This window comes from Aeromonas sp., assembly GCF_050252055.1.
GTDB lineage: Bacteria > Pseudomonadota > Gammaproteobacteria > Enterobacterales > Aeromonadaceae > Aeromonas > Aeromonas caviae.
Genome location: NZ_JBFWLQ010000004.1, coordinates 111,341 through 223,936, shown reverse-complemented (window position 1 = coordinate 223,936; position 112,596 = coordinate 111,341). Strand labels below are relative to the sequence as shown.

Genomic DNA, 112,596 nt, shown 5'->3' with positions numbered 1-112,596 from the left:
TGATGCTGGGCAATGCTCTGCAACTGGGCGGCGAGAGAGGGATCACCGGAGCCCACAATTACCACCTGGACCTGATGCTGCAAGAACTTGTCTAGCGCCGGGATGAGCAGGTGTACTCCTTTCTGCTCGGTCAGTCGACACACCATGCCATAGATGGGGAGGTTGCCGACGGGGAGCCCCGTCTCCTGCTGAAGGATGCGCTTGCAGGTGTGTTTGCCATCCAGGTTGTCGGCATCATAGGTGGCGGGCAACAGAGGATCGAAGGCGGGATCCCAGTCCTGATAGTCACAGCCGTTGAGGATGCCACGCAGGTCAGCTGCCCGCTGCTGGAATACGCTGGCCATGCCGTGAGCGCCCAGGTGTGTCAGCAGCTCGCTGGCGTAGTTGGGGCTGACCGCATTGATCTTGTCTGCGTAGAGCACACCGCACTTGAGCAGATTGATGTGACCATAGTCGTAGTTGATGCGCTGCTCGTAGTCGTGGATTTCCGGCACGGCCCAGAACTGCTGGCGATCGAACACGCCCTGAAAGGCCGCGTTGTGAATGCTGATGACCGACCGGGTGCGCTGGAAGAAGGGGTTGTGGGCATGACGGGTTTTCAGCAGCAGCGGCAGCAGACCGGTGTGCCAGTCGTTGCAGTGGGCGATGTCGGGAGCGAAACCCAGCTGTTCGCACGCATGCAGGGCCGCCGCGGCCAGAAAGGCAAAGCGTTCACCGTTGTCGGGATAGGCCTGGTTGTTCTCGGCATAGAGCTGGGGGCGGTCGAAATAGTGCGGGCAATCGAGCAGATAGACGCAGATCCCGTCCAGTTCCAGCTGATGGATGCGATAGCTGATATCACTGCGATCCTGGGGGGTAGGGAGCCAGCGCGAGGCGAGGAGGGTGGCCTCGTCCCGGCGCTTGATGGTCTTGTAGAAGGGCATAATGATGCGCACATCGTGCCCCTGACGGGCGAGATGCTGCGGCAGGGCCTTGGCCACATCTGCCAGGCCCCCGGTCTTCACCAGCCCCTCAACCTCCGAGGCTACAAACAGGATTTTCAGTGGGTTAATAGCCAACTCTTGCTCCCTTAGGTACCACGACGATACCGCCTTCGGATACGGTAAACCGCTCTCTGTCATGGTCCAGATTCTCACCGATCACGGTGCCGGGTGCAATTTCAACGTTTTTGTCGATGATGGCGCGGCGAATGGAGCAACCTTCGCCGATTTTCACATCCCCCAGCAGCACGGATTCACTGATGTGGCTGCAGGGGCCTATGTTGCAGCGAAATCCCAGTATGGATCGCTGGATCTGGCTGCCCTGAATGAAGCAGCCACCGGAGATCAGGGAGTTGGCGATCTTGACTTTGCAGTCGTCGGTATCGATGAAGGTGGCGGGGGGCAGGGGCGGGTAATGAGTGTGCAGCGGCCACTTGCGATTGTAGAGAGAGAAGGGGGCATCGTCGGCCACCAGGTCCATGTGTGCCTGCCAGTAAGAGTCGAGCGTTCCCACATCGCGCCAGTAGACGTTGGGCTTCTCGCCCGGGATCACGTTGGTGCTGTAGTCGTAGACGTAGACGGGGGCACGGGGGAACAGGCTGGGAATGATGTCCTTGCCGAAATCGTGACTGGAGTTCTCCTCGGCGGCATCCCGCTTGAGCTCCCGATAGAGGGCCTCTGTCTCGAAGATGTAGTTGCCCATGGAGACCAGGGCCTGGGTGGGGTCGCCGGGGATGTGTTTCGGGTGACGGGGCTTTTCTTCAAAGCCAATCATGCGCCCTTCCTGATCCACTTCGATCACCCCGAAGGCGCTTGCTTCCTCGATGGGCATGCGCAGGGCCGCGACGGTCAGGGCGGCCGCTTTCTGCTTGTGGAAGCTCACCATCTGGCTCACGTCCATCTTGTAGATGTGATCGGAGCCGAAGATGCAGACGTGCTCGGGGTCGGAGATCTCGATGAAGCGCAGGTTCTGGTAAATGGCGTCTGCGGTGCCGTCATACCAGCGTTTGCCCATTCGCATCTGGGCCGGAATGGGATCGATGAAGCGATCCGTGATGCCGACGATGTTCCAGCCCTTCTTCATGTGCAGATAAAGGGACTGGGACTTGAACTGGGTGAGTACATAGATGCGCAGGAAGTCGGCGTTGACGAAGTTGTTGAGCACGAAGTCGATCAACCGGTAACTGCCGCCAAAGGGTACGGAGGGTTTGCTGCGGGTGGTTGTCAGCGGTTGCAGTCGGGTACCTTCACCGCCTGCCAGTATCATGGTGAGTATGCCTGCCATCGTCGTTCTCTCCCTGAGATCATGATGTTGAAAAGGTTTTCATATTGCTGCGAAAAAAACACCCCTAAAGGGGTGGTAAACGTTTTCTTGGTACCTTAAAAGATCCCGTCTGGCACTCTCTACTTGTTTTATTACAACCGTTGCACTTCTTTAGGCTTTGCTCAGATACACCTTGAATTTGGCATCGCCCGCGATCACCTCGGTCTGTTTGAAGTGCGCATCGAGTATAGGCTGGTATCGCAGGAAGGCATTGGCGACTATGGTCAGGGCGCCATTTGCGGTCAGGTACTCAGGTGCCTTTGCCAGGAAGGTTTCGGTGGCGGCGTAGAAGGTCTTGAGCCCGGCATGGAAGGGGGGATTCGAGACAATCTGTTGGAATGTTTCGGCAATGTCGGAATAGACATCGGAGGCATGAACACGTCCGCTCAGACCGTTGACCGCCAGGGTTCGGCGGCTGGACTCCAGTGCCAGGGCATTGATATCCACCATGGTGACAGCCAGGGCCGGGTTGCGCTTGGCCAGCACGGAACCGATGACGCCGGCGCCGCAGCCAAAGTCGAGCAGCTTGCCCGTTACGGGGAGGAGGCTCGCCAGCAGCATCTGGGTGCCGAGATCCAGGCCGTCTGCACTGAAGACCCCGGGCAGGGCCATGACGGTCAGGGTGGTGTCGCCCGCCTGGCACTCATAGCGACTGAACCAGGCGTCCAGCTCGAAGGGGACAACCGGTTTGTCGAACGTGCCGTGGTAGAGAGAGCAGCGGCGCGCAGAGTCGCGTTTGATCGGTTTCTCGCCATAAGGTGCCAGCAGCTTGTCTGCCCCGTTGATGCCGCCCCGGTTCTCGCCGGCGAGGAACAGGTCGGCCCCGCTTTCGAGCAGCGGCGTCATCATGGCCAGCAGGTATTGCGCCTCGGCCTTGGCCTTGGGCATCAGCAGCAGCAGGGCATCGAATCGGGGGGCGCCCCCCAGCTGGTGATCGAACAGGATGGCGTCTCCCAGAGCGGCCTGCTGGCTGCGGTAATAGCAGTAATCCGTGGTGAAGACGGTCAGGCTTTGTGCCAGCTCGGCCAGTTGACGAGGATAATCATCCTCCAGGGCACCGCACACCAACAGCCGCTTGCCGACAAAGAGGGCTTGGTTACGTTCCAGCATCTGACTGACGGCACTGACAGGACGGCTCATTGGGTCTCTCCACGCATTTTTGTGCGGCCATTATACATGGCCGCTTTCGCCTTGACATTTATGCCGTGTTCCCGAAATATGCCCAGACGCCTTATTTACCCAGAGATGATGCAATGCGGTCATGCGTATCGAAACGAAAGCATAAACACAGCCTGACAATCGGGCCTGCTGGCGTGCGCGCGTAACCTCTCATCCCTGAGACGATTCAAGCCCCGGTAGCGACTCCCGTACCGGGGCTTTTTATTGACCAATCCATCTGTTTAGGAGAAGGAAATCCCATGTTTCAAGGTTCGATAGTTGCCCTGATCACCCCATTTCGACAGGGCCAGCTGGACGAGGCCGCACTGGCTCGCCTGGTAGAGTGGCACATAGAGCAGGGAACCCATGGCATAGTGCCGGTCGGCACGACCGGGGAGAGCCCGACCCTGACCCACGATGAGCATTGCCGCGTGGTGGAGCTGGTGGTCAAGCTGGTGGCCGGGCGCATTCCCGTGATCGCAGGTGCAGGCTCCAACAACCCGGTTGAAGCCATTGAATACACCCGCTATGCCGAGCAGATGGGAGCGGATGCCACCCTGCATGTGGCCGGTTACTACAACCGCCCCAATCAGGAAGGGCTCTACCACCACTTCAAGGCGGTGCACGACGCCACCACCAAACCCATCATCGTCTACAACATTCCGCCCCGCGCCATCGTTGACGTGCAGCCGGCGACCCTGGCCCGTCTGGCCGAGTTGCCGCGCATTGCCGGCGTGAAGGATGCCACCGGTGATCTGGCCCGCCCCTGGGTTGAACGCCAGCTCATCAAGAAGCCGTTTGCCTGGCTCTCCGGTGAAGACGCCACCGCCGTGGCCTACAACATCGGTGGTGGCCAGGGTTGCATCTCGGTGACAGCCAACGTGGCCCCCAAGCTGGTGGCCGAGGTGCAGAACCTGGCGCTGGCCGGTGAGTGGCAAGCTGCCCGCGAATTGCAGGACAAGCTCATTCCGCTGCACCAGGCCATGTTCGCCGAGCCGAGCCCCGCAGGGGCCAAGTATGCGGTCTCCCTGCTGGGTCTGTGCAGCGAAGAGTGCCGTCTGCCGGTGATGCCGCTCTCCGAGGCCACCCGCGAGCGCATCCGCAGTGCCATGCAGGCATTGAATCTGTTGTAAAAACTGGGCTCTGGATCTCGCTTTTGATTGCCCGGTCAATTAATGGCCGGGCTTTGCCGATATACTCGCTTGGATACAACCAAGGATGATTTGGCATGGAAGAATGGGATCCGGAGCACTTCACCAGTTTTGAACATCTCTGTGAAGTGACCTTGTCTGCGGTCAGGGAAAAAACAGAGGCTGAACAGATCTATCTGTGGCTGCGTGCTCCGACGCCCCAGCTCTATCACTATCGCCCGGAACAGGGTCTGCTCTGCCTGAGCGCTGACATCCTCTCTTCCCTCGAGTTGCCCATCCTCTTCATCGAACGTTCCCTTGCGCTCGGCCAGTTGCTGGTGGAGCCCATCGCGCCGACCCGTGCCATCTGGGAGCGGGAGAGCGTCGAACCCGAGATCCCGCGCCTGCGCGCCAGCTTCCCCCTCAAGCGTCACAAGGGGCTGGAGGCCGTGGTCTATCTGGAAACCCGCCGTCGTCTCGATCGCCTGCCAAGACGCCAGCAGCAGAGCATCCAGCTGCTCATGCATTATCTCGCCGCCGAGCTCGAGAGTCGGCGACTCGCGGGACAGGTGGATCTGGAGCGGGATCAGCGGCTCCACACCCAGGCAGACCTCGTGCGCAGCCAGGCCCTGCAGGACTCTTTCCTCAGCATGCTGCAGGCGCTGCATCAGGTGGGGGTCAAGCTTTCCCGCTGCGAGAGCGAGGATCGTCTGCTGCACGACGCGGTGGCACTGGCCCGCCAGGAGTTGCAGTTCGATCGCATCGCCATCTTCCTGACTGACAGTGAATTCAAGACCATGCACGGTACCTGGGGTACCAACGAGGCGGGTGAGCTCATCGACGAGCGCCATTTCATCAGCCCCATTCCGGATCATCCCACGGTGCAGGAGGCGCTGCGTCGCAAGGACTATGTCCTGGTGCTGGAGGACACGCCTCTCTATTACGAGAAGCAGGAGGTGGGTCGCGGCTGGAACGCCATGGTGTCGCTCTGGGACGGGAGTACCCCCATCGGCTGGATCGCCGCCGACAACCTGCTCTGGCGGCGCCCCCTCAAGGCGTATCAGAGCGAGATCTTCAAGCAGTATGCCGCCGTGCTCTCCCAGTTGCTGATCCGCCAGCGCACCCAGGAGAAGCTTGAGCGCTTCAATCGGGAGCTGGAGCTGAGGGTGCAGGAGCGGACCCGGCAACTGGCCGATACCAACCGGGCGCTGGAGGAGGCCAACCGGCGCCTCTCTCTGCTGTCTCTGGAAGATCCCCTGACTGGCATCGCCAACCGCCGCCAATGGGACATCACCATGGAACGGGAGTGGGAGCGGGCTCGCCGCCATCAGGGCGTGCTGGCGGTGCTGATGATCGATGTGGACGAGTTCAAGTCCTACAACGATCACTTCGGCCACGGCAAGGGGGATCAGTGCCTGCAGCGGGTGGCGGCACTGCTGCAGGACACCGAGCGGCGGCGCACCAACCTGGTGGCCCGCTATGGGGGGGAGGAGTTTGTCATCCTGCTGTGTTCACCGCAGCCGGGAGAGGCAGAGCGGCTGGCGGAGCAGATCCACCACGGCCTTGACGCCTTGCAGATTCCCCATCCGGCCTCCCGGGTGGCGGCGACACTCACCGTCAGCATCGGGTTCAGCTATCTGGTCCCGTCATCAGACAAGGAGTGGCAAACCCTGACCGAGCAGGCGGATCAGGCGCTCTATCACGCCAAATCCCAAGGGCGTGCCTGTACCCTGGCCTATCGCTGACACCTGCGTGGAGGCTGCCTGCCCGGCATCAGATCCATGCTGATCTGTATACGTGCGGGCTTTCAGATCCACGCCGCCCTGTATAAATGAGGTGGCAAGCGTTTCTCGCCATCTGGCGCATGGCGATGCGCCCGCTCTCTGGCTAGAATGGGGGCCCATTTTTCACAGACAGATCCTGCACCATGACCCTATCCGGATTTCAAGGCCTGGTTTTCGACCTCGACGGCACTCTGGTGGACTCCATGCCCTTGCACCTGGCCGCCTGGGAGCACACCGCCCGCGAGTTTGGCTTTCGGTTCGACGCCGACTGGTTTTATGAGCTGGGAGGCATGCCCAGCCGCAAGATAGCCCTGCTGGTGGCCGAAGTGCAGCAGATCGCGCTGGATCCCCTGGTGGTGACACGCTGCAAGACCGAACACTATGTCGCCAACCTGCACAAGGCCACCCCCTTCCCGGCCATGCTGGATCTGGTGGAACGCTATCACGGCCGGATCCCCATGGGCATAGGGACAGGCTCTCCCCGTATCAATGCCGAAGCGGTGCTGCGCAACACAGGGCTGGATCGGTATTTCCCCGTGGTGGTCACCGCCGACGACGTGGAGCTGCACAAACCCCATCCAGACACCTTCCTGCTGGTGGCGCGACGCCTGGGGGTCGAGCCCGGTCAATGTCTGGTGTTCGAGGACACGGGCATAGGCGCACAGGCCGGTGAAGCGGCCGGTATGCAGGTCTGCATGGTCAGAGAGGGAAAACCGGTCGGGTTGACCTGCTGAGTAACGAAGACGAGCGGGTCAACAACCTGCTCGGGAGAGAAGCCCCACTCTCATACGGGACAGGCGAAACATGAGAGTGGGGAGCAGATGTCACTGGCTGACGCAGCGACACCGTCAGGATGGGCGGGGGCGAGATTTACTGCTCGCTGCCGCCACCCTGGTTGTCGTCATAACGGCTGGGTGCGCCATGGGGGCGCGGCGCCATGGAAACCCGTGGCTTGCGGGCCCGCTGGATGCTGACGGCAGGACGGCCGGAGTGCATGGCAATGGTTGAAATCTTGGCCTTGTAGACCAGTTGCTGATTGCCATGGGCATCGGTCAACAGCACGCTGTACTGGTCAAAACCGCTGATGGTCCCCTCCAGCTTGATGCCGCTCACCAGGAAGATGGCGACCTGGCTACGGTTTTTGCGCAACCAGTTGAGGGCAGAATCTTGCCCGTTCCCGAGGGAGAAGGCCTGCTCGATAGTGGAGTAGCTTGGGGATTCAGTTGTCATAAATTATTGTCCCGCGGAAAAAAAAGTGGCGTTTGATTGTGCTAAATGGTCACTGCCTTGTCAAAGTCATTCTCACACCCGGGCAGGATGGACAACGACAGGGCTGGTCGGCAGGGGCCGCTGCTGCAATAATTGGCGGCTCTGGCCCCGTGGCGGGCCTCATGCTGGGGTCTTATCTTGCATCCGGTTTCACACCAACATCCACCCACCTATACCCATGACGCGACCGCCTGCGAAGAGTGTGACCTGCTGGTGCCGGCCACCAAGCTGGCCGTGGGGGAGACGAGCAGTTGTCCGCGCTGCGGCCATACCCTGACTCGTCATCTTCCGGAGCAGGAGCGCAGGCCCATCGCCTATGGCTTTGCGGCCATCATCATGTTCGTGCTCTCCAACGCCTTTACCTTCATGTCGTTCTCGGCCAAGGGGGTGGGGCAGGAGATGACCTTCCTGCAGTGCATCACCACCCTGGTGGATCAAGGTTACCTGTTCCTCGGGGCCGTGCTGAGCATTACCCTGATCGGGTTGCCGCTGGTCTATATCGGCTCCATCATGCTGGTGCTGTGGCGCCTGGACAAGGATCTGCACAGCAAAGCTCTGCGCTCCCTTGGCCGCCTGCTGTGCCGGATCAAGCCCTGGCTGATGGTGGACGTCTTCCTCATCGGGGTGCTCATCTCGCTGGTCAAGCTGATGGGGATGGCCGACATCAAGATGGGGCTGTCGTTCTGGGCCTTCGTTGGCTACACCCTGCTGCTCATCAAGATGATCTCCTCCCTGGATCGGATGTGGCTGTGGCAGCGGCTGTTCGGCCCGACGGCGGCGAGGGAGCTGGATCCCGAGGAGAGCGCCCTGGCGTGCGGTCTGGTGGGCTGTCACATCTGCGGCGCCCTGAACGAGCAGGATGCCCATAGTTGCGTTCGCTGCGGTGATCACCTGCACAGCCGCAAGCCGGGTGGTCTGAACCGCACCTGGGCCCTGCTGATCACCTCGGTGATCCTCTATGTTCCAGCCAACCTGTATCCCATCATGGACACCGTGTTCCTGGGGGATGACAGCCCCTCGACCATCATGGGCGGGGTGGTGCTGCTGTGGGCCATGGGCTCCTACCCCATTGCCGCCGTCATCTTCTTCGCGAGCGTGGTGGTGCCGCTGGTGAAGATCCTGGCGCTGCTGTGGCTCTGCTACGTGGTGCAGCGCGGCCAGGGGGCATCTCCCCTCGGCAAGCTCAAACTCTATCGTATGACCGAATTTGTGGGGCGCTGGTCGATGATCGACGTCTTCGTGGTGGCCATCCTGGCCGGTCTCATCCGGCTCGACAATCTGATGACCATCTACCCTGGCCCTGCGGCCGTCGCCTTTGCTGGGGTCGTACTGGTCACCATGGTGGCTGCCATGAGTTTCGATTCCCGCCTGATCTGGGATTTACAACAAGGAGAACGCGAACGTGAGTGAGCGTAAGACAAGGTGGAAACCGGGCTCTGATTTCATGAGTTCGGCTGCCGCTATCTGGATGGTGCCCTTGCTGGCGCTCTTCATCGGCGCCTGGATGCTGTTCCAGCACTGGTATTCACAAGGGCCGAGCTTCACCCTGACGGTGGCGACCGCCGAGGGCATAGTGGCGGGCAAGACGGTGATCCGTTCGCGTGAAGTGGAGGTGGGCCGTATCGAGACCGTGGAGCTCAGCGAGGACTACAGCCATGCCGTGCTCAAGGCTCGCCTGACCAATGCCGCCGCCGGCATGCTCAAGAAAGACAGCCAGTTCTGGGTGGTCAAGCCCAGGGTCGGGCGTGAGGGCGTTTCCGGTCTTGGCACCTTGCTCTCCGGTGCCTATATCGAGCTTTCTCCCGGCAAGAAGGGCAGGGCGCGAAGCGAATACGCCATGCTGGACAGGCCACCCCTGGCATCCCTGGATGCCAAGGGATTGCGGCTCTCCCTGTCCAGCCGGGATGCCAACGCGCTGGGCGCGGGCTCCCCCATCAGCTATCAGGGATTCACCATCGGCCAGGTCGAAGAGGCCAAGTTCCTGCCCGAGAAGAGCGAGATGCAGTACCAGCTCTTCATCAACGCGCCTTATGACGTCCTGGTGAGCAGCAACTCCCGGTTCTGGTTGACGCCCGGCTTCGAGGTCTCCATGAGCAGCGAGGGGATGAAGGTGAAGATGGACTCGCTGGAGAGCCTGATCAACGGCGGCATCACCATGGGGCTGCCTCCCGGCTGGTTGCCGGGGGAACCGGTGAAACAGAACGACGAGTTCGTGCTGTTCAAGGACGAGGAGAGCGTGCTGGCCGGTAGCCTGGATCAGTTCATCGACTATGTCTTCCTGTTCGACAATGATGTGGGCGGGCTGCATCCCGGCGCGGCGGTACAGTATCGCGGCATCCGGGTCGGTACCGTCATCTCGGCTCCCTATCTCATCGACGACAAGGGCGTCCAGCTGTTCAAGAGCCGACAGATCCCGGTGCTGGCGCGCATCGAGGTGCAGCGTCTCTCCCACCGTTATGCCAATGCGGAGAAGGAGCAGTGGCGGGCCCTGTTCAACAAGCAGTTCAAGGAAGGGCTGAGGGCCAGCCTCAAGACCGCCAGCCTGCTGACGGGGGGCAAGGTGATCGATCTGAACTTCTATCCGGATGCGCCTGTCTATCAGCCGCTCAAGATGGCGGGCTATCAGGTCTTCCCGACCGCCCAGGCCGGGCTGGATCAGATCGAGCGCAAGGTGAACCTCATCCTCGACAAGTTCGTCGACATGGACATGGCCACCACCCTCACTCAGGTCAACAGCACCCTGATGACGCTGGACAAGACGCTCAAGCATGTCAGTGCCGTGAGTGCGAATCTGGAGCAGTTTACTGGTCAGCAGTCGACCCAGCAGTTGCCGGCCTCCCTCAACCAGAGCCTCAAGCAATTGCAGGAGACGTTGCAGACCTATGATGCCGGTTCCCAGACCAATCAGGAGCTGCGTCAGTCGGTGCAATCCCTCAACCAGCTGATGAGCGAGTTGCAACCTCTGGTCCATTCACTGAACGAGCAGCCGAGTTCGCTGATCTTTGACCGCGCTCGTCCGCGAGATCCCGAGCCCAAGCGAGGAAAATGATGAAAAAACGGATGTTGACGCTGGCCTTGCTGGGCCTGCTGGCGGGATGTGGCAGTGCGCCGACGACGCTGCATTACTATTCGCTGGATGCCGACACGGCGCCGTCGAGTGTCACCACGGCGCAGCCGCAGCACCAGTTGGTGCTGCGCCCCGTCGCCCTGTCCGGTCAGCTTGACCGGATGAGCCTGGTCTATCAGCTGGAGGGCAAGGAGCTGCACTTTGCCGAGTACCATCGCTGGGCAGGTTCCCTTGATGCCCAGTTGAACCAGTTGACCCTCAATGGCCTCTCCAGCCGCTTGCCTGGCTGGGTGGTGCGTCAGGACGGGGCCCGCAAGGGGCCTGTGCTGAGCATCTCGGTCGAGCGTTTCCAGGGGCGGCACGACGGCCGCGCCCTGCTGAGCGGTCGCTGGCGCCTGCTGACGGAGGAGGGGGTCGTGTTGAGAGATGTTCCCTTCCAGCAGGAGCGGGTGCTGCCTGCCGATGGGTATGGCGCCCTGGTGAACGAGCTGGGACAGGGCTGGCAACTGTTGCTCGATCAGATTGCGGCGGATGTACGCACGCGCATCTGAGGAAGCATAAAAAAAGACGGGAGGCCATGGCCTCCCGTTTTGTTTGGGGTCGTCGTTATTGCTGTACTTCCGAGACGCCCTGTACCTTGACCTCTACCCGGCGATCCGGGGCCAGGCAGACGATCAGCTCACGCTTGGATTTGCTGGTGCAGCTGTCGCCGGTGACGGGAGACTGCTTGCCACGCCCTTCCACATTGACCTTGCCGGCAGGCAGGCCCTTGCCAATCAGGTAATCGGCCACGGTCCGGGCACGCTGCTCGGACAACTTCTGGTTGTAGGCCTCGGAACCGATGCGGTCGGTATAGCCGATGACGGTGGCTGACCCGTCTTTGGGCCTGGCCTCTTCAATCTGGCTGTAGAGGGTATCCAGCGCCTGCCCGGCCTGGGGCTTGAGGGTGGCCTTGTTGAAGTCAAACAGCACGTCCGAGCTCAAGGTGAACTGCTTGTCGACCATCACGGGCTCGGGCGCGGGGGCGGGAGCTGCGACCGGCAGAGCCGGTGCAACCTGACCGAAGCGGTAGACGGCGGCCAGGGAGAGCAGGCCGTTGTCCATGCGCAGGCCGGTATCGTCACGGCTGCCATACGGGGTGCTGTACTGGTATTCGAGGCGGGCTGCCCAATCCAGGTTCAGGGCATACTCCGCACCGAGCGCGCCGACGAAGGTGAAGCGGCTGTCGTTTTCCAGCTGATCGCTGTCGGTCCAGCCATAGCCGCCCCCGACACGGCCGTAAAGGTCCAGATTGTCCGCAACCGGGAAGCCCAGTTTCAGCGTGAGCTGGGCCAGCTGGGCTTGCACGGAGTCATTGAAGGCCGCGCCATTGCGGGTGCCGCTGTACTTGAGCTTGCCAAGGTAGTCATAACCGAGTTCGACACCCAGATTCTGGTTGATCTGGTAACCGGCGAACGCACCGGCGCCGACTTCATCGTCGTCTTTGTCGGTGATGGCGATGGCGTTGCTTTCATCGACACCGTAGAAGTTGGACCAACCCAGTTTGGCACCGCCATACCAGGTGTTGTCTTGTCCGGCTGCCTGGGCGTTGGCCGCAAGCAAGCCTGAAACCAGCAAGGTAATCAGTGTTTTGTTCATAGATGCCTCTGCAATCTTGTGTGTGGGGAGCGCGAATTCATGTCGCCTCGCCTCGTGGGTTGGGCCTGTGTTCGACCACAACACGTTTAAACGTAGCTCGCTTTTCTCGATCTACAAGCAACTGATATAAAACATATTGTGATATCCATCTGCATCATAGTGGAGACAGAAGACCGCCGGGGAACCGTGACTCGAATCTGTGATGGGTGTCATATGGGGTTGCTAGCCCTTGTCGGCAAGAGGGCCGGCGAAGCGCCGGCCCTGGCAGGATGGCCTCCGTTATCGAGGGAGGAATTCGTACTCCTGTTCGATGAAGGCGGCAGCCCGCTCGCTCAGGGCGGCGTGTACCACTGTGGTGGGGTGGACCTGGTCCCAGAACATCTTGCCTTCACAGTTCAGCTCGCCCGCACTGCGGCGCGCCATGGGCGTTGCGACGGCCTGAGCTAGCAGGGGGTTGCCGGCGATGGCAAGGCGCTCCTCGGGATTGAAGGGGGCCAGCCGACTGTCGGTGGCGGCGCTGCGGGAGGCAAACGGCTTCCACACATAGCCGCCGCCATAGCAGGCGTGTTCGGTGTCGCTCAGGCCGAAGTTCTGCGGCTCGCGCAGCATCTCGGCGAACTGCTTGTCGATCTCGAACAATTTCACCATGCCGGTGGGGGCCAGCTGGCGTGCCAGGTTCAGCAGCAGCTGGTTGTGGTAGGCGGAGACATGGCTGGCTGCCTCGACCACTTTCTGGCTGCGGGCCGAGGGGTTCTGGCCCAGATCAGGCAGGTTGAACAACAGAATCTGCCTGGCACCGTTCAATACCATGCGGTTGGCCGCATCGCTGATGGCGTCGCGCACCCGCTTGGCATCCTGCTCGGTGTTCCAGCCATAGGCCAGGTAATCGTTGGCACCGACCCAGAGGATCACCAGATCGTCGGGCTTGAAGCCATCCTTTTGCAGGAACTGGGTCACCTCGTAGTCCAGGTTGTTGATGACCTGATACTTGGGATTCCAGGAGATCTTGTTGTAGGCCACGGCAGTGGCGCCCCCTTCCGCCTCGTTGGCGATGGCGAGGCCCGGGAAGTGCTGGTTGAGCTGCTCCAGCCAGACCGGGCCGTTGGAGAAGCGGCCCTGATGGTAGGGCGGGCTGGAGGGGAGGTAACCACGCATCTTGTCGTACATCTTGCCGGTATCGGAGAGGCTGTCGCCGAACATCACGATGCGGGAGAAGGGGGGACGCGTCTCGGCGGCATGGGCCGTGAGGGCGAAGAATCCCAATAAACACAAAAGCCATTTGTTCATGTAGCTGTTCTCATGGATGGGGCAGGACGGGCCTGCGGGCTGTTCCTCGATGGCGGCGGGCTGGGAACCCGCATGGCCAGGTGAAAAGGTATCCACTCGAATACATTTTTGCAGCATGCCGTGGCCATTTAATCGCTTGCGATCACATCACTCCTCCCTGAATGGGGAGGCTTCACGTTTGTTTCACGCGCCCCCGGGCAAGATGCCCTCATACCGCAAAGACAGGAGCATGAAATGAACAACGCAAAAGCAATCGCCCTGGTGGCCCTGATGTCCGTCTCTTCCTTCGCCATGGCGGCCTACACCGGCCCCAAGGAGCAGAACAAGGTATCGGTCGCCCAGTTGAAAGACGTGGCCGATGATCAGTGGGTGACCCTGGAAGGCAAGCTGGTCAAACACCTGGGTGGCGAAAACTACCTGTTCCGTGACGACAGCGGCGAGGTGGAAGTGGAGGTGGACGGTGACGTGTGGCGCGGTACCGAGGTGGGCCCTGACGATCTGATCCGCGTGCGCGGCGAGGTGGACCACAGCTGGAACAAGACCGAAGTCGAGGTGGAACACCTGGAGAAGGTGGGGGCAGCGCCCCTGAGCAAGGGCGGCTTCATCGCCAAGTAAGCTTTCAGGCCACAGTAAATGAGAAGGGCGCTCCGGGAGCGCCCTTCTTGCATGCCATCAGCCAGCCCGGCTTGCGACGGTTCGCTTGAACCCCTTCTCGGCCTGATTGACCTTGTAGAGATAGCGGCGAGCCTCTGCCTTGGGATGTTGTTCGGTCAGTACCTGATAGACGGCCTCGGGGGAGAGGCGGTTGATCATGCCGGGGGCCGCCTTGCGATCGTTGGAGAAGGTGTTGAGCACCCCTCCCGCACCACCGTTGTAGGCGGAGATCACCGCATAGCGGCGGGACTGGGGATCCTGGATATCCGCCAGATAGACGGTCTGCAGCAGGTGCAGGTAGGCGGTCCCCACATCGATGTTGTAGGCCGGATTGAACAAATCTTCCCTGGTCGGCTGGCCATCCTTGCCCTTGACCCTCACATAGACATCCCGCCCAGCGGTAGCCGGGATCACCTGCATCAGGCCATAGGCGTTGGCGTGGCTGACCGCATAGGGGTTGAAGCTGCTCTCGGTCTTGATCACCGCGTAGATGAGACTCTCGGCGACCCCGTACTTGCGGGAGGCGTCGCGGATGATGCTGGCGTATTTGTAGCCGCGCCTGTCTTCGTGGTTGGCCACCATGGGAATGTCGATGAAGAAGATGTTGCGGATCCCGAGGGTGCGCTTCTTCATCGCGTTGGCGATCAGATAGTCGGCATAACGCTCTGCACGCCAGCTGGAGCGGATCGCTTGTCCCTGGTTGTCCAGCACCTGGCCATAGAGGAAGGGCTCGCCACCTGGCATGATCTCACGGTCGGAATAGAGGTCGACCTCTGCCGGATCGTCCGGGGTCAGCAGGGTTTCGATGATGGCGCGACGCAGGTGGGCACGGGGATCCAGACCCGAGACGGTCTCCACCATGATGTGACCGCTGGAGAAATCGATGTGGGCGCGGCTCTTGTACTGATCCGTGTATTTGACGTAGTCAAACTTGCCCGCGAACAGCGCCTCGCGCCCCCATATCTCGTTCACGTTATGGGAGAGCGCACTGATCATGTGTTCAAAACCGCGCACGTCCTTGCCGTTGACCAGATCATCATCGCCACTCCCGCTGGTCTGGGGTGTGGATGAACAGGCAGAGAGAAACAGCAGGGCGCACAGCAGCCCAAAAAAACGACCCATAAGATCCTCAAACCGGGCGGTGGGGCCGCCCGTCACTGACTGGCCTGAGCCAGGATTGGTGTCACCCTGCGGCATGTCGACGACTCAGGGGGACGCTGGCCCTTTGACTCGATTCCCGCTCACTGGCTGGGAGGGGTGTAGCCGTCGATCTGGACTTCACCCGCGTCGAACAGATAGCTGACCATCTCTTTTTCCAGCAACTGGCGGTGCTCGAGATTCATCATGTTCAGCTTCTTCTCGTTGATCAGCATGACCTGCTTCTTCTGCCACTCGGTCCAGGCTTCCTTGCTGATGTTGTCGAAGATCCGCTTGCCGAGTTCACCGGGGTAGAGTTGGAAATCGAGACCCGGCGCTTCTTTCTTCAGGCGCAGGCAAAATACGGTACGGCTCATGTTGACCTCTGTGGTTGCAAGTCTGGTTGTAAGTCCGGGTAGGCGAGCAGACGGGCCGTGGCCGCCGCCAATCCCACCTCGGCAGGATGGCGTAAGTTATACCAGAGTCGGGTATCCGCTTCCATGAGCAGGGGGGCGGGCGGAACAGCCATTTCGATCAGCAAAGGGCGGATATCGAGGTGGAAGTGGCTGAAAGTGTGACGAAATCCAGCGAGCTCCTGATAGGCGGCATCCTCCAGCCCCAACTCCCGCAGTCGTCCGGTCACCTCGGTGAGGGATTCCACCTGCGGGAAGCAGTAAAGCCCGCCCCAGATCCCTTGCGGCGGACGCTTCTCCAGCAGCAGCTGATCGCCGTGGCGGATGATCAGCATAATGCCGTTGCGTGCCGGAATGCTCTTCTTCGGCTTGCTGTGAGGGTAGGCAGTGGGGTTGCCCTGCGACAGCCCCTGGCAATCGGCCTGCACCGGGCAGCGCTCGCAGGCGGGCTTGCTGCGGGTGCAGACAGTGGCCCCCATGTCCATCATGGCCTGGTTGTACTGGGCCACTCCGACGCGCGGGGTGAGGCGGGTCGCCAGCTCCCAGAGATCGTGCTCGACCTGCTTCTGACCCGGCCAGCCCGCCAGCGCCAGCCAGCGGGTGAGTACCCGCTTCACGTTGCCATCCAGGATGGCGTGGGGCTGGCCCAGAGAGAGGGAGAGCACGGCCCCGGCGGTGGAGCGACCGATGCCGGGCAGAGCCATTACCTCTTCCAGTTGTTCCGGAAAGAGGCCGCCGTGCAGATCGCGGATCTGCTGGGCAGCCTTGTGCAGGTTGCGGGCGCGCGCGTAGTAGCCAAGCCCGGTCCAGTGATGCAGCACCTCGTCGATGGGGGCGTTGGCCAGGGCCAGCACGTCGGGGAAGCGGGCCATGAACCGCTCGTAATAGGGGATGACAGTGGCAACCTGGGTCTGTTGCAGCATGATCTCGGAGACCCAGACCCGGTAGGGGGTCTTGTCCTGCTGCCAGGGCAGGGTCTTGCGGCCGTGGATCTGGTACCAGTCCAGAATGCGGGTGGCGAAGGTGGTGTTGTCTGAGTGGCTCACAGTGTGCTCATGTTCTGATGATAAGTCCGCCCGCCATCAGGAGGGCGATCCCCGACCCGGCGCATGGCAAAGGTCGAGTGTAGGTTATTGATTAAAAAGGGGAGCTCTCGGGCTCCCTCAGAATGGGCGGTGACCCTCCCGGGGGAGGGCCACCGGATGCCGGCAGATCAGCCGCGCCAGTCTTGCAGCGCCTTGAGGCTGGCATACTGGCCGCCGACCTGCAGGACGATGTAGTCCTGGGCGATGGCTGCCAGGATGACACCGGGGGCGATCTCATTGCCCTCGCGCCACTCCCGTCCATTGAGCACGACGGCCCGCTTGGCCGGGTCGGAGGAGTAGTTGTGGGCACCATAGGTCAGGGAGGGCACCTGCTGTTTCAGGGCCGGGGCCAGGGCGCCGAGGGGGATGGCACTGGTCTGGACTTGAGCCTGGGGCGCACTCTCTTCCACCAGCGGCGTGTTGTTGAGGGCGGCCATCAGCCGTTCTGCCAGACTCTGTCCCCCCTGGCTTGCGGTAGTCGCAGCCGGGGTTGCGGCAGGTCTTGGAGCGACCACGGGCTCCGGCAGGGGGGGCGGCAGCGGTCGGGTGATCATGGGCCTGGGTTCGACCCGCACGAAGGGGGGAGTCACCACTTCCTTCACTTCGACCTGCTGTTCCACGGGTTTGAGGTGATAGAGGTGCCAGCCATAGTTGGCGGCGGCGCCCATCACCAGGGCCAGGGGCACCAGGGCCCACCAGATCCAGTAGCGGCTGGGCTCCTCTTCCTGGCTCACGGGCAGACCCATGAGCGGCATATGGGGGGTGAACTGGGGCTGGTCGGCCCGGCGCAGGGCCTTGAGCAGGGTGGACATCAGGAGGCCTCCTCGACCATGGGATCCGTCTCATCATCCGCCACGCTGTCGAGATCGACCGGCGTGCTGGCTCGCAGGGATTCATCCTCCAGCCTGGGCATGGGTTCGCCGGAGGCCACATTCAGCCGCAGCAGGGTGTTGCTGCCGGCGATGCCGTCCGGGGTCAGTCCTTGCTCGCGCTGGAACTGTTGCAGCTTGTTCTTGAGGGTGGCATCGAAGCGGCTCACCTTGCGATCGGGTTGCTGCATGGCGCGGCTAAGGGCGTTGTCCAGCCACTGCACCTGGGCAGCCCCGGCATTGCTCGCTATCAGGGGCACGTTGCCCCTGGGCATGCGCCAGAGCAGGGTGTAGCTGCCGCCCCAGGCGTCGGAGAGCCACTGCCTGTCCACCTGCCAGCTCTGGTTGCCGATGAGCAGGGAAGCCTTGTCCGCCCCCAGGCTGACCAGGGTGGCGTAATAGAGGCCGCCGGTCTCGTCGGTGAGACTGATGAGGGCCGGGTATTGCAGCGCCTGCAATTGCGCCAGGGAGGCTTCTCCCTCCTGGCAGCGCAGGCCCGCACGGGGGGCATTGTCGCAGGTTGCCTCCTCCAGCTCGGCCTGGTAGCCCCATACCTTGTAGAGATTCTGCATGGCGACGTCCGGCTCCAGCGCCTGATTGATGGCGCGGGTCAGCTGGGCCTGCTGCTCTGGCGTGTCATCCACCTTGACCGGTACCTCGACCTTGACCAGGGGGCGGGCTGGGAAGAATCCAAAGAATTGCCAGCCCCACCAGCCGGTGGCGACCAGCAGGGCGCCCACCAGGGCGACCGTGAAGCCGGATTGCCAGCTCCCCTCGTCGCGAATACCGCTCACCTCATACGCGGACTGGCTGATGTCCCCGTGCACTATCTTGTGGCTGCCACGGGCGAAGGCGGCGATGAGGGCGCGGTCGCAGATGAGGTTGATGAGGCGGGGAATGCCCCCGGAGAGGCGATGCAGGGTCTGGATGGCCCTGGGGGTGAAGATGGGCTGGACGCAGCCTGCCACCTGCAACCGGAAGCGGACATAGGCATCCACATCCTGGCGCGACAGCGGCAGCAGGTGATAGCGGGCGGTGATCCGCTGCGCCAGCTGGCGCAGCAGGGGCTGGCGCAGCATCTGTTGCAGCTCGGGCTGGCCGATGAGCATCACCTGCAGCAGTTTCTTCTCGTCTGTCTCCAGATTGGTGAGCAGTCGCAACTGCTCCAGCACGCCGGGCAGCAGGTGCTGGGCTTCATCCACCAGCACCACGCTGCGCTTGCCTGCCGCCAGATTCGCCAGCAGATGATCCCGGATAAGGTCGAACAATTGCTTGAGGCTGGCCTCTTCGCCGTAGGGCAACTGGAATTCGTCGCAGATGGCGGCCAGCAGATCCCGCTCGGTCAGAGAGGGATTGAGGATGTAGGCGATCTCGGTGTCGGCGGGCAATTGCTGCAGCAGACAGCGGGAGACGGTGGTCTTTCCCGTACCCACTTCCCCGGTCAGCAGCACGAAGCCACCACCGTCCTGCAACCCGTAGTTGAGGTGGGCGAGGGCCTCCCCGTGACGCTCGCTCATATAGAGGTATTTGGGGTTGGGCGAGATGGAGAACGGGGGCTCCGACAGACCGAAGAACTGTGTGTACATAAGGATCCATTCCATTGTTATGGGCGGCAGGTTAAAGCCTCCCAAAAGGGATGTCAAAGACCCGGATACCATAAGGGGAGCTGGCTCGAACCACGGGCTGACTCACCCAGGACGATGACGGAAAGCGGCCGCCCGGCCGAGTGATGACGAGCCCGGTGCGGTGGGGGCACATCGTCTCTCTTGGCCAAAAGCGGTATCATCGGGGCAAGTTTATCGAGGGAGAGTGCGCGTGCAGATTTATCTGGTAGGAGGGGCGGTACGGGATCGCCTGTTGGGACTGCCCCAGGGTGACAGGGATCACCTGGTGGTCGGCGCCACGGTGGAACAGATGCTGGGTCTCGGATTCACCCAGGTGGGCCGAGACTTTCCGGTCTTTCTTCACCCCAAAACCCAGCAGGAGTACGCCCTGGCGCGCACCGAGCGCAAGCAGGGGCAGGGTTACACCGGCTTCGTCTGCCATGCCGCCCCCGAGGTGACGCTGGAGCAGGATCTGCTGCGCCGGGATCTCACCATCAACGCCATCGCCGAAGATGAGGACGGGCAACTGCACGATCCCTACGGCGGCGTGCAGGATCTGGAAGCGCGGTTGCTGCGCCATGTCTCGCCGGCCTTTGCCGAGGATCCCCTGCGCATCCTGCGGGTGGCGCGCTTCGCCGCCCGTTTCCATGCCCAGGGGTTCGTGGTGGCCCCCGAGACGCTGGGGCTGATGCGCGAGATGACGGAGGCTGGAGAGCTGGCCCACCTGACCCCGGAGCGGGTCTGGAAGGAGCTGGAAAAAGTGCTGCTGGGGCCGACACCCCAGATCTTCTTCGAGGTGCTGCGCGAATGCGGCGCACTCAAGGCGCTCTTCCCCGAGCTCGATGCCCTGTTCGGTGTGCCGGCCCCTGCCAGATGGCACCCGGAGATCGACACCGGCATCCACACCATGATGGTGCTGGCGCAGGCATGTCGTCTCTCCCCCGAACTGACCGTGCGCTTCGCGTCCCTCTGCCACGACTTTGGCAAGGGGCTGACCCCGCCCGCCTTCTGGCCGAGCCATCATGGCCATGGCCAGAAGGGGTTGCCGCTCATTCGCGATTTTTGCGAGCGCTTCCGGGTGCCGAACGAGTGTCGCGATCTGGCACTGCTGGTGAGCGACCTGCACACCCATATCCACATTGCCTTCGAGCTCAAGCCCGCGACCCTGCTCAAGGTATTCGACAAGGCCGATGCCTGGCGCAGACCGGAGCGCTTTGCCCAGCTGCTCGATGCCTGTCGCGCCGACTTCCACGGTCGTACCGGCTTCGAAGAGAAGGTCTACAGTCAGCCGGACTATGTCGCTCAGGCCCTGGAGGCGGCGCAGGCTGTGCCGGTCAAGGAGATAGTGGCGGCCGGCTTCAAAGGGGAGGCAATCCGCGAGCAGCTTGCCAAGCGGCGGCTCGATGCCATCAGCCGGGTGCGCGACGAGTGGACCTTTATCGAGGAGTAAACGCTGCAGCCGATCGACGCTCAATCGACGGCGTGATATGGGCGAAGCATAAAAAAGCCCGGGTCAATGACCCGGGCTTTTTGTCGTGCGGCGTGGGCTGCTCAGGAGAAGCAGGCCTGCAACACGTAGAAGATGGCGATGGCCAGGATGGCGCCCGCGGGCAGGGTGATGACCCAGGAGACCACGATGTTGCGCAGCACGCCCAGGTTCAGGGCCGCGATGCCCCGTGCCAGACCGACGCCCATGACGGCACCGACCAGGGTCTGGGTGGTGGAGATGGGCAGACCGGTGCCGGAAGCGATCACCACGGTGGCGGCGGTGGCCAGCTGGGCCGCGAAGCCACGGCTCGGGGTCAGGTGGGTGATGCCGGTGCCGACGGTCGCCATCACCTTCTCGCCCATGGTGGCCAGACCGATGACGATGCCGATGCCGCCAAGGGGCAGGATCCACCAGGCGATGTGGGAGCTGCCGCCGATCTCGCCGCCGGCCGCCACGATGGAGGCGACTGCAGAGAGCGGACCGATGGCGTTGGCCACGTCGTTGGAGCCGTGGGCGAAGGCCATGGCACAGGCGGTGATGATCATCAGGATGCCAAACACCTTCTCCACGTTGGCGAAGTGCATCTTGCTGTCATCTTTCGGGTTGTACTGCTGGCCGCGGATATAGATCCAGCCAGCAAACGCCACCGCGATGGAGATGGCGACGGAGAGCAGCGCGCCTTCGCCATTGCTCAGGTGCAGACCGACGTGGGTCAGCCCCTTCTTGATGGTCACCAGGCAGATGACCAGGGACGTCAGGAACATGTAGAAGGGGACATAGCGCTTGGCGTTGTCCAGGGGATTGTCCGTGTTGAAGATGAGCTTCTGCACGCTGATGAACATGAAGTAGGCGATGATGCCCGAGATGGCCGGCGTGATGATCCAGGAGCCGACGATGCCGCCAAACTTGTTCCACTGTACCGCTTCCGGACCGATGCTCACCACGGCGAAGCCCACGATGGCGCCGATGATGGAGTGAGTGGTGGAGACGGGCCAGCCGAAATAGGAGGCCAGGATCAGCCACAGACCCGCAGCCAGCAGGGAGGCGATCATGCCGAGCACCAGCAGATCCGGCGTGTCGGCAAAGGCGTTGCTGTCGATGATGCCGCTGCGGATGGTTGCCGTCACTTCGCCACCGGCCAGATAGGCACCGGCAAATTCAAAGATCATGGCGATGATGATCGCCTGACGGATGGTCAGGGACTTGGTGCCGACCGATGTGCCCATGGCGTTGGCGACGTCGTTCGCACCAATGCCCCAGGCCATCAAAAAGCCGAACAAGGCCGCCACGAGCACCAGGGTGGTGCCGTAATTCGCGATAATGTCCATTAGTAGTGTTTACCCAGTCAGTCGATTACGAACGAGCCAGCATCAATTCCAGACGGGCGCCAACGCGCTCTGCCTGATCAGCCAGGTCACCTACCCATTCGAGGATCTTGTAGAGGAACATAACGTCGATCGGATTGTATTTGTGCTCAACGGCTTGCAGCTGTTGGCGCAGTCCGATCTGCATGGTGTCAGTATCGTCCTCGATGAGATCCAGCTGGTGGATCATCTCGGCAACCATTTCAACTTCACGTCCTTTAAAGCCGGTTTCAAGCAGCTCATCGAGTTCTCCGATGGCTTTTTCGGCTTGGGCGGTCGCATCGATACAGCGTTTGAGATAGGCCATGAAATCGGCGCGCATCTCGGTGGGGAATTCCATCTTGCGGCCAAGCATGCGACCGGAAATATCCTTGGCACGGTTGGCAATCTTGTCCTGCTGGGTCAAGAGCTCCAGCAGATCGGTACGGGCGACCGGCAGGAACAGGCCGCGAGGGAGTTTCAAGCGGATTTCGCGCTTGAGGATGTCCGCTTCTTTTTCCAGCTGGGCGATCTGTTGCCGGATCTTCTCGGCATCTTCCCAGCGGTCTTCGGCAACGGCATCAAAGAAGGGAATGAGCTGTTCGCAGCACACGTGAACCTTGACGATATGCTTCTGCAGCGGCTTGATGGGGGACTTGGCAAAAAGACCCAAAATAGTATTTACTGGCATGGCCAAACCTGTGTCGGTGAAAAAACACTCGATACGATTTTATGAGGGGCGCATGGTAACCGAACTGTGCCATCAATAAAACCGTGAATTAATCGTGAACTGTCGCTGGCATTATATCCTCGCGACTCTGAACATGCCCCCCAAAGTTGCCCGCCAGCCCGGAATGACTATGCAAACTGAGATCGAGATAAAGTTTTTCGTCACCAGCAATATTCAAGAATCCCTCTCCAACCTTCTGAATTCACTAGAGATTATCTCTTCCAATCAAGCCGCTCTTGGCAACGTCTATTTCGACACGCCCGACCTGGGTTTGCGTGGGCTCGACATGGGGTTGCGCATTCGTCGCAGCGATGATTTTTCCGAGCAGACCATCAAGTGCCGGGGGCAGGTCGTGGGCGGATTGCACGCCAGACCCGAGTACAACACCCCGGTAGAGGGAACCATTCCGACCCTGTCTGCCTTTCCTGCCGATATCTGGCCGAGTCTGGCAGTGCGCGATGAACTCCAGAGCCGTCTGGTGGCCCAGTTCAGCACCGATTTCCTGCGCCGCCACTGGCTGATCGCATTCGGAGATGCCGAGATCGAGCTGGCCTGGGATCAGGGGGAGATTGTCGGTGCCCTGGGGCGTACCGGGATCGACGAGCTGGAGCTGGAGCTGAAATCCGGTGATGCCCGCGCCCTGTTCACCCTGGCGAGCAAGCTGGCGGCGCTGGGAGGATTGCGGCTGGGTGCCCAGTCCAAGGCGCAGCGCGGATACAGGCTGGCTGGGCTTGGCAAACCACTGGCCGTGCAGCCCCTGCAAAGGATTGAGGGCAAAGATCAGAAGGCCAGCATTACCCTGGGTATGCAGCACTGGCAGTATCATGAGCAGCTCTGGCTCGAGAGTGACGATGCTGGCGAACAACAACGGGCGCGGCATGCTCTGCTCGAGGGGGTATCCCTGGTTGCCGAGGCGGCAGGCACGCTGACGGTGCCCCCCTCCTGGCTGGCCGGCCTGCAGGCGCAACAGCGTCTGATGATGCAGGTGGCCGGGGATCGTGCATCATTGCATGCCCTGTTCCACCATGCCGACCTGGTGGGCCTGCAGTTGTCCATCGCGGCCTGGCTGCATCTGGGGGAGTGAATCCTCAGTGGTGCAGAGCGCAAAAAGGTGAGCCCGGGCTCACCTTTTTTATGGCAGTTGCACCTTGAGCGGCGCTATCAGTTCACCACGGCCACGTTGATGGTGCCGTTGCCCTGGGTCATGCGGACCCGGGCACCAGGCACAAAGGTGGGGCTGGCCTTTTGTACCACCACGATGGATTCGCCGTTCTCTTTCTTGATCTCGAGCTCGACCCCGTCAACCTGGTTGAGTTTGTCCCCTGCCGCCTTGCCGGCCGCCGCACCCGCAATGGCGCCACCGGCCGCCGCGATGTCACTGCCACGACCGCCGCCTATGGTGCTGCCGAGCAGGCCGCCGACCACGGCACCGCCAATGGTGCCGATCAGGGAGTTCTCATCGGCCTGGATCTTGACGGGGCGGGTGGAGAGGATGGTGCCATAGCTGACGGTCTGTACCTGCTTGGCGCGATCCTTGGTGTAGACATCGCCGGAGTAGACGTCGCTGTTGGCACAGCCGGTGATGGCGGTGGTGGCCGCCAGCAGGGTGACGAGAGCAATACGTTTGAACATGATGGGCCTCCTGGGCGGGCATCGGATTAATCTGGTGATGAATTGCACTTTACGCCAACCAGATTGCGCATTAAACCCGCAAAGTGTAACCAATTATGTGGCCGGAAGGCTCCCGTGCCGGTGACGGATGGTCAGGTCAGGGCTTTTTCCAGCAGCAGGCGATCCTCGCCCGGCCCGAAGTAGCCTCTCTCTTCTGCCAACTGCTGATAACCCAGCTTGAAGTAGAGGCGCTGGGCCGGATTGGCGGGATCCACGGTCAGTCTGACCCGCTCAACTTCCAGTTTCAGCAGTCCCTGCTCCACCTGCAACATCATTTGCTCGGCCAGGCCGAAGCCGCGCGCTTCGGGGCGCACCGCGAGGGAGAGCAGCCAGCCCTGCGACCGATCCTGACCAAGCCCCCCCAGGGCATAGCCCAGCAGCCGGCCTTCCTGCTCCGCGACGACCAGCAGTTCGGGCCACAGATCCATGGCCTGGCGAAAGAAGAAACCGGGGTAGACATCCTCGCCGAAGACATCGGCATCTATCTGCCAGATGGCGTGCATGTCGGCGTGGGTGGCAAGGCGCAATACGGGGGACGAGTGCATCGGGGCTCCTCTCATCGGGTCTCTGCTGCGGGGCAGCCAAAAAGGAGGCACAGGGTAGAAGGGGCGGGGAGTCGATGCAAGGAGGGGCATTTGTGGCATGCCGCAGATAAAGAAACAGGGCCCGCAGGCCCTGTGTCATCAGAGGAGGCTGGTCGCCTGCTCCAGCCAGGCGAGATCCTCGCCCTCCAGCAGCGGGCTCAGACGGCGGTAGACCTCCGCATGGTATTCGTTGATCCAGCGGAACTCCGCCGGGCTCAGCAGGCTGCGATCGATGAGGCGGATGTCGAACGGCACATAGGTCAGTCGCTCGAAGCCCAGCATCGTCAGCTCGCCACGGGCCTCCTGTTCGGTCACCACCACCAGGTTTTCACAGCGGATGCCGAAGGCATCTTCCCGGTAGTAGCCCGGCTCGTTGGAGAGCACCATGCCCGGCTGCAGGGCCACCAGGCTGCCCTTGGGGGCGATGCGCTGCGGGCCTTCGTGCACGCTGAGGAAGTGGCCGACCCCGTGCCCGGTGCCATGGTCGTAGTTGTAGCCGGCCTGCCACAGGGGCATGCGGGCCAGCACGTCGAGCTGGATGCCGGCTGTACCGCGGGGGAAGCGGGCCTGATCCAGGGCAATATGACCCTGCAGCACCCGGGTAAACATGGCCCTGTGCTCGTCGGTCACCTCACCCACCTTGACGGTGCGGGTGATGTCGGTGGTGCCGTCCAGGTACTGGGCGCCGGAGTCCACCAGATAGATGCTGTCCTGGCCGAAGGCGCGCGGGGTACCGTTGGTGTGGCGGTAGTGGCACATGGCGGCGTTGGGGCCGAGTGCCGAGATGGTGTCGAAGCTCGGCTCCACGTAGTGCTCCTGCTCGTGGCGGAAGGCTTCCAACTGGTCGGCCAGGGTGCCTTCGTCCACGCCGTCGAACTCGCCGCTGGCGATCAGGCGATCCAGCCAGGCCAGGAAGCGGGTGACGGCAACGCCGTCGCGCAGGTGGGCGGCACGCATGCCGGCCAGCTCCACGGGGTTCTTGCACGCCTTGGGTAGCATGGTGGGATCCTGGCCGGCCACCAGAATGGCGCCTGCCTCTTCCATCACGAGCTGGGTCCAGGCGTTGGCGGTGTTGGGGTCGGCCAGTACCTTCTGCTGATCCTCGCCGATGCGCTGCAACACGTCACCCAGCTTGTCGATGGGGTAGACGGAGACATCCTGCCCCACGTGCTGGCTGAAGGCGAAGCAGTCGATCTTGTCGGTATCGACGAAGAAATCCATGGTGGTGTTGGCGTAGAGTACCGCAAAGCCCAGCACCACCGGCAGGCGTTCCACGTCGCGACCACGCAGGTTGAGCAGCCAGTTGATGGGCTCGGCCTGGGTCAGCAGCACCGCATCCAGCCCGCGCTTGCGCAGATCGCTGGCCAGCATTTCGCGCTTGGCCTGGCTGGACTGGCCCGCCAGCTCCTCGCTGTAGAGGATGACAGGGCTCTTGGTCGGAGCGGGACGATCGCTCCAGTGCAGATCGATGGGGTTCTCGTCGATGCGCACCAGCTCGATGCCGCGCTCGGTCAGCACGGCGTTGGCGTTCTGATACCAGGCCAGGCTGTGCAGGCGGGCATCGAAACCGACCCGGGAGCCTGAGGGCAACTGCTCCGCCAGCCACTGTACGTGGGGGTCTTCATTGAGGTGGAGAAACTCGAACAGCTCGGCCGGCGCCTGCATGCGCGCCTGCACGGTATAACGACCGTCGATGAACAGGGCCGCCCGATGCGCCATGATGATGGCGAGCCCGGCGGAGCCGTTGAAACCCGTGATCCAGTCCAGCCGCTCGGCATAGGCGGGAATGTACTCCCCCAGATGCTCGTCGTCGTGGGGAACGATGAAGGCGTCCAGCTCCAGCGTGGCCAGTGTGGCCCTGACCTGGGCGACGCGGGTTTCAATAATCTCGAAATGGTTCATGTCGTTATTGCCAGCTTGTGGTGATGTGAGTGTTCATTGATGGTGGCCGCTTGCCAGGATCTGTCTGATCGATTGGCCTGCCGCCTCGATGTGTTGCTTGAGCAGTACCACTGCCTCGTGCTTGCGCCGGGCGCGGCACAGTTCAAGGAGTCGGGCGTGCTCCCGCTCGGCCTTGTCCACGCCGCCCTGGGCGAACAGCAGTTCGAAACGCACATAGCGGTCGCAGCTCAGATTGATCTGGGCGATCAGTTCCAGTGCCTGGGGGCGATTGGCTGCCTGGTAGAGGGTGGCGTGAAAGCGGTGATTCAACTCGGCCCAGTGTTCGATCTGGGTGCCAGACTCCAGCGCCAGATCAAACTGGGCGAGGATGGCTTGCGCCTGGGCGAAGGTCTCCTCCGTCATCAGGTCGACGGCGTGGAACAGGGTATCGGCTTCGAGCAGTGCCCGCAAATAAAAGAGCTCCTCGATGGCCGAGGCATCCAGCATGGTCACCACGGCGCCGCGATGGGCCTCGAACTTCACCAGCCCCTGCGCTTCCAGTTGCATCAGGGCTTCCCGTACCGGGATACGGCTCACCGCCAGCTCCTTGGCGATGGCGTCCTGGCGCAGGGGGGCGCCCGCTGCAAACTCGCCACGCAATATCCGGCCGCGTAGGTTCTCCATCACCATCTGGGTTCGGGTCTTGTAAGGTGGGGTCATGCTGGGGTCACGGGCAGGTTGCAAAATTGTATATTGTATAAAGTTTGGCTGAATCTAACGCGCAAGGGCCGTCAAGGCAAGGCTTGGCGGGAGCCATATGCCGCGCATCGGCCAAAAAAATACCGGCCAGCAGGGCTGACCGGTACGGGATTGCGAGACGCGAGGCGCGTTTCTTACAACTGCGGGCCCGCCGCGACCAGGCGTTTGCCTTCGTCGTTGTCGGTGAAGCGCTCGAAGTTCTTGATGAAGCGCCCGGCCAGATCGGCCGCCTTGGCATCCCACTCGGCCTGGTCGGCATAAGTGTCTCGCGGATCCAGGATGGCGGGGTTGACGCCCGGCAGCTCGGTCGGCACTTCCAGATTGAACACCGGCAGTACCTTGGTCGGCGCCTTCTCGATGGAACCATCCAGGATGGCGTCGATGATGCCACGGGTATCCTTGATGGAGATCCGCTTGCCTGTGCCGTTCCAGCCGGTGTTGACCAGATAGGCTTCAGCCCCTGCCGCTTCCATCCGTTTCACCAGCTCCTGGCCGTACTTGGTCGGGTGCAGGCTGAGGAAAGCCGCGCCGAAGCAGGAGGAGAAGGTCGGGGTCGGCTCTGTGATGCCGCGCTCGGTACCGGCCAGCTTGGCGGTAAAGCCGGACAGGAAGTGGTACTTGGTCTGCTCCTTGGTCAGCTTGGCGACCGGGGGCAGCACACCGAAGGCGTCTGCGGTCAGGAAGATCACCTTGGTGGCGTGACCCGCCTTGGAGACCGGCTTGACGATGTTGTCGATGTGATAGATGGGGTAGGAGACCCGGGTATTCTCGGTCCGGGAACCGTCGTCGAAGTCGATGGTGCCATCGGCGGCCACGGTCACGTTCTCCAGCAGCGCATCGCGGCGGATGGCGTGGTAGATGTCCGGCTCGGCCTCTTCGGAGAGCTTGATGGTCTTGGCGTAGCAGCCCCCTTCGAAGTTGAACACGCCGTGATCATCCCAGCCGTGCTCGTCATCGCCGATCAGCTGACGCTTGGGATCGGTGGAGAGGGTGGTCTTGCCGGTGCCGGAGAGGCCGAAGAAGATGGCCACGTCCCCATCCTTGCCCACGTTGGCGGAGCAGTGCATGGAGGCGATGCCGCGCAGGGGCAGGAAGTAGTTCATCATGGAGAACATGCCCTTCTTCATCTCGCCACCGTACCAGGTGCCGCCGATGAGTTGCATCTTCTCGGTCATGTTGAAGGCGACGAAGTTCTCGGAGTTGAGACCCTGCTCCTTCCAGTTCGGGTTGGTGCACTTGGCACCGTTCATCACCACGAAGTCCGGTTTGAAGGCCTTCAGCTCCTCTTCGCTCGGGCGGATGAACATGTTCTTCACGAAGTGCGCCTGCCAGGCCACCTCGGTGATGATGCGCACCGCCAGGCGGGTGTCCGGGTTGGCGCCGCAGAAGCCGTCCACCACGAACAGACGCTTGCCGGAGAGCTGTTTGGTGACCAGCCCTTTCAGATGTGACCACACTTCCGGGGTAATCGCCTTGTTATCGTTTTTACCCTGGTCAGACCACCACACAGTATCCTGGGTAGTGGCATCTTTGACGATATATTTATCTTTAGGGGAACGGCCGGTGAAGATGCCGGTGTTGACGTTGACGGCGCCAAGCTCGGTGACGACGCCACGTTCGAAGCCCTCAAGGTCTGAGCGGGTCTCTTCAGCGAAAAGCTGCTCATAGGAGGGGTTGCGAACGATTTCCTGGCTGTTTTTGATACCGTATTGGTCCAGCTTCAGTTGTTGGGCCAGGGTGGGTTCTACCACGATTGTCATTGTATTCTCCTGGGTTCAGAGGTGTGTAGGGTTCTATCTGACGTTCATGCTACCACCTAGGTGGTAGTTTTTAGCGATCGCCATCAAACTTTATAAAATAGGGTATTTTTTTGTTATTTAAGTTAAAGGCGGGTTTTGCCCGCCTTTGATTAGTGTAACTGGTTTGCATCATTACCGGGAGCCCTGCTGAACAGGGTTTCGATGTCTATCCCGTCGAATTCGTAGTGGGCGCCGCAGTAATCGCAGTGCATGTCGATCTTGCCGAGCTCCTGCACCATGGATACCGCTTCCTCCTTGTCTATCTGCAGCAAGGCCCCTTCGCAACGGGCGCGGGAGCAGGTGCAGCGGAACTCGATGGCCTGGGGATCGAACACCCGTACCTTGTCCTGGTGGTAGAGGCGGTAGAGGATCTCTTCCGCGTCCAGACCGAACAGCTCTTCGTCCTTGATGGTGGTGGTGAGCTGGACCAGGTGGTCGAAATCTTCGCTGTGATCCTCGCTCTGGGCCGGCAGCTCCTGCAGCAGGATGCCCGCCGCACGGGGCTCGCCCTCGTGGTGGCCGGTGCGGATCCAGAGGCGGGTAGCCAGTTGTTCGGACTGGGCGAAGTAGTGCTCCAGGCAGGCCGCCAGGGTGTCGGCCTCCAGGGCGATGATGCCCTGATAGCGCTCTCCCTGATCCGGGGTGATGGTGATGACCAGATGGCCGTTGCCGATCAGGCTTTGCAGCTTGCCGTCCGTCGGCAATTCCCCTTCATAGCGTGCCACGCCGCGCAATTGCTGGTTGTTGTCGCCGTTGATGACGGCCAGACGTACCGGACCGTCCCCCTGCAGCTGCACCGTGATGGAGCCTTCGAACTTGAGGGTGGCGGTCAGCAGGCTGGTGGCAACCAGCAGCTCGCCCAACAGGTGCTGCACCTGTACCGGGTAGTTCTGGGCGTCGATGATGTGGCGGTAGGTACGATCCAGCTGGACCAGCTCCCCACGCACTTCGTACTCTTCGAACAGATAGCGATACAGGAGGTCTTGGTTACTCATCATGGTTTCCTAGGATGTTCTTGGGGGAAAATAAACACATTGTTAAACAGGTGGTTAGGAACTAATTCCTCCACCTGTCGTCATAAAGGGGCCACAGACGCGGATTAGGATTGCTTGACCCGGATAAGCTGGCGTCGCTCCTGCTTGTCAGGTCGGCGCTCCGGGCTTGGGGCAAACTGGCTGTTGAAGCGGCGGGCTTCGCTGTTTTCGGCCCGTTTCTTCAGGCTGGCCTCTGTCTCTTCATAGAGTTGCTGGGCCAGCGGGGCGGATTTGCGCTGCTCGCTCACCTCGAGCACCCGCACCTCCCGCTCGTCCTGGCCTTGCCAGAATCGCACCAGGGCGCCGACCTCGACCGCCTTGCCCGGCTTGGTGCGCTGGCCGTTGTAGTGCACCTTGCCGCCGTCGATCTGATCCCGCGCCAGACTGCGGGTCTTGTAAAAGCGGGCGGCCCACAGCCACTTGTCGAGACGGACCTGAGTGCTGCTTTGTGCTGGATTCGACATGGATCGGCTCCGGGATGGCTGAAAAGGTGCCTGATTATACCAGAGGCGGGCCCCGGGATAGAAACAGGGGGCATCCGGGTGTGACGGAAACTGAATTTTCACCCCTTGGTCCCATCCGGTCGGTTGTCTCTGGGTCCATTGCCGTACACAATAGCCAACCGACTTGGATGCCAGACAATTTTGAGAAAGATGACGCTACCGTTCAGGGATGATTTGTTGACTTCCCTTCTGGCTCGCTGCAAGGCCATGCCACTTTCCCGTTTCAGCCAGCCCCTGTTCTGGCTTCTGCTGCTGTTGCTGGCCCAGCAGTGTGCCGTGCTCACCTGGCGCCTGTACGAACTGGCCCAGCCCGCTCCCCTGACCCCCTGGCAACCCTCGGTCACCTCGGTGCAGGGGAGTGGTGGCGATCGCCTCGATCTTGGCAACCTCAGCCGCCTCTCTCTCTTTGGCAAGGCGCTGCAACCTCAGGCGGACAAGGCGGCAGAGACGGTGGCGGCGGATGCCCCGAAAACCCAGCTCAACGCCCAGCTCAACGGGGTGCTGGCAAGCTCGGATCCCGCCAAGTCCATCGCCATCATCGCCCACAACGGGACACAGAACTCTTACGGCATCGGGGACTACATCGACGGTACCCAGGCCAGGATACGCCAGGTGTTTGCCGATCGGGTCATCATCGCCCGGGACGGCCGTGACGAGACCCTGATGTTGGACGGGGAGGAGTATGGCAAGCCCCTGCCCAAACCGGCCCGCCAGGAGGGGCTCTCCTCCGTGCGCAGCGAACTGCTGGGCAACCCGGGCAAGATCACCGATTACCTCAATATTTCTCCGGTCCGGGTGGACGGTCGCATGACCGGCTATCGCCTCAACCCGGGTCGCAATCCGGAACTGTTCAATCAACTCGGACTGGTCGCCAACGATCTGGCGGTCAGCATCAACGGCCTGGATCTGCGTGACAACGCCCAGGCCATGCAGGCGATGCAGCAGGTGGCGGGCGCCACGGAAATGACCGTCACCGTCGAGCGGCAAGGACAGCTCTACGACGTCTATGTCGGCTTGTCAGAATAATGAATTGGAGTAGCACCAAGAATGACAAATAAAGGGAAGGGCTGGCGTCTGGCCACCATGGCGGCAGCCTTGATGATGGCCGGTTCTGCCTGGGCCACCGAGTATTCCGCCAGTTTCAAGAACGCCGACATCGAGGAGTTCATCAACACGGTCGGCAAGAACCTGAACAAAACCATCATCATAGAGCCATCGGTACGCGGCAAGATCAACGTGCGCAGCTATGACCTGCTCAACGAGGATCAGTACTACCAGTTCTTCCTGAGCGTGCTCGACGTTTACGGCTTTGCCGTGGTGCCCATGAACAACGGCGTGCTCAAGGTAGTGCGCTCCAAGGATGCCAAGACCTCGGCCATCCCCGTGGTGGATGACACCAACCCCGGCGTGGGTGACGAGATGGTGACCCGGGTGGTACCGGTGCGCAATGTCTCGGTCCGTGAACTGGCCCCCCTGCTGCGTCAGCTCAACGACAACGCCGGCGGCGGCAACGTGGTCCACTACGAGCCCTCCAACGTGCTGCTCATCACTGGCCGCGCCGCCGTCGTCAACCGCCTGGTGGAGGTGGTTCGCCGGGTGGACAAGGCGGGGGATCAGGACATGGACGTCATCAAGCTCAAGTTCGCCTCCGCCGGCGAGATGGTGCGGCTGGTGACCAACCTCAACAAGGATGGCAGCAATCAGGGGGCCAACGCCTCGCTGCTGCTCTCCCCCAAGGTGGTGGCCGACGAGCGCACCAACTCCGTGGTCATCAGCGGCGAGCCCAAGGCCCGTGCCCGCATCATCCAGATGGTGCGCCAGCTCGACCGGGATCTGCAGAGCCAGGGCAACACCCGGGTCTTCTACCTGAAATATGGCAAGGCCAAGGATCTGGTGGACGTCCTCAAGGGGGTCAGCTCCAGCATCGCCGCCGACAAGAAGGGCGGGGCGGCTGCCACGGCCACGGGCGGCGCCAGCATCGGCGGCGGCCAGCTCGCCATCTCCGCCGACGAGACCACCAATGCCCTGGTGATCACCGCCCAGCCGGACGTGATGGCCGAGCTGGAGCAGGTCATCGCCAAGCTCGACATTCGCCGTGCCCAGGTGCTGGTGGAGGCCATCATCGTCGAGATATCGGATGGTGACGGCATGAACCTCGGGGTGCAGTGGGCCAACACCAATGGCGGCGGCACCCAGTTCACCGACACCGGTCTGCCCATCGGCTCCCTGGCCATCGCCGCCAAGGATTACAAAGACAACGGCAACACCGACGGTCTGTCATCCCTGGCGGGCAGCTTCAGCGGCATGGCGGCAGGCTTCTATCACGGGGACTGGGCGGCGCTGGTGACGGCGCTCTCCACCAACAGCAAGAACGACATCCTCTCCACCCCGAGCATCGTCACCATGGACAACAAGGAGGCCTCCTTCAACGTCGGTCAGGAAGTGCCGGTGCAGAGCGGCTCCCAGAGCTCCACCACCAGCGATCAGGTGTTCAACACCATAGAGCGCAAGACGGTGGGGACCAAGCTGGTGGTGACGCCCCAGATCAACGAAGGAGATTCCGTGCTGCTCAACATCGAGCAGGAAGTCTCCAGCGTGGCACAGAAGCAGGCGACCGGGACCGCCAACCTGGGCCCCACCTTCGATACCCGCACCGTGAAGAACGCCGTGCTGGTCAAGAGCGGCGAGACAGTGGTGCTGGGTGGCCTGATGGACGAACAGACCCAGGAGCAGATCTCCAAGGTGCCCCTGCTCGGGGACATTCCGGTGCTGGGCTACCTGTTCCGTTCCTCCAAGACCTCCACCGCCAAGCGTAACCTGATGGTCTTCATCCGCCCGACCATATTGCGTGACGCCAATGTCTACTCCGGGGTCTCCAGCAACAAGTACACCCTGTTCAGGGCCGAACAGCTGAGCCGGGCTGCGGAAGAGGGCTATGCCACCTCGCCGGCTCGCCAGGTGCTGCCCGCCTATGGCCAGGACGTGATGATGTCCCCCGAGGTGCAGCAGCAGATCCAGAGAATGCAGGCCCAGCAGCAGGCGACCGCCACCGGCGTGCGCGCCCAGGTGCAGGAGCAGCCCTTCGTGCAGAGCAAGCCCTGATGGCCGCCTACCAGCTCGATGGCAGCGAGCTGCCGGCTCCCCTGCCGGAACTGCCGTTCGCGTTTGCCCGCAACTTCGGGGCCATCCTGACCGAGCGCCAGGGTGCCCCGGTACTGCTCTGTCGTCAGGGGATCGCCCCCCAGACCCTGCTGGAGGTGCGCCGGGTGGCGGGCTGTGCCTTCGCGGTGGAGCAGCTTGGCAACGACGAGTTCGAAACGCTCCTGATGGCCCACTATCAGCGTGACTCCTCCGAGGCGCGCCAGCTGATGGAGGATCTCGGCAACGAGATGGACTTCTTTGCCCTGGCCGAAGAGCTGCCCCAGAGCGAGGATCTGCTGGATGCCGACGACGACGCCCCCATCATTCGCCTCATCAATGCCATGTTGAGCGAGGCGATAAAAGAAGAGGCGTCTGACATCCACATCGAGACCTTCGAGCGGGCCCTGGTGATCCGTTTTCGCATCGATGGGGTGCTGCGGGAGATCCTGCGCCCCCATCGCAAGCTCGCCTCCCTGCTGGTGTCGCGCATCAAGGTCATGTCGCGCATGGACATCGCCGAGAAGCGGGTGCCGCAGGATGGCCGCATCTCACTGCGCATCGGCGGCCGGGCGGTGGACGTGCGGGTCTCCACCATGCCCTCCAGCTACGGCGAGCGGGTGGTATTGCGACTGCTCGACAAGAACAACGTGCGCCTCGAGCTCAAGCAGCTCGGCATGACGCTGGCCAACCGCAACATCATCAGCGAACTCATTCGCAAGCCCCACGGCATCATCCTGGTGACGGGCCCGACCGGTTCGGGCAAGTCCACCACCCTTTATGCGGCCCTCTCGGAGATCAACTCCCGGGATCGCAACATCCTGACCGTCGAAGACCCCATCGAATATGACCTCGAAGGGGTGGGCCAGACCCAGGTCAACAGCAAGGTGGACATGACCTTCGCCCGTGGCCTGCGCGCCATTCTGCGCCAGGATCCGGACGTGGTGATGGTGGGGGAAATCCGTGACCTCGAGACCGCCCAGATCGCGGTGCAGGCATCCCTCACCGGTCACCTGGTGATGTCGACCCTGCACACCAACACCGCCATCGGCGCCATCACCCGGATGCGGGACATGGGGATCGAGCCCTTCCTGCTCTCCTCGTCGCTCCTGGCGGTACTGGCCCAGCGGCTGGTGCGCACCCTCTGCCCGGATTGCCGCGCACCGCACCCTGTCACCGAGCAGGAGCGTGTTGCCATGGGCATCGAGCTTGCGCCGGATCAGCAGATCTGGCGTCCGGTGGGCTGCGAGCAGTGCAACCATACCGGCTATCGCGGCCGGACCGGCATCCACGAGCTGGTGGTGGTGGACGAGGCGGTGCGCGAGGCGATCCACAGCGCCAGCGGCGAGCTCGCCATCGAGCGGCTGATCCGGGGTCACACCCCCAGCATCCGCCGCGACGGCATCGACAAGGTGCTCAAGGGGCAGACCAGCCTCGAAGAGGTGCTGCGCGTGACCCGGGAAGACTGAGATGGCGGCATTTGAATACAAGGCCCTCGACGGCAAGGGGCGCAACAAGAGCGGCGTGCTGGAAGGGGATTCTGCCCGCCAGGTGCGCCAGCTGCTGCGCGAGCAGGGGCTGACCCCCCTCGAGGTGAATGAGACCACCGAGAAGGCCAAGCGGGAGGCGAACCGCTTCGTGCTGTTTCGCCGTGGTGCCTCCACCGCAGAACTGGCCCTTATCACCCGCCAGCTGGCGACCCTGGTGGGGGCCGGTCTCACCATCGAAGAGGCCCTCAAGGCGGTCGCCGAGCAGTGCGAGAAGGCCCACCTGCGCAGCCTGGTGGCGACGGTGCGCAGCAAGGTGGTGGAGGGGTATTCCCTGGCCGATTCGCTGGGGGCCTTCCCCCATGTGTTCGACCAGCTGTTCCGCTCCATGGTGGCGGCCGGCGAGAAGTCCGGTCACCTGGAGAAGGTGCTCAACCGTCTCGCCGATTACACCGAGCAGCGCCAGCACATGCGCACCAAGCTGCTGCAGGCGATGATCTATCCCATCGTCCTCACCCTGGTGGCGGTGGGGGTCATCTCCATACTGCTCACCGCCGTGGTGCCCAAGGTGGTGGCCCAGTTCGAACACATGGGCCAGCAACTGCCGGGCACCACCCGTTTCCTCATCGGCACCAGCGAGCTGTTGCAGCACTACGGCCTCTGGTTCCTGTTGCTCCTTGGCATTGGCGGCCTGATCTGGCGCTGGTGGCTGACCGACGACAAGCGTCGTCGTCGCTGGCACCAGGTGATACTGCGCCTGCCGGTGATCGGTCGGGTCAGCCGCGGTCTCAACACCGCCCGCTTTGCCCGCACCCTGAGCATCCTCAACGCCAGCGCCGTGCCCCTGCTGGAGGGAATGAAGATCGCCGGCGAAGTGCTCTCCAACGACTATGCCCGCATGCGCATCGGTGAGGCCACCGAGCGGGTGCGGGAGGGGACCAGCCTGCGCAAGTCGCTGGATGAAACCAGAATTTTTCCGCCCATGATGCTGCACATGATCGCCTCGGGCGAGCAGAGCGGCGAGCTCGACAGCATGCTGGAGCGGGCGGCGGACAACCAGGACAGGGAGTTCGAAACCCAGGTGAACATCGCCCTCGGGGTGTTCGAGCCCATGCTGGTGGTCTCCATGGCCGGGGTGGTGCTGTTTATCGTGATGTCGATCCTGCAGCCGATCCTGGAGCTCAACAACATGGTGAATCTGTGAGGGTCGGGTGCCCGAATAGGCTTCGCCATTCGAACCTGCACATTCAATCGAACGATCGTGGTTTAACAGTTAATCGTTGATGGCTCATGCCATCTCATTTCGTTAGGGAGTCAGTCATGCAAAAGCGTCGTCAATCGGGTTTTACCCTGCTGGAAGTGATGGTGGTCATCGTGATCCTGGGGATCCTGGCCAGCCTGGTGGTGCCCAACCTGATGGGCAACAAGGAGAAGGCGGATCAGCAAAAAGCGGTCTCCGACATAGTGGCGCTGGAAAACGCCCTCGACATGTACAAGCTGGACAACAACCGCTACCCCACCACCGAGCAGGGGCTGGACGCCCTGGTCAACAAGCCGACCGCATCCCCTGAGCCGCGCAGCTACCGTGAAGGGGGCTACATCAAGCGCCTGCCGCAGGATCCCTGGGGTAACCAGTACCAGCTGCTGAGCCCGGGCCAGTTCGGCAAGATCGACATCTTCTCCATGGGGATGGACGGCGAAGCCGGGACCGATGACGACATCGGCAACTGGAACCTGAAGGACTTCCAATAAGTGATTCCGCCGCGTCGTGCTCACTGCGCCACCCCGGGGCTGCCTGAATGAAGGTGGCCTCTTCGGCCCGTCACCAGGCCGGTTTTACCCTGCTGGAGGTGTTGCTGGTCGCCATGTTGATGGGACTGGTGGCGACCGCCGTCACCCTCAGCATGGGGGGCGCCAGGGGGGATCGGGAGCTCGACAAGCAGGCGCGCCGCTTCATGGCGACCCTGCAGCAGGCCCAGGAGTATTCGGTCATGGATGGCAGGCTGCTGGGGCTGCGGGTCGAGGAGAACGGCTGGCAGTTTATGTCCCGGGATCCCAAGGATCGCAAGTGGCGCGCACTGACCGGTGACAAGCTGCTGGGGCCGGTGACGTTGCCGGAGGGGATGACCCTGGCGGCGGAGCTGGAAGGTTTCAACTGGCGCACTGCGTCGGACGAACGCCAGGAGCAGGGTCGGGACGAGCGTGAGCGGACACCCCAGATCCTGGTCTTTCCGGGGGGAGAGCTCTCTCCCTTCGTGCTGACCCTGAGCCAGCAGGACGAGGATCTGCACTACCTGCGTACCGTCAGGGGGGACGAGTTCGGTCGTCTCTCCCTGTTGCAGGATGAAGAGGAAGAAGAGTGAAGAGCGCCAGGCCCGCAGGGGGCGCTCTAGCGCGTCGCACCGCTCTGTCGGGCGGACACGCCCGGGTGCGCGGCATGACGCTGCTGGAGGTCATGGTGGCCCTGGCGGTGTTTGCCATCGCCGGGCTGGCGGTGATGAAGACCGCGAGCGAACACCTGGCTGGCCTCAATTATCTGGAGCAGAAGACCCTGGCGACCTGGGTGGTGGAGAATCAGCTGGTGCAGCAGAAGCTCGAAGGCAAGTGGCCGGGAGACAGCTGGGTGGAAGGGGACGAGGAGATGGCCGGGCAGACCTGGTACTGGCGCTATCGCGGCGTCGCCACGGCGGACAGCAACTTCAGGGCGCTGGACATGGAAGTGCGCACCGCGCCCAAGGCCGACAGCCCGGTGGCCATGATCCGGACCTATCTCAGCCGATGAACATTCATCAACGTGCGTCCATGATCCGGAGCCGGTGTCAGCCGATGATCCAGAGCAACACCCGCCCATCGCACCACCGCGGCTTTACCCTGCTTGAGATGCTGGTGGCCATCGCCATCTTCGCCACCCTGAGCCTGGGGGCCTATCAGGTGCTGCAAGGGGTGCTGACCAGCGACGAGGTGGCCAAGCGCAAGGAGGCCCGCCTCTCGGAACTGCAGCTCGCCTTCAGCCTGCTGGAGCGGGACATTACCCAGATGGTGCCGCGCAGCGGTCGCATCGACGGCGAGAACAACAAGGTGCTGCTGGCGGCGTCCCGCTTCGGCCAGCAGAGCGACGACTGGGGCATGGCCTTCATTCGCGGCGGCTGGCTCAATCCGGACGGCATACTGCCGCGCTCCGGCCTGCAACGAGTGGGTTGGCGTCTCAAGGGGCAGACCCTGGAGCGGTTGAGCTACCTCTATCCGGATCCGGCCATTGGCACCGAGCCGCGCATTCAGCCCGTGCTGACCGGCGTGACGGCGCTGCGCCTCTATTTCTACGACAAGGGACAGTGGAAGGAGGAGTGGACCCAGCGCGACCTGCTGCCCTACGGGCTGGCGGTGGAGCTGGAGCTTGAAGACTACGGCACCATCCGTCGCCAGTTCCTGATCGGTGCTGGTGGCCAGCGAGCGGACAATGGTTATTAAGCGCGGCCGGGGCCGATCCCGCACTACACTGGGCCGCCAGGGGGGCATGGCCCTGCTGGTGGTGCTGCTCATCCTCGCGGTGATGGTGATCGTCGCCAGCAACATGAGTGGCCGCCTGCAACTGGAGCTGCGCCGCACCGCCAACCTCACCCTGGGCAAGCAGGCCTGGTGGTATGCCATGTCGGCGGAGGCCCTGGTGATCAAGGTGCTGAACCAGGACTTCAAGGACGACCCGGATCGGGTGAGTCTGGGACAGAACTGGGCGCGGGAGGACGGGGTCTTCCCGGTGGAGGATGGCACTCTCTCGGGCCGGGTGCGGGATCTGCAATCCTGCTTCAACCTCAACAGCCTGAGCGTGCCCCTCAAGGAGGGGGAGAACGGCGACGATCTCGATGCCCAGCCTTACCAGTTCAAGGTGTTCCGGGCCCTGCTCGCCCAGCTCGAGGTGGATGATTACGAAGCGGTACAGCTGACGGACGCTATCCGCGACTGGACCGACAAGGATACCCAGCTGGTCTCGAGCAACGGGGCCGAGGATGCCTACTACGAGGGACTCAATCCTCCCTACCTGGTGGCTAACCAGCGGATGCTGGGCACCGACGAATTGCGGGCGGTGCGTGGGGTGAGCGCCAGCCTGTACGCCCGGTTGGCCCCCTATGTGTGCTCCCTGCCCAATGACAAGCTGGTGGTGAACATCAACACCATCCGGCCGGAGCAGGCGGCCCTGCTGGTGGGGCTCTACCAGGGGAAGATCGGGCTGGACGATGCCAAGCGGGTGCTGACCAACCGCCCCAAGAAGGGGTGGAAGAACAAGCAGGAGATGACGGAACAGTTGCAGGTTCAGCCGGGTGCCATCACCGGGCTGGATGGCGCCCTGGACATCAAGAGCAGCTTCTTCGAGGCCCGCCTGCTGGCGGAAGTGGGGGAGACCCGCGCCAGGCTTGAGACCGTCTTCCAGCGTGGCAAGGACAACAAGCTGGTGATGCTGCGTCGCCTGAGCGGCGGCGCCGAATAACAAGGGGGCGTGGGGCGGTTTCGCTGACCTGCGCATCCCCCGATTGGACTGCAACCCATGGCTGTGCGCCCGCCCCCTGAGGGAGGAGCGGGCATGGCAGGAGAGACATTAGTGAGCGAGAGTCTGGTCATCCGTCTGGGGACCAATGCGCAGCAGCCAGTGCACTGGCTGGTCTGGTCGGCGCAGGAGCAGGAGATCATCGCCTCCGGCATCCTGGCCTCGGCGCACGCCCTCGGCGAGCTGCAGGAGCGTGCCGGTGGTCGCCCCGTGGTGACCCTGGTGCCCGGCAGCGATCTTATCTTCCGGCGGGTCAATCTGCCGGGCAAATACAGCCGCCAGAGTGCGGCGGCCCTGCCCTATCTGCTGGAGGAGCAGATCGCCTCAGACGTGGACGATCTGCACCTGGTGGTGCTGGGCCATCAGGGCCGCGAGGTGGATCTGATGGCGGTGGACAAGGGGAAGATGCAGTCCTGGCTCGGCTGGCTGGAGCAGGCAGGGCTCAAGACCCTGCACCTGCTGCCCGACGTGCTGGCGCTGCCGCTCGCCGCCGATGGCTGGTCAGCCCTGCAACTGGGGGAGGAGTGGCTGGTCCGCCAGGGCCCCCATCAGGGCATAGTGGCGGAGGAGTCCCTGCTGGCCATGCTGCTGGCAGCGCAGACCGAACCCGTCACCCTTCACTGCCATACTCCCATCCCTGCCATGGCGGCGGGCAACTGGCAGGGGGCTGACCCGGAACTGCCCATGCTGTTGCTGGCGAAAGGGGCGCTGACCTGCCAGGCCAACCTGCTGCAGGGGCCCTATCGTCCCCAGACCGAATACGCCCGCTACTGGTTGCAGTGGCGCAAGGTGGCGGTGCTGGCAGGCGTATTGTTGCTGGTGGCCCTGGTGCAGCGCGGTGTGCATCTGCACCAGCTGACGGAACAGGACAAGGCCCTCAAGGCGGAGATCCGGCAGGTCTACACCCGGATCTTCCCGGGGGAGACGCGTATCGTCAACGTGCGCAGCCAGATGACCCAGCACCTCCAGCAGTTGGGGCAGGCTCCCCAGGATGGCGTCCTGTTGCTCCTGACCGAGCTGGCCCCGGTGTTTGCCGAGGTGCCCGGCCTCAAGCCCGAGGTGCTGCGCTTCGATGCAGCCCGGGGCGAGCTGAGGTTGCAGGTGACGGCCCCCGGCTTCACCGAGATCGAACGTTTCCGCGAGCTGGCGGGCAAGCGCTTCGAGGTGCAGCAGGGTGAGGTGCGAAGCACCGAAGGCAAGGTCGAAGGGGCGCTGGTGCTCAAGGGGAGGTCGTCATGATGGACAAACTGCAGAGCTGGTGGCGCGGCATCAGTGCCCGCGAGCAGCGGCTGGTGGCGGTGGGGGGCAGCGTGCTGCTCATCGGGCTCTTCTACTGGGCGATCTGGCAGCCGGTGGCAAATCGCATAGCCGAGCGCGAGCGGCAGGTGGTGAACCAGCAGCAGACCCTGGCCTGGCTCAAGGAGAAGGGACAGGAGGTGCTGGCGATGCAGGGGGGACAGGGGCGCCAGATCGATACCGGCGGTACCCTGGACGGTGTGGTGAACCGCACCGCCTTCAACCAGAAGATCAAGATTGCCCGCTTGCAGCCCCAGGGTCAGGAGCTGCAGGTATGGATAGACACGGTGCCGTTCGATGATCTGCTGATCTGGCTTGCGACCCTCTCGGATCAATACGGCGTCCAGGTGCAGATCATCGAGCTGGCCCGCGAGGGGCTGGCCCCCGGGCTGGTCAAGGTCAGACGTTTGCAGTTGAGTCGTTCCCAATGAAGCGAAAAATAGTGATCGCCAGTCTCTTCCTGCTGGCCTATCTCGGTTTCCTGTTGGCCCAGTTGCCAGCATCCCTGGTGGTGCGCCATCTGCCGCTGCCCCCCAATCTGGTGCGGTTGGAGGGGGTGAGCGGCACCCTCTGGAGCGGTCAGGCCGCCCGGGTGCAATATGCCAGCGAGTCCCTCACCCAGTTGCGCTGGGATCTCGATGGCTGGTCCCTGCTGCGGCTGGCGCCCGAGGTGTCGGTGCGCTTTGGCGAGCGCAGCGGGCTCAACGGGCAGGGGATCCTGGGTTGGAACGGTGCCGCTTTCGGGCGCGACATCACCCTGAATGCGCCGGCCCTCTGGGTGCTGGAGCGGGTGCCGATGAGACCTCCCTTCCCGCTGACGGCGGCGGGTCAGTTGCAGCTCAAGATCGACCAGTTTGCCCAGGGCACTCCCTGGTGCGACAACCTTTACGGGGATCTTCACTGGTATGACGCACAGGCGGACACCCCGGCGGGCAAGCTGACCCTGGGGGATCCCGAGATCACGCTCACCTGTCTCGACTCCCGGCTGGTGGCCGAGATCAAGCAGGGCTCGGAGGCGGTGCAGGTGCTGGGCAAACTGGAGTTGCAGGCCAATCGCCAGTACCTGTTCCAGGGCACCCTGAAACCGGGTCCCGAGCTGCCGGACCAGATGAAACAGGGGCTCCCCTTCCTCGGCCAGCCCGATGGGCAGGGGCGCTTCCCGCTGCGTTATCAGGGCCGCATCTGACGGCGTTGCCCATGGTTTGAACCACCCCGCCCCGGCGGGGTGGTGTCGTTATGGGCGCGCGCCGGCTGGCGCCGTGATGAGGTGATTGAGGAAGAAGCTGAACAGCTCGGCCCGGGAGTGCAGGTTCAACTTGGCGTAGAGGTGCTTGCGGTGATTCTTCACCGTGCCGCTGCCGATGCCGAGCGCACCGGCAATGGCCTCGGTATCCAGCCCCTGCAACAGCAAACCCGCCACCTGGCGCTCCCGCCGGGTTAGCTGATCTCCCCCCACACTGGCGATAGCCTGCTCCACCGCCCCCTTGAGGTCAGTGCCATCTGACCTGGCCGGACTGCGGGCCAGGCGGGGTGTCTCTTCCCGCCAGTGCTGGCGACACAGCGAATGCACCAGCGGGAACAGTGCCTCCAGCCTGGCCAGCTCGTCACGGCTGAGGGAGCTGCGCTTGTCGAGGCGGCCCAGAAACAGCATCAGGGTGAGGCCGCCGCGCACCGGCAGGATCAGCCCCACCTCCTCCTGCCAGCCGGTGGCCTGATAGAAGTGGTGGCGATACTCGGGGTCGAGCCGCCCCCGCGACACCTGCGACAGGGTCCAGACCCCGGCACCCAGCCCCTGCTCCAGCGCCTGCATGAAGGGATCCTGACTGAAGTGGCGGGTGAGGTAGCGGTCGAACAATAGGGCCCGCTGATGATGCAGGTTGTCGTAGAGGTAGACGGGGCGCAGCCCCACCCCGAGCAGCAGGGCACAGTCGAATGCCACCTGTTGCTGGATGAGGCGAACCAGGGCTGCCGGGAAGCCGCTGCCGTGCAGGGCATCGACGGCGGCGGTCAGGCTCAGGGTATCCGTGGCAGGAGACAGGGGCATGGCGATGGGCTCCGGGTCAGGGAATGGTTTCCCCACGATGGCAGGATGCTAGCACGGGAGTGGCAAAACTGTCCCTTGGGGGACATATCTGCCAGCACCGCAAACGGCGAGGATGGCCCTCTTTCTCTTGCTGTTGGAGCCCTCCATGACAAATCCTCACCTGCTCGATGAGCTGACCCAGCGCGGCCTGGTGGCCCAGAATTCCGACCCGGTGGCGCTGGCCGACCATCTTGCCACCCCGCGCACCGTCTACTGCGGGTTCGATCCCACCGCTGGCAGCCTGCACATCGGCCACCTGGTGCCACTCCTGATGCTGCGCCGCTTCCAGCTGGCGGGCCACACCCCGGTGGCCCTGGTGGGCGGGGCCACCGGCCTTATCGGCGATCCCAGCTTCAAGGCAAGCGAGCGCACCCTCAACAGCGCCGAGACGGTGCAGGGCTGGGTCGCCAGCCTGTCGGCCCAGATAAGCGCCCTGCTGCCAGCGAGCGACGGGCTGGCGGCGCCGCTGCTGGTCAACAACGCCGACTGGATGGGGCAGATGTCCGCCCTCGATTTTCTGCGGGACATCGGCAAGCACTTCTCGGTCAACGCCATGCTGGCCCGCGAATCGGTGCGCCAGCGCCTGGCCCGCCCGGATCAGGGGATCTCGTTCACCGAGTTCTCCTACGCCCTGCTGCAATCCCAGGACTTCGCCGTGCTCAACCAGCGCCTCGGCTGCACCCTGCAGATCGGCGGCAACGACCAGTGGGGCAACATCACCAGCGGCATGGATCTCACACGGCGGCTGCATCAGGCCCAGGTCTATGGCATGACGCTGCCGCTCATCACCAAGGCCGATGGCACCAAGTTCGGCAAGACCGAGGGGGGCGCTATCTGGCTCGACCCGGCGCTCACCTCCCCTTACGCCTTCTACCAGTTCTGGCTCGGCACCGCAGACGAGGATGTCTACCGCTTCCTGCGCTACTACAGCTTTATGCCGCTGGCCGAGATTGAGACGCTGGAGGCGGAGGATGCGAAGCGGCAGGGGCGCAAGCTGGCCCAGCAGGTGCTGGCGGACGAGCTGACCGAACTGGTACACGGCAAGGGGGCGCTGGCGGCGGCGCAGCGCATCAGCGAATCGTTGTTCAGTGGCGAGGTAGCGCGCCTTGGGGAGAGCGATCTGGCCCAGCTGGCGCAAGATGGCATGCCAAGCAGCTGCATCAAGGGGGAAACGGATCTGGTGACCCTGCTGGTGGAGTGCGGCCTGGCCAACTCGAAGCGGATCGCCCGCGAGCTGCTGGCGGCGGGAGCCGTCAGCGTCAACGGTGCGATCCGCCAGGATGAGCCGCTCACCGCCGACGATCGGCTGTTCGGCCGCTACCTGATGCTGCGCCGGGGCAAGAAGCAGTACCACCTGGTTATCTGCTCATGAAGGGGTGAGCGCCTCGATGACGTAGTCGAGGAAGTGGCCGACCAGGGCCGACTCGGCCCGGCGCTGGGTATAGAGAGCGTAGAAATGGGCCCCCTTGGGGCGATAGTCCGGCAGCACTTCGCGCACCACCCCCTCGGCCAGCTCGGCCGCCACCAGGTAGCGCGGCAGGCGGGCTATCCCCAGTCCCTGGCGCATCCCCTGGTGAATCGCCTTCTTGCTGCTGAAGGCCAGCTCGCCCGCTACCTCGAGAGGGATCTCGCGCCCCTGGGCAAGCAGGGGCCAGCGCTCGTGGCGGCCGTACTCCTGGCTGCGGGTGATGAGGCTGTGCTGGTGCAGATCTTGCGGTGTGCTGAGGGGCGGGTGGCGGTCGAGGTAGTCGGCGCTGGCGCAGAGCACCAGATCGTCCACCGCGATGGGGCGCGCCAGGTAGGGCTGGGTGCCGAGCTCAGTGCTGCGAAACGCCACGTGCAGGTTGTCGCGCAGCAGGTCGGCCGGGGTATTGCTGAAGTCGGCGATGATCCGCACCTCCGGGTGGTCGGCGCGAAAGCGCAGCAGTACCGGAGTCAGCACCACTTCTCCCCAGAGATCCGGCGCCGTGATGCGCAGCTCCCCGCACAGTGCCGAGCGGCGGCGCTGCAGGCCGTCCAGCAACTGCTCGTGCAGGGCGATCATCTGGTCGGCCTGGCGGTAGGCGAGCTCTCCTGCGTCGGTCAGTTGCACCCGGCGGGTGGTGCGACTCAGGAGCACGCTGCCGAGGCTCTGCTCCAGGTGGCGCAGATCTTTTGACGCCTTGCTCGGGGTGATGCCGAGCTGGGCCGCCGCCGCGGCGAAGGATCCACAGCGGACGATGGCGACCAGCAGGCGCATCAGGTAGAGGGTGTCGAGCTTGTGGTGACTCATGAGGGGTGGCCTATTGTGTCTTGCTGGGAATGAATGTCTTGCTTGTGTGCCTGATTATATCCTCCCGGCCCGGGTTTATAGTGGCCGCCATGCCATTGCGATCCCGGGAGAGGACGATGAACAAGACACTGGGCGACAGCTTCCACTTCGAGCGAGCCGGATTGCGGCTCAAGAACCGGGCCGTGCTGGCCCCTTTGACCCACAACATGAGCGGCGCAGGCGGTGATCCCGGCCAGGCCGAGCTCGACTGGCTGGCGCGCTGCGCCCGTGGCGGCTTCGGCCTGCTCATCGCCGCTGCCACCCAGGTGCGGCCCGGCGGACGCTGCTGGGCGGGGCAGCCTGCCCTGATGACGGACGCCCAGCAGCAGGCCTTCACGGCCCTGGCCGACAGTGCGCGGCAGGTCGGGGCGCTGGCGGTGGTGCAACTGCATCACGGCGGGATGCGGGCTCTGCCCGAGCTGAACGACGGGGCGCCAGTCGGCCCGTGCGCGCTGGCGCCGGGCGGGCGTTACCCCCTCGGGGTCAAGGGGCTGAGCGAGGAAGAGATTCTGACGCTCATTGACGCCTTTGTGATCGCTGCGGAGCGGGCCCATGGTGCCGGCCTGCACGGGGTCGAGCTGCACGCAGCCCACCACTTCCTGCTCTGCAACTTCCTCAACCCCCTGCACAACCGGCGCACCGACCGCTGGGGGGGCAGCCTCGCGAACCGGGCGCGGATCCTGGTGGAGATAGTGCGCGGCATTCGCGCCCGTCTACCCCGGGGCTTCCTGGTCGGGGTGCGTCTCTCCCCCGAGAGCTATGCCCATATCCAGGGCATCGAACTGGCCCATCAGCTGGCGGTGGCGCGCCTGCTGGCGGACGAGGGGATCGACTACCTGCACTTCTCCATGGGGGACAGCTTCAAGGCGGTGGCGGGGGATCCCGACGGCGGCGCCCTGCTGGAGGCGGTAAGGGTCGGGTTGGCCGGGCGGGTGCCGCTCATGGTGGCGGGCAAGATTAGCGACGCAGATTCGGCGGAGCGGGCTCTGGCCGGCGGCGCCGATCTGGTGGCGGTGGGCACGGCGGCCCTTGGCAATCCGGACTGGATGGAACGGGTGAGCCGCGGCCTGCCTCTGCATGCAGCCCCTTTCACGGCGGCGCACCTCACGGAGGTCGGCTTCACCCCAAGCGCCCTCGACTACCTGGCCGGCATGGGGGTGCTGGCCCCGCGCGATGCGGCCTGAGGGCTTTCATGAACGGGATGCGCTCGGCAGGCTGTTGAGCTGATGTGACAAGGCCCTCATGAAGAGGGCCTTGTGCGTGTCAGGCGCCGAGAGGGAGCAGGTCGGCGTAGTCGTCGAGCGCCGGGAAGTGCTGGAAGGTGAGCGGCGGCATCTGGCTGTCGGGGTGACGGATGCCGAGCTGGTGGGCGATGCCGAACTCGGCCGAGGCAGCCAGGATCCGCTCGCTGTCATCCACGAACAGGGTGCGGGCCGGGTCGAACGCCAGCCGCTCGGCCAGTGCCTGCCAGCAGTGCTGGCTCTCCTTCGACCACCCGAGCTCATGGGTGCTCACCATCAGATCGAGGTGCTGGGCGAGGCCGAGGCGTGCATCCTTCACCGACAGGCTGGCGGGATGGGCATTGGTGAAGAGCACTACCTGCTTGCCGGCGGCCTTGAGTGCGGCCAGGAAGGGAATGACGTTGGGGCGCCACTGGATCTTCTCCAGGATCTCCTGTTTGAGGGCGCGGATGTCGAGCCCGAGCGTCCGGGTCCAGTAATCCACGCAGTACCAGTCGAGCGTGCCGTTGACCGCATGATAGTGGGTGTCTATCTGCGCCTTCGCCTCGGCTAGCGGCAGGCCGAGTCGCTCGGCGTAGCGCACCGGCACCAGGGTTTGCCACAGATGGCTGTCAAAATGGAGATCGATCAGGGTGCCATCCATGTCGAGCAACACGGTATCAATCTGGTGCCAGGGCAGGGGAGTCGACATGGGGCCTCGCGATGTCTGTGGTGATGGGAAAAACGGGGCGCATTATAACGGATTTTTCAGACATCTTTCCCCTCTTTGCCCCGTGGTGTTCGGCAGGGGAGTCGTTTACTCTTGAAACACGATTTTTTAACGAGCAGTCAGCCCCCGATGAGCGATCCCCACAAGCGCAATCCCGTCCACCTCAGTGTCGAGACCATGGCCCATGACAAGAGCAAGCCGGAGATCCTCAAGGCCGAGATCGTGGCCGAGAGCCGGCTGTTCAAGGTGGAGTCCCTTCACCTGAAATTCTCCAACGGCGAGGAGCGGGTCTACGAGCGGATGCGCGGCGGCAATCGGGGTGCCGTCATGGTGGTGCCCCTGTTCGATGCCCACACCCTGCTGCTGGTGCGCGAGTACGCGGCGGGCACCCACTCCTACGAGCTGGGTTTCCCCAAGGGATTGATAGACCCCGGTGAAAATGCCTTCGAGGCGGGCAACCGGGAGCTGATGGAGGAGGCGGGCTTCGGGGCGAGCAGCCTGACCCTGCTCAAGCAGGTGTCGCTGGCGCCGGGGTATTTCTCCAGCCGGATGGACATCTTGCTGGCGCGGGATCTCTACCCCGAGCAGCGGGTCGGTGACGAGCCCGAGCCTCTCGAGGTGATCCCCTGGCCCCTCAACCGGATCGACGAGTTGCTGGCACGACCGGACTTCACCGAGTCGCGCAGCATCAGTGCCCTGCTGCTGGCCAGCAAATGGCTGGCGGAGCAGGGAAATTAGCCCGCAGAGGGTCTGTTTGGCAATCAGAGGCAGAGGTAAGCACCATGCAGGAGTTGTTGGCCTGGATACCCGAGGTCAAGGAGATCGCCCGTGAGGCGGGCAGGATCCTTCACGAGATCTATCGCGGCGGTCAGTTCGAACGCCAGTTGAAGGAGGATGCGACCCCGGTCACCAGTGCCGATCTTGCTGCCGATGCCTACCTCAAACAGGCGCTGGCAGCGCTCACTCCCCATGTCCCCGTGCTGACCGAAGAGGCGGCCGACATCCCCTTCAGCCAGCGTGCGAACTGGCGCCAGTACTGGCTGGTGGACCCGCTGGACGGCACTGGCGAGTTCATCGCAGGCAGCGGCGACTTCGCCACCCTGATCGCCCTGGTGCGGGACAATGTCCCGGTGCTCGGGGTCATCTATGCTCCCGAATCCGATCTGCTTTACTGGGCGGTGCGCGGTCACGGCGCCTTCAAGGAGGCGAACGGCGAGAGCCGTCCCATCAGCGCCATCCATCATGAACACGATCAGCCTGACTCTCTGGTGGTGGCCATCAGCCGCCGCCAGAAACTGGAGAACCTGACCCGTCGCCTCAACCCGGCCATCCACTACGAGCTGATCCCGCTCGGCTCCAGCTCCCTCAAGTCCTGCCTGGTGGCGGAAGGCGTGGCGGATTGCTACGTGCGCCTGGGCCCCACCGGGGAGTGGGATACCGCTGCCGCCCAGTGCATCGTGGAGGCGGCAGGGGGGCGCATCCTCAGCCTGGCGCTGCAACCGCTGAGCTACAACGAGACCGAGTCGCTGGAGAACCCGGACTTCATCGTGATGGGGGACCCGGATCTCGCCTGGGGTCGCATTCTGGCCCACTGACGGGTCGACCAGCTCGCAGGGAATGCAATCAGGCGACCACAGGGTCGCCTGATTGCATTGGTGTGATCCACTGGCTGGTTGCGGGGATTTCAGGGAGATTCGCTAGTGATGGCGATAACGGCAGTGGATCATCACATCCAATCTGGCTGCACTGGCATAAATTTCAGTTAATTCTGAAAACATGCATTTCATCGAAACAAAAAATCGACGTCGGTTTTAATTTTGGTTTTATATTCCTAACTTTTGGTTAATTTCAGGATTAATTGAATAATCCGGGGTGAAATTTCCTCCCAATCTCACTGGTGGAACAGGGCTTTGCCAGTGAGATCTGCCAGTCTCCATTTTTGAGAATTAAATGCTAAAGGAGCACAATGTTTTTAGATTTTAATACTACGTAAAAGTGATTTATCGATGAATTTATCTGCAGACGTCTCACGGGAGCTGTCCGGTTCCCACTCCACCATGGCCAGCACCGGCTGGCGTCGCCACGACACCCACTGGGTCATCAGCCTGTTCGGCACCGCCGTCGGCGCCGGCATCCTGTTCCTGCCCATCAACCTGGGTCTGGGGGGGATCTGGCCCCTCGTCATCGTCGCCGTGCTGGCCGGTCCCATGACCTTCCTGGCCCACCGCGGGCTGGCGCGTTTCGTGCTATCGTCGTCGCGCCCCCAGGCCGACTTCACCGAGGTGGCCGAGGAGCATTTCGGCAAGATGGCCGGGCGCCTCATCTCGGCGCTCTATTTCCTCTCCATCTTCCCGATCCTGCTCATCTACGGCGTCGGGCTGACCAACACGGTGGAGAGCTTCATGGTCAACCAGCTCGGCCTGGCCTCCCCGGATCGGGTGATGCTCTCCGGCGTGCTGGTGTTCGCCATGATCGCCGTGATGCTGGCCGGCGAGAAGGCGATGTTGCGGGCCTTCGCCGTCATGGTCTACCCGCTGGCGGCGATCCTGCTGGCCCTCTCCTGCTACCTCATTCCCCAGTGGCAGTGGCCGGAAGTGACCGCCTTTGAAGGCACGAGTTTCCTCAACACCGTCTGGCTGGCGTTGCCGGTCACCGTGTTCGCCTTCAGCCACGCCGCCGCCATCTCGGGCTTTGCCAACGTGCAGCGCCGGGAGTACGGGGAGCAGGCCGAAACCAAGAGCGGCCTGATCCTGCGCAACACCACCGTCATGCTGGTGGGATTCGTGCTCTTCTTCGTCTTCTCCTGCGTGCTGAGCCTCTCCCCGGCTCAGTTGGCCGAGGCCAAGGCCCAGAACGTCTCCGTGCTCTCCTATCTCGCCAACATCACCGACAACCCGGTGATCGTGACCCTGGGGCCGCTCATCGCCTTCATCGCCATCAGCTCCTCCTTCCTCGGCCACTTCCTCGGTGCCCGCGAGAGCCTGAAAAGCCTGATCGCCAAGCCCACCGGCCTGCCGCTGGCGAAGGCGGACAAGCTCGGCATCGTCCTGATGTTCTTCGCCATCTGGGGCGCCGCCATCATCAACCCGGGCATTCTGGGGTTGATGGAGACCCTCTCCGGCCCTGTCATCGCCATGATCCTCTTCATCATGCCGGTGGTGGCCATCTACAAGGTGGAGGCGCTGGCCGGCTTCCGTCACCGTTGGGTCAACGGCTTCATCCTGCTGACCGGTGCCCTGGCGGTCTCGGCCCTGCTGTTCAGCCTGCTGAAATAAGCCAGGCCGTCAGCATCAAGCAAGAGAGGCGACCCCCGGGGGTCGCCTCTCTTGCTTCTGCTCTCTGGTTGCCTTGCCGTCGTCTCACCCCAGCTTGGCGCCATTCTCCACCGCCTGCTCGGGGATGGCGATCACCACGGCGCCATCCGGGCGATAGAAGCCGGTCAGCAGAAACTCCGACTGGATGGGGCCTATCTGCTTGGGGGGAAAGTTCACCACGGCGACGATCTGGCGGCCCACCAGATCCTCCGGTCGATAGAGGTCGGTGATCTGGGCGCTGCTCTTGCGCACCCCGAGCTCGGGGCCGAAATCCGCCCACACCTTGTAGGCGGGGCGGCGCGCCTCGGGGAAGGGCTCGACCCGCACCAGGGTGCCCACCCTGAGCTCCACCATCTCGAAATCCTGCCAGCTTATGGTCTGCATCTTGGCTCCTCGTTGCCCATACCTTGCATGAGCCTCAGCATGCCTCGAGTGCCCGGGAATTGTCTTCGGCAAAGAGCCGACCGATTACGGCAGGCAGCCGTTTTGCCGGCGCCAGAGGGAAGGGGTCAGTCCGGTCTCGGCCAGGAAACGCTCGGCAAAGGCTCCCTGGTTCTGGTAGCCGCAGCGGCTGGCCACTTCGCCGACTGGCAGCCGGGTGCGGGCGAGCAGGGTGCGGGCCAGCGCCATGCGCCGCATCCTGAGGTAGTGGGAGACGCTCGTGCCCACCTGCTGGCGAAAGGCGTGTTTGAACTGGCTCAGGCCGAGGCAGGCGATGGCGGCGAGTTCCTCGTTGGTGAGGGGGTCTGCGAGGTGGGCTTCCATATGACGCTGCACCTTGGCGATACGAGGGGCTATGCGGGGAGCGACGGCGGGGCCCATGCCGCGTCCCTCGGTCAGCAGCCCGAGCCACACCTGATCCATGCCGGCCACGTGGCGCCCCTCGGCCACCATGCGGTGCAGGAAGGCGAGGTAGTGGCGCTGGGCCTCATCCAGCTCGACGAAGGGGTGGTCCCCCAGGGCTGCCGGCAGCCAGTGGCTCTCCTGCACCAGAAACACGTGCGCCGGGTCGGCGGCGTAGTCGTGGCGAAGGCCAGGGGCGATGATGCAGGCAAAACCGGGGGCGAGACGACATCCCCGACCCTGCACCTCGATCTCGAGGGGACCGACGAGGGGGATCACCAGCTGGGCGTGGTCATGACTGTGGCTCTGCATGTCGCTCTGGTAGTGACGCAGGCTGAAGGGGGAGGCGGCAGATAAGCATGACGCGGCACCGGGCCGCGTCATTGAAAGGGATGCATCGTTTGCCATGGGCAGCCGCATTACTCGGCGTCGAAGTCTTCGATCTCTTTGCCAAGGGCTTCCATGATGGCGCGGGCCTCGGCGGGGACGCTGTCCGGGTGATCCTTGCGCAGGTCGTCGTCACAGGGCAGCGGCTGGCCGGTGAAGGCGTGCAGGAAGGCTTCGCAGAGCAGCTCGCTGTTGGTCGCATGACGTAGGTTGTTCACCTGGCGACGGGTGCGCTCATCGGTCAACACCTTCAGCACCTTGAGCGGGATCGAGACGGTTATCTTCTTGACCTGTTCGCTCTTCTTGCCGTGCTCTGCATAGGGGCTGACGTAGTCGCCGTTCCACTCTGTACCCATGTTCCACCTGTAGTCGTTTGGCCGTGAGCGCGGATTTTAACCCTTAAGGAATTCAATGGCAATCCAACAGCAAAGCCATTTAGACGTCTAGAAGTGTTGACGGCTTTTTTAAGGTGGCGTAGTGTGGTGCACCATGGGCCGGCAGTCCGGCCAGCGAAAATGAGAGCGGGGCTGGACGACCCACGAGGCGGACCGGCTCCGGCAACCCATCAAGGAGAGTGACATGACCCACAAGGCCACCCTGGCGGTACGCACCGGGATTGAGACAGATACGCAGCACGGTGCCGTGGTGCCCCCCATCTACCTCTCCAGCAACTACACCTTTGCCGACTTTGGCGAGCCCCGTCAATACGACTATGCCCGTTCCGGCAACCCGACCCGCACCAATCTGGCGGACGCCCTGGCGGCCCTGGAAGGGGGAGCCGGCGCCGTGGTGACCGGCACCGGCATGGGGGCCGTTCACCTGGTGACCACGGCTCTGCTCAAGGCGGGGGATCTGCTGATCGCTCCCCACGACTGCTACGGCGGCACCTGGCGCCTGTTCGAGTATCTGGCGGCCAAGGGCCACTACCAGGTGCAGTTCGTGGATCAGGGAGACGAGGTGGCGCTGGCCGCCGCGCTGGCCCAGAAACCCGCACTGGTGTGGGTGGAGACCCCCTCCAACCCGCTGCTGCGGGTGGTGGACATCGCCGCCATCGCCGAGGCCTCCCACGGGGTGGGGGCCCAGGTGGTGGTGGACAACACTTTCCTCTCCCCCTTGCTGCAACAGCCCCTGGCCCTTGGTGCCGACGTGGTGGTCCACTCCACCACCAAGTACATCAACGGCCACTCCGACGTGGTCGGGGGTGTGGCGATCGCCAAGGATCAGGCTCTGGCCGACTCCCTGGTGTGGTGGGCCAACTGCCTGGGGCTCACCTCCGGTGCCTTTGACTCCTACCTCACCCTGCGGGGCCTGCGCACCCTGGCCCCGCGCCTGCGCACCCATCAGGAGAACACGGATCGTATCCTCGCCTTCTTGCAGCAGCAGCCGCTGGTCAAGCGTATCTATCACCCCAGCCTGCCGAGCCATCCAGGCCACGACATTGCGCGCCGTCAACAGTCCGGCTTTGGCGCCATGCTAAGTTTTGAGCTCGATTGCAACGAGACGGGGCTGCGCGCCTTCCTCGCGGGGCTGCGCCTCTTCTCGGTGGCGGAGTCCCTCGGCGGGGTGGAGAGTCTGGTGGCCCATCCGGCCAGCATGACCCACAGGGCCATGACCCCTGCGGCCCAGCAGGCGGCGGGTATCAGTGCCCAGTTGCTGCGCCTGTCGGTGGGGATCGAACACGGTGAGGATCTGGTGGCCGATCTGGCCCAGGGGTTTGAACAGGCGCAGTTGGCACAACAGGCAGAGCAGGTGAAGTAATGGAACAACAACAAGGAGAGTGTGTGGTGGCAACAGAGGCAGTCTTCAAGCGGCGCCATGTACACAAGTTCGGCGGCAGCAGCCTGGCGGATCCGGTCTGTTATCGCCGGGTCGCCAGCATTGTCGAGCAACAGGTGGGGGGCAACGAGCTGGTGGTGGTCTCCGCCGCGGGCAAGACCACCAACCGGCTGATCCAGCTGGTGGAGCTGGCGGAAGCGGGGGATGAGGCCGCAGGCGAAGCCATCACCGCCCTGCACGCCTATCAGCAAAGCCTGATCGACGGCCTGCTGGAAGGGGAGCTTCACCTCGATCTGAGCCAGCAACTGACGGGTGACATGCAGCTGATCGCCAAGACCCTGGAGGGGCAGTTTGACCGCTTCGAGCGCAACGGCCTGCTCGCCTTTGGCGAGGTGTGGTCCGCCCGCCTGCTGGCTGCCCTGCTCACCAGCCGGGGTGAGGCGGCCGCCTGGCTCGATGCTCGCAGCTTCCTGCGCGCAGAAGACGGCGCCCTCATCAAGGTGGATACCGCCCTCTCCAGCGAGCTGCTCAAGGCTCGGCTGGCCGAGCACGCCGGTCGCATCGTGGTGACCGGCTTCATTGCCGCCGACATGGAGGGGCGTTCCCTGCTGCTGGGACGCAACGGCTCCGACTACAGTGCCAGCCTCCTGGCGGCGCTGGCGGACGGCGAGTCCACCACCATCTGGAGCGACGTGGCCGGGGTCTACAGTGCCGACCCGCGCCGGGTGAAAGAGGCGCGTCTGCTGGAGCGCCTGAGCCTGGCCGAGGCCAACGAGCTGGCGCGCCTGGGCTCCTCGGTGCTGCATTCGCGTACCCTGCAGCCGGTGGCCGACAGCCGTCAGCGCCTCACCCTGCGCTGCAGCTACAATCCGGACGAAGGCTGCACCCACATCCTGCGCCGTGCGCCCCGCTCCGGCGGTGCCCGCATCGTCTCCTCGGTGGATCAGATAGCCCTCATCGAGCTCAAGGTGCTGCCGCAGACGGACTTTGAGCAGACAGTGGCGGCCATCGAGGCCCATCTGGCCCGCCATCGCCTCCATCCGCTCACCCTGCAGCGCCAGCCGGATCGACGGGTCCTGCGTCTGGCCTACACCCTGGAGGTGGCACAAGGGGCCTTCGAGGTGCTCCGTGACTTCCAGTTGCAGGGCAACTTTACCGGCCTCATCCAGAAGGAGGGGTTCAGCCTGGTCGCCCTGGTGGGGGCCGGCGTCACCGACAACGCCGAGCAGTGCCACCGTTTCTACCAGCTGCTGGCGGATCAGCCTCTGGAGTTCGTGCAGGTGGCCAAAGACGGCCTGAGCCTGGTGGCCGTGCTGCGCCAGATCGTGCTGGAGCCGCTGCTCATCGCTCTGCACAGTGCTCTGTTCAGCCGCCCGACCCGGGTCGGGCTGGTGGTGTTCGGCAAGGGCAATATCGGCGGTCACTGGCTGGGGCTCTACGCCCGCGAGAAGGCGCGCCTCGAGCATGAGCTCAATCTGGCGCTCACCCTCTACGGGGTCTTCGACTCCAAGGGCGGGCTGCTGGACGAAGAGGGGCTGGATCCCCTCAAGGTACAGGACAACTTCCATCCCAAGCCGCTCATCTGGCCGGAGCTGCTCTCCCAGCTGGAGCAGCACAGTTTTGATTCTCTGATCGCGCTCGACATGACCGCCAGCGAGACGGTGAGCCGCTACTACCCGGACTTTGCCCAGCTCGGCATCCACATCATCGCCGCCAACAAGTTTGCCGGTGCCGCCGACAGCGAGTTTTACCAGCGCATCAAGCAGACCTGCCGCGACCATCAGGTGCAATGGCGCTACAACGCCACCGTGGGGGCCGGGCTGCCCATCCAGTCCAGCATCCAGATGCTGCGCCAGAGCGGTGACCGCATCCAGGGGGTCTCCGGCATCTTCTCCGGCACCCTCTCCTGGCTGTTCCAGCAGTATGACGGCACTCGCCCCTTCTCCGAACTGGTGGACGAGGCGTGGCAACACGGCCTGACCGAGCCGGATCCCCGGGAGGATCTCTCCGGTCAGGATGTGCGCCGCAAGCTGCTCATCCTGGCGCGGGAGGCGGGCTTCGAACTCGACTCCGCCGACATCGAGCTGGAGAACCTGGTGCCGGTGGCCCTGCGCAAGGTGACTGCGGATCAGTTCATGGACAGGCTCAAGGAGCTGGATGACCCTATCCAGACCGCCTTCGAGGGGGCGCGCCGGGTCGGCAAGGTGCTGCGTTATGTCGCCCGCTTCGAGCACGACGGCAAGGCCCGCGTCGGGCTGGAGGCGCTGGAGCCCCATCACCCGTTTGCCAACCTCTTGCCCTGCGACAACGTGTTCGCCATCGAGAGCGACAGCTATCGCACCAACCCCCTGGTGATCCAGGGGCCGGGAGCGGGCCGGGAAGTGACGGCCGCCGCCATCCAGTACGATCTCTGGCAGATCTGCGCCAGCCTCTGAGGCTGCGTGACACGATGCAATGAGAAGAGGCGCCCCAGGGCGCCTCTTCTGTTATCGGGTGGCGGAGTTACCAGAACAGCCGGCCCAGGAGGGGGGCGAGCAGCACGGTGGCCATGCCGGCGATCATCATCACCATGCTGGAGACCACCCCCTCCTCGTTGCCCATCTGATAGGCCCTGGCTGTCCCGGCCCCATGGGCCGAGGCACCAAAGCCCGCGCCTTTGCCGAGGCGGCTGCGGATGGCGAGCACGGTGAGCACGCTTTCTCCCACCGCCATGCCGATGACGCCGGTCAGCACCACGAACAGGGCGGTGAGATCGGCGTTGCCACCCACGGAACGGGTCGCCTCTACCGCGAAGGGGGTGGTGATGGATCTCATGGCCATGCTGCGCTGCAACAGCTCGGAGAGGTTGAGCCAGCGGGCCAGCAGCACTGTGCTGCCCACCGCCATTACCACGGACGCCACGACCCCGACCGAGAGGGAGAGCCAGTGGCGGCGCATCAGCTGGCGATTCTCGTAGACGGGCACCGCGAAGGCGACGGTGGCAGGGCCCAGCAGCCAGAGCAGCCAGTGGGATTCGGCCATGTAATCCCGGTAGGGAATGTGGAACAGCATCACCACGGCCACCAGCAGGGTGGGGGCCAGCAGCAGCGGCATCAGGGGCAGGATGCGCTTTTTGCCATAGAGCCACTTGCTGGCGTAGTAGAAGAGCAGGGTCAGGGCGAAGCAGAGCAGGCCGAGCAGGGTATCAGACATGGCGGCGACTCCGGCGGGCCAGTTTCAGCTCGAGGCGATAGACCCTGTCCACCACCAGCGCCGTAGTGCCGAGCACCAGCACGGTGCTGACGATCAGGACCACCATGATGCGCCACCCCTCCTGCAGCAGCAGCTCCTGATAGTTGACCACGGCCACCACGGCGGGGACGAAGAAGAGCAGCATCTCCGCCAGCAGCCAGCGGGCCCCGGCACTGAACCACTGGGCCTTGACCACCCCGAGCAGGATGCAGACCAGCAGCAGCAACATGCCGGTGAGGTTGGCGGGCAGGGGCAGGTGCAAGGTGCGCACTGCGATGTCGGCCAGCAACCAGATGGCCGCCAGCAGGGCGATTTGGAAGGGGGTTTGCAACCAGCGAAGGCAGAGGGTTTTCATGGCAAGCGTCTTTCTGTGAACCTGCTCACAGTATAGAGAGGGACCAAACCTGCAAAAAATGAATTTAAATTATCAAAATCATGCCAAAGAGGCATGATTTAGCCAGCCATCCCCGTCAAGAGAGCACCATGGATATTCGAGCCCTGCGTTACTTCGTCGAGCTGGTGCGGGAGCAGAGCTTCACCCGCGCCTCCGAGAAGCTGTTCGTCACCCAGCCCACCATCAGCAAAATGATCCGCAACATGGAAGAGGAGCTGGGCCAGCCCCTGCTGAGCCGGGTTGGCCGCCGCTTCACCCTGACCGACAGCGGCCAGGTGCTGTTCAATCGGGCCCAGACCATCCTGGCGGAGATGCAGCAGCTGGAGGCGGAGCTGGCGGATCTGCAGAGCCTGCAATCCGGGCGTCTTGCTCTCGGCATCCCGCCCATGGTGGGCCATGTCTATGCGGATCTCATTCGTACCTATCGCAGCCGCTACCCCGGTGTGGAGCTATCCATCGTCGAATATGGCGGGCGGCGCATCGAGCAGGCGGTGCTGGCGGGGGAGCTGGATCTCGCCATCACCATGCTGCCGACCAGGGAAGAGGGGGCCCTCTGCGCCCTGGATCTGGACAGTTACCCCATCCGGGTGGTGCTACCGGACCTGCCCCGCTGGCGCGAGGGGGGCGAGATCCGGCTGGAGGCTCTGCGGGACGAACCCTTCCTGCTCTATACCCAGGCCTTCACCCTGAGCGAGCGGCTGGAGCAGGCCTGCGAGCAAGCCGGGTTCGTGCCCCAGGTGGCGGCCCGCAGCAGCCAGTGGGACTTCCTCACCGCCATGGTGCGAAGCGGCATGGGGGTCGCCTTCCTGCCGGAGCCCATCTGCCGGCGGCTAACGCCGGACGGCCTGGTGTTGCGCCCTCTGGCCCCGGCGCTGAGCTGGCGACTCGGGGTGATCTGGCCAGGGGATCGCTACCTCTCCCGCACCGCCGAGGCCTGGCTTGCCCTGTGCCGCGAGCAGGGCTGAGGGAGGGGGGACTCGGGTTAGGGGGTCCCCGGTGACGCCATGCCTGTGACGAAGCGGGCATAGGCTGCGGAGTGTCGCACCTCCTCAATCTCGTCCCACACCTGTTGGCTGAGATCGGGGTGGGCTTGATGGAAGGGGTGGGAGAAGATGAGGTAGTAGGGTTTTTCGACCAGGGGAGGGGTGATCCGCTCGAGTGTGGCCTGCAACTGCGGGTGGGCGGCCAGGGTCCGTTCTGCGACCCCGGTTTGCAGGGCGGCGGCAACGGCGCGCTGCATCGCGACCTTCTTGAGCAGGATCAGTGGCTCCCTGCTGGAGTCATCCACCCTGACACCGCGTTCCTGCAGCTGGGCGACGATGGAGAAGCCGGATTGCGCCGCAATGACGCCATGGGCGACGAGCTGCCGGCCATCCCAGCGAACCTGTCCGCCTTTTGGCTGGTAGAGGCTGTAGCTCTCGGTAAGCAGGCGCTTGGCGGGATCAGGTGCCCCCTGTCGCATGGGATAGACCCCTATGGTGCGAGCACGCTCTTCGCTGTAGCTCAGCTTGACGGCGGCATCGAGCTGGCCCTGGCTGACGAGGGAGAGGCAGCGTTTCCAGGGCAGGGGGGTGAGAATGATGGGATGCCCGATCCGGTTTGCCACCTCCTTGAGGTGGAACTGCACTATCCCCTCGCCGGACATCAGCAACCAGGGAGGCGAATTGCTGTTCTCCATGCAGGCACGAATGCTGCCGGGGGCGGCCATGACGCAGGTCGGCAGCAACCAGGACAGCAGCGTCAGGCAGAGAGTGCGCAAGGGGAGCTTGCCTGATAGGGGAGAACCGGCGAGCCAGTCAGGGAGCGATGCCAAAGTCATCCCTCATCGGGTCATAGAGATAGGAGCGGTAGTCGGTGCTCTCGTCGGGCAACTGCGGGTTGGTCAGCCGGAAGATCTGGCGTGAATCGAGCCGGGCAAAGACCAGGGAAGGCTGGAAATGATGGCGCCAGAGGCGCTGCAGGGAGCCATCTTTCCATGCCAGTTGCAGGCCGCGCAAAAGGCGCTCGCGCTCCTTGCTGTAGGTGGCGTGGCTGTAGAGGGAGTGGATGAGCGGATAGAAGAGGGCGACATGGCTATCCACGGTCAGCCCCGGCAGGCCGGGTCTGTGGTTTTTCCACTCGCTCAATATCTCGTTGGCACCACGGCAGAAGAGATCGATCCGGCCACGGGCCACCAGGCGAAACAGTGACTCATAGTTATCCACCTCCTGCACCCTGAAGCCGTTGTAGCGCAGGATGTCGGCATCCCGCCAGCCTGTGCCCACCCCTTGCGTGAACTGCTGCAACTGGGACAGGGTGTGAACCCCGGCCAGGGCCTGGGCACGGGCGCTGCCGACAAAACAGACCCGGTAGCCGAGCACGCCCAGATCGATGGGGAAGGGGACCAGGGTGACACCGGGTTGAGGGATCTCCTGGGGCCAGCTGTCGACGATGAAGAGGGCATTCTTGCCCGGCGTTTGCACTTCGAGCCGCATCCTCGCCTTGTTCATCCTGATGGCGTCGAGCAGTTCATAGTCGCCGTAATCGGGCCGTGTTTTCTCCAGCGCCAGCCGCATCGCCGCCCGGTAATAATTCATGCGGACATCCTGTTGGGTTTCCCCGGTGATCAGGGTGAAGCGGGTGGCCGCCATCGTGAGGGACGGGAGGGAGAGGGCGAGCAAAAGGAGCAGGATTCGATGCATCTTGACCGGGTTCGGCAACGGGATTGTGCCCAGTATAGACGGGCCATTCCCGTCGACACAGCGCTATCAGGCTCTGGCAGATCTGACCTCTTGAGAAGGGGGTCATGCGGATTTCATCAAGAGACCCAGGCGACGACATAGCTGGCGCAGCGTCTGGTTGTCGAGGCAGCCAAAGCCGAGCAGCCACCCTTCCAGTGTCTGCGGGCCCAGGTAGAACTGGCCCAGATGGCGCAGCCCCAGCCCGCAGGCGTTGGCGGCATCGGTCCAGCGCGCCTCGCCGCCGGGGGGCAGCAGCACGGCGCACTGCAGGCCGGCGCCGCTGTGGATGGGAGTAAGCCCTGGGCAGTGCTCTGCCAGTTCCGCCAGCAGCAGATCCCGTCTGCTCTGGTAGAGGAGGCGGCTCTGGCGCAGGTGGGTGGCGAAGTGCCCGCCCCGGATGAAGTCTGCCGTGACCGCTTGCTGCAACTGGTTGCTGTGGCCGTCGACGGCGGCCCGGGCGCGGCAGAAGGAGTCCATCAGCGGCCTGGGCAGCACCAGGTAGGCGAGGCGCAGCGAGCCGAACAGCACCTTGCTGAAGGTGCCCACATAGATCACCCGCCCCTGGCCGTCGAGCCCCTGCAGGGCGGGCAGGGGACGCTGATCATACTGGTACTCCCCGTCGTAATCGTCCTCCAGGATCCAGGCGCCGTGACGCTCTGCCTCGGCCAGCAGCGCCATGCGGCGGGGCAGGCTCATGGGGACGCCAAGGGGGTACTGGTGTGCCGGGGTGCAATAGATGAGGCGCGGCGCAGGATGATCCCCATGAGGGTTGAGTCCCTCTTCATCCACCGGCACCGGATGCACCCGGGCACCGGCGCTCTCCATGGCGGTGCGAGCCCCGGGATAACCGGGGTCTTCGACCCAGACGGTGTCACCGGCATCGATGAGCAACTGGGTCGCCAGCAGGATCCCCTGCTGGGAGCTGGTGAGGATCAGGATCTGATCCGGCTCGCACACCACGCCGCGTGACTGCACCAGATAGCTGCTGATGGCGGCGCGAAGTTCCCCAAGCCCCTGGGGATCCCCGTAGTTCATCCAGTCGCTGGCGCGCTGGCGCCACTGTTGCTGTATCAGCCGACCCCAGAGTGCCTGGGGGAAGAGACGGGGATCCGGCTGGCTGGAAGCAAAGGTGGTGCCCACCTCGGGCACGTCGTGACAGGCGCCACCCTGGGCCATCTCCTGACCGCGACGGGAGAGGCCCGCCGCTGACTGGGGCGGGCGCGGCGCGGGGCGCACCGCCGCCAGGGCGACAAAGCTGCCGGCGCCCACCTTGCGCACCAGATACCCCTCCGCCTCGAGCCGGCCATAGGCCAGTTCCACCGTGCTGCGGGAGATACCGAGATCCCGGGCCAGGAGACGGCTGGCGGGGAGGCGGCTGTGCAGGGGCAGGTGGCCCGCCAGGATGGCCTCGCGTAGGGTACGCACCAGTTGTTCGTGCAGGGGCAGATCCCCTTGCTGCTGGCTGGCGAAGAGCGTTGGCAGAACGGTCATGGTGTGCTCCCGTTGGCGCGGGGGTTGTACCTCTTTCGAGGCGGGGAGCCTGCCCGCAGGGCATGGCGCGGCAGTGGGGCTGGCGACCGACGGGCAGAGCGGGTGGGGTGGATGGTCATGGTGGCGGCTCGATGAAATTGGTCTGCCCATATTGGCAAAATTGGTCGGCGTGGCAAGGCCATTTTGTCGCTACATTGGTGGTCACAGGGTGGCGCCAGCGGGCGGCACGGATTGGCAACACAAGGAGTCTGCATGTCGGAATACAGTGCCACCATCAGTTGGCAGCGGGGGGAGCACGAGCCCTTCGTCGATCAGCGTTACAGCCGGTCCCATGAGTGGGCGTTTGATGGCGGGGTCAGGGTGCCGGCCTCCTCCTCTCCCCATGTGGTGCCGCTGCCTTACTCGGTGGCGGAACATGTGGACCCGGAAGAGGCGTTTGTGGCGGCCCTCTCCAGTTGCCACATGCTCACCTTTCTCTGGCTGGCGGCGAAGGCGGGCTATCGGGTAGAGAGCTACCGGGACGAAGCGGTCGGCATCATGGCGAAAAACGGGCAAGGTCGCCTCGCCATGACCCGGGTCACCCTGCGTCCCAGGGTGATCTTCGGGGGAGAGCGGGAGCCCGCCCTGGCGGATCTGGAGCAGTTGCACCACCAGGCCCATGAGGAGTGCTTCATCGCCAACTCGGTCAACACCGTCGTCACCACAGAGATCGTCATCTAGTCATCAGGAGCGTTCAGGATGAGTCATGTATTGAGCACAGGGGTGGCAGGGGCCGCCGAAGCCAGCGCCTTTTTCGAGGCCCAGCTGAAGTTTCGTACCGATCCGGCGGATCTGGCCGCCGATCTGCTGGCCGGGGCGGCGGGGATCGTGGTCATCGATACCCGCTCCCCCGCACACTATGCCGAGGGGCACATTCCCGGCGCCATCTCCTTCCCCCACAGGACCATGACGGCGTCGACCACGGCGGTACTGGACCGGAACCTGGTGTATGTCTGCTATTGCGACGGCATCGGCTGCAACGGTTCGACCCAGGGGGCCTACAAGCTGGCGTCCCTCGGGTTTGAGGTCAAGGAGCTGATAGGGGGCCTGCACTGGTGGCGTCAGGACGGTTTCGCCGTCGCCACGGGCAGCGAGCCCGGAGTGCTGCTGGAAGGGGGAATTGCCTGTGCCTGTTGAACGTTGCAATGAGGGGGGCGATGCCTCCCTGTCCGGCGCCGCCCTTTTCAACGACTTTGGGCAGCCTCTGGGGCGTGCGCTGCCAGAATGGCGTGGCGCCGAGTTCCCTCCCCACCGCGCACTGCATGGCTGGGGCTGTCGTCTCGAGCCCCTTGATCCCGAGCGCCACCTGGATGATCTGTGGCAGGCGTTCGGTGCCGACAGCGGGGCCATGTGGACTTACCTGACCAGCGGCCCTTTCGCGGACGAGACCGCCATGGAGGTCTGGCTGCGGGAGGTCGCCACCAAGCGGGATCCCCAGTTCTACGGCATCATCGACGAGGGGAGCGGACGGGCGCTGGGACTGGCGAGCTACCTGCGCATCGATCCCCTGGCGGGCAGCATCGAGGTGGGCTGGCTGCACTTCTCCCCCGCCATGCAGCAGTCACGGCTGGCGACGGCGGCCATGGTGTTGCTGATGGCCAATGCCTTTGCTCTGGGATACCGGCGCTATGAGTGGAAGTGCAATGCCCTGAACCTGCCTTCGCGCCAGGCGGCCCTGCGCCTCGGCTTTCACTATGAGGGGACCTTCCGTCAGGCGCGGGTGGACAAGGGACACAACCGGGATACGGCCTGGTTCTCCGTCATCGACAGCGAGTGGCCCGCCCTGAAAGGGTGCTTCGAGCGTTGGCTGGAGGACGGCAACTTCGACCATGCCGGGCGTCAGCGTCGCCGACTCTCCGAACTGACCGCCGCCTGCCGCTCTGCGGCGTGTTGAGGGCGGCAGATCACCCGCCGGGACGGGGCGGTTTCCGGTGCCGGGGCTTTGGGTATCCTTCGCACACAGGCGCCAGATCCGACATCCAGACGCAAGAGGCGCCAGTCATGGCGCCTCTTTTATTTGCTCAGTCGTGATGATCGCCGATGGGGGCCGCAATCCAGTTCATCAGCCGGACCATGTCCCCGGGGGCCACGCCGACCGAGAGCCCCCGCTTGCCACCGCTCACCAGGATCTCGTCGAAGGCCATGGCGGAGTCGTCCAGCACGGTGGGCAGCAGCTTCTTCTGGGCCAGGGGACTGATGCCGCCCACCTTGTAGCCGGTCAGCTTTTCGGCTTCCGCCGGCTTCATCATCTCCACCTTCTTGAGCCCGGTGGCCTTGGCGAGCTGCTTGAGGCTGCACATGCCCGAGGAGGGCACGATGGCCACCACCGCCTGCTTGTCGTGATGGGCGAGCAGGGTCTTGAACACCTGCGCCTCAGGCAGACCCAGCTGGGTAGCGGCATGCTTGCCGAAGTCGTCGTGGGCTTCGCACTCGTAGGGGTAGAGCCTGTGGGGGATCTTGAGCTTTTTCAGCAAGTTGATGGCGGGTGTCATGGGGTCTCCTCGAACCGTGGCAAGGCCAGACAGTCTGCGCCCGGGAGCCGGATGTGGCAAGAACCAGTCTTCACACCCAATCGGGGCCTGTGTTAGCGTAACCGGGTGCCGGATCCTATGATTTGGGCACTTGTCCCCGCATTCCAATGCAATGCGCCGGCGATCGAAAGGAATCGTAGCCATGAATACCACAGCACTTTGCGCTCGCGATATCGACGCGATGGATCGATATGAGACCCTCGCCAGGCTGACCGCCCTTGATCGGGCCTATGGCATGGTCGAGTTCGATCTCGATGGTCGCATGGTGTCGGTCAATCCCCTGTTTTGCGACATGCTGGGTTATCCCCCCGAAGCGCTGTTGGGCCAGTCCCATCTCATGCTCTTGCCGCCGGATCTGCAGGCCGAGCATGATCTCTTCTGGCAGAGGGTATTGGGTGGCGAGATCCAGTCGGGGGAGTTTCGCCGGGTCAGGCAAGGTGGCAACCCCCTCTGGCTCCATGCCACCTACATGCCCGTGAGCGACGAGGCCGGCACCCTGCTGGGGGTGGTCAAGCTGGCGCACGACATTACCTCGGCTGTGATGGCCAAGCAGCGGGTCGAGCAGCAGAGCCAGCTGTTTGACATCGTGGTGGCCGCGCACCAGAGTTTTCTGCTCGATCGCAATCTCGGCTCCGCCTGCGATACCGTCTTCGAGCGCCTGCTGAGCGTGAGCGAGAGCTCCTATGGTTTCATCGGCATCATCCAGTACGAGGATGGTCGTCCCAGTCTCTATGTCCCCTCCATCTCCAATGTCTCCTGGGACGAGGCGACCCACGCCTGGTATGAGCAGCAGCGCCAGAGTCGGGGCGGGCTCATCTTCAGCAAGCTCGACAACCTGTTTGGGCACGTGGTGACCCACAATACCCTGGTGTGCTGCAACGATCTGCCGAGCCATCCAGCCAGTCGCGGTGTCTCCCCCCGTGGTCATCCACACCTGGAGAGCTTCCTAGGCATTCCCATCCGCCACAAGGGGGAGGCGATCGGCATGATCGCCCTGGCCAACCGCCCGGGCGGCTTTGACGAGACCCATGTCAGCCTGCTCGAGCCCCTCACCACGGCCCTTGGCACCCTTATCCACGCCCGCAACCTGGAGGACGAGCGCAGCCGCATGGAGCGGGTGCTGCGCTTCAACGCCGAGCACGACTTCTTGACCAAGCTGCCCAACCGCAGCAGCTTTTTCCAGCAGGCCAACGTGTTGCTGGATCACGTCCAGCACCATCCCGCCGAAGGGGAGGCCTGCTGCCTGGCCTTGATAGATATCGACTTCTTCAAGCAAATCAATGATGTATATGGACACCTTGCCGGAGATGCCGTGCTGGCGTCGCTGGCGGGGCTCCTGATGCAGGCGGTGCGCAGCAAGGATCTGGTGGCGCGATTTGGCGGGGAGGAGTTCATCCTGCTGCTGCGGGGCACGACCCTGGAGGAGGCCCACACCATCATGGAGCGCATCCGGCGCCAGGTGGAGCAGCACACCTTCCTGTACCAGCACCAGGCGATCACCGTCACCATCAGCGTGGGGCTCACGCCCTATCAGATGAGTTACAGGCGCATGGATGACTGGCTTCAATGCGTGGACCAGCGACTTTACGAGGCAAAACGTCGGGGTCGCAACCAGGTCTCCTGATGAGAGGCTATATCGTGAAATAAAACAGGGCGCCATCATGGCGCCCTGTTTGTTGTGGATGCTTTTTTCCCTTAGAGGGGGCTGTGCTGGCGGCAATATCGGGATCCCCGTGATCGGCAGGGACGAAAAAGGGCGCCGGGGCGCCCTTGTTTGCAACGGTCCGGGATCAGCCGGTGTTGCGCATGCCGGCGGCGATGCCGGCGATGGTGACCATCAGCGCCTGATCCAGCTCGGGGTGCAGGGTCTCCGGGTGGTTGCGGGAGCGATTGAGCAGCTCGGCCTGCAGCACGTTGAGCGGGTCTGTGTAGGGGTTGCGCAGCTTGATGGACTCCTTGATCCAGGGCTGATCGTCCAGCAGGTCGCCCTGCGGGCGCAGTTTCAGCACCACCTCGATGGAGTCGGCAAGCTCCTGACGCAGCTGCGTGCCGAGTGCCCACAGGTTCTCCGGCACCAGGCGGGTGTCATAGTATTCCGCCAGCCAGAGGTCGGCCTTGAGGAACACCATCTCCAGCATTTCGAGACGGGTGCGGAAGAAGGGCCACTGGCGGCTCATCTCGTCCAGCACGCTCTTCTGGCCGTCGTCGATGGCCTGTTGCAATCCCTTGTGGGCGCCGAGCCAGGCCGGCAGCATCAGCCGGTTCTGGGTCCAGGCGAAGATCCAGGGGATGGCGCGCAGGCTCTCGACACCGCCGTTGGGCTTGCGCTTGGCGGGGCGGGAACCGAGCGGCAGCTTGCCGAGCTCCATCTCCGGGGTGGCGGCACGGAAGTAAGGCACGAAGTCCGGGTGACCGCGCACGATACTGCGGTAGTGATCGCAGGAGACAGATGCCAGCTGCTCCATCACGGCGCGCCAGCTCTCTTTCGGCTTGGGCGGTGGCAGCAGGTTCCCCTCCAGCACGGCGCTGGTGTAGAGGTTCAGGCTCTGGATGGCCACTTTCGGCAGGCCGAACTTGAAGCGGATCATCTCCCCCTGTTCGGTGACTCGCAGGCCGCCGCGCAGGGATCCCGGGGGTTGCGACAGGATCGCCTGATGGGCAGGGGCGCCGCCACGGCCGACGGTACCGCCGCGGCCATGGAACAGGGTGAGGCGGATGTTGTTGGCTTCAGCCAGCGCCACCAGGGATTCCATGGCGGCGTACTGGGCCCAGCCTGCGGCCATCATGCCCGCATCCTTGGCGGAGTCGGAGTAGCCGATCATCACGTACTGACGGCCCTGAATGTAACCGCGATACCAGTCCACCGACAGCAGGCGTTCCATCACGGCGGTGCCCGCCATCAGGTCTTCCTGGGTCTCGAACAGCGGGGCAACCGGCATGCGGAACTTGCAGCCAGCTTCCTTCAGCAACAGCTGGACCGCCAAGACATCGGACGGGGCACCGGCCATGGAGATGATGTAGATGCCGAACGCATCGGGGTCGTGCTGGGCGATGACGCGACAGGTGTCGATGGTCTCGCGGGTCTCGGCACTGGGATCCCAGTCGCTCGGGATGAGGGGGCGGCGGGAGTTCAGCTCGCGCAGCAGGAAGGCCTGCTTGTCCTCTTCGCTCCACTCGGCGTAGTCGCCCACACCCAGGTAGCGGGTCAGCTCGGAGAAGACCTGGCCGTGACGCTCGCCATCCTGACGGATGTCCAGCTTGACCAGGTGGATGCCGAAGCAGGCCAGCTTGCGCAGCACGTCCAGCAGCATGCCGTCGGCGATATTGCCCATGCCGCAGGCATGCAGGGAGTGGTAGCAGAGCTCCAGGGGCTCGCGCAGCTGGGCGGTGCTCTTGACCAGATCCCGGCTCTCGCTCGCCTGGCCCTGTACCTTGGCAGTCAGGTACTCCTGGGTCTCGCGCAGTTGCTCGCGCAGCTCACGCACCAGGGCGCGATAGGGCTCGGGATTGTCGCCGACCCTGGCACGCACGGCGTCGGTGCAATCGGCCATGGAGAGCTCGGAGGTGAGCTCCTTGATGTCCTTGTAGAACAGGCTCACCGCCATCCAGCGGCCCAGCTCCAGCACTTCGGCGGTCACCTTGGCGGTGACGAAGGGGTTGCCGTCGCGGTCACCGCCCATCCAGGAGGTGAACTTGACCGGCGCGGCGTCCAGCGGCAACCGCACACCCAGATGGTGTTGCAGGCGCTCGTCCAGATTGCGCATGAATTCGGGGATGGCCGGCCACAGGCTGTTTTCCACCACGGCGAAGCCCCACTTGGCTTCGTCCACCGGGGTCGGGCGCTGTTCGCGGATCTCGTTGGTGTGCCAGGCCTGGTTGACCAGTTGCTCGATGCGACTCTGGATCTTGTCCCGCTCGCGGGGCAGCAGATCGGAGAGTTCCAGGGCCTCGAGGCAGTCGTTGAGCTGCACGTGCTTGTGGATCAGGGTACGACGGGTCACCTCGGTGGGGTGAGCGGTCAGCACCAGATCGATGTCCAGCTCGCGCACGGCCTGGATGATGGCCTCCTGGGACAGGTTGGAGGCTTTCAGCTTGTCGAACATCTGCTCCAGCGGGTCCGGGGTGCAGACCTGCTCTTCGCAGCGACGGGAGATGGTGTGGAACTGCTCCGCCACGTTCGCCAGGTTGAGGAACTGGCTGAAGGCACGGGCCACTGGCAGCAATTCGTCATCGGAGAGGGTACGCAGGGTGTCGAGCAGGCGCTCTCTGTCAGCCTCGTTCCCCTTGCGGGAAGACTTGGCCAGTTGGCGAATGGTCTCAATCTTGTCGAGGAAGGCCTGCCCCTGATGATCCTTGATGGATTTACCCAGCAGTTGGCCCAACATGCCTACGTTGGCCCGTAGTGCGGCGTACTTTTCGTTCATTCCACATCCTTATTTTGTTGGTGCCTCCTGACCTTCCAGGCGGGAGGCGACCTCACTTATTGTTGTGCGATTACAACATATGCTCCGTCATCTTAGGGGGACAATCTACCCAGATTGTCTGCGCAAGGTCAAATAACAAGCCGATTCAGAACATGTATTTCCCTCACCTGTCCCAAGGCGCCTGTCATGTAACTTACTTACATCCCTGTTTGGCTAGACGCAGAAGCGCCGGATCAGGTGCTGCAGCACCGCCGTGGTCGGTTTGACGAACGACAGATCCAGGTATTCATCGGGCTGGTGGGCCTGGGTGATATGGCCTGGGCCCATCACTATGGTCTCGCAACCCAGCTGCTGGATAAAGGGGGCTTCGGTGCAATAGTTCACGGACTCGGCGGCCCGGCCGCTCGCCTTTTCCGCCTCCCGCACCAGCTCGGAGTCATCCTGGCAGGCATAGGCCGGAATGGGTTCGTGCAGGTGCTGCAGGTGCAGGCAGCCGGGCTGGTGGATCTCGATGGGGGAGAGCGCCTCTTTCAACATGCCCATCAGCTCGTCGGGGCCCACCTGCGGGGTGGGGCGCATGTCGATGTGCAGCTCGCAGCAGCCGCAGATGCGGTTCGGGCTGTCGCCCCCCTGGATGTAGCCGAGGTTCAGGGTGGGCTGGGGCACGGCGAAGCGGTGATCCGCGTACTTCTCCTTCAGATCCTGCTGGAGCCTGAGCACCTGACCCATGGCCTTGTGCATGATCTCCATGGCATTGACGCCGTTGGCGGGATCCGAACTGTGGCCGCTTCGGCCTGTGATGCGAATGGCTTCCGACATGTGGCCCTTGTGGGCCACCACGGGCACCAGCCCGGTGGGTTCGCCGATCACCGCGTAGTCGGGTTTGAGTTCGGCTGCGGCGGCGATGGCGCGGGCCCCGGCCATGGTGGTCTCTTCATCGGCGGTGGCCAGGATGCGCAGCGGCTTGCTCAGGGTCTTGAGGTCGACTTCCTTGAGCGCTTCCACGATAAAGGCGAAGAAGCCCTTCATGTCGATGGTGCCGAGCCCGTACAGGCGGTTGCCCTCTTCGGTCACCTTGAAGGGATCCTTTGTCCAGGCTCCTTCATCGAAGGGAACCGTATCCGTGTGACCTGCGAGCAGCAGCCCCCCTTCTCCCTGACCATAGGTTGCCACCAGGTTGAACTTGCCCGGCAGATCCGGCAGGGCCGTGACCTCGCACTGGAATCCAAGCTGGCCGAACCAGTCGGCCAGCAGCCGGATCACCGCCTCGTTGCTCTGATCCCAGCGAGTATCCGTGCTGCTGATAGAGGGAATCGCAATAATATTCTTATAAAGTGAAAAAAAATCCAGTTTGGCCATCAGCTCCTCCTTGCGTCCCCGGAGTGTTTCTGTTAGAAAATACAAATGCAAAGTGAGTGCATGAATATTCTGTTCAAGTGCTCATCGACAAGGCCTCTAGTTGTAAGGGAAAGTTAATGTTCTGTCACCTGATCTGTAACCGACGACGCATATCCGCCTGAATTGCCCCTCCGCACTCGTTGCATCAAAGGGGCGATAGCTGACCCCTTGCACCGCAGCACCATGCTGTGAATTTCGAACCCAGACTTGGAATACTCAAACATGCTTAAGACCGTTATCGTCGGTGCCAGTGGCTACGCGGGGGCCGAACTGGCCGCTCTGGTCCAGAACCATCCACAACTCGAGCTGTTCGGCCTCTATGTTTCCGCCGGCAGCCAGGACGCCCACAAGCGCTTCTCTTCCCTGCATCCCCAGTGGGTGGGCAAGCTGGATCAGCCGCTGCTGCCCCTGGACGAAGACGGCATGACCCGGATCCTGACCCAGGCCGATCTGGTGGTGCTGGCCACTGCTCACGAGGTGAGTGCGGAACTCGCGCCCAAGTTCCTGGCCAAGGGGTTGCCGGTGTTCGATCTCTCCGGTGCCTTCCGGGTCAACGATCAGCAGTTCTACTCCTCCTTCTACGGCTTCACCCACGAGAATGAGCAGTGGCTGGAGCAGGCCGCCTACGGTCTGGCCGAGTGGAATGCCGATGCCGTCAAGGCCGCCCAGCTGATTGCCGTGCCGGGATGCTACCCGACCGCCTCCCTGTGCGCCCTCAAGCCGCTGCAACAGGCCGGGCTGATTGCTCAGGGATGGCAGCCCATCATCAATGCGGTTTCCGGCGTCTCCGGGGCCGGTCGCAAGGCCGCCATCAACACCAGTTTCTGCGAAGTGAGCCTCAATCCCTACGGCACCTTCAATCACAGGCACCAGCCGGAGATCAGCCACCACCTCGGCAAGGAGGTGCTGTTCCAGCCCCACCTCGGCAACTATGTGCGGGGCATCCTGGCCACCATCTATGTGCAACTGGCGGAAGGGGTGACGCCGACCCAGGTGGATCAGGCCTACCTCAAAGCCTACGAAGGCAAGCCGCTGGTACGCCTCACCGGCCAGATGCCCTCCATCCGCGGCGTGGCGAGCACGCCCTACTGCGACATCGCCTGGCAGCAGCAGGGCAACATGCTGGTGGTGGTTTCTGCCATCGACAACCTGCTCAAGGGGGCCGCCTCGCAAGCCATGCAGTGCATAAATATCAAGTTTGGTTTTGAACCGGCCACCGGCCTGATTTAACGCTTTAAGAAAGGACCGAGAAGATGGACAAGCAGACGCTGGTAATCAAGTTGGGTGGTGCCCTGATCGAGAACGACGAGGCCCTGACCGCCCTGTTCGCCACCCTGAAGACCTTCCTGGATGATCAGCACCGTCCTCTGGTGCTGGTGCACGGTGGTGGCTGCCTGGTGGACGACCTGCTCAAGGGGCTGGGCATGACCTCCACCAAGAAGAACGGCCTGCGGGTGACCCCGTTCGAGCAGATCCCCGTGATTGCCGGCGCCCTGGCCGGGACCGCCAACAAGATGATGATGGCCAAGGCCATCTCCACCAGCATTCCTGCTGTGGGTCTGTGCCTCGCCGACGGCGGTCTGTGCCAGGTGACCCAGCTCGATCCGGATCTCGGTGCGGTCGGTGACTGCAAACCGGGCAACCCGGCGCTGGTGGCCGGCATCCTGGGGCAGGGCTTCCTGCCGGTGGTGAGCTCCATCGGCATCACCGCCGACGGACAGATGATGAACGTCAATGCGGATCAGGCGGCCACCGCCATCGCCGAAGCGCTGGGCGCCGATCTGGTGATGCTGTCGGATGTGAGCGGCATTCTGGATGGCAAGGGCAAGCTGGTGCCGCAACTGGACAAGCAGAGCGCGCTGGACCTGATGGAGAAGGGCGTTATCACGGACGGCATGGCCGTCAAGGTGAAAGCCGCCCTGCACGCCGCAGAAACCCTGGGCAAGCCGGTCTGTGTCGCCAGCTGGCGCTACCCGGATCAGCTGCTCAAGCTGCTGGCTGGCGGCGCGGTCGGCACCCAGGTCACCCTCTGATCTCCACCGGGAAAAGGACAATCCGATGCAACATCTTCTGAAAGACAGTGATTTAAGCAAGGCCCAGATCGAGGCGCTGCTGGCGCTTGGTAAAGCGGTCAAGGCCGATCCGAAGAAATACAGCCAGGCCCTGGCGGGCAAGAGCGTGGTCACCCTGTTCGAGAAGCCCTCCCTGCGTACCCGGGTCACCTTCGACATCGGCATCGCCAAACTGGGTGGTCACAGCGTCTATCTGGATCAGCAGAACGGCGCGCTCGGCAAGCGGGAGTCGGTGAAGGATTTCGCCAGCAACCTGTCCCGCTGGTGTGACGCCATCGTCGCCCGGGTGTTCGATCACCAGACCCTGGTCGAGCTGGCCGAGTTCGGCTCGGTGCCGGTGGTGAACAGCCTGTGCAACCTCTACCACCCCTGCCAGGGGCTGGCGGATTTCATGACCATCAGCGAGCACTACAGCGATCTGTCCAAGGTGAAGCTGGCCTATCTCGGCGATGGCAACAACGTGAGCCACTCCCTGCTGCTGCTGGGGGCGACCCTCGGCACCGACGTGACCCTGGTCTGCCCGAAAGGTCATGGCCCGGATACCCAGATCTTCCTGCAGGCTCAGGCGCTGGCAGCTCAATCTGGCGCGACCATACATATCAGCGATGATGTCGCGGATATCGAAGGCTTTGACGTGGTTTATACCGATACCTGGGTTTCCATGGGTGACAACACACCAATGGAGCAGGTAAAAGATATCTTCATGCCTTATCAGATCAACCAGGCCCTGCTCGATCGGACCGGCATCCAGCATGTGCTGCACTGCCAGCCGGCCCACCGGGAGCTGGAGATCACCTCGGAGGTCATGGACGGCCCAGCCTCCCTCATCATGGATGAGGCAGAAAACCGGATGCATATCCAGAACGCCGTGCTGCTGACCCTGTTCGGACAGGGCCAGAAGTAATCCGGCAACCGACCCGGAATCACCCCTTTTTATCGAATCATCACGGAGAGAAGTAAATGAGCGGAATCAACAAGATCGTACTGGCTTACTCGGGCGGACTGGATACCTCGGCCATCATTCCCTGGCTGAAGGAGCACTATGACGCTGAAATCATCGCCTTCGTCGCCGACGTGGGCCAGGAGCGTGACGATCTGGAAGGGATCGAGCAGAAGGCCATCGCCTCCGGCGCGGTCAAGTGCATCGTCAAGGATCTGCGGGAAGAGTTCGTCAAAGAGTATGTCTACCCGACCCTGAAGACCGGCGCCGTCTATGAAGGCACCTACCTGCTGGGTACCTCCATGGCCCGTCCGGTGATCGCCAAGGCGATGGTCGAGGCTGCCCTGGCGGAAGGGGCTGATGCCATCTCCCACGGTTGCACCGGCAAGGGCAACGACCAGGTGCGGTTCGAAGGTGCGGTAGCAGCCCTGGCTCCCCAACTGAAAGTGATCGCCCCCTGGCGGTTGTGGGACATGCGCTCCCGGGAAGATCTGCTGGCCTATCTGGAAGCCCGCAACATCCCCTGCAAGGCGACCCTGAAGAAGATCTACAGCCGCGACGCCAACGCCTGGCACATCTCCACCGAGGGTGGCGAGCTGGAGAGCACCTGGAACGAGCCGTCCGAAGCCGTCTGGCAGTGGACCGTCTCTGCAGAGGATGCCCCGAACGAGCCGGAATACGTCAAGCTGACCGTGGCTAAGGGCGAAGTGGTCGCCGTTGACGATCAGCCGCTCAGCCCGCACCAGATCCTGACCACCCTGAACGAGCGTGCCGGCAAGCACGGTGTGGGCCGGATCGACATCACCGAGAACCGGATGGTGGGCATGAAGTCCCGTGGCTGCTACGAGACCCCGGGTGGTACCGTGATGGTTGCCGCACTGCGCGCCGTGGAAGAGCTGGTACTGGACAGACCGACCCGCGCCTGGCGGGAAAAGCTGGGTGCCGAGTTCTCCCACCTGGTGTATGACGGTCGCTGGTTCACCCCGCTGTGCAAGGCCATTGTCGCCTCCGCCAACGCCATCGCCGAGGAGCTCGACGGTGAAGTGGTGCTGAAGATGTACAAGGGTCAGGTCACCGCGGTGCAGAAGAAGTCGCCGAACAGCCTCTACTCCGAAGACTTCGCCACCTTCGGTGCCGACGAAGTGTACGACCAGAGCCATGCCGAAGGCTTCATCCGTCTCTACACCCTGGCGAGCCGGATCCGCGCCATGAAAGAGCAGCATCAAGCCATCGGTGGCGACCATACCCACGGCTAAGCAAGCGCTATCACCCGTTGATACGAGGGGGCATGGCCCCCTCTTTTACAGGCAGAGAGGCCCTTTGCCGTCATCATCGGGTGTGACAAGAGCGGCTGCGCCCTGGTCGCTTCTGTGAGATAACAGGCTCGCAGAAAAACAGGGCAAGATTTCAAGTTCGACGGCGCAAGGCGCCGTCGACAACGCATTCAAGGAGAGCAGTATGGCACTTTGGGGTGGACGCTTCAGTCAGGGAGCCGATAGCCGGTTCAAGCAGTTCAACGATTCGCTGCGGTTCGACTACCGTCTGGCGGAGCAGGATATTCAAGGCTCCATGGCCTGGGCCAAAGCGCTGGTCAAGGTGGGGGTGTTGACCGAGGGTGAACAGGCCAAGTTGCAGCAGGCGATGGAGGTACTGCTCGCCTCCGTGCAGCAGGATCCCCAGCAGATCCTGAACTCGGACGCCGAAGACATCCACTCCTGGGTCGAGAGCCAGCTCATCGACGCCGTCGGCGCCCTTGGCAAGAAGCTGCACACCGGTCGCTCGCGCAACGATCAGGTCGCCACTGACCTCAAACTCTGGTGCAAGGCACAGGGCGAGCTGCTGCTCGGCTCCATCACCGCCCTGCAACAGGGGCTGGTGGCCTCCGCCCGTGCCAACCAGGCCGCGGTACTGCCGGGTTACACCCACCTGCAGCGTGCCCAGCCGGTCACTTACGCCCACTGGGCCCTGGCCTATGTGGAGATGCTGGAGCGGGATTACTCCCGCCTGCAGGATGCCCTCAAGCGCCTCGACACCAGCCCCCTCGGCTGCGGTGCGCTGGCGGGCACCGCCTATGCCATCGACCGCGAAGCCTTGGCGCTCGACATGGGCTTTGCCGGTGCCACCCGCAACAGTCTGGATTCGGTCTCCGATCGGGATCACGTGGTGGAGCTGATGCACGTGGCGTCCCTCTCCATGACCCACCTGTCGCGCTTTGCCGAAGACCTCATCTTCTACAACACCGGCGAGGCGGGCTTTGTCGAGCTGTCTGACGCCGTCACCTCCGGCTCGTCCCTGATGCCCCAGAAGAAGAACCCGGACGCGCTGGAGCTCATTCGTGGCAAGACCGGCCGGGTGGTTGGCGCCCAGATGGGTATGTTGATGAGCCTCAAGGCGTTGCCGCTGGCCTACAACAAGGACATGCAGGAAGACAAAGAGGGGCTGTTCGATGCCCTCGACACCTGGCACGACTGCCTCGATATGGCGGCGCTGGTGCTGATCGATCTGAAGGTCAATGGCGAGCGGACCAAGGCGGCGGCCCAGGGCGGCTATGCCAACGCCACCGAGCTGGCGGACTATCTGGTGGCCAAGGGCATCCCGTTCCGTGAGGCGCACCATATCGTCGGCGAGACCGTGGTCTATGCGATCCAGGTGAAAAAGCCCTTGGAAGAACTCTCCCTCCCCGAGTTCCAGCGCTTCAGCCCCGTGGTGGGGGAGGATGTTTACCCGAACCTGGAGCTGGAAGCGACTCTGGCCAAGCGGGTTGCCAAGGGAGGCGTCGCTCGCGAGCAGATAGAGGCAGCCCTCACCGCCGCCGAAGCCTGGCTGAGCAAGCGGGCGGGTTAAGCCAACCGGCTTGCCATGGGAATTAGAAGGCAGAACGGCAACCTCAGGGTTGCCGTTTTTTTTATGGGTACGCCTAGGCGCCGTGGGGCGCGTTGACCAGGCGCTGTTCAGCCCCTGTGTCCGGCGCTGGCATGATGTACGGCGTCCGTGAGCAGTCGTTGCAACTGGCTCCTGGCCTCGTCGGTTTCATGGCTGGCGGCGAGTAGCACCACCCCCAGGGTGCCCGGTGAGGGCAGCACGCCGCCGAGGGTGGCGAGACTGGCCGGCATGCCGATGGCGGAACGCACCGTGATCCCGAGCCCGGCCTGTACGGCGGCCCAGATCCCGCCCAGGCTCTGGCTGGTGAAGGCGATCCGCCAGGGGATCCCTGCATCGTCGAGGGCGCGGATGGCCCGTGCCCGCATCAGGCAGGGGGCATCGAAGAGCACCAGGGGCAGGGGCTCCCCGCGCGCGAGCAAAGGGGCGGGGTCCCACTCGGGGTGGGCAATCCAGGCCAGTTGCACCACCTCGATGAGGGAAAGATCCTCCCGCTCTCCCTGTGGCTGCCAGGCGAGAGCCATGTCGAGGGTGCCTTCCCTGATCCCCTGCACCAGGGCCCCGTTGCGATCGATGCGGGTCGTCATGCGCAGGGCCGGGTGCTGGCGACAGAGGGGTCCCAGCACGGCGGGGAGCAAAGATTCACCGAAGTCCTCCTGCACCCCGAGCCGGATCTCCCCTTGCAGCAGTTCCCCTTTGAGGGCGAGCACGGCTTCGTCATTGAGCGCCAGCAGCCGCTTGGCGTAGCCCAGCAGGCGCTCACCGCTGGCTGTCGGCACCAGGTGACGTCCCTGCTTCATGACCAGATCGGTGCCGCACTGCTGTTCGAGTTTTTTCAACTGGGCGCTGACCGCCGAGGTGGAGCGGCACAGCCGCTGCGCCGCCAGCGCAAAGCTGCCGCACTCCAGCCCCAGCACATAGCTGCGCAGGGCATCGAGATCCAGGCTGGGGGGAAGGGGTGACATAACTATCCTTATAATCGGGATGATTGGTCTTGAATATTTCGATTTTTTAAATTGTAGCAGTGAGGGAGAGTGGCTTCATCTACCAAGGAGATTGCCATGACACCTGATGTTCCCGATCGCGCCGCCCTGGCGCAGCTTGCCCCCCGACTCGCCCGACTGGCGGAAGAGACGCTGTTTGGCGATATCTGGCAGCGCCCCACCCTCTCGGCACGCGAGCGCAGCCTGATCACCCTGGCCATCCTGGCGTCACTGGGCCGGGTGCAACAACTGCCCTGGCATATTGCATTCGCCCGGCAAAACGGCCTGTCCCGGGATGAGCTGGAAGAGCTGTTCACCCATCTTGCCTTCTACGCCGGTTTGCCCGCCGCAGTGACGGCCGTGGGCTATCTGCCCCCCCGCGAGGAGGTGACCCCATGCCGCTGACCCGCATCACCCTGTGCGAGGGGATGAGCGACGCACACCTGCAGCAACTCAGCGCCCTCTACCACCAGACCCTGGTGGAGGTGTTCGAGGTGCCGCCGAAGGATAAATTCCAGATCCTCGAGATCTTGCCTGCCAGTGCGCTCATCTATGACCCCCATTACCAGACCGGCCGCCGGGACCAAGGTTTCATCCTCTTCCAGATCCTGGCGGGCAAGGTGCGCAGCACCGCGACCAGGGAGCGGCTTTATGCACGTCTCGCCGAGCGCCTTGAGGCCGAGCTTGGGATCCATCCCGACAACCTCATGGTGGTGATCCAGCAGACCGATACCGAGGCGTGGAGTTTCGGCCAGGGCCGGATGTTCAGACAGGAGGTGGCCTCATGATCGCCATGCACTACCGATTCACCCTGCCCGCAGACTACGACATGGCGCTGATCGAGCAGCGGATCGCCAGCAATGGCGCCAGACTGGACGGCTTTCCCGGTCTGTTGTTCAAGGCCTATCTCTACAGCCGTCAGGACGATGGGGCCCTGCCGGGGCAGGAGAACCGCTATGCCCCCTTCTATGTGTGGTGCAGCGCCGAGGCGATGCACCGATTCCTGGCAAGCGAGGGATTCGCGGCGCTCACCCGGCATTTCGGTTGGCCCCGCATCGAGACCTGGCATCTGCTACGGTCGCCGGATCCGGCCTCCCTCGACGGGGCTTGCATGGCCAGGCTGCGGCGCACCAAGGTCGCTTTCCACGACCAGCTGGCCGACCTGCACGGCGAGGCCATGGTGAGCGGCTGGGATCTCACCCGATGGGAATGGCTGGAGGCGGATTTGCTCCCGTCCTTCTCATCGCCCTTGCCTGGCGGGGGCGAGATCTACCGTATTGGCTATCTGGCGAAGGGGGGAGGGGTGTAAAGCGGAATTATCTTTGTCATTGAGGTTATTTTCCCATTCACTTGGGCTGTGAAAGTGATATTTGCATCGTGAACATAGGGTGTTGTGTCTCGCTTGTGGATGATAATGTGGAATTGTGTTCACCCGCTGCAATGAACTGGCTCAGTGGGGCACATTCAGGGTGACGGCCCGTGCCGGGCAGGGCATGATCCCGCTGCAGTGCGTATGGACGCGTCAACCGGATCAAGGAGTTCCCATGTACCTGCCACCCCATTTCGCCGTTACCGATCCCGAGGCGCTGCACCAGCTGATGCAGGCGCACCCTCTGGGGGCCCTGATCACCTGTGGTGAAGGGGGGTTGGATGCCAACCACCTGCCGTTCGAGTTCGATGGGGAGCAGGGGGCCCACGGTGTGCTGCGGGCCCATGTGGCCCGCAACAACCCGCTTTGGCAGGAGGTGAAAGACGGCGATGAAGTGCTGGTGATCTTCCGCGCCGCCGACGGCTACATCTCCCCCAACTGGTATCCGGGCAAGCATGAGCATCATCAGCAGGTGCCGACATGGAACTACTGCGTGGTGCATGCTCACGGTCGCATCCAGATCCGCGACGATGCCCGCTTCGTGCGTCGCTTGCTCGCGACCCTGACCCGTACCCACGAGGCGGGAGAGTCCATTCCCTGGAAGATGGCGGATGCACCGAGAGACTATCTCGAGACCATGGTGCAGGCCGTGGTGGGCATAGAGATCGAGATTGAGCGGCTGGTCGGCAAGTTCAAGCTGGGTCAGAACAAGGAGACAGCGGATCGCCTGGGAGCGGCCAATGCCCTGCAGGAGCGCGGGCAGACCGCACTGGCCGGCGCCATGCTGAGCCCGCCTCCTTCACAGTCCTAGCGTGGCACCCAGGGAGCCGCCCGACAAAAACGGTAACCGCCAGGTTGCCGTTTTTCATGGTTCCACTCCCGCTCACGCGCTGGCATTGAGCAGCTTGCCTACGCCTTCCCCCGGGCCCTGGGGCAGGGTTTGCTTGAAGGCATAGAGCAGCTGATCGAGGTTGAGGTCGCTGTTGCCCAGGGAGCCCTTGAGGGTGTCGAGCTCGCTCTGCAGCGCGTCGAGGCGGGTGCTCTGGGTGCCGTCTGCCAACTGGGTGCGGGCGGCATCGATGGCCTGGGGCAGGGGCTGGCCCGAGGATTCCTGGCCCAGGGTCTGCATCAGCGCCCCCATGAAGTGGTTGATGGCAGGGCGGTTCTGCTCGCTGTCAGCCTCCTGGATGCCAAGGCGCTGGAACAGGCTCTGCACCGTGGGGGCAAGGTGCTCTTCCTGCACGGCAGGCTCGGTCTGGGCGGGCGGCGTGCCGTCGCCCAGCAGCTTGCTGCCGAGCTTGATGGCAAGGGAGGCGAGGGGAAGCAGGGTGCCGATGGCGATCATGATGTCACTCTCCGTACGACTGATGTCATGACGGAGCAGGGAACGGGCCAGCTTGGCGAGCATTCAGCCGAAAAATGGCAGGGGATTGATCCTGCTGTGAATTTCGTTTTTGCCAGGCAGAGGGCGAGCGGGTGCGAACGGGGGCGGCGGCAAACCCTTGCAGCCCGGGGGCTGGTTGGCTTGCCACCCGGCTTGCCGGATCAGAGATCCTTGAACGGGCGGCGTTTCTCCTCCTCGATGACGATGGCCTCCAGATTGGCGATGCGCTCCTGCAACTCCTTGATGATCATGTCCTGCTTGCCAAGACGGTCGGTAATGCGGGCATCCCCCATCTGGTAGCGGGCGCGCTTGGTGAGATAGCTGAACGACACGCTGATAAAGACGATCAGGACGATACCTGTCCACATGGTCATGAATGACTCCTTTCAATATTTGAACGAGAGGATCTGTCTCCCGTGCTGTCGTTGTCTCATACCCGACCTTGGGCGGCAATGCCCGCCCGGTCATCTCCTGTCTGCGCCGTATTGCCGGAGTAAGTCAAAGCCTGTCAACGATAATGCCTGAATGTGATGGTTCCGTCGTCATTATGCCGTGATCGGAAATTGAATGTGCTGGCGATGAAGTTGGTGTTTTGCCGTGAGGAAAAATGGAAAAATGCTCGCAGAAATTTGCGGTTGATCACCCATAAATATTATTAAATATGTTATCGATGGGTTCTTCTTTTAATAAGCGCTTGTCACCTGATATCGATGATACGTATCAGGGCAGGCATCATTGCGAGGTTATTATATGGAAATTAGAAGGCTAGAAAGCGGTGATGAACATATCTGGTTCAAGGCGTTATCCATACTGCTTGTTGATACAGATGAGGGGGCAGTAAAAGCCTCTCTGGACAATATTGCAACCGCTATTTCCGATGATCGCTGTTATCTGTTGGTTGCCTTGCATGACGATGAGCCTGCCGGGCTGCTCAGTGCGTACCGTTTTCCCGACGTGAGAACCGGGGGTAGCCTGGTGTATCTTTATGATATTGAAGTGATGGGTGAAAAAAGAGGGCATGGTATAGGAAAAGGGTTGGTGAATGCCTTGATTGCCTGTTGCAAGAGCGATGGCGTCAGACTGGTTTGGGCCGGTACCGACACGGGGTGTAAAGCAGCACGACAGACGTTCGTAACGACAGGAGGTAAGGTTGCGGGCGACTCCTATGTTGAATATGAGTGGGATATGCAGGATGACGGCATGTCACCGGCATGCCCCCCTGCTTCACCGGTCAGCGCCTTGACCGAACCATTGTTATGATGACCTGTTGCCATACAGGGCTGAGTGAGAGGTGTTTTGATGGATATTTCCCTGGCCGTCATGACAGCAAGGCAGGAAAAATGAAAAACCATTTTTTGATGGGGATTGATATTTAAAATTTGGACAGAACATACGTGTTAAAAACACCGATTCAACAACCTGTTAATGGTTAACAAATGGAGTCGTTAGCGATTCATTCTCTATTTAGGTATTTATGGACTGGGTGCGCAAGGACATTATTATGTTGCTGATGTCCTTCTGCACCCAGTGAGATCATGCCAGATTGTACGTGGCACTTGTATTTATAAACTATTCGCAATCCATCACGCTATACGATGGTCATTCATCGGATATCTTACTAATAACGTGCCGTTAGACGCTTGAATTGAAAAGCTACAACTTTAGGACACATACGGCCAAATTATCTCCACTTGGTGAACCTATTGAACCATTCCCCAACGAGACAGTGTAAAAGCTTTGAGTGGTACCAGGCTTGAATGCCCAGTAAGGGATATTTCCATTAGCGAAGGTGGAATTACTATATTTTCTCATATTACCCCATTCTGACCAGAGCATGCCTACTGTTCCTCGGGAACTGGGAAGTATATTCAATAAGTAAGTATCTGGAATTGACCATGTAAATCTGGGTTGCAGCTCGTAGCACCACGAACGAGCACCACTCGTCGTTACCCATACATTATTGCTATCGCTGCGGAACCAATGGGTTACTGCGAAGGTATAGGCCAGAGGTTCCCCACCCGATTCGGGGGTTGCAGTAATCGTCACTGGTGCAGCATCACCCTGAGATATAAAGCTCACAGTTCCACTGCTATCCACAGAGACCCATGGGGCATCACTGCTCCAAGTGTAATCACTCGGCGCACTGGGTGTATTCAGGACAAATTCCGCCCCATCAAACCCTGTGGTCGGGAACCCGGCATCGACCGCAAACGTGAAGTCATTGACGGAAATATCTTCAAACTCCCCGAAAAGAGGGGTGACGACGACATTGACCGTCACCCTGTCACTGGTCACGCCATCCAGGCTGGCACTGATCTCTGTGGTGCCCTCTTCCACACCGGTCAGCAGGCCGCTGATCACGGTGGCCGTAGCGGCGTCATCGGACAGCCAGGCGACGCTGCCGGTCACATTGGCCGTGGTGCTGTCGCTGTAGGTGGCGGTGGCGGTCAGCTGCTGGGTCTGGCCTTTGCCGACCGACACGCTTGGCGGCGTGATGTCGATGGCGGTGAGGACGGCATCGGTGACGGTGACCTGGACTGCGTTGCTGGTCACGCCATCCAGGCTGGCAGTCACTTCCGCAGTACCTTGCTCCACACCGGTCAGCAGGCCGTTGGTGGTGATGGTGGCCGTGGCGGTATCATCCGACAGCCAGGCGACGCTGCCGGTCACATCCGCCGTGGTGTTGTCGCTGTAGGTGGCGGTGGCGGTCAGCTGCTGGGTCTGGCCTTTGCCGACCGACACGCTTGGCGGCGTGATCGCGATGGCGGTGAGGACGGCATCGGTGACGGTGACCTGGACTGCGTTGCTGGTCATGCCATCCAGGCTGGCAGTCACTTCCGCGGTGCCTTGCTCCACACCGGTCAGCAGGCCGTTGGTGGTTATGGTGGCCGTGGCGGTGTCATCCGACAACCAGACGACACTGCCGGTCACATTGGTCGTGGTGTTATCGCTGTAGGTGGCGGTGGCGGTCAGCTGCTGGGTCTGGCCTTTTCCGACCGACACGCTTGGCGGCGTGATCTCGATGGCGGTGAGGACGGCATCGGTGACGGTGACCTGGACTGTGTTGCTGGTGATGCCGTTCTGGCTGGCGGTCACTTCCGTGGTGCCCTGTGCCATCCCGGTCAGGAGGCCGGTGGTGGAGACGGTGGCTGTGGTCATGTCATCCGACAGCCAGGCGACACTGCCGGTCACATTGGCCGTGGTGTTATCGCTGTAGGTGGCGGTGGCGGTCAGCTGCTGGGTCTGGCCTTTTCCGACCGACACGCTTGGCGGCGTGACCTGGATGGCGGTGAGGACGGCATCGGTGACGGTGACCTGGACTGTGTTGCTGGTGATGCCGTTCTGGCTGGCAGTCACTTCCGTGGTGCCCGCTACCCTGCCGGTCAGGAGGCCGGTGGTGGAGACGGTTGCCGTGGTGATGTCGACCGGCAACCAGGCGACGCTGCTGCTGATATCCACCGTGGTGTTGTCGCTGTAGGTGGCGGTGGCGGTCAGTTGCCGGGTCTGGTCCTTGGCCAGCGAGACGCTTGGCGGCGTGACCTGGATGGCGGTGAGAACGGCGTCGGTGACGGTGATTTGGATTGTGTTGCTGATGATGCCATCGTGGCTGGCCGTGATGGTGGTCGTCCCCGCGTCTCTCGCGGTGAGCGCACCGGGTGAGGACATGGTGGCGATCCGGTTGTCACTGGAATGCCAGCTTGTCTCACTCGTCAGATCCTTGACCGAACCATCGCCGTAATGACCCGTTGCCATAAAGGGCTGGGTATTACCTTTTGCCAGGATGAGTGAACTGCTTCCTCGAGTGCTGACCGGGCTGGCAACAATATGGATCCGTTCTAACGATGGCGAGGTCTCGGGGGTGGTGTCCTCTGAGCCACCACTACAACCCAATAATAAAAATGAAAAAAGCAGGGCGACATATGACCGTAATATCTTTGTCATAGGTAAAGTCCTCCAGGTTTATATTTCTGGCGCAAGCCTTGAAGGGCTCGCATGAATTTATGTGCGTCGTGACAGTCAGGCTGGAAATCATGTTTTTGATGGGGGTGTTTATATGCCCATTCACAACATCTGATTTCAATCAGAGCAGCATTAATTGCCTGGTGTTGGTTGGCGGATGGTGGCCGCCAGTAATCTATTCACTGTCTAGACGTTTACTTACTGGGGCGCAGGACGGTGTTGTGTTGCAGATGCCCTAGCGCACGGATATAGCTGGCGCTTGCGCGCCAGCAACAAAAGCTAAATATCCTCACGAACACAGGCCACGTGGTGGCGGACGGTATCGTCGGCCGCCTGGCTGATGGAGGTACCGTTGTTCATGTAGGTGCGCCAGGGGCCTAGAAACCAGCCCTTATCGTTGGCCCAGTAGAGGTTCGTACTACCGCCACATCGGCCGAGCAGGGGCCACCCGTGAACATCACACATGTCATCACTGAACTGACCGAGTTCCGTTACAGATGAGCTCTGAATAAACAGGTTTTCGAGTTCGAGTTTGCTTGGCAGGCGAGCCGCTGGGTTCAGCCCTTTGCAATAGGCATCGGCATCGTTCCAGTTACGTCCAATCGTGTCAGGAGTAGTGAAAAACGCCAGGGGGGGCTTAACCTCCACCTCGGCAGTCGCACTGAAGGATTGGCCATTGGCCTCACCGGAGGCGGTGATGGTGACGGTTCCAGCGGACACGCCGGTCACCTTGCCTTTGTCGGTGCCACTGCTACTGACGGTGGCAACGGTTGGGTCGCTGGAACTCCAGCTCACGGCGTTATCCGCAGTCACATCGAGTTCCTTGCCATTGGAGAGCATGACTTCCCCTTTGAGCTGTTCACTCAAGCCAGCCGGCAGGGAGGAAAACTCGGGGGTGATTTGTACCTGAGTCACGTCGAGGTTGGTGATGGTCACCTCGGCGGTGGCGCTGAAGTGCTGACCGTTGGCCTCACCGGAGGCGGTGATGGTCACAGCCCCTGCGGACATGCCGACCACCAGGCCTTTGTTGGGACCACTGTTGACGATGATGGCAACGAGCGGGTTGCTGGAGCTCCAGCTCACGGCATCGTCAGCCGTGACATCCAGCAGCAGCATCGACTGATGACCATCGTACAGCAGGGCTTCCCCTTTGAGCTGTTTACTCAAGCCAACCTGCAAGGAGGAAACGGCGGGGGTGATCTGTACCTGGGTCACGACGAGATTGGTAATGGTCACCTCGGCCGTCGCGCTAAAGGGCTGGCCATTGGCCTCACCGGAGGCGGTAATGGTGACAGTCCCTGGGGACACGCCGGTCACCATGCCTTTGTCGGGACCACTGCTGCGGATAGTGGCGATGGCAGGATCGCTGGAGTGCCAGCTCACGGCGTCGTCAGCGGTGACATCCAGCACCTGACCATTGGACAGAGTGACTTTCCCTGTGAGCCGTTCACTCCATCCTGCCGGCAGGCTGGAGACGGCGGGGCTGATCTGTACCTGGGTCACGACAGCATGGGTGATGGTCACCTCGGCGGTGGCGCTGAAGTGCTGTCCATTGGCCTCACCGGAAGCTGTGATGGTGACAGTCCCTGGGGACACGCCGGTCACCCTGCCTTTGTCGGCGCCACTGCTGCTGATGGTGGCGACGGTCGGGTCGCTGGAGTGCCAGCTCACCACGTCGTCAGCGGTGACATCCAGCACCTGGCTATCGGACAGAAGGGCTTCCCCTGTGAGCTGTTCACTCAAACCCACGGGCAGAGAAGAAACGGCGGGGGTGATCTGTAGCTGGGTCACGACGGCATGGGTAATGGTCACCTCGGCAGTCGCGCTGAAGGATTGGCCATTGGCCTCACCGGAGGCGGTAATGGTGACGGTTCCTGCGGACACGCCGGTCACCCTGCCTTTGTCGGCGCCACTGCTGCTGACGGTGGCAACGGCCGGGTCGCTGGAGCGCCAGCTCACGGCGTCGTCAGTCGTGACATCCAGCATCTGACCATCGGACAGAATGGCCTCCCCTGTGAGCTGTTCACTCAAGCCTACGGGCAGAGAAGAAACGGCGGGGGTGATCTGTAGCTGGGTCACGACGGCATGGGTAATGGTCACCTCGGCAGTCGCGCTGAAGGATTGGCCATTGGCCTCACCGGAAGCGGTGATGGTGACGGTTCCTGCGGACACGCCGGTCACCCTGCCTTTGTCGGTGCCACTGCTGCTGATGGTGGCAACGGCCGGGTCGCTGGAACGCCAGCTCACGGCATCATCAGCAGTGACATCCAGCACCTGGCCATCGGACAGAATGACTTCCCCTTTGAGTGGTTCACTCAAGCCAACCGGCAGGGAGGAAACGGCGGGGGTGATCTGCAATCCGGATATAGAGATATCTGGCGGTATTACAGTAGATGAGTCATTGTTATTACCATTACAACCCAGTAATAAAAATGAGAAGAATAGGGCGACATATGACCGTAACATCTTTGTCATAGCAAGGTCCTCTAGGTTTATATTTTTGGAGCAAGCTTGAGGGCTTGGGCAATCATAAACAGGGGGCGAGTTACAGCTATGCAAGGATGTGGCAACGTGCCAACGAAAAAGTATGTGAGACGATCTTTAAGGCGGCTGTGTTTGGTAACTCTATAATGTGATCGAATAATAACCCACGATATTAATCGTGACCAGCATTATAAAAAATGTACTTTTGTTATTCCTTTGCACTGGTTTTCAGTATGAATTAATTCTGAATGGAATTATTTGTATTTTCGTCTGAAATATCCTGTAACAAATTATATTGTGCGATGCATTCAAAGTGCTTTTTTATTTAACTGGTTTTGATGAACCAGCTCTGAATGGATCTTGCTAAATTCCCCTCAGACATGTTTTGATACAATTTTATGGGAGTCATTTTCAATCGGCTATTCATGCTTTGTGCCCTCCATATGGATGGGCGTCGTACGAGGTGCCGTATTCGATTGGCATGGTGTGCGGGGGGATGGGCGCGGGGCCTTTCCTGGCATGTCATGCAGATCCCGATTCATCTTGCTTGCATTGCCTGTCATGGAAGGGGGCTTGTGCAGCCCCCCTGTCTGACCCGTGGGTAACTGGGCTGACAGGGGCATTGTCAGCGCGTCGGCTCAGATCCCCTGCCAGATCGGCCAGCCGAGCCAGATCCCGAGCAGCAGCAACTGCCCCCAGACGATGGCCCAGAACCGCAGGCGGTAGCTCCCTTTCTGGGTCTTGTGGCGCAGCCACTGGCGGGCGACCAGGGCGCCGGGCCAGCCGCCGCACAGCTCAAGCAGGTGCAGGCGGGCCTCGGGCACGCGCCAGCCGCCACGAATGGCCTGGCGCTTGTCCCAGGCGTAGGCAGCCAGGGTCAGCAGGCTCATCAGCAGGATCAGGGCTAGCGGCCACCAGTTGGCGTCCCGCACCCCGAGCCAGCCTGCCCAGCCCAGGGGCAGCAGGGCCAGCACCATCATGATAGGCACGCCGGATCCCGGGTCTCGTCCGGGCTTAACGTGCGGATCACCCGGGCCGGATTGCCCACCGCCAGGGAGTCCGCCGGGATGTCCCGGGTCACCACGGCGCCAGCCCCTATGATGGAGCGCGGCCCTATGGTGACGCCTGGGCAGATGATGGCTCCGCCGCCAATCCAGCAGTCATCGCCTATCCGCACCGGCTTGTTGTAGGCGGTCCAGTTGCGTCGCTCCAGATAGTCCATGGTGTGGGTGGCGGTGTAGATCTGCACGTTGGGGGCCAGCAGCACATGGTTGCCGATGTGCACCTCGCCCACGTCGAGTATGGTGACGTTGAAGTTGAAGAAGGTCTTCTCGCCGATGTGGATGTTGCGGCCGAATTCGCAGGTGAAGGGGGTGCTGATCCAGCAGGAGTCGGGGCAGTGGGCGAAGAGGTCACGGCAGATCTGCTGGCGCAGGGCGTGCTCTCCCGCCGGTGAGGCGTTGAGTCGGCTCAGCAGCGCCTGGCCGCGAATGCGGTCGTTCGCTATCTCCTCGCTCTGGCTGTCCAGGGCGCCCCCCGCCAGTACCTTGTCCCAGTCGCTTGCCATGGTCATCTCCTCCTGCTGCAAGAGGGGGCAGTATACGCGACAAGGGGAGGGGGTGTCAGAGTGCCGGGCCCGTCAGGTGATCCCCGTCATCCTGTCATCACGCCATCACGCCATCACGTCACAGGACAAGGGGCAGGATGAGCAGGATGGAGACGAGGTAGGGGAGCAAGACCCGCCGCCCCAGGCTGCGTCCGCCAATCACCAGTGCCAGCACCCCTTTCACCAGGGAGTTGACCAGCCCGGCGAGCAGTATGCCCCTGGCCGCCACCTCCAGGGCCAGCTCCTTCTGGGCGAGCTGGGAGAGGGAGAGGGTGATGGCGTCCACGTCCGTGATGCCGGAGACCAGCGACAGCAGATAGACCCCGGAGTTGCCCACCTTGCTTTGCAGCAGGGTGGCCATGAAGCCGATGAGGGCGAGCAGCAGACCGAACTTGATGGCGGTGGCGAGATCCAGCGGGTTGCGGGTTTCGGGCTGTACCGGGCCGTCCGGCATCTCTTCCCGCTGGCGCCAGAACCAGAAGGCAAAGCCGTAGACGATGGCTGCCAGCAGCAGCAGGGGGGCGGCCAGACGCAGCGCCAGCTCTCCGTGGATGATCAGCACCAGTGCCAGTAGCCTGAGCCACATGGTGGCTCCCGCCAGCAGAATGCCGGTGGCCAGCAGCCGCTCCAGCCCTCCCTGCTCCTTGTTGAGGCGGGCAAATTGCAGGGTGAGGGCGGTGGAGGAGGCGAGCCCCGCCAGCATGCTGGTGAGCACCAGCCCGGAGCGGGTGCCGAGCAGGCGCACCGCGAAGTGACCACAGAACGAGATGCCGGCGATCACCACCACCATGAGCCAGATCTTGAAGGGATTGAAGGCATTGAGGGGACCCATCTCGGTATCGGGGAGCACCGGCAGCAGCACCAGGGAGATAAGCAGAAAACGCAGGGTGGCGTGAAACTCCATTTCGCTCAAGAACAGCATCCCCTGCTGGATCTTGCCCTTGAGCCCCATCAGGAGGGCCGCCAGCACGGCGCAGGCCACCGCCTCGCTCGGGCTCTGCAGCACCGACATCAGCCCCAGCAGGTAGGTGAGCACCATGGCTACCGAGCTGGTGAGGCCGAACTCCCCCTGCCAGCGCTGGGCCAGCCAGACCGAGAGGCCGCACCCCGTCACCACGGTCAGCAGACCGAGCAGGGCCAGCCAGGCGCCCAGGGTGGGCAGCAGCAGGGCGCAGACCCCGCCGAGCAGACCGATGAGGCCATAGGTGCGCATCCCGGCGATGCGCTGGTTGTCTCCGAGCTGGCGCACCTGCCAGCCCCGCTCCAGCCCGATGATGAGCCCGATGGCCAGGGACACCAGGGCGCCGTAGACGGGCTCGGCCTCTATCCACATGGGTTTCTCCTCCCGCTGCCGTTTCAGTGAGGATGGCACAGGGCATCCCGGGGCAGGGGGAGCTGGCTCACAGAGCGGGTGTCCCGCCTGCCGGGGTCTTGCAAACAAAAAAAAGGCGCCACCTGGAGGGGGCGCCTGGAAAGGTCAAACCTTGCGGTTTGCAGACCAACGGAACCAAAGATCACACACTTCACACTCAGCACTGCTGTGGGGGCAGGGCTCAACCCTGCCACTTGCCTCCTTCCACTATCACGTCGTTGGGATCGGTATCGGCGCTCAGTTTGTCGCGCACATACTGGTCGTAGAGTTTGAGCAGGTACTTATCTTCCCCCAGCTTGGCGAGACGGTCGTTGACCCAGTCCCGCAGCTCGATATTGCCCTTCTTCACCGCCGGGGCGATGGGGTCTTCCGAGCCCAGCTTCTCGGGCAGCACCCGATAGCCCGGGTTCTCCTTGGCCCAGCTGAACAGCACCAGGTTGTCCTGGGCATAGGCATCGCCACGGCCCTGGGCCAGCGCCTGCAGGGATTCGGTGTTCTTCTCGAACTTGAGCACCTTCCACTCCGGGTGGTTGCGGGTCAGCCAGATGTCGGCCGTGGTGCCGGTGGTGACGATAAGCCGCTTGCTGGCCAGATCGTCGAGCTTCTTGGCGTCGCTGCCTTCCGGCACCAGCACCTGTACCGCGACCTTGAGGTTCGGGTTGGTGAAGTCCACCACCTGCCGCCGCTCCGGGGTCACCGTCATGTTGGCGAGGATGAGATCCACCTTGTCGCTCTGCAGGAAGGGGATGCGGCTGGCGGGCTCCACCGCCACGAACTCGACCTTGTTCTCGTCCCCCAGCAGATCCTTGGCGAAGCGGCGGCCGAGATCGGTGTCAAAGCCGACGTAGTTGCCCTTCTCGTCCACATAGCCAAACGGCGGCTTGTCGGTGAAGACGCCGATGATGAGCTTGTCACGGGCCTTGATCTTGGCGAGGGAACCGTCTTCTGCCTGGGCGGCGCCGCTGGCGAGGCCCAGGCCGATGAGGGCGCTAAACAGGACCGAGGTAATTATCTTCATGCTGACTCCTTTCGTTTGCTGACAGTTGTATAAGAAAACTTGGCGAGGAACTGGCGGGCACGCTGGCTCCTGGGATTGTCGAAAAATTGATGGGGGGCTGCCTGCTCCAGGATGTGGCCGCCGTCCATGAAGACGATGCGATCCGCCACCGCCTGGGCGAACGCCAGCTCGTGGGTGACGATGAGCAGGGTCATGCCGCTGCCGGCGAGATCCCGGATCACCTCCAACACCTCCTGCACCATCTCGGGATCCAGCGCAGCGGTCACCTCGTCAAACAGCATCACCTGCGGGTTCATGCACAGGGCCCGCACGATGGCGATGCGCTGCTGCTGGCCGCCGGAAAGCTGACGTGGATAGTCGTGGCGCCGCTCCCACAGGCCGATGCGAGTCAGCAGCTGTTCCGCCTGCAGCAGGGCTTCCTGCCGCTCCCGCTTCTGCACCTGCACAGGGCCGAGCAGCACGTTCTCCAGCACCGTCAGGTTGGGGAAGAGGTGATAGCTCTGGAACACCATGCCGATGCGCTGGCGCAGCCGCTGCCAGTCGGTGCTGGCATCCAGCCTGTCTCCATCGAAGCGAATGTCGCCCCCCTGAATGGGTTCGAGCCCGTTGAGGGTGCGCAGCAAGGTACTCTTGCCGCAGCCGCTCGGCCCCAGGATGACGATCACTTCCCCGGCGTTCACCGTGAGGCTGACCTCGTCCAGTACCCGGTGTTGGCCGAATTGTTTGCTGACAGCATTGAGCTCAAGCAGAGGTGTCATACCGCATTACCCCATTGTTGCTCCAGCCGGCGCGAGGCGAGCGAGAGCGGATAGCAGACCAGAAAAAAGAACAGGAACAGCAGACCGTAGATAAGCAGCGAGCCATAGGTGCGCTCGATGATCTGCTGGCCCACCTTGATCACCTCCACCACCCCGATCAGCACCGCCAGCGAGCTGGTCTTGATGATGCGGGTGTAGATGTTGATGGTCGGCGGCGTCAGCCGTTGCAGCGCCTGGGGCAGCAGCACGTGGCGATAGAGCTGCCAGCGGGAGAGCCCGAGCGCCAGGCCAGCCTCCTGCTGGCCGCGGGCGAGGGAGTTGAGGCCGCCGCGAACCACTTCGCCTACCTCGCTGGCCCCCCACAGGGCCAGCACCAGCACGGAGCACCAGAAGGCCGGGATGTCTACGCCAAAGAAGATCGGCAGCCCGAAGAAGAAGAGGTAGAGCCAGACCAGCACGGGCACCACCCGAAACAGCTCCAGATAGACCCGCAGCACTCCCCGAGTCAGCCTTCCCCCTTGCTGGGCCAGCACGCCGTAACCGACCCCGCCCAGGGTGGCGAACAGGATGGCGAGCAGGGAGATGGCGAGGGTCTGACCCGCGCCCACCGCCAGCAGCGGCAGCGCCTGCGCCAACTGCTCAGTAACCGGACTGGCCATAGTGATCCCTCCCTTCTTGTGTATGGGTGGCGAGTGACGGCGGCTGCAGGAAGATAAGTGCCCACATCGGGATCCTCGCCTGCATCAGCGATTCAGTGACCGAACTGGCCATAGTGATCCCTCCTTTCTTGTGCATGGGTGGCGAGTGACGGCGGCTGCAGGACAATAGGTGTCTGCATCAGTTGCTCAATGACCGAACTGACCATGTTGCAGTCTCCTTTCAACGACCCGCAGTGCAAGGGAGAGCGGCAGAAAGATCAGCACGCACATCAAGGTCAGCACCGCCAGCATCTCGTAGGTCTTGTAGTAGAGGGCGATGTAGTTCTTGGTGGTGTAGAGGAGCTCGGGCACCGCCACTGCCGAGGCCACCGTGGTCTCTTTGAGCAGAAAGATGAAGTTGGCAAACAGCGCCGGCAGGCTGGCGAGCCAGGCCTGGGGCAGCTGGACGTGGCGCAGCAGCTGCCAGCGGGAGAGGCCGATGGCCCGGCCCGCCTCCAGCTGGCTGGGGGGGATTGCCTGAATGCCTGCCCGCAGCGCCTCGGTCAGGTAACCGCCGCCGAGGAAGGTCATGGCGATCACCGCCGTGGCAAAGCCGGAGAGCGAGATGCCGAGGGCCGGCAGCCCGAAGTAGAGAAAGAACAGCTGGATCAAGAGCGGCGTGTTGCGGGCCAGCTCCACATAGGCGCGGATCACCCCGTTCAGCCAGGGCTTGTGCAGGCTTTGCAGCGTCACGTTGAGCATCGCCACAGTGAGCGAGGTGAGGATCACGATGGCGCCGAGCTGCAAGGTGACCCAGACCGATTGGCCGAACGCCGGCAGGGTGGTGAGAACAAAGGACCAGTCGAAGCTCATGCCGGGATCCTCCCGTCGCGGCGCAGCCGCTGGGGCACGACCGTGATGGCGTCAGGGTACTTGATGCCGGCGCCGGTGTTGAGCACCACCACCCGCTCGCCCCCCTGTATCCAGCCCGCTTCCCGCAGCTGGCGGGCGGCGGCGAAGGCGGCCGCCCCTTCCGGGCAGACGAAGCTGCCTTCGCGCGCGGCGAGCTGTCGGATCTCGCGCTGGATGGCGCTATCGTCCACCGCGATGGCGCACCCCTCGGTGCGATAGAGGGCGTCCAGCACCAAAAAGTCCCCCAGCGCCTTGGGCACGTTGATGCCAAAGGCGAGGGTCTGGGAATCGGGCCAGAAGCGCGATTCGCGCTCCCCCTGCTGCCACGCCTGGACGATGGGCGCGCAGCCGCTCGCCTGCACCGCCACCAGTCGCGGCAGCGCCCCCTTGACCCAGCCCAGCTCCTGCAACTCCCGCAGCGCCTTGTAGATGCCGATGAGACCAACCCCGCCGCCGGTGGGGTAGAGGATGACGTCCGGCAGGGTCCAGCCGAGCTGCTCGGCGATCTCCAGCCCCATGGTCTTCTTGCCCTCGATGCGATAGGGCTCCTTGAGGGTGGAGGCATCGAACAGCCCCTGCTCGGCCACCGCCTCGGCCACCTGGCGACCGGCGTCGCTGATGAGGCCATCCACCAGATAGAGGCGGGCACCGGCCAGCGAGGTCTCCAGTCTTGTGATGGCGGGGGCCGCCTGGGGCATGACTATGGTGCTGCGCAGCCCGGCGCGGGCGCCATAGAGCGCCCAGGCCGCCCCGGCGTTGCCGTTGGTGGGCATGGCGAAGTGGGTGATGCCGAGCTCCCGGGCGCGGGAGACGCCGACCGCGGCGCCGCGGGCCTTGAAAGAACCGGTGGGGATGATGCTCTCATCCTTCATCCAGAGATCCGGAATGCCAATCTGCTTGCCGAAAGCGGGCAGGGGCAGCAGAGGGGTGAAGCCTTCCCCCAGGGTGATCACCTGGGCGGGGTCGCGCACCGGCAGCAGCTCGTGGTAGCGCCACAGGCTGGCGGGGCGGCCCAGCAGAGCGGCCGGGTGCCAGGCCTGTTTCAGGGCCTCGAGGTCGTAGCTGGCCAGCAAGGGGGCACCGACCGAGCTCAACTGCTGGGGCTGATCGGCATCCACTATCTCGCCGGTCTTGCTGCAACGCAGATGTGATAAGTAGCTGTACGGCATGCTTTATCCTGAATGGCTCACGTTGGCTGGTGTCTTATTCCATCCTGTGACCCAGGGGCCGGATAACAAACAAAATAAAGCGGCAAACTTAAGCGAAAAAATTCATATGGCTCCCCCGTGTCGGCGGGCCACCCTCTGCCACCGGTCGGGGGGTTGGGCCATCCGGCGCGCTTTGTTAACCTGCCCGCTCACTCAAACCGCAGGGAGCCGCCTCGATGCGAGCCATTGTCAGCCTGCTGGCCCTGTCACTGCTCTGTGCGTGCAGCGGCCAGCCAACCAGAGAGGATGCCATGTCAGGGAATACGCGCCTTCACTACCCCGTCACCCGCCAGGGTGAGCAGGTGGATCACTATTTCGGCCAGGCCGTGGCCGACCCCTATCGCTGGCTGGAGGATGATCGCAGCCCCGAGACGGAGGCCTGGGTCAAGGCCCAAAACCGGGTGACTCAGGGTTACCTGGCGCAGATCCCGTATCGCGCCGCCATCAAGGAGAAGCTGGCCGCCTCCTGGAACTACGCCAAGGAGGGGGCACCGTTTCGCGAGGGGCGCTACCACTACTTCTTCAAGAACGACGGCCTGCAGAACCAGAACGTGCTGTGGCGCCAGCAGGAGGGCAAGCCGGCCGAGGTGTTCCTCGATCCCAATACCCTCAGCCCCGACGGCACCACGGCGCTGGATCAGCTGAGCTTCTCCCGCGATGGCCGCATCCTAGCCTACTCCTTGTCGCTGGCGGGCAGCGACTGGCGCGAGATCCATCTGATGGACGTAGAGAGCAAGCAGCCGCTGGAGTCGCCCCTCAAGGACGTGAAGTTCAGCGGCATCAGCTGGCTCGGCAACGAGGGCTTCTTCTACTCGAGCTACGACAAGCCGGATGGCAGCGAGCTGTCGGCCAGGACCGATCAGCACAAGGTCTATTTCCACCGGCTCGGCACGGCGCAGGAGGATGACCGGCTGGTGTTCGGCGCCATCCCGGCCCAGCACCACCGTTACGTGGGGGCGACCGTCACCGAAGATGACCGCTTCCTGCTTATCTCGGCGGCGAACTCCACCTCGGGCAACCGCCTCTATGTGAAGGATCTGAGCCAGGAGAACGCGCCGCTGCTGACGGTGCAGGGGGATCTGGATGCGGACGTGAGCCTGGTGGACAACCAGGGCGGCACCCTTTACCTGCTGACCAACCGGGACGCCCCCAACGGCCGGCTGGTGACGGTGGATGCCGCCAACCCGGGTCCGGCCCACTGGCGGGATCTCATCCCCGAGCGTCAGCAGGTGCTGACGGTACACAGCGGCAGCGGCTATCTGTTCGCCGAGTACATGGTGGATGCCACCGCCCGGGTCGAGCAGTTCGACTACGAAGGCAAGCGAGTGCGCGAGGTGGCGCTGCCCGGCCTTGGCAGCGTCAGCGGCTTCAACGGCAAGCACGATGATCCCGCCCTCTACTTCGGCTTCGAGAACTATGCCCAGCCGCCGACCCTCTACCGATTCGAGCCCAAGAGCGGCGCCATCAGCCTCTATCGCGCCTCGGCGGCGCCGTTCAAGCCAGCGGATTACGTCTCCGAGCAGCGCTTCTACCAGAGCAAGGACGGCACCCGGGTGCCGCTCATCATCAGCTACCGCAAGGGGCTCAAGCTTGATGGCAGCAATCCGACCATCCTCTACGGCTACGGCGGTTTCGACGTGAGCCTGACCCCAAGCTTCAGCGTAGCGGTGGCCAACTGGCTGGATCTGGGGGGCGTCTATGCGGTGGCCAACCTGCGGGGGGGCGGCGAGTACGGCCAGGCCTGGCACCTGGCGGGCACCCAGCAGAACAAGCAGAACGTGTTCGACGATTTCATCGCGGCGGCCGAGTACCTCAAGGCCGAGGGCTACACCCGCACCGATCGGCTGGCGATCCGCGGTGGCTCCAACGGCGGTCTGCTGGTGGGGGCGGTCATGACCCAGCGGCCGGATCTGATGCGGGTCGCCCTGCCGGCGGTGGGGGTGCTCGACATGCTGCGCTACCACACCTTCACCGCCGGGGCTGGTTGGGCCTATGACTACGGCACCAGCGCCGACAGCGAGGCGATGTTCGACTACCTGAAGGGCTACTCGCCGCTGCACAACGTCCGGGCCGGGGTCAGCTACCCTTCGACCCTGGTGACCACGGCGGATCACGACGATCGGGTGGTGCCGGCCCACTCCTTCAAGTTTGCTGCCACCCTGCAGGCCGACAATGCCGGCCCCCATCCCCAGCTCATCCGCATCGAGACCAATGCCGGGCACGGGGCGGGCACGCCGGTGGCCAAGCTTATCGAGCAGAGTGCGGACATCTATGCCTTCACCCTGTACGAGATGGGCTACAGGGAGCTGCCGCGTCAGCCTTGATCCGGGCGAGACGGGCGCCAGCCATCCACTATCATCAGGGCCCTGCGGGGCCCTTTTTATTGCCGCGCGTTGGAAGAGCTGCGCTGGCTGCACTAGCTGCGACCATCCCTGTCTCGCCGCTGGCCCGTTTTGGCAGACGGGCCCCATCTGTCATCCCCCCGGTGGTATAGTCAGCCACAAGATCCGCATTCAAGGAGTCCATCGTGAAGAAGATCATCTACATCCTGCTGGGGTTGGCGCTGGCGGCCGTGGTGGCCATCGCCGCCCTGGTGTCCCTCATCGATCCCAACCAGTTCAAGCCCCAGCTGGCGGAGCAGGTGCGCAAGAGCACCGGCCGCGAACTGGTGATACAAGGGGATATCGGCTGGCGTTTCTGGCCAAGCCTGGGCCTCTCCCTCGAGCAGGTGGCGCTGCGCAACCCCGCCGGTTTCGCCGAGCCCGACCTGGTGCGATTCGAGCAGGGTGAGGCCTCGGTAGGCTTGCTGCCGCTGCTTTCCCACCGCCTTGAGATCGGCAAGGTGACCCTGAGCGGAGCTCATCTGTTTATCCAGACCCGGGCTGACGGCAGCTCCAACCTGAGGGATCTGCTCAAGGCCTCCGCCGACCCCAAGGGGGAGGCGACGACCTCCGAGCCTGCCGCAACGACGCCCCCAGCCGCCAGTGACAAACAGCCCTGGCAGATCAGCCTGCAAGGCATCGCGCTGGTGGATGCCAGCGCCCTGGTGCGGGACGACCGCAGCGGTACAGTCTCCCGGCTCGACAGGCTGGATCTCGATCTGGGGCAGTTGACCCCGGGGGAGTGGGTACCGGTGACCCTGGCGGCCAAGGGGGCACAGGGGGAGCTGGCCTTTGATCTCAAGGGTCAGGCCCAGCTCAAACCGGCCCGGGAGGCCATGAAGAGCGAGCTCAAGGATCTCAATCTCAGCGGCAGCCTGAACCAGCCGGTGCAGCGGCTCGATGCCTTCACCCTCAAGGCCGATCGGCTGGCATTGGGGGAGTGGAGCAGTCTGAGCCTTAGCCTCAGCGGGGCACAGGGGGCGGCGGACAAGCCGACCCTGGCCGGTACGCTGGAGGGGACCCTCAAGGCGCGCCTCGATGAAAACCGGCAACTGCTGGAGCTGTCGGATGCCGTGCTGGCCGCCAAGCTGAGCGGTGATGCCCTGCCGCGCCCGCAGATGCAGCTCAAGCTCGCTGGCTTTGCCCGCGCCGAGCTGGACAAGCAGGCCGTCACCCTCAGCAACCTGGTGATGGGGGTGGATGATGCGCTGCTGAGCGGCAGCGGCGCCGTTCGTCTGGGGGCCGTTCCCAAAGTGGACTTTGACCTCAAGGGGGAGAAGCTGGATCTCGACGGCTGGCTCGGTCAACCGGCCAAGGCTGCACCTGTGGCCGCCACCTCGGGAGCGGCTGCACCGGCCGGAACGCCGGCACAGACCGCCGTGCCCGCCAACAGGGCGCTCTCCACGGCCGAACCGGATCTGACCGCCCTCAAGGCGGTGGACCTGGCTGGCCGCCTGCAACTGGGCAGCCTGCGCCTCAAGGGGCTGGATCTGAGCGCCGTCGATCTGCAACTGGCCCTGGCGGGTGGTCAGCTCACCCTCAAGCAGTTCAGCGCCGGGGTGGCCGGCGGCCAGGTGACCGCCAGCGGCGTGCTCGATGCCCGTCAGCAGCCGGCCCGCTATCAGGTGCACAAGCGGGTGCAGGGGGTCGATGTGCGGCCCCTGCTGCAGACCCTGGCCCAGACCGACCTGCTGGAAGGCAAGGGGGATCTGGAGGTCGAGGCGCAGGGCTCAGGACTCTCCGAGCAGGCGCTGCGCAGCCGGATGCAGGGCAAGGTGAACCTCAGGCTGAGCGATGGCGCCCTGCACGGCATCAACCTGGCGGAGATGATCCGCGAGGCGCGGGCCACCCTGACCGGCAAGGGGGCGGATCAGGTGAAGGAGGTGCGCAAGACCGATTTCAGCGCCCTCACCGCCAGCTTCCAGATTGCCAACGGGGTCGCCCAGAGCGACGACATCCAGCTCTTTGCCCCCGCCCTGCGGGTGAAGGGGCAGGGCCAGACCGCCCTGGTGCCGGAGACCCTCGACTTCCTGTTCCTCACCTCCGTGGTGGAGAGCAGCAAGGGGCAGGGGGGCAAGACGGTGGACGAGCTCAAGGACATCACCATACCGGTGCGCATCGGCGGCCACTGGCAGGCGCCGAGCTACAAGCTCGACGTGAAGGCCTTGCTCAGCAACAACAAGGTGCTGGAGGAGAAGGCCCGCAAGGAGGCCGAGCGCGGTCTCAAGAAGCTGCTGGGTGACAAGGCCGACAACGAAGGGGTGAAGGGGGTGGCCGACCAGCTGCTCAAGGGTCTGTTCAAATAGCCAACCTCCCGTTATTGCCATCAAGAGCCCGCCCCGTGCGGGCTCTTTGTTGTTGTGCCGGGCGTCACGGGACGAGGTGTGGTCGCCAACATGAGGTACTATGCGAAGCAGTCATCGAAACCGGGAACCGGGAGGGTTCATGAACAAACGGGTGCTGATCACCGGCGGTGGTAGAGGTATCGGGGCCGCGACAGCCCGCTATCTGGCGGCGCAGGGTTACCATCTCTGTCTCAACTATCGTCAGGACAGGGCGTCCGCCGAGGCGGTGGTGGCTGAGATTCTGGCCACCCATCCGGTCGAGTGCATCGCGGTGCAGGCCGATGTCAGCGTGGAGGCCGAGGTGGTGCGCCTGTTCGAGGAGATGGACGCGCGGCTCGGCCCCGTTACCCACCTGGTGAACAACGCCGGCAGGTTGCAGCCCCAGATGCGGGTACTGGAGATGAGCGCCGAGCGCATCAACCAGACCCTGACCACCAATGTCACCAGCTGCTTTCTCTGCTGCCGTGAGGCAGTGCGCCGCATGACGGCGGGGGGCGCCATCGTCAACGTCTCTTCCGCCGCTGCCAGGCTGGGCTCCCCCGGGGAGTACGTGGATTATGCCGCCGCCAAGGGGGCCGTCGACGTGCTGACCAGAGGCTTGTCGCTGGAGCTGGCGGCCCAGGGGATCCGGGTCAACGGGGTGCGTCCGGGTTTCATCTACACCGAGATGCATGCCGACGGCGGCGAGCCCGGCCGGGTGGACAGGATCAAGGGGGCCATTCCGCTGCAACGGGGCGGCGAACCCCGTGAGGTGGCGACCGCCATCGCCTGGCTGCTGTCGGACGAGGCCTCCTATGCCACCGGCACCTTTATCGATGTGGCGGGCGGGCGCTAGGTCATCTTCAACAAGCCTCTCGTCAACGAGAAGGGGCGCCATGGCGCCCCTTCTGCTTATTCTCCCAGCAGCTGTTGCCAGACCGCCAGCACATGGCCCCGCTCTCGCGGCAACTGATCGTCCCCCACCTTGCGGGAGATCTCCGAGAGATTGAGGCGATGGCCGAGGTTGCGGATCTCCAGATAGGCCTGCTTGAGCCCCTCTGCCTGCTCCAGTGTGAGTACCCCCGCCATCACGCACTCATCGAAGATGCGCACATTGTCTGACCAGCGGGTGAGGGCGTCCGGCTCACCGCAGGCATGGGCCAGCACCAGGTACTGGGCGATGAACTCGATGTCCACCATGCCGCCGGGGGACTGCTTGAGATCGAACTCTCCCTCTCCCGCCTTGAGCAGGTGATCCCGCATCTTCTGGCGCATCTCCCGCACTTCGCGGGCCAGGGTGGGCAGATCCCGCTCCTTGGCCAGCACGTCGCGGCGGATGCGGGCAAATTCGGCGACCACGGCATCATCGCCATAGATGGGACGGGCTCGCACCAGGGCCTGATGCTCCCAGGTCCAGGCTTCCTGCTGCTGGTACTGCTCATAGGCCGACAGCGATGAGACCAGCAGGCCTGAGTCGCCGGAGGGGCGCAGCCGCATGTCGATCTCGTAGAGGATGCCGGACGGAGTGCGGGTGCTGAACAGATGCAGGATCCGCTGGGCCAGGCGCAGGTAGAACTGGCGGCTGTCGATGGGCTTGCGGCCATCGGTGTAACTGTTGGGGTCGCCGCCGTGCAGGAACACCAGATCGAGATCCGAGCCGTAGCCGAGTTCGATGCCCCCCAGCTTGCCGTAGGCCACCACCGCAAAGCCGCGCTGGCCGCTCACCGCCACCTCGGGCGGCACCCCGTAGCGTTCGCTCATCTGGGCCCACGCCTGATTGACCACCTCCTCAGTGATCGCCTCCGCCAGCCAGGTGAGGTGGTCGCTCACCTTCATCAGCGGCAGGGCGCCGGCGATGTCGGCGGCGACGATGCGCAGGAGCTGCACCTGCTTGAACTGGCGCAGCGCCTCCATCTGCTGCTCCACGTCCTCCTCGGGGATGCGCAGCAGGAACTGGCGCAGCTGGGGCTTGTACTGATCCAGCGGGGTGGGGTGGTAGAGGTGCTGGGGATCCAGCAGCTCGTCCAGCAGGATGGGGTAGCGGGCCAGCTGCTCGCTCACCAGGTTGCTCTCGTCACACAGGCGCACCAGCTGGCGCAGGGCGGCGGGGTTTTCCGCCAGCAGTTGCAGATAGGCGCTGCGGGTGAAGATGCGGGTCAGCAGGGTGCAGACCCGCTCGAACAGGCGGGCGGGCTCGCGGCTCGCCACCACCAGCCGCAGCAGCTCCGGCATCAGCCAGTCCAGGGCGATGCGCCCCTGGGGCCCCACCTGACGGCGCTTGTACTCCTCCTTGAAACGCAGCAGGGCGGCGCAGAGGGGGGCGGGCTCCACCACTCCCTGCGTGGTCAGCAGTTTTTCCAGCTCGGCGGCATCAAGCTCGGTGCGCCAGAGATCGAGCCAGAGCTGTTCCAGGTGGGCGGGGGCCTCCTTCTCTTCCCCCACCACGGCGACGAACTCCTGATGGACGGCGGCCATCTCCTCATCGAGGTGGGCCATGAAGGCGTCCCAGTCGGTAAAGCCGAGGGTGGCGATGAGCCGCTGGCGATCCCGATCCTCGGTGGGCAGAGTCTGGGTCTGCTGATCGCCGATCTCCTGCAAGATGTTTTCCACCCGGCGCAGGAAGCGATAGGCGGTGAGCAGGCGTTCGCACTGGCTCCCCTCCAGGGCCCCCCCCTGGGCGATGGCGGCCAGCGCCTCCGGCAGGTGGCGTACCCGCAGGGCGGGCTCGCGCCCGCCACGGATGAGTTGCAGCGCCTGGGCGATGAACTCCACCTCGCGAATGCCCCCGGCCCCCAGCTTGATGTTGCCCTCCAGTCCCTTGCGGCGCACCTCGGCGGCGATCATCGCCTTCATCTGGCGCAGGCCGTCGATGACGCCGAAGTCGATGTAGCGGCGGAACACGAAGGGGCGCAGCAGTTCGGTCAGGGCCATGGCGTGTTCGCACTGGGGGCCCAGCACCCGTGCCTTGACCATGGCGTAGCGCTCCCAGTTGCGGCCGTGATGCTGGTAGTAGTCCTCCATGGCGGCGAAGGAGATGGCGAGCGGCCCCGCATCGCCAAAGGGGCGTAGCCGCATGTCGACCCGGAACACCTGACCATCCTGGGTGGGCTGGTGGAGGGCGTTGATGAGACGCTGCCCCAGCTTGATGAAGAACTGCTGGTTGGCGAGCTCCCGCCGACCGCCAACGGTGTAGCCGTTCTCGGGGAAGGTGAAGATAAGGTCGATGTCCGAGGAGAAGTTGAGCTCGCCGCCGCCGAGCTTGCCCATCCCGAGGATGAGCAGCGGCTGGGGGTTGCCATCGCCGTCCATCGGGGTGCCCAGCTCGCTGCACTGTTTGGCATAGAGCCAGTCGCGGGCACCACAGATGAGGGCATCCGCCAGCTTGGTGAGATGGATGAAGCTCTCTTCGACCTCGGATTCCCCGAGCAGCTCGCGCCAGGCGATCACCAGCATGCGGCTGCGGCGGAACTGGCGCAGGATGCGCTTGAGCGCCTCCTCGTCCGCGACCTCGGCGAGCAGGGCTGCGAGCTCAGGTTCATAGGCGGGCCAGCGCTCGGCCCGGGTCAGTGCGTCCGATGCCAGGGTCTCGGCCAGCAGCCCCGGCTGCTTGATAAGGGAGTCGGCGACAAAGTCGGAGAGGCCGAGCAGGGTCAGCAGGGTCTGGCGGGTGGGCTCGGGCAGTGCGTCATACTGGGGCGCCAGGGCGAGCAGCCGCTGCCAGTGGCGCAGGGCCTGCTCCTGCAACAAGGGGGAGAAGGCGGAGAAAGAGGGAAAGTGCTGGGCCACGGTTGCCATCCTTGTGGTTGACGAGTCTGCAGGGAGAGTGAAATGCCGGCTGCCAATCTAGCACTCCCGGGCGCTGGCGTCACAGCGCCGCTGCCCGGAAGGTGATCCGGCGACGGATCTGGCGATCGGCCGGGCTCAGGGACGCCGGTAGATCTCGGGGTCGTAGATTTCCATCAGGCTGCCGGGGCTTCTCGGCGGCACAAAACCGAAACCGGCGTAGAGGCCGTGGGCATCGGAGGTGGCGAGGGAGAGACGGCGCAGCCCTTGCAGCTCCGGGTGGGCGAGGATGGCTGCCACCAGGGCCTTGCTGTGACCGCGCCCGCGATGTTCGGGCAGCACGAAGACGTCGGCGAGATAACCGAAGGTGGCCTTGTCGGTGATGACCCGGGCGAAGGCGACCTGCTGGCCGTCGAGATAGGCTCCGAAGCACAGGGAGTGGTTGATGGCCCGCTGCAGGGTGGCGAGGGGAATGCCGAGGCACCAGTAGGCCTCTTCACTGAGGAAACGGTGAATGAGCGGGACGTCGAGGCGCCCCTTGTCGTCGCTTATCACAAGCGCACGTTCTGTGGTCTGCATCCTGGCTCCTTGCCGTGATGAAAAAAGAAAGGCCCCTAAGGGGGCCTTCCAGTGTACTCAAATCACGACCTCAGGCCAGCCTGAAGGTTTGACGATGGGCGCCAGCATCAGGCCAGCTTGAAGGCCTGGATATGGCTGTCCAGCGTCTGGCTGTGGTGTTCCACCAGTTCGGAGGCATCTTTCAGCTCCCGCAGCACCACGACGGAGCCTTCCACCACCTGTTTGACCTGCTCCAGGTTGGCATTCATCTCCTCGGCCACCGAGCTCTGCTGCTCGGAGGCGGCGGCGATCTGGCGGTTCATGTCGGCCACTCCCTGCACCCGCTGCACTATGGTGTCGAGCTGGGTACCAGCCTGAGTTACCTGCTCTACCCCCTTGTCCGCCTGCTGCACGCTCTCGGCCATCAGGCCGACGGCCTGGCGGGCGTTGCCCTGAAGCTGCTCGATCATCTTCTGGATCTCGACGGTGGCCGCCTGGGCACGGTTCGCGAGTTCGCGCACCTCGGAGGCGACCACGGCAAAACCGCGACCCGCCTCACCGGCGCGGGCGGCCTCGATGGCGGCGTTCAGGGCCAGCAGGTTGGTCTGCTCGGAGATGCTGCGGATGGTGTCCACCACGGAGCCGATGCGATCGACCCCGTGTTCCACTTCGTTGACCACGGTGGAGGAGCGCTGGATGTTGCCGGAGAGAGTGTCGATGGTGTTGACGGTAGCCGCCACGCAGCGGCTGCCCTCCTCGGCCAGCTGGCTGGTTTCGGCGGTGGCATGGGACGCCTGCTCCGCGTGGTTGGCCACTTCCCGAATGGCACCCACCATCTGGCTCATGGCGCTGGCAAGCTGCTCAATCTGGGTGAACTCCTCGTTGATGGCCTCGTTCGCCTCATCCATGCAGAGAGTCACCTGGGAGGCGATCTCGTTGAGCTCCTTGCAGGCGGCACGCTGGGTCCCGAACACCTCCTTGAGGTTCTCCTGGGAGTGGGCCACCGCCTTGGCGATGTCGCCGAACTCGTCCCGGGACTTGAGCAGCACGCTGTGGCTGAGATCCTTGTTGGCGAAACGCTCCAGCAGCCCCACCAGGTAGTGGACCTGCTTGACCATGAGGCGGGAGCCGGTGAGCAGCAGCACCACGAAGACGACCCCCATGAGCGCCGTCTCCACCAGCCCGGTCCAGAGCAGGCGATCGGCGATGGTGTTGGCCATGGCGGCATCAATGCCCTCGCTGAGCAGGGTCGCTTCCAGGTTGCTGGCATCGAACCAGAGTTTGGCCAGCAGCAGGGTGCTGAACACCATGAGCAGCACCACCTTGGGCACCAGTCGGATGTTGCTCATGCGCCTCTCCAGCGGGTTCAACTGCATAATTTTTCTCCTTTCAACGTCCATTATTCCTTTGCCGTCATAGCTATCGGCATTATCTTCCTTTTTATTAATTTGCACCGTGCTTAAAGTTGGAAAATGTATGCGACATCACTTAACTCATTTGCGTACCATGGATCTGCTGATGGGGTTTCTCTCCGTGATTTCGGTTTGCCTGGTGGCTGCTCGCTGGCTGGGGCACGGTGAACTAAGCCCCCAGACTTTGCAGCTCTTTTATGATGTCGACAGCCTGATCTGCTACTTCTTCCTCGCTCACTTCGCCTATGGCTGGGCGCGCGCCTCCGACAGGATGGCCTTCTTCAAGAGCAACTGGTTCTATCTGCCCGGCAGCCTGCCCATGGTGGAACAACTGCGCTGGGCGCGGCTCATCCAGCTGTGGCGGGTTTACCAGTTGCTCCGGGACAGACCGGATCTGCTGGCCATGTTCCGTCGTGAACGCAACGAAACCACCCTCTCCGGCATTCTCTTCCTCTTCTTCCTGTTGCTGGGGGTCGGCTCCGGCGTCATGTACTGGCTGGAAACAGGGCAACCCGGCAGCCAGATCCAGACTCCTTACGATGCCTTCTGGTGGACGCTGGTGACCCTCTCTACCGTGGGGTACGGGGATCTGGTGCCCAAGACGGAGGAGGGGCGCTTCGTCGCCAGCCTGCTGATCCTCTTTGGAGTGGGTTTGTTTGGCGCCCTCAGCGGCTTCATGGCCAGCCTGTTCGTCCATCCCGGCAAGACCAACGACGACACCGCTGTGTGGCGACGCCAGCAGAGCGAGCAGCAGGCGCAACTGCTCAAAGAGCTCAAGGCCCTGCGCGCCGAGGTGCAGGCGCTGAAACAGAAGTAGGTGCGACGTCTGGAATGGTCGCGTGGCAAACCGGCGGCGCTGCGAGACAGCTCTCACTCGGGGAGATGGCGTTTTTCTTTGCTTGTCCTTTGACCCGCAGGCGGCTTAACATTCGGCCTGCAACCTAATCCAACGAAGAGAATCGATCGACCATGCGCGCCCTTCTCGGGATCCTGATCTGCTTGTGTGCCCAACAGGCACTGGCCGATACCCGCTATGTTTCAGACAACATCTTTACCTATATCCACAACGGTCCGGGTACCCAGTACCGGATCCTCGGCAGCGTCAAGGCCGGTGAGCCGCTGGAGGTCAAGGCGGTGAACCAGGAGGCCGGATTCACCCAGGTGGTGGACGGTCGTGGCCGCGAGGGCTGGATCAAGAACAGCGAGCTGCAGGGGGAGATCAGCCTGCGTGAACGCCTTCCCCAGGTTCAGAAAGAGCTGGACGAAGCCAAGGCCCGTCTGCTGAACCTCAATGGCGACAACGAGAAACGTTTCGCCGAGAAGGATGGCAAGATCGCCGAGCAGAGCAAGGAGATCGCCAGCCTCAAAGCCCGTCTGGACAGCCAGAGCGCCGAGATGAGCAGCCTCAAGGAACAGAACGACGCCCTGACCCAGAGCTATGACAACCGTGAGCACGACATGCAGATGGACTGGTTCATCCGCGGTGGTGCCATGGTGGGGGGCGGCATCCTGCTCGGGATCCTCCTGCCCATGCTCCCGCGCCGTCGTAAGAGCAGCGAGCGCTGGATGAACTGATCGCCCGGGCGGTCAACAGGATGAAAGGTCGCCAGAGGCGGCCTTTTTTCATGGTGTGCCTGGCGAGAAGAGGGCCATGTCGGGGGTCGCCATCGGCCCTTCCCGCTCGTAATATGAGGCAAACGATCCTGTGCCGCGCGCATTCTCAACAAGAGCCTTCATCATATGTCATCAACTGAACAGGCCTTCTGGTTCGTGCTGGGGGGCGATCACCTCGTCCTGCTGGATGAACAGGGGCGCATTCCACAAGGGCCCCGCGCCGTTTTGCCCACCCATCTGCACACCGCCTCCTTCGAGCGCTTCGACGAGTGGGACGGCCTGCCTTGCCATCTGCTGGATCTGGGGGCGGAGGCGGAGACCGAGGCCATGGCCCCGCTGCGCCAGCTTATGGTGGCGGGGGACGAAGAGGGCTTTCGCCTCGCAGGGCGGGCCTGGCAGCTCGCCACTTTTCGCCGTACCCATCGCTTCTGCGGTGAGTGCGGCGCCCCCATGACCCCGAGGGAAGGGGAGTGGGCCCAGGGGTGTCATCACGGCCATGTCGTCTATCCGCGCATCTCCCCCTGCATCATCGTCGCGGTGCGCAAGGGGCCGGCCATCTTGCTGGCAGCCCACCGCCGTCACTATCAGGCGGATGATCCCATGTATACCGTGCTGGCCGGCTTCGTGGAGGCAGGGGAGAATCTGGAGCAGTGCGTGGCGCGGGAGGTGTTCGAGGAGAGCGGCATCCGGGTGACCAATGTGCGTTACGTGGCGAGCCAGCCCTGGCCCTTCCCCCACAGCCTGATGATGGGCTTCACCGCCGACTACGAGAACGGCGAGATCCGGGTGCAGGATGACGAACTGGTGGCGGCAGGCTTCTTTGAGGCTGACCGGCTGCCGCGCTTGCCCCCTCATGGCACCATAGCGCGCCGGCTCATCGAACAGTGTCTCGCCGAGGCGCGTTGAGGGAAAACGGGGGCGCTTGTATGCGCCCCCTCACATCTTTGCACTCCTGCGGCGATGTGCGGCGTCAGGGTCGCCCTCAGCCTTGCACAAAGTGGTATCATGTCCGCCATTTTATGCGTGACATGACTCAGGAACTGGGATGAAAGAGCTGAAAAACGATCGATACCTGCGTGCCCTGCTGCGCCAGGAAGTGGACATGACCCCGGTATGGATGATGCGTCAGGCTGGCCGTTATCTGCCGGAATACAAGGCGACCCGCGCCGTTGCGGGGGATTTCATGTCCCTGTGTCGCAACGCCGAGCTGGCCTGTGAAGTCACCTTGCAGCCCCTGCGCCGCTATCCGCTCGATGCCGCCATTCTCTTCTCCGACATCCTGACCGTGCCCGATGCCATGGGGCTGGGCCTCTACTTCGAACAGGGGGAAGGCCCGCGCTTCGAGCGCCCGATCACCTCCATGGCCGACGTGCAGGCCCTGCCCATCCCGGATCCGGAAGACGAGCTCGGCTACGTGATGAATGCGGTACGCACCATCCGCCGCGAGCTCAAGGGCGACGTGCCGCTCATCGGCTTCTCCGGCAGCCCCTGGACCCTGGCCACCTACATGGTGGAGGGGGGCAGCTCCAAGGCCTTCACCAAGATCAAGAAGATGATGTATGCAGAGCCGCAGACCCTGCATCTGCTGCTCGACAAGCTGGCGGACAGCGTGATCAGCTATCTCAACGCCCAGATCAGGGCGGGTGCCCAGGCGGTCATGGTATTCGACACCTGGGGCGGCGTGCTCACCCCGCGCGATTACCGCGACTTCTCCCTGCAGTACATGCACAAGATCGTCGATGGCCTGATCCGTGAACATGAGGGCCGCCGTGTGCCGGTCACCCTGTTCACCAAGAACGGCGGCCAGTGGCTGGAGCAGATCGCCGCCACCGGCTGTGATGCCCTGGGGCTGGACTGGACCACCGACATCGCGGACGCCAAACGCCGGGTCGGCGACAAGGTGGCGCTGCAAGGCAACATGGACCCCTCCATGCTCTACGCCACCCCGGAGCGGATCCGCGAAGAGGTCGCCACCATTCTGGCCGGTTTCGGTCATGGCAACGGTCATGTCTTCAACCTGGGGCACGGCATCCATCAGGATGTGGACCCGGAACATGCCGGCGTGTTCGTCAACGCGGTGCATGAGCTCTCCGCCCGGTACCACGGTCGCTGAGCGCGGCAAACAGCGTGATGAACGGGGCCTGCGGGCCCCGTTTTGCTGTCCGTGACACAGGGGGCTGCATCCTGGTTGCGGCTCGGGTTACACTGCACCCCCATGTTGGCAGTCGTGGCCGGGATGGGGTCGTTGAGGGGCAGGAGGCTGGATGGAGAAGCAGGCGTGGGATTGGGGGATCGACCTTGGCGGGACCAAGTGCGAGTGCGTGGTGCTCGATGGCGACGAGGTGTTGCTGCGCCACCGCATTCCCACTGAACGGCACGGCGGCTACCAGCACATGCTGGGCCAGATCGCCAAACTGGTGGACGAGTGTGCCGCCAAACTCGGTCAGCGTCCTGCACTCATCGGCATGGGGACGCCGGGGGCCCGGGACCCCCAGACCGGGCTGCTGAAAAACAGCAACACCACCGAGTTCAACGGCAAGCCGCTCAAGGAAGATCTGGAGCGCAGGCTGGGCGTCCCCGTGCTCATCGCCAACGACGCCAACTGTTTCGCCCTGGCGGAAACCCATCTGGGGGCGGTGCGCCAGCATCATCCCGATGCAAAAGTGGTGTTCGGCATCATCATGGGCACCGGGGTCGGGGCCGGCATCGTCATCAACGGCCAGATCCTCAACGGTCACCACGGCATCGCCGGGGAGTGGGGGCACAACGTCCTGTTGCCGGAGGGGCCAGAGTGCTACTGCGGCAAGCGCGGCTGCGTCGAAACCCTCATCAGCGGCCCGGCGCTGGAGGCCTGGTACGAGGCCAGGACCAAACGCCGTCTCTCGCTCGCCCAGATTGCTGCGGCCAGTGCCCATGATCATGTCGCCAGGCTCACCATGGACAGGTTGCACCTGCTGTTCGGCCAGGCCCTCGCCAACGTGATCAATATTCTCGATCCGGACGTCATCGTCATCGGTGGCGGCGTGGGCAATGTGCAGAGCCTCTATCGCGCCGGGCGCGAAACGGTATTGCCCTTCCTGTTCAACCCCCGCTTCGCCACCCCCATGGTAGCGCCGGCTCTGGGGGACAGCGCCGGGGTATTCGGTGCCGCACTGCTGGCCCGCGGCGTCTTTCGCGAGGCACTGCTCTCGTGAGTCGCCCCTTCCTCTCATCCCTTTGTCGCAGCTAAGGACACAACGTTTCCATGATCAAGATTGCCATCAACGGCTATGGCCGCATCGGCCGCAACGTGCTGCGGGCCCTCTACGAGAGCGGCCGCGACAAGACCATCAAGATAGTGGCCATCAACGAGCTGGCGGCCCCCGAGGCCATGGTGCACCTGACCCGCTTCGACACCAGCCACGGCCGGTTCCGCTATCCGGTGCAACTGGCGGGCAACAGCATGCAGGTGGGGGAGGATCTCATTGCCCTGTTTGCCGAGCGGGATCCGTCGAACTTGCCCTGGCGGGCGCTTGGGGTGGACGTGGTGCTGGACTGCACCGGGGTGTTCGGCTCCCGGGCCGATGCCGAGCTGCATCTGGGGGCGGGAGCGGGCAAGGTGCTCTTCTCCCATCCGGCGGACGCGGACGTGGACGCCACCATCGTCTACGGGGTCAACCACCAGGTGCTGACCGGGCGGGAGCGGATCGTCTCCAACGCCTCCTGCACCACCAACTGCGTGGTCCCCGTCATCGAAACATTGCATCGAGAATTCGAGATAAATTGTGGTACTATTACGACAATTCATTCGGCCATGCACGATCAGCAAGTCATCGATGCCTATCACGGCGACTTGCGCAGAACCCGGGCGGCCAGCCAGTCCATCATCCCGGTGGATACCAAGCTGGCAAAGGGGTTGGAACGTATCCTTCCCCACTTTGCCGGCAAGTTCGAGGCGATCGCGGTGCGGGTACCCACCATCAATGTAACCGCCATGGATCTGAGTATTACTGTTCGTAAAAAAGTGACAGTTAGTGACGTAAATCAAGCCCTGCAACGGGCATCCAGAGGTACATTACACGGTATTCTGGACTACACGGAAGAGCCACTGGTCTCCGTAGACTTTAATCATGATGCACACTCCTGCATCATTGATGGTACCCAGACCCGGGTCAGCGATGCCAACCTCGTCAAGATGTTGATGTGGTGCGATAACGAATGGGGCTTCGCCAACCGCATGCTGGATACCACCCGGGCCATGATGGCCGCAGGCTGAAAGTCTGCACCGGGCGCAAGGTTACTGTTTTTTTAACATTACCTGAAAATATATAGAGGACTGAATATGTCTGTTATCAAGATGACCGACCTGGATCTGGCGGGCAAACGCGTTCTGATCCGTGCTGACCTGAACGTGCCGGTAAAAGACGGCAAGGTCACTTCCGATGCACGTATCGTTGCGACTCTGCCGACCATCAAGCTGGCTCTGGAAAAGGGCGCCAAGCTGATGATCACCTCCCACCTGGGTCGTCCGACCGAGGGTGAATACAACGAAGAATTCTCCCTGGCTCCGGTTGTCAACTATCTGAAAGACGCACTGTCCTGCCCGGTTCGTCTGGCCAAAGACTACCTGGATGGCGTAGACGTCGCCGCCGGTGAGCTGGTTGTGCTGGAAAACTGCCGCTTCAACAAAGGCGAGAAGAAGAACACCGAAGAGCTGGCCAAAAAATACGCCTCCCTGTGTGACGTCTTTGTAATGGATGCGTTCGGTACTGCTCACCGCGCCGAAGGTTCTACCTACGGTGTGGCCCAGTTCGCGCCGGTTGCCTGTGCAGGCCCCCTGCTGGCCGGTGAACTGGAAGCCCTGGGCAAAGCCATGCTGAAGCCCGAGCGCCCCATGGTTGCCATCGTGGGCGGCTCCAAGGTCTCCACCAAGCTGACCGTACTCGAATCCCTCTCCAAGATCGCTGACCAGCTGGTGGTCGGTGGTGGCATCGCCAACACCTTCATCGCTGCTGCCGGTCACAACGTCGGCAAGTCCCTGTGCGAGCACGATCTGATCGACACCGCCAAGAAACTGGCTGCCGAAACCAACATTCCGGTGACCACCGACGTGGTTGTGGGTAGCGAATTCTCCGAATCCACCCCGGCCACCATCAAGTCCGTGTCCGACGTGACTGACGGCGACATGATCTTCGACATCGGTCCGGATTCCGCCAAGGCCCTGGCCGACATCATCATGAACGCCAAGACCATCCTGTGGAACGGCCCGGTCGGCGTGTTCGAGTTCGACCAGTTCGCTGAAGGCACCAAGGTGATCGCCGAAGCCATCGCCGCTTCCCCGGCCTTCTCCATCGCTGGCGGTGGTGACACCCTGGCTGCCATCGACAAGTTCGGCATCGCCGACAAGGTCTCCTACATCTCCACCGGCGGCGGCGCCTTCCTGGAGTTCGTAGAAGGCAAGGTACTGCCGGCTGTCGCGATTCTCGAAGAGCGCGCCAAAGCCTAATTGACCCGGGACGGGGGGCAAAAGCCTCCCGTTTCGTTTATCATGTGGCCGCTGTGCCGGTTCATGATGAACCCCCCACTTTTTATTAACGGCATACGAGACAGGACGATTAAACATGTCTAAGAAAATTTTCGACTTCGTAAAACCCGGCGTGATCACTGGTGATGACGTTCAGAAAGTGTTCGCCATCGCCAAGGAAAACGGCTTCGCTCTGCCGGCCGTCAACTGTGTCGGTACCGACTCCGTGAACGCCGTGCTGGAAGCTGCTGCCAAGGTCAAAGCCCCGGTTATCGTACAGTTCTCCAACGGTGGTGCCGTGTTCACCGCCGGCAAGGGTCTGAAGCTGGAAGGCCAGCAAGCTGCCATCCTGGGTGCCATCTCCGGTGCCAAGCACGTGCACGCCGTTGCCGAAGCCTACGGTGTACCGGTGATCCTGCACACCGACCACGCCGCCAAGAAGCTGCTGCCGTGGATCGACGGTCTGCTGGATGCCGGTGAGAAGCACTTTGCCGAAACCGGCAAGCCGCTGTTCTCCTCCCACATGCTGGATCTGTCCGAAGAGTCTCTGGAAGAGAACATCGACATCTGCTGCGAGTACCTGACCCGCATGGCCAAGATGAACATGACTCTGGAGCTGGAACTGGGCTGCACCGGCGGTGAAGAAGACGGCGTGGACAACAGCCACCTGGACCAATCCTCCCTGTACACCCAGCCGGAAGACGTGGCCTACGCCTACGAGCGTCTGTCCAAGATCAGCCCGCGCTTCACCATCGCTGCCTCCTTCGGCAACGTGCACGGTGTGTACAAGCCGGGTAACGTCAAGCTGACTCCGAAGATCCTGGACAACTCCCAGAAGTACGTCTCCGAGAAGTTCGGTCTGCCTGCCAAGTCCCTGGACTTCGTGTTCCAC

The 112,596-nt window shown here is 63.1% G+C and carries 103 protein-coding genes and 1 pseudogene (2 of these 104 only partly in view); 54 read left to right on the top strand and 50 right to left on the bottom strand.

The genetic code is table 11. The annotated features are described in order from the left end of the window. The 3 genes and pseudogenes from glgA to rsmC form a co-directional block, all read right to left on the bottom strand. Positions 1 to 1,058, bottom strand: partial view of a glycogen synthase GlgA gene (glgA, locus tag AB7E19_RS09160; RefSeq protein WP_427935030.1) — the 5' portion only. It extends 403 nt beyond the left edge of the window; only the first 1,058 of its 1,461 coding nucleotides appear in the window; its start codon is at positions 1,056 to 1,058; its stop codon lies beyond the left edge, outside the window. Further along, positions 1,048 to 2,268, bottom strand: a pseudogene (glgC, locus tag AB7E19_RS09155) (glucose-1-phosphate adenylyltransferase); the annotation flags it as partial. The gene glgA and the pseudogene glgC, both read right to left, overlap by 11 nt. 147 nt (positions 2,269 to 2,415) lie before the next feature. After that, positions 2,416 to 3,444, bottom strand: coding sequence for a 16S rRNA (guanine(1207)-N(2))-methyltransferase RsmC (gene rsmC / locus AB7E19_RS09150; RefSeq protein WP_427935028.1), 1,029 nt, complete (start codon positions 3,442 to 3,444; stop codon positions 2,416 to 2,418). Between the two features lie 278 nt (positions 3,445 to 3,722). On the opposite strand from rsmC, the gene dapA reads away from it, so the two are divergent. From dapA to AB7E19_RS09135, 3 genes are all read left to right on the top strand, one after another. Then, a complete protein-coding gene (dapA, locus tag AB7E19_RS09145) occupies positions 3,723 to 4,595 on the top strand; it encodes a 4-hydroxy-tetrahydrodipicolinate synthase (protein ID WP_039040606.1) in 873 nt (290 codons plus the stop codon). 95 nt (positions 4,596 to 4,690) lie between these two features. Next, a complete protein-coding gene (locus AB7E19_RS09140) occupies positions 4,691 to 6,337 on the top strand; it encodes a sensor domain-containing diguanylate cyclase (protein WP_041211732.1) in 1,647 nt (548 codons plus the stop codon). A gap of 182 nt (positions 6,338 to 6,519) precedes the next feature. Then, positions 6,520 to 7,110, top strand: coding sequence for an HAD family hydrolase (locus AB7E19_RS09135; RefSeq protein WP_043152842.1), 591 nt, complete (start codon positions 6,520 to 6,522; stop codon positions 7,108 to 7,110). Between the two features lie 136 nt (positions 7,111 to 7,246). On the opposite strand, the gene hfq is transcribed toward AB7E19_RS09135, so the two are convergent. After that, positions 7,247 to 7,606: an RNA chaperone Hfq gene (gene hfq / locus AB7E19_RS09130; protein ID WP_039040603.1), complete on the bottom strand. Its 360-nt coding sequence runs from the start codon at positions 7,604 to 7,606 to the stop codon at positions 7,247 to 7,249. Between the two features lie 177 nt (positions 7,607 to 7,783). On the opposite strand from hfq, the gene AB7E19_RS09125 reads away from it, so the two are divergent. Genes AB7E19_RS09125 through AB7E19_RS09115 form a run of 3 tightly spaced genes read left to right on the top strand, consistent with a single transcriptional unit; the run spans position 7,784 to position 11,263 of the window. After that, positions 7,784 to 9,055 carry a paraquat-inducible protein A gene (locus AB7E19_RS09125; RefSeq protein WP_161470352.1) on the top strand — a complete coding sequence of 424 codons (1,272 nt, stop codon included), beginning with the start codon at positions 7,784 to 7,786 and terminating at the stop codon, positions 9,053 to 9,055. Continuing rightward, positions 9,048 to 10,694, top strand: coding sequence for an intermembrane transport protein PqiB (gene pqiB, locus AB7E19_RS09120; RefSeq protein WP_069651939.1), 1,647 nt, complete (start codon positions 9,048 to 9,050; stop codon positions 10,692 to 10,694). Before AB7E19_RS09125 ends, pqiB begins: the two co-directional genes overlap by 8 nt. Beyond that, positions 10,694 to 11,263, top strand: a complete 570-nt coding sequence (locus AB7E19_RS09115; RefSeq protein ID WP_010675747.1) for a PqiC family protein — start codon at positions 10,694 to 10,696, stop codon at positions 11,261 to 11,263. The genes pqiB and AB7E19_RS09115 overlap by 1 nt, the downstream gene beginning before the upstream one ends. A 55-nt stretch (positions 11,264 to 11,318) precedes the next feature. On the opposite strand, the gene ompA is transcribed toward AB7E19_RS09115, so the two are convergent. Together ompA and AB7E19_RS09105 are read right to left on the bottom strand one after the other, a co-directional pair. After that, positions 11,319 to 12,350, bottom strand: a complete 1,032-nt coding sequence (ompA, locus tag AB7E19_RS09110) for a porin OmpA (RefSeq protein ID WP_043152837.1) — start codon at positions 12,348 to 12,350, stop codon at positions 11,319 to 11,321. A 279-nt stretch (positions 12,351 to 12,629) separates the two neighbouring features. Beyond that, positions 12,630 to 13,637, bottom strand: coding sequence for an SGNH/GDSL hydrolase family protein (locus AB7E19_RS09105; RefSeq protein ID WP_427935022.1), 1,008 nt, complete (start codon positions 13,635 to 13,637; stop codon positions 12,630 to 12,632). A gap of 234 nt (positions 13,638 to 13,871) precedes the next feature. On the opposite strand from AB7E19_RS09105, the gene AB7E19_RS09100 reads away from it, so the two are divergent. Next, positions 13,872 to 14,252 (top strand): YgiW/YdeI family stress tolerance OB fold protein, encoded by a 381-nt coding sequence (locus tag AB7E19_RS09100; protein WP_039040598.1) that lies wholly within the window; start codon positions 13,872 to 13,874, stop codon positions 14,250 to 14,252. Between the two features lie 57 nt (positions 14,253 to 14,309). Here AB7E19_RS09100 and mltC read toward each other — a convergent pair whose 3' ends face one another. The 5 genes from mltC to AB7E19_RS09075 all read right to left on the bottom strand — a co-directional run bounded on the left by mltC (position 14,310) and on the right by AB7E19_RS09075 (position 19,381). Next, the gene (mltC, locus tag AB7E19_RS09095) at positions 14,310 to 15,413 is read right to left on the bottom strand and encodes a membrane-bound lytic murein transglycosylase MltC (RefSeq protein ID WP_010675743.1); all 1,104 of its coding nucleotides are present in this window, start codon (positions 15,411 to 15,413) and stop codon (positions 14,310 to 14,312) included. A gap of 119 nt (positions 15,414 to 15,532) precedes the next feature. Then, on the bottom strand, positions 15,533 to 15,805 hold the full coding sequence (locus AB7E19_RS09090) for an oxidative damage protection protein (RefSeq protein WP_010675742.1): 273 nt from the start codon (positions 15,803 to 15,805) through the stop codon (positions 15,533 to 15,535). Continuing rightward, complete coding sequence (gene mutY / locus AB7E19_RS09085) at positions 15,802 to 16,887, bottom strand: A/G-specific adenine glycosylase (RefSeq protein ID WP_042014850.1); 1,086 nt, start codon at positions 16,885 to 16,887, stop codon at positions 15,802 to 15,804. The genes AB7E19_RS09090 and mutY overlap by 4 nt, the downstream gene beginning before the upstream one ends. Positions 16,888 to 17,054: 167 nt before the next feature. After that, positions 17,055 to 17,738, bottom strand: coding sequence for a GspB family T2SS assembly factor variant ExeB (gene exeB / locus AB7E19_RS09080; RefSeq protein ID WP_322131134.1), 684 nt, complete (start codon positions 17,736 to 17,738; stop codon positions 17,055 to 17,057). Next, positions 17,738 to 19,381, bottom strand: a complete 1,644-nt coding sequence (locus AB7E19_RS09075) for an ExeA family protein (RefSeq protein ID WP_427935018.1) — start codon at positions 19,379 to 19,381, stop codon at positions 17,738 to 17,740. The genes exeB and AB7E19_RS09075 overlap by 1 nt, the downstream gene beginning before the upstream one ends. Positions 19,382 to 19,610: 229 nt before the next feature. Between AB7E19_RS09075 and AB7E19_RS09070 the strand changes: the two genes are divergently transcribed. Beyond that, positions 19,611 to 20,849 (top strand): multifunctional CCA addition/repair protein, encoded by a 1,239-nt coding sequence (locus AB7E19_RS09070; RefSeq protein ID WP_052815540.1) that lies wholly within the window; start codon positions 19,611 to 19,613, stop codon positions 20,847 to 20,849. Between the two features lie 101 nt (positions 20,850 to 20,950). On the opposite strand, the gene AB7E19_RS09065 is transcribed toward AB7E19_RS09070, so the two are convergent. Beyond that, the gene (locus AB7E19_RS09065; protein WP_069784272.1) at positions 20,951 to 22,216 is read right to left on the bottom strand and encodes an inorganic phosphate transporter; all 1,266 of its coding nucleotides are present in this window, start codon (positions 22,214 to 22,216) and stop codon (positions 20,951 to 20,953) included. 25 nt (positions 22,217 to 22,241) lie between these two features. After that, positions 22,242 to 22,922 (bottom strand): TIGR00153 family protein, encoded by a 681-nt coding sequence (locus AB7E19_RS09060; RefSeq protein ID WP_010675736.1) that lies wholly within the window; start codon positions 22,920 to 22,922, stop codon positions 22,242 to 22,244. A gap of 169 nt (positions 22,923 to 23,091) precedes the next feature. On the opposite strand from AB7E19_RS09060, the gene AB7E19_RS09055 reads away from it, so the two are divergent. Then, positions 23,092 to 24,045 carry an inorganic triphosphatase gene (locus AB7E19_RS09055; RefSeq protein WP_322131133.1) on the top strand — a complete coding sequence of 318 codons (954 nt, stop codon included), beginning with the start codon at positions 23,092 to 23,094 and terminating at the stop codon, positions 24,043 to 24,045. 77 nt (positions 24,046 to 24,122) lie between these two features. Here the strand turns inward: AB7E19_RS09055 and AB7E19_RS09050 are convergent, their stop codons facing one another. From AB7E19_RS09050 to hslR, 7 genes are all read right to left on the bottom strand, one after another. Further along, positions 24,123 to 24,593, bottom strand: coding sequence for a glycine zipper 2TM domain-containing protein (locus AB7E19_RS09050; RefSeq protein ID WP_010675734.1), 471 nt, complete (start codon positions 24,591 to 24,593; stop codon positions 24,123 to 24,125). Between the two features lie 131 nt (positions 24,594 to 24,724). After that, a complete protein-coding gene (locus AB7E19_RS09045) occupies positions 24,725 to 25,177 on the bottom strand; it encodes an N-acetyltransferase (RefSeq protein WP_322131132.1) in 453 nt (150 codons plus the stop codon). A 138-nt stretch (positions 25,178 to 25,315) separates the two neighbouring features. After that, positions 25,316 to 27,118 carry an aminopeptidase P family protein gene (locus AB7E19_RS09040; RefSeq protein ID WP_322131131.1) on the bottom strand — a complete coding sequence of 601 codons (1,803 nt, stop codon included), beginning with the start codon at positions 27,116 to 27,118 and terminating at the stop codon, positions 25,316 to 25,318. A 33-nt stretch (positions 27,119 to 27,151) separates the two neighbouring features. Further along, positions 27,152 to 27,817: a GntR family transcriptional regulator gene (locus tag AB7E19_RS09035; RefSeq protein WP_029314822.1), complete on the bottom strand. Its 666-nt coding sequence runs from the start codon at positions 27,815 to 27,817 to the stop codon at positions 27,152 to 27,154. A gap of 173 nt (positions 27,818 to 27,990) precedes the next feature. Further along, complete coding sequence (pckA, locus tag AB7E19_RS09030) at positions 27,991 to 29,616, bottom strand: phosphoenolpyruvate carboxykinase (ATP) (RefSeq protein ID WP_069784268.1); 1,626 nt, start codon at positions 29,614 to 29,616, stop codon at positions 27,991 to 27,993. 149 nt (positions 29,617 to 29,765) lie between these two features. Continuing rightward, positions 29,766 to 30,650, bottom strand: coding sequence for an Hsp33 family molecular chaperone HslO (gene hslO, locus AB7E19_RS09025; RefSeq protein WP_010675729.1), 885 nt, complete (start codon positions 30,648 to 30,650; stop codon positions 29,766 to 29,768). Positions 30,651 to 30,754: 104 nt separating this feature from the next. After that, positions 30,755 to 31,153: a ribosome-associated heat shock protein Hsp15 gene (gene hslR / locus AB7E19_RS09020; RefSeq protein ID WP_010675728.1), complete on the bottom strand. Its 399-nt coding sequence runs from the start codon at positions 31,151 to 31,153 to the stop codon at positions 30,755 to 30,757. A 216-nt stretch (positions 31,154 to 31,369) separates the two neighbouring features. On the opposite strand from hslR, the gene exeC reads away from it, so the two are divergent. From exeC to exeN, 12 genes are all read left to right on the top strand, one after another. Next, positions 31,370 to 32,218, top strand: coding sequence for a GspC family type II secretion system variant ExeC (gene exeC / locus AB7E19_RS09015; RefSeq protein WP_372587280.1), 849 nt, complete (start codon positions 31,370 to 31,372; stop codon positions 32,216 to 32,218). A gap of 21 nt (positions 32,219 to 32,239) precedes the next feature. Beyond that, positions 32,240 to 34,294, top strand: a complete 2,055-nt coding sequence (exeD, locus tag AB7E19_RS09010; RefSeq protein WP_010675726.1) for a GspD family T2SS secretin variant ExeD — start codon at positions 32,240 to 32,242, stop codon at positions 34,292 to 34,294. Next, positions 34,294 to 35,799: a GspE family T2SS ATPase variant ExeE gene (gene exeE / locus AB7E19_RS09005; protein ID WP_010675725.1), complete on the top strand. Its 1,506-nt coding sequence runs from the start codon at positions 34,294 to 34,296 to the stop codon at positions 35,797 to 35,799. The genes exeD and exeE overlap by 1 nt, the downstream gene beginning before the upstream one ends. Before the next feature lies 1 nt (position 35,800). After that, on the top strand, positions 35,801 to 37,021 hold the full coding sequence (gene exeF, locus AB7E19_RS09000; protein WP_039040588.1) for a GspF family T2SS innner membrane protein variant ExeF: 1,221 nt from the start codon (positions 35,801 to 35,803) through the stop codon (positions 37,019 to 37,021). Positions 37,022 to 37,137: 116 nt separating this feature from the next. Continuing rightward, on the top strand, positions 37,138 to 37,569 hold the full coding sequence (gene exeG / locus AB7E19_RS08995; RefSeq protein WP_010675723.1) for a GspG family T2SS major pseudopilin variant ExeG: 432 nt from the start codon (positions 37,138 to 37,140) through the stop codon (positions 37,567 to 37,569). Between the two features lie 47 nt (positions 37,570 to 37,616). Continuing rightward, positions 37,617 to 38,180: a GspH family T2SS minor pseudopilin variant ExeH gene (gene exeH, locus AB7E19_RS08990; RefSeq protein WP_201933026.1), complete on the top strand. Its 564-nt coding sequence runs from the start codon at positions 37,617 to 37,619 to the stop codon at positions 38,178 to 38,180. Between the two features lie 65 nt (positions 38,181 to 38,245). Then, on the top strand, positions 38,246 to 38,599 hold the full coding sequence (gene exeI / locus AB7E19_RS08985) for a GspI family T2SS minor pseudopilin variant ExeI (protein ID WP_257713654.1): 354 nt from the start codon (positions 38,246 to 38,248) through the stop codon (positions 38,597 to 38,599). Positions 38,600 to 38,643: 44 nt separating this feature from the next. Further along, complete coding sequence (gene exeJ / locus AB7E19_RS08980; RefSeq protein WP_322131130.1) at positions 38,644 to 39,285, top strand: GspJ family T2SS minor pseudopilin variant ExeJ; 642 nt, start codon at positions 38,644 to 38,646, stop codon at positions 39,283 to 39,285. Beyond that, the gene (gene exeK / locus AB7E19_RS08975; protein WP_322131129.1) at positions 39,275 to 40,300 is read left to right on the top strand and encodes a GspK family T2SS minor pseudopilin variant ExeK; all 1,026 of its coding nucleotides are present in this window, start codon (positions 39,275 to 39,277) and stop codon (positions 40,298 to 40,300) included. Before exeJ ends, exeK begins: the two co-directional genes overlap by 11 nt. A gap of 111 nt (positions 40,301 to 40,411) precedes the next feature. Beyond that, entirely contained in the window at positions 40,412 to 41,596 is a 1,185-nt protein-coding gene (gene exeL / locus AB7E19_RS08970) for a GspL family type II secretion system protein ExeL (protein WP_427935132.1), read from the top strand. Beyond that, on the top strand, positions 41,593 to 42,084 hold the full coding sequence (gene exeM, locus AB7E19_RS08965) for a GspM family type II secretion system protein ExeM (protein ID WP_010675717.1): 492 nt from the start codon (positions 41,593 to 41,595) through the stop codon (positions 42,082 to 42,084). The genes exeL and exeM overlap by 4 nt, the downstream gene beginning before the upstream one ends. Next, the gene (exeN, locus tag AB7E19_RS08960) at positions 42,081 to 42,839 is read left to right on the top strand and encodes a GspN family type II secretion system protein ExeN (protein ID WP_322131128.1); all 759 of its coding nucleotides are present in this window, start codon (positions 42,081 to 42,083) and stop codon (positions 42,837 to 42,839) included. The genes exeM and exeN overlap by 4 nt, the downstream gene beginning before the upstream one ends. 48 nt (positions 42,840 to 42,887) lie before the next feature. On the opposite strand, the gene AB7E19_RS08955 is transcribed toward exeN, so the two are convergent. Next, complete coding sequence (locus AB7E19_RS08955) at positions 42,888 to 43,697, bottom strand: helix-turn-helix transcriptional regulator (RefSeq protein ID WP_427935007.1); 810 nt, start codon at positions 43,695 to 43,697, stop codon at positions 42,888 to 42,890. A gap of 145 nt (positions 43,698 to 43,842) precedes the next feature. On the opposite strand from AB7E19_RS08955, the gene tyrS reads away from it, so the two are divergent. Beyond that, entirely contained in the window at positions 43,843 to 45,108 is a 1,266-nt protein-coding gene (gene tyrS / locus AB7E19_RS08950) for a tyrosine--tRNA ligase (protein ID WP_427935005.1), read from the top strand. Here the strand turns inward: tyrS and AB7E19_RS08945 are convergent. Beyond that, positions 45,103 to 46,008: a LysR family transcriptional regulator gene (locus AB7E19_RS08945; protein ID WP_042864913.1), complete on the bottom strand. Its 906-nt coding sequence runs from the start codon at positions 46,006 to 46,008 to the stop codon at positions 45,103 to 45,105. The two genes, tyrS and AB7E19_RS08945, sit on opposite strands and share 6 nt — an antisense overlap. Positions 46,009 to 46,124: 116 nt before the next feature. Here AB7E19_RS08945 and AB7E19_RS08940 point away from each other — a divergent pair, with 116 nt between their 5' ends. Then, positions 46,125 to 47,231 carry an NADH:flavin oxidoreductase gene (locus tag AB7E19_RS08940; protein ID WP_427935002.1) on the top strand — a complete coding sequence of 369 codons (1,107 nt, stop codon included), beginning with the start codon at positions 46,125 to 46,127 and terminating at the stop codon, positions 47,229 to 47,231. 79 nt (positions 47,232 to 47,310) lie between these two features. On the opposite strand, the gene yrfG is transcribed toward AB7E19_RS08940, so the two are convergent. After that, positions 47,311 to 47,979, bottom strand: a complete 669-nt coding sequence (gene yrfG, locus AB7E19_RS08935) for a GMP/IMP nucleotidase (RefSeq protein ID WP_043152800.1) — start codon at positions 47,977 to 47,979, stop codon at positions 47,311 to 47,313. A gap of 147 nt (positions 47,980 to 48,126) precedes the next feature. Between yrfG and nudE the strand changes: the two genes are divergently transcribed. The 3 genes from nudE (at position 48,127) to AB7E19_RS08920 (ending at position 51,272) form a co-directional block, all read left to right on the top strand. Further along, positions 48,127 to 48,735 carry an ADP compounds hydrolase NudE gene (gene nudE, locus AB7E19_RS08930; RefSeq protein ID WP_039040577.1) on the top strand — a complete coding sequence of 203 codons (609 nt, stop codon included), beginning with the start codon at positions 48,127 to 48,129 and terminating at the stop codon, positions 48,733 to 48,735. Between the two features lie 44 nt (positions 48,736 to 48,779). Then, positions 48,780 to 49,592, top strand: coding sequence for a 3'(2'),5'-bisphosphate nucleotidase CysQ (gene cysQ, locus AB7E19_RS08925; protein ID WP_010675709.1), 813 nt, complete (start codon positions 48,780 to 48,782; stop codon positions 49,590 to 49,592). 411 nt (positions 49,593 to 50,003) lie between these two features. Next, positions 50,004 to 51,272 (top strand): aromatic amino acid transport family protein, encoded by a 1,269-nt coding sequence (locus AB7E19_RS08920; RefSeq protein ID WP_322131123.1) that lies wholly within the window; start codon positions 50,004 to 50,006, stop codon positions 51,270 to 51,272. An 84-nt stretch (positions 51,273 to 51,356) separates the two neighbouring features. On the opposite strand, the gene AB7E19_RS08915 is transcribed toward AB7E19_RS08920, so the two are convergent. From AB7E19_RS08915 to metJ, 3 genes are all read right to left on the bottom strand, one after another. Then, positions 51,357 to 51,695, bottom strand: coding sequence for a tRNA-binding protein (locus AB7E19_RS08915; protein ID WP_010675707.1), 339 nt, complete (start codon positions 51,693 to 51,695; stop codon positions 51,357 to 51,359). An 84-nt stretch (positions 51,696 to 51,779) separates the two neighbouring features. Next, positions 51,780 to 52,538 (bottom strand): AraC family transcriptional regulator, encoded by a 759-nt coding sequence (locus AB7E19_RS08910; RefSeq protein WP_052815545.1) that lies wholly within the window; start codon positions 52,536 to 52,538, stop codon positions 51,780 to 51,782. Between the two features lie 35 nt (positions 52,539 to 52,573). Next, the gene (gene metJ, locus AB7E19_RS08905; RefSeq protein WP_005327165.1) at positions 52,574 to 52,897 is read right to left on the bottom strand and encodes a met regulon transcriptional regulator MetJ; all 324 of its coding nucleotides are present in this window, start codon (positions 52,895 to 52,897) and stop codon (positions 52,574 to 52,576) included. A gap of 223 nt (positions 52,898 to 53,120) precedes the next feature. Between metJ and metB the strand changes: the two genes are divergently transcribed. After that, a complete protein-coding gene (gene metB / locus AB7E19_RS08900; protein WP_010675705.1) occupies positions 53,121 to 54,299 on the top strand; it encodes a cystathionine gamma-synthase in 1,179 nt (392 codons plus the stop codon). Continuing rightward, complete coding sequence (locus AB7E19_RS08895; RefSeq protein ID WP_408763073.1) at positions 54,299 to 56,752, top strand: bifunctional aspartate kinase/homoserine dehydrogenase II; 2,454 nt, start codon at positions 54,299 to 54,301, stop codon at positions 56,750 to 56,752. The genes metB and AB7E19_RS08895 overlap by 1 nt, the downstream gene beginning before the upstream one ends. Positions 56,753 to 56,819: 67 nt before the next feature. Here AB7E19_RS08895 and AB7E19_RS08890 read toward each other — a convergent pair whose 3' ends face one another. Together AB7E19_RS08890 and AB7E19_RS08885 are read right to left on the bottom strand one after the other, a co-directional pair. Next, positions 56,820 to 57,509, bottom strand: a complete 690-nt coding sequence (locus tag AB7E19_RS08890; RefSeq protein WP_010675703.1) for an LrgB family protein — start codon at positions 57,507 to 57,509, stop codon at positions 56,820 to 56,822. Beyond that, positions 57,502 to 57,903 carry a CidA/LrgA family protein gene (locus tag AB7E19_RS08885; RefSeq protein ID WP_039040574.1) on the bottom strand — a complete coding sequence of 134 codons (402 nt, stop codon included), beginning with the start codon at positions 57,901 to 57,903 and terminating at the stop codon, positions 57,502 to 57,504. Before AB7E19_RS08885 ends, AB7E19_RS08890 begins: the two co-directional genes overlap by 8 nt. Positions 57,904 to 58,031: 128 nt before the next feature. Here AB7E19_RS08885 and AB7E19_RS08880 point away from each other — a divergent pair, with 128 nt between their 5' ends. Beyond that, entirely contained in the window at positions 58,032 to 58,907 is an 876-nt protein-coding gene (locus tag AB7E19_RS08880) for a LysR family transcriptional regulator (protein WP_039040573.1), read from the top strand. 17 nt (positions 58,908 to 58,924) lie between these two features. Here AB7E19_RS08880 and AB7E19_RS08875 read toward each other — a convergent pair whose 3' ends face one another. From AB7E19_RS08875 to AB7E19_RS08865, 3 genes are all read right to left on the bottom strand, one after another. Further along, the gene (locus AB7E19_RS08875) at positions 58,925 to 59,755 is read right to left on the bottom strand and encodes a transporter substrate-binding domain-containing protein (protein ID WP_322131871.1); all 831 of its coding nucleotides are present in this window, start codon (positions 59,753 to 59,755) and stop codon (positions 58,925 to 58,927) included. After that, positions 59,739 to 60,572: a hypothetical protein gene (locus AB7E19_RS08870; RefSeq protein WP_080944108.1), complete on the bottom strand. Its 834-nt coding sequence runs from the start codon at positions 60,570 to 60,572 to the stop codon at positions 59,739 to 59,741. The genes AB7E19_RS08875 and AB7E19_RS08870 overlap by 17 nt, the downstream gene beginning before the upstream one ends. Positions 60,573 to 60,725: 153 nt before the next feature. After that, positions 60,726 to 62,153 carry a PLP-dependent aminotransferase family protein gene (locus AB7E19_RS08865; RefSeq protein ID WP_322131870.1) on the bottom strand — a complete coding sequence of 476 codons (1,428 nt, stop codon included), beginning with the start codon at positions 62,151 to 62,153 and terminating at the stop codon, positions 60,726 to 60,728. Between the two features lie 252 nt (positions 62,154 to 62,405). Here AB7E19_RS08865 and AB7E19_RS08860 point away from each other — a divergent pair, with 252 nt between their 5' ends. The 3 genes from AB7E19_RS08860 to AB7E19_RS08850 are packed head-to-tail and all read left to right on the top strand — an operon-like array spanning position 62,406 to position 64,086. Beyond that, a complete protein-coding gene (locus AB7E19_RS08860) occupies positions 62,406 to 62,873 on the top strand; it encodes an OsmC family protein (protein ID WP_182956759.1) in 468 nt (155 codons plus the stop codon). Positions 62,874 to 62,891: 18 nt separating this feature from the next. Continuing rightward, positions 62,892 to 63,329 (top strand): rhodanese-like domain-containing protein, encoded by a 438-nt coding sequence (locus AB7E19_RS08855; RefSeq protein WP_042878345.1) that lies wholly within the window; start codon positions 62,892 to 62,894, stop codon positions 63,327 to 63,329. A 28-nt stretch (positions 63,330 to 63,357) separates the two neighbouring features. Next, positions 63,358 to 64,086 carry a GNAT family N-acetyltransferase gene (locus AB7E19_RS08850; protein ID WP_409070738.1) on the top strand — a complete coding sequence of 243 codons (729 nt, stop codon included), beginning with the start codon at positions 63,358 to 63,360 and terminating at the stop codon, positions 64,084 to 64,086. 127 nt (positions 64,087 to 64,213) lie between these two features. Here the strand turns inward: AB7E19_RS08850 and ybaK are convergent, their stop codons facing one another. Next, positions 64,214 to 64,684, bottom strand: a complete 471-nt coding sequence (gene ybaK / locus AB7E19_RS08845; RefSeq protein WP_010675694.1) for a Cys-tRNA(Pro) deacylase — start codon at positions 64,682 to 64,684, stop codon at positions 64,214 to 64,216. Positions 64,685 to 64,865: 181 nt separating this feature from the next. Between ybaK and AB7E19_RS08840 the strand changes: the two genes are divergently transcribed. After that, positions 64,866 to 66,347 carry a GGDEF domain-containing protein gene (locus tag AB7E19_RS08840; RefSeq protein WP_214005168.1) on the top strand — a complete coding sequence of 494 codons (1,482 nt, stop codon included), beginning with the start codon at positions 64,866 to 64,868 and terminating at the stop codon, positions 66,345 to 66,347. A gap of 166 nt (positions 66,348 to 66,513) precedes the next feature. Here AB7E19_RS08840 and ppc read toward each other — a convergent pair whose 3' ends face one another. Both ppc and argE read right to left on the bottom strand, forming a co-directional pair. Further along, positions 66,514 to 69,147, bottom strand: coding sequence for a phosphoenolpyruvate carboxylase (gene ppc, locus AB7E19_RS08835; protein WP_043152777.1), 2,634 nt, complete (start codon positions 69,145 to 69,147; stop codon positions 66,514 to 66,516). Positions 69,148 to 69,360: 213 nt separating this feature from the next. Then, positions 69,361 to 70,506 (bottom strand): acetylornithine deacetylase, encoded by a 1,146-nt coding sequence (gene argE / locus AB7E19_RS08830; protein WP_039040568.1) that lies wholly within the window; start codon positions 70,504 to 70,506, stop codon positions 69,361 to 69,363. Positions 70,507 to 70,767: 261 nt separating this feature from the next. On the opposite strand from argE, the gene argC reads away from it, so the two are divergent. The 5 genes from argC (at position 70,768) to argH (ending at position 76,401) form a co-directional block, all read left to right on the top strand. Beyond that, entirely contained in the window at positions 70,768 to 71,775 is a 1,008-nt protein-coding gene (gene argC / locus AB7E19_RS08825; RefSeq protein WP_010675690.1) for an N-acetyl-gamma-glutamyl-phosphate reductase, read from the top strand. Between the two features lie 23 nt (positions 71,776 to 71,798). Beyond that, on the top strand, positions 71,799 to 72,578 hold the full coding sequence (argB, locus tag AB7E19_RS08820; RefSeq protein WP_045522048.1) for an acetylglutamate kinase: 780 nt from the start codon (positions 71,799 to 71,801) through the stop codon (positions 72,576 to 72,578). A 25-nt stretch (positions 72,579 to 72,603) separates the two neighbouring features. After that, positions 72,604 to 73,521 (top strand): ornithine carbamoyltransferase, encoded by a 918-nt coding sequence (locus AB7E19_RS08815; protein ID WP_010675688.1) that lies wholly within the window; start codon positions 72,604 to 72,606, stop codon positions 73,519 to 73,521. A 56-nt stretch (positions 73,522 to 73,577) separates the two neighbouring features. After that, entirely contained in the window at positions 73,578 to 74,813 is a 1,236-nt protein-coding gene (locus tag AB7E19_RS08810) for an argininosuccinate synthase (RefSeq protein ID WP_010675687.1), read from the top strand. A 202-nt stretch (positions 74,814 to 75,015) separates the two neighbouring features. Then, positions 75,016 to 76,401, top strand: a complete 1,386-nt coding sequence (gene argH / locus AB7E19_RS08805; RefSeq protein ID WP_322131868.1) for an argininosuccinate lyase — start codon at positions 75,016 to 75,018, stop codon at positions 76,399 to 76,401. A gap of 107 nt (positions 76,402 to 76,508) precedes the next feature. Here the strand turns inward: argH and AB7E19_RS08800 are convergent, their stop codons facing one another. After that, on the bottom strand, positions 76,509 to 77,402 hold the full coding sequence (locus tag AB7E19_RS08800; protein ID WP_104452255.1) for a LysR substrate-binding domain-containing protein: 894 nt from the start codon (positions 77,400 to 77,402) through the stop codon (positions 76,509 to 76,511). Between the two features lie 96 nt (positions 77,403 to 77,498). On the opposite strand from AB7E19_RS08800, the gene AB7E19_RS08795 reads away from it, so the two are divergent. The 4 genes from AB7E19_RS08795 (at position 77,499) to AB7E19_RS08780 (ending at position 79,600) form a co-directional block, all read left to right on the top strand. Then, complete coding sequence (locus tag AB7E19_RS08795; protein WP_045522042.1) at positions 77,499 to 77,825, top strand: carboxymuconolactone decarboxylase family protein; 327 nt, start codon at positions 77,499 to 77,501, stop codon at positions 77,823 to 77,825. Continuing rightward, positions 77,816 to 78,208 (top strand): tautomerase family protein, encoded by a 393-nt coding sequence (locus AB7E19_RS08790; RefSeq protein WP_168967999.1) that lies wholly within the window; start codon positions 77,816 to 77,818, stop codon positions 78,206 to 78,208. The genes AB7E19_RS08795 and AB7E19_RS08790 overlap by 10 nt, the downstream gene beginning before the upstream one ends. Further along, positions 78,205 to 78,729, top strand: coding sequence for a DUF4865 family protein (locus AB7E19_RS08785; protein WP_322131867.1), 525 nt, complete (start codon positions 78,205 to 78,207; stop codon positions 78,727 to 78,729). Before AB7E19_RS08790 ends, AB7E19_RS08785 begins: the two co-directional genes overlap by 4 nt. 235 nt (positions 78,730 to 78,964) lie before the next feature. Then, on the top strand, positions 78,965 to 79,600 hold the full coding sequence (locus AB7E19_RS08780) for an FMN-binding negative transcriptional regulator (RefSeq protein WP_427934989.1): 636 nt from the start codon (positions 78,965 to 78,967) through the stop codon (positions 79,598 to 79,600). Positions 79,601 to 79,672: 72 nt separating this feature from the next. On the opposite strand, the gene AB7E19_RS08775 is transcribed toward AB7E19_RS08780, so the two are convergent. Together AB7E19_RS08775 and AB7E19_RS08770 are read right to left on the bottom strand one after the other, a co-directional pair. Beyond that, complete coding sequence (locus AB7E19_RS08775) at positions 79,673 to 80,134, bottom strand: hypothetical protein (protein ID WP_223914991.1); 462 nt, start codon at positions 80,132 to 80,134, stop codon at positions 79,673 to 79,675. Positions 80,135 to 80,334: 200 nt separating this feature from the next. Continuing rightward, complete coding sequence (locus AB7E19_RS08770) at positions 80,335 to 80,547, bottom strand: hypothetical protein (RefSeq protein ID WP_043154852.1); 213 nt, start codon at positions 80,545 to 80,547, stop codon at positions 80,335 to 80,337. Between the two features lie 376 nt (positions 80,548 to 80,923). Between AB7E19_RS08770 and AB7E19_RS08765 the strand changes: the two genes are divergently transcribed. Continuing rightward, positions 80,924 to 81,433 carry a GNAT family N-acetyltransferase gene (locus AB7E19_RS08765; RefSeq protein WP_322131388.1) on the top strand — a complete coding sequence of 170 codons (510 nt, stop codon included), beginning with the start codon at positions 80,924 to 80,926 and terminating at the stop codon, positions 81,431 to 81,433. A 393-nt stretch (positions 81,434 to 81,826) separates the two neighbouring features. Here the strand turns inward: AB7E19_RS08765 and AB7E19_RS08760 are convergent, their stop codons facing one another. The 10 genes from AB7E19_RS08760 to AB7E19_RS08715 form a co-directional block, all read right to left on the bottom strand. After that, positions 81,827 to 84,115, bottom strand: coding sequence for an Ig-like domain-containing protein (locus tag AB7E19_RS08760; RefSeq protein ID WP_322131387.1), 2,289 nt, complete (start codon positions 84,113 to 84,115; stop codon positions 81,827 to 81,829). Between the two features lie 297 nt (positions 84,116 to 84,412). Then, positions 84,413 to 86,599 (bottom strand): Ig-like domain-containing protein, encoded by a 2,187-nt coding sequence (locus AB7E19_RS08755; RefSeq protein ID WP_322131390.1) that lies wholly within the window; start codon positions 86,597 to 86,599, stop codon positions 84,413 to 84,415. 656 nt (positions 86,600 to 87,255) lie between these two features. Further along, positions 87,256 to 87,597 (bottom strand): DUF1294 domain-containing protein, encoded by a 342-nt coding sequence (locus AB7E19_RS08750; protein WP_045522034.1) that lies wholly within the window; start codon positions 87,595 to 87,597, stop codon positions 87,256 to 87,258. Then, positions 87,594 to 88,184, bottom strand: coding sequence for a sugar O-acetyltransferase (locus AB7E19_RS08745; RefSeq protein WP_322131386.1), 591 nt, complete (start codon positions 88,182 to 88,184; stop codon positions 87,594 to 87,596). The genes AB7E19_RS08750 and AB7E19_RS08745 overlap by 4 nt, the downstream gene beginning before the upstream one ends. 118 nt (positions 88,185 to 88,302) lie before the next feature. Beyond that, positions 88,303 to 89,556 carry an MgtC/SapB family protein gene (locus AB7E19_RS08740; protein ID WP_109112177.1) on the bottom strand — a complete coding sequence of 418 codons (1,254 nt, stop codon included), beginning with the start codon at positions 89,554 to 89,556 and terminating at the stop codon, positions 88,303 to 88,305. 220 nt (positions 89,557 to 89,776) lie between these two features. After that, positions 89,777 to 90,613 (bottom strand): transporter substrate-binding domain-containing protein, encoded by an 837-nt coding sequence (locus AB7E19_RS08735; RefSeq protein ID WP_427934985.1) that lies wholly within the window; start codon positions 90,611 to 90,613, stop codon positions 89,777 to 89,779. Beyond that, entirely contained in the window at positions 90,610 to 91,371 is a 762-nt protein-coding gene (locus AB7E19_RS08730; protein ID WP_069784248.1) for an amino acid ABC transporter ATP-binding protein, read from the bottom strand. The genes AB7E19_RS08735 and AB7E19_RS08730 overlap by 4 nt, the downstream gene beginning before the upstream one ends. After that, positions 91,368 to 92,030: an amino acid ABC transporter permease gene (locus AB7E19_RS08725; RefSeq protein ID WP_319885030.1), complete on the bottom strand. Its 663-nt coding sequence runs from the start codon at positions 92,028 to 92,030 to the stop codon at positions 91,368 to 91,370. Before AB7E19_RS08725 ends, AB7E19_RS08730 begins: the two co-directional genes overlap by 4 nt. Positions 92,031 to 92,216: 186 nt before the next feature. Beyond that, positions 92,217 to 92,882 carry an amino acid ABC transporter permease gene (locus AB7E19_RS08720; RefSeq protein WP_161470287.1) on the bottom strand — a complete coding sequence of 222 codons (666 nt, stop codon included), beginning with the start codon at positions 92,880 to 92,882 and terminating at the stop codon, positions 92,217 to 92,219. Beyond that, on the bottom strand, positions 92,879 to 94,090 hold the full coding sequence (locus tag AB7E19_RS08715; RefSeq protein ID WP_198497679.1) for a threonine synthase: 1,212 nt from the start codon (positions 94,088 to 94,090) through the stop codon (positions 92,879 to 92,881). Before AB7E19_RS08715 ends, AB7E19_RS08720 begins: the two co-directional genes overlap by 4 nt. 215 nt (positions 94,091 to 94,305) lie before the next feature. Between AB7E19_RS08715 and AB7E19_RS08710 the strand changes: the two genes are divergently transcribed. The 3 genes from AB7E19_RS08710 (at position 94,306) to AB7E19_RS08700 (ending at position 99,690) form a co-directional block, all read left to right on the top strand. Continuing rightward, entirely contained in the window at positions 94,306 to 96,453 is a 2,148-nt protein-coding gene (locus AB7E19_RS08710; RefSeq protein WP_322131383.1) for a prolyl oligopeptidase family serine peptidase, read from the top strand. Between the two features lie 203 nt (positions 96,454 to 96,656). Beyond that, a complete protein-coding gene (locus tag AB7E19_RS08705) occupies positions 96,657 to 98,816 on the top strand; it encodes an AsmA family protein (protein WP_322131382.1) in 2,160 nt (719 codons plus the stop codon). A gap of 139 nt (positions 98,817 to 98,955) precedes the next feature. Continuing rightward, on the top strand, positions 98,956 to 99,690 hold the full coding sequence (locus tag AB7E19_RS08700) for an SDR family oxidoreductase (RefSeq protein ID WP_239054081.1): 735 nt from the start codon (positions 98,956 to 98,958) through the stop codon (positions 99,688 to 99,690). Between the two features lie 56 nt (positions 99,691 to 99,746). Here AB7E19_RS08700 and glnE read toward each other — a convergent pair whose 3' ends face one another. From glnE to AB7E19_RS08685, 3 genes are all read right to left on the bottom strand, one after another. Next, positions 99,747 to 102,620 carry a bifunctional [glutamate--ammonia ligase]-adenylyl-L-tyrosine phosphorylase/[glutamate--ammonia-ligase] adenylyltransferase gene (glnE, locus tag AB7E19_RS08695; RefSeq protein ID WP_427934980.1) on the bottom strand — a complete coding sequence of 958 codons (2,874 nt, stop codon included), beginning with the start codon at positions 102,618 to 102,620 and terminating at the stop codon, positions 99,747 to 99,749. A 135-nt stretch (positions 102,621 to 102,755) separates the two neighbouring features. Beyond that, on the bottom strand, positions 102,756 to 103,196 hold the full coding sequence (locus tag AB7E19_RS08690) for a GNAT family N-acetyltransferase (protein WP_427934978.1): 441 nt from the start codon (positions 103,194 to 103,196) through the stop codon (positions 102,756 to 102,758). A 107-nt stretch (positions 103,197 to 103,303) separates the two neighbouring features. Beyond that, complete coding sequence (locus tag AB7E19_RS08685; RefSeq protein WP_315627551.1) at positions 103,304 to 104,551, bottom strand: methyl-accepting chemotaxis protein; 1,248 nt, start codon at positions 104,549 to 104,551, stop codon at positions 103,304 to 103,306. Between the two features lie 100 nt (positions 104,552 to 104,651). Here AB7E19_RS08685 and AB7E19_RS08680 point away from each other — a divergent pair, with 100 nt between their 5' ends. The 8 genes from AB7E19_RS08680 to fbaA all read left to right on the top strand — a co-directional run. Further along, the gene (locus AB7E19_RS08680; RefSeq protein WP_029314808.1) at positions 104,652 to 105,404 is read left to right on the top strand and encodes a potassium channel family protein; all 753 of its coding nucleotides are present in this window, start codon (positions 104,652 to 104,654) and stop codon (positions 105,402 to 105,404) included. Positions 105,405 to 105,556: 152 nt separating this feature from the next. Further along, a complete protein-coding gene (locus AB7E19_RS08675) occupies positions 105,557 to 106,162 on the top strand; it encodes a TIGR04211 family SH3 domain-containing protein (protein ID WP_010675664.1) in 606 nt (201 codons plus the stop codon). A 165-nt stretch (positions 106,163 to 106,327) separates the two neighbouring features. Then, entirely contained in the window at positions 106,328 to 107,107 is a 780-nt protein-coding gene (gene nudC, locus AB7E19_RS08670) for an NAD(+) diphosphatase (RefSeq protein ID WP_113068978.1), read from the top strand. A gap of 139 nt (positions 107,108 to 107,246) precedes the next feature. Beyond that, the gene (gene hemE / locus AB7E19_RS08665; RefSeq protein WP_043154833.1) at positions 107,247 to 108,314 is read left to right on the top strand and encodes a uroporphyrinogen decarboxylase; all 1,068 of its coding nucleotides are present in this window, start codon (positions 107,247 to 107,249) and stop codon (positions 108,312 to 108,314) included. 151 nt (positions 108,315 to 108,465) lie between these two features. Continuing rightward, on the top strand, positions 108,466 to 109,395 hold the full coding sequence (locus AB7E19_RS08660) for an ROK family protein (protein ID WP_045522010.1): 930 nt from the start codon (positions 108,466 to 108,468) through the stop codon (positions 109,393 to 109,395). 50 nt (positions 109,396 to 109,445) lie between these two features. Beyond that, positions 109,446 to 110,456 carry an erythrose-4-phosphate dehydrogenase gene (gene epd, locus AB7E19_RS08655; protein WP_041211676.1) on the top strand — a complete coding sequence of 337 codons (1,011 nt, stop codon included), beginning with the start codon at positions 109,446 to 109,448 and terminating at the stop codon, positions 110,454 to 110,456. A gap of 66 nt (positions 110,457 to 110,522) precedes the next feature. Next, on the top strand, positions 110,523 to 111,686 hold the full coding sequence (locus AB7E19_RS08650) for a phosphoglycerate kinase (RefSeq protein ID WP_069651896.1): 1,164 nt from the start codon (positions 110,523 to 110,525) through the stop codon (positions 111,684 to 111,686). Between the two features lie 115 nt (positions 111,687 to 111,801). Next, on the top strand, positions 111,802 to 112,596 hold the 5' portion of the coding sequence (fbaA, locus tag AB7E19_RS08645; protein WP_010675658.1) for a class II fructose-bisphosphate aldolase. 285 nt of this gene lie beyond the right edge of the window; the window shows 795 of its 1,080 coding nt (coding positions 1-795); it begins with the start codon at positions 111,802 to 111,804; the stop codon falls past the right edge of the window.

Excerpts from the sequence above, each read along its gene's own strand:
- rsmC (WP_427935028.1), bottom strand. The coding sequence starts at position 3,444 with ATGAGCCGTCCTGTCAGTGCCGTCAGTCAGATGCTGGAACGTAACCAA.
- AB7E19_RS08700 (WP_239054081.1), top strand. The coding sequence starts at position 98,956 with ATGAACAAACGGGTGCTGATCACCGGCGGTGGTAGAGGTATCGGGGCC.
- AB7E19_RS08840 (WP_214005168.1), top strand. The coding sequence starts at position 64,866 with ATGAATACCACAGCACTTTGCGCTCGCGATATCGACGCGATGGATCGA.
- metJ (WP_005327165.1), bottom strand. The coding sequence starts at position 52,897 with ATGGGTACAGAGTGGAACGGCGACTACGTCAGCCCCTATGCAGAGCAC.
- AB7E19_RS08730 (WP_069784248.1), bottom strand. The coding sequence starts at position 91,371 with ATGACACCTCTGCTTGAGCTCAATGCTGTCAGCAAACAATTCGGCCAA.
- dapA (WP_039040606.1), top strand. The coding sequence starts at position 3,723 with ATGTTTCAAGGTTCGATAGTTGCCCTGATCACCCCATTTCGACAGGGC.
- AB7E19_RS08780 (WP_427934989.1), top strand. The coding sequence starts at position 78,965 with ATGTACCTGCCACCCCATTTCGCCGTTACCGATCCCGAGGCGCTGCAC.
- AB7E19_RS08910 (WP_052815545.1), bottom strand. The coding sequence starts at position 52,538 with ATGACGCGGCCCGGTGCCGCGTCATGCTTATCTGCCGCCTCCCCCTTC.
- ybaK (WP_010675694.1), bottom strand. The coding sequence starts at position 64,684 with ATGACACCCGCCATCAACTTGCTGAAAAAGCTCAAGATCCCCCACAGG.
- exeM (WP_010675717.1), top strand. The coding sequence starts at position 41,593 with ATGATGGACAAACTGCAGAGCTGGTGGCGCGGCATCAGTGCCCGCGAG.
- tyrS (WP_427935005.1), top strand. The coding sequence starts at position 43,843 with ATGACAAATCCTCACCTGCTCGATGAGCTGACCCAGCGCGGCCTGGTG.
- hslO (WP_010675729.1), bottom strand. The coding sequence starts at position 30,650 with ATGAGTAACCAAGACCTCCTGTATCGCTATCTGTTCGAAGAGTACGAA.
- AB7E19_RS08810 (WP_010675687.1), top strand. The coding sequence starts at position 73,578 with ATGAGCGGAATCAACAAGATCGTACTGGCTTACTCGGGCGGACTGGAT.
- exeB (WP_322131134.1), bottom strand. The coding sequence starts at position 17,738 with ATGTCCACCCTGCTCAAGGCCCTGCGCCGGGCCGACCAGCCCCAGTTC.
- AB7E19_RS08855 (WP_042878345.1), top strand. The coding sequence starts at position 62,892 with ATGAGTCATGTATTGAGCACAGGGGTGGCAGGGGCCGCCGAAGCCAGC.
- AB7E19_RS09135 (WP_043152842.1), top strand. The coding sequence starts at position 6,520 with ATGACCCTATCCGGATTTCAAGGCCTGGTTTTCGACCTCGACGGCACT.
- argB (WP_045522048.1), top strand. The coding sequence starts at position 71,799 with ATGGACAAGCAGACGCTGGTAATCAAGTTGGGTGGTGCCCTGATCGAG.
- AB7E19_RS09035 (WP_029314822.1), bottom strand. The coding sequence starts at position 27,817 with ATGACCCCACCTTACAAGACCCGAACCCAGATGGTGATGGAGAACCTA.
- AB7E19_RS08680 (WP_029314808.1), top strand. The coding sequence starts at position 104,652 with ATGCGACATCACTTAACTCATTTGCGTACCATGGATCTGCTGATGGGG.
- AB7E19_RS09075 (WP_427935018.1), bottom strand. The coding sequence starts at position 19,381 with ATGTACACACAGTTCTTCGGTCTGTCGGAGCCCCCGTTCTCCATCTCG.
- exeJ (WP_322131130.1), top strand. The coding sequence starts at position 38,644 with ATGATCCAGAGCAACACCCGCCCATCGCACCACCGCGGCTTTACCCTG.
- AB7E19_RS09090 (WP_010675742.1), bottom strand. The coding sequence starts at position 15,805 with ATGAGCCGTACCGTATTTTGCCTGCGCCTGAAGAAAGAAGCGCCGGGT.
- exeF (WP_039040588.1), top strand. The coding sequence starts at position 35,801 with ATGGCGGCATTTGAATACAAGGCCCTCGACGGCAAGGGGCGCAACAAG.
- argC (WP_010675690.1), top strand. The coding sequence starts at position 70,768 with ATGCTTAAGACCGTTATCGTCGGTGCCAGTGGCTACGCGGGGGCCGAA.
- AB7E19_RS08880 (WP_039040573.1), top strand. The coding sequence starts at position 58,032 with ATGGATATTCGAGCCCTGCGTTACTTCGTCGAGCTGGTGCGGGAGCAG.
- exeK (WP_322131129.1), top strand. The coding sequence starts at position 39,275 with ATGGTTATTAAGCGCGGCCGGGGCCGATCCCGCACTACACTGGGCCGC.
- AB7E19_RS08735 (WP_427934985.1), bottom strand. The coding sequence starts at position 90,613 with ATGAAGATAATTACCTCGGTCCTGTTTAGCGCCCTCATCGGCCTGGGC.
- AB7E19_RS08765 (WP_322131388.1), top strand. The coding sequence starts at position 80,924 with ATGGAAATTAGAAGGCTAGAAAGCGGTGATGAACATATCTGGTTCAAG.
- AB7E19_RS08660 (WP_045522010.1), top strand. The coding sequence starts at position 108,466 with ATGGAGAAGCAGGCGTGGGATTGGGGGATCGACCTTGGCGGGACCAAG.
- AB7E19_RS09040 (WP_322131131.1), bottom strand. The coding sequence starts at position 27,118 with ATGAACCATTTCGAGATTATTGAAACCCGCGTCGCCCAGGTCAGGGCC.
- argH (WP_322131868.1), top strand. The coding sequence starts at position 75,016 with ATGGCACTTTGGGGTGGACGCTTCAGTCAGGGAGCCGATAGCCGGTTC.
- AB7E19_RS08775 (WP_223914991.1), bottom strand. The coding sequence starts at position 80,134 with ATGATCGCCATCGGCACCCTGCTTCCCCTCGCCTCCCTTGCCATCAAG.
- AB7E19_RS08815 (WP_010675688.1), top strand. The coding sequence starts at position 72,604 with ATGCAACATCTTCTGAAAGACAGTGATTTAAGCAAGGCCCAGATCGAG.
- AB7E19_RS08865 (WP_322131870.1), bottom strand. The coding sequence starts at position 62,153 with ATGACCGTTCTGCCAACGCTCTTCGCCAGCCAGCAGCAAGGGGATCTG.
- AB7E19_RS08790 (WP_168967999.1), top strand. The coding sequence starts at position 77,816 with ATGCCGCTGACCCGCATCACCCTGTGCGAGGGGATGAGCGACGCACAC.
- exeD (WP_010675726.1), top strand. The coding sequence starts at position 32,240 with ATGACAAATAAAGGGAAGGGCTGGCGTCTGGCCACCATGGCGGCAGCC.
- AB7E19_RS08760 (WP_322131387.1), bottom strand. The coding sequence starts at position 84,115 with ATGACAAAGATATTACGGTCATATGTCGCCCTGCTTTTTTCATTTTTA.
- AB7E19_RS08795 (WP_045522042.1), top strand. The coding sequence starts at position 77,499 with ATGACACCTGATGTTCCCGATCGCGCCGCCCTGGCGCAGCTTGCCCCC.
- AB7E19_RS09055 (WP_322131133.1), top strand. The coding sequence starts at position 23,092 with ATGCAAACTGAGATCGAGATAAAGTTTTTCGTCACCAGCAATATTCAA.
- pckA (WP_069784268.1), bottom strand. The coding sequence starts at position 29,616 with ATGACAATCGTGGTAGAACCCACCCTGGCCCAACAACTGAAGCTGGAC.
- AB7E19_RS08920 (WP_322131123.1), top strand. The coding sequence starts at position 50,004 with ATGAATTTATCTGCAGACGTCTCACGGGAGCTGTCCGGTTCCCACTCC.
- AB7E19_RS08755 (WP_322131390.1), bottom strand. The coding sequence starts at position 86,599 with ATGTTACGGTCATATGTCGCCCTATTCTTCTCATTTTTATTACTGGGT.
- AB7E19_RS08800 (WP_104452255.1), bottom strand. The coding sequence starts at position 77,402 with ATGTCACCCCTTCCCCCCAGCCTGGATCTCGATGCCCTGCGCAGCTAT.
- AB7E19_RS08955 (WP_427935007.1), bottom strand. The coding sequence starts at position 43,697 with ATGCCCCTGTCTCCTGCCACGGATACCCTGAGCCTGACCGCCGCCGTC.
- AB7E19_RS08870 (WP_080944108.1), bottom strand. The coding sequence starts at position 60,572 with ATGGCGGCCACCCGCTTCACCCTGATCACCGGGGAAACCCAACAGGAT.
- metB (WP_010675705.1), top strand. The coding sequence starts at position 53,121 with ATGACCCACAAGGCCACCCTGGCGGTACGCACCGGGATTGAGACAGAT.
- AB7E19_RS09115 (WP_010675747.1), top strand. The coding sequence starts at position 10,694 with ATGAAAAAACGGATGTTGACGCTGGCCTTGCTGGGCCTGCTGGCGGGA.
- exeG (WP_010675723.1), top strand. The coding sequence starts at position 37,138 with ATGCAAAAGCGTCGTCAATCGGGTTTTACCCTGCTGGAAGTGATGGTG.
- AB7E19_RS08690 (WP_427934978.1), bottom strand. The coding sequence starts at position 103,196 with ATGCAGACCACAGAACGTGCGCTTGTGATAAGCGACGACAAGGGGCGC.
- ppc (WP_043152777.1), bottom strand. The coding sequence starts at position 69,147 with ATGAACGAAAAGTACGCCGCACTACGGGCCAACGTAGGCATGTTGGGC.
- AB7E19_RS08915 (WP_010675707.1), bottom strand. The coding sequence starts at position 51,695 with ATGCAGACCATAAGCTGGCAGGATTTCGAGATGGTGGAGCTCAGGGTG.
- argE (WP_039040568.1), bottom strand. The coding sequence starts at position 70,506 with ATGGCCAAACTGGATTTTTTTTCACTTTATAAGAATATTATTGCGATT.
- AB7E19_RS08710 (WP_322131383.1), top strand. The coding sequence starts at position 94,306 with ATGCGAGCCATTGTCAGCCTGCTGGCCCTGTCACTGCTCTGTGCGTGC.
- AB7E19_RS08940 (WP_427935002.1), top strand. The coding sequence starts at position 46,125 with ATGAACAAGACACTGGGCGACAGCTTCCACTTCGAGCGAGCCGGATTG.
- exeN (WP_322131128.1), top strand. The coding sequence starts at position 42,081 with ATGAAGCGAAAAATAGTGATCGCCAGTCTCTTCCTGCTGGCCTATCTC.
- AB7E19_RS09105 (WP_427935022.1), bottom strand. The coding sequence starts at position 13,637 with ATGAACAAATGGCTTTTGTGTTTATTGGGATTCTTCGCCCTCACGGCC.
- AB7E19_RS08890 (WP_010675703.1), bottom strand. The coding sequence starts at position 57,509 with ATGTCTGATACCCTGCTCGGCCTGCTCTGCTTCGCCCTGACCCTGCTC.
- AB7E19_RS09140 (WP_041211732.1), top strand. The coding sequence starts at position 4,691 with ATGGAAGAATGGGATCCGGAGCACTTCACCAGTTTTGAACATCTCTGT.
- AB7E19_RS08860 (WP_182956759.1), top strand. The coding sequence starts at position 62,406 with ATGTCGGAATACAGTGCCACCATCAGTTGGCAGCGGGGGGAGCACGAG.
- AB7E19_RS08785 (WP_322131867.1), top strand. The coding sequence starts at position 78,205 with ATGATCGCCATGCACTACCGATTCACCCTGCCCGCAGACTACGACATG.
- AB7E19_RS08895 (WP_408763073.1), top strand. The coding sequence starts at position 54,299 with ATGGAACAACAACAAGGAGAGTGTGTGGTGGCAACAGAGGCAGTCTTC.
- AB7E19_RS08715 (WP_198497679.1), bottom strand. The coding sequence starts at position 94,090 with ATGCCGTACAGCTACTTATCACATCTGCGTTGCAGCAAGACCGGCGAG.
- ompA (WP_043152837.1), bottom strand. The coding sequence starts at position 12,350 with ATGAACAAAACACTGATTACCTTGCTGGTTTCAGGCTTGCTTGCGGCC.
- AB7E19_RS08750 (WP_045522034.1), bottom strand. The coding sequence starts at position 87,597 with ATGATGGTGCTGGCCCTGCTGCCCCTGGGCTGGGCAGGCTGGCTCGGG.
- AB7E19_RS09045 (WP_322131132.1), bottom strand. The coding sequence starts at position 25,177 with ATGCACTCGTCCCCCGTATTGCGCCTTGCCACCCACGCCGACATGCAC.
- mltC (WP_010675743.1), bottom strand. The coding sequence starts at position 15,413 with ATGGGTCGTTTTTTTGGGCTGCTGTGCGCCCTGCTGTTTCTCTCTGCC.
- exeE (WP_010675725.1), top strand. The coding sequence starts at position 34,294 with ATGGCCGCCTACCAGCTCGATGGCAGCGAGCTGCCGGCTCCCCTGCCG.
- hslR (WP_010675728.1), bottom strand. The coding sequence starts at position 31,153 with ATGTCGAATCCAGCACAAAGCAGCACTCAGGTCCGTCTCGACAAGTGG.
- AB7E19_RS09050 (WP_010675734.1), bottom strand. The coding sequence starts at position 24,593 with ATGTTCAAACGTATTGCTCTCGTCACCCTGCTGGCGGCCACCACCGCC.
- nudC (WP_113068978.1), top strand. The coding sequence starts at position 106,328 with ATGTCATCAACTGAACAGGCCTTCTGGTTCGTGCTGGGGGGCGATCAC.
- AB7E19_RS08725 (WP_319885030.1), bottom strand. The coding sequence starts at position 92,030 with ATGGCCAGTCCGGTTACTGAGCAGTTGGCGCAGGCGCTGCCGCTGCTG.
- yrfG (WP_043152800.1), bottom strand. The coding sequence starts at position 47,979 with ATGTCGACTCCCCTGCCCTGGCACCAGATTGATACCGTGTTGCTCGAC.
- nudE (WP_039040577.1), top strand. The coding sequence starts at position 48,127 with ATGAGCGATCCCCACAAGCGCAATCCCGTCCACCTCAGTGTCGAGACC.
- AB7E19_RS08885 (WP_039040574.1), bottom strand. The coding sequence starts at position 57,903 with ATGAAAACCCTCTGCCTTCGCTGGTTGCAAACCCCCTTCCAAATCGCC.
- AB7E19_RS08650 (WP_069651896.1), top strand. The coding sequence starts at position 110,523 with ATGTCTGTTATCAAGATGACCGACCTGGATCTGGCGGGCAAACGCGTT.
- AB7E19_RS09100 (WP_039040598.1), top strand. The coding sequence starts at position 13,872 with ATGAACAACGCAAAAGCAATCGCCCTGGTGGCCCTGATGTCCGTCTCT.
- AB7E19_RS08745 (WP_322131386.1), bottom strand. The coding sequence starts at position 88,184 with ATGGCAAGCGACTGGGACAAGGTACTGGCGGGGGGCGCCCTGGACAGC.
- AB7E19_RS09060 (WP_010675736.1), bottom strand. The coding sequence starts at position 22,922 with ATGCCAGTAAATACTATTTTGGGTCTTTTTGCCAAGTCCCCCATCAAG.
- hemE (WP_043154833.1), top strand. The coding sequence starts at position 107,247 with ATGAAAGAGCTGAAAAACGATCGATACCTGCGTGCCCTGCTGCGCCAG.
- epd (WP_041211676.1), top strand. The coding sequence starts at position 109,446 with ATGATCAAGATTGCCATCAACGGCTATGGCCGCATCGGCCGCAACGTG.
- cysQ (WP_010675709.1), top strand. The coding sequence starts at position 48,780 with ATGCAGGAGTTGTTGGCCTGGATACCCGAGGTCAAGGAGATCGCCCGT.
- AB7E19_RS08720 (WP_161470287.1), bottom strand. The coding sequence starts at position 92,882 with ATGAGCTTCGACTGGTCCTTTGTTCTCACCACCCTGCCGGCGTTCGGC.
- AB7E19_RS08685 (WP_315627551.1), bottom strand. The coding sequence starts at position 104,551 with ATGCAGTTGAACCCGCTGGAGAGGCGCATGAGCAACATCCGACTGGTG.
- AB7E19_RS09065 (WP_069784272.1), bottom strand. The coding sequence starts at position 22,216 with ATGGACATTATCGCGAATTACGGCACCACCCTGGTGCTCGTGGCGGCC.
- AB7E19_RS08945 (WP_042864913.1), bottom strand. The coding sequence starts at position 46,008 with ATGAGTCACCACAAGCTCGACACCCTCTACCTGATGCGCCTGCTGGTC.
- exeH (WP_201933026.1), top strand. The coding sequence starts at position 37,617 with ATGAAGGTGGCCTCTTCGGCCCGTCACCAGGCCGGTTTTACCCTGCTG.
- hfq (WP_039040603.1), bottom strand. The coding sequence starts at position 7,606 with ATGACAACTGAATCCCCAAGCTACTCCACTATCGAGCAGGCCTTCTCC.
- AB7E19_RS08770 (WP_043154852.1), bottom strand. The coding sequence starts at position 80,547 with ATGACCATGTGGACAGGTATCGTCCTGATCGTCTTTATCAGCGTGTCG.
- AB7E19_RS08675 (WP_010675664.1), top strand. The coding sequence starts at position 105,557 with ATGCGCGCCCTTCTCGGGATCCTGATCTGCTTGTGTGCCCAACAGGCA.
- AB7E19_RS08740 (WP_109112177.1), bottom strand. The coding sequence starts at position 89,556 with ATGTGGATAGAGGCCGAGCCCGTCTACGGCGCCCTGGTGTCCCTGGCC.